This is a genomic window from Enterobacter sp. PL_is514, from assembly GCF_055816715.1.
Window position 1 is genome coordinate 230687 of sequence record NZ_JBVPGN010000028.1, and the last position, 114425, is coordinate 345111.

Below are 114425 nucleotides of genomic sequence, written 5' to 3' on the forward strand. Positions count from 1 at the left end.
CAATCGGCGTAAAAATAGTTTTTTGTGCTGGTTTTGGGGCTTTTATCGGCTCGCTTAATGTTTTTCTGCGAGTGTTTATACCCTGTTCATCATATGTAGTTTTTTGGTTAAGATGGTCAGTCTGCTAATTAATGTAATTAAAAAAGTCAGAATGAATTGTAAATATTTAACCGGCCATGTAAGCACAGGTGCGCTGTTTTTAATCGCCTTAACCACACGAGCTTAAAACGCTAAAAGATAGAGTAATGTTGGTGGGTATACAGGCGAGGGAGGAAGGCAAAACGGAATGATATGGGTGTACCAGACTGATTTTTCAACAGCTTTTTTGAGGCGGGGGAGCACTGAGTTATCTGAAATGTATTTTTGTTGTGAATTTTAAGCTTAAATCTCATTAAAACTTGATTTAGATCAATTCTGTTCTGTGTTTTCAGTTTTTTCTCATCTTGAATGTTACTTATGTTACATTTCAAAGCAACCATTATTTCATTTAACTTGTTGTTTATTAATGTTTTTATATGTGCCGACAGGCGGTATTGAGTATGTATTGAGCATTTCAGATGAGTCCCTTTCTTAATTTAATAATCCTGATTATTCCTGATTAGTCAAAGAGAGTTGGGTAAGTTGGTTCAAATTTATTATTAATTTTCAAGATTAAAATATTAAATTTTTGTCTTTTTAAGTAAATGATGCGATTTTTTGCCTGTGATACAGTGCAAAATTCTGACTATGTGGCCTGCATTGTGTAATGTATCCTGGACTTCGCAAAAAAAATAAACTTCACAAGATGAAAATATTAAAAATGATCTGCGTCACGTACCAAAACAAGGTAACGCAACCAGGTGCCATTTCGCGTATGCCCACGCCCGGAGGAAAACTTACTTAACAAGAGTATATGTATATGAAATTTATAATGAATAAGCAGATAATTTTTGACTCAGATATGTGTACGTTGGGCCTCGAAGATTCTCAGGATGAGTCGATTCAAATTTCGAATCCTACAAAGCGACTTTTATTGTTGCTGATCGCCCATAAGGGAGAGGCAATAAAAAGGGAGGTTATATTTAAGAAAGTCTGGGACGACTATGGCATGGTTTCCAGCAACAATAATCTTAATCAGTGCGTAAGCAAGTTACGCAAGATTATGAAGAACCTTGGCATGGATGAGGAGGTGATTGTTACCGTTCCAAAAATAGGCTTTATGCTGCATCAGCAGGTTGATGTCGAAAAATGCTCAGAGTCGGTTGACGTCATCGAGGATGTCCCTTCTGAAACCGAAACCGCTTATATTGCCGACGGGCGTTTACTAAAAGGCAAAATTGCCGAACGCAGCACGGGCGAAGTATCATGCTGGTGCACTATGAAAACAGGAATATTAAATCAGCTGGTGCTTTTTTTCTCTGTTATGGCGCTGGGCGGGGCTGCAGGATTCTGGTTTGCCAGTAAGCCCGTGGAACGTAATGAGATTTACATAGGAAATGCTGGCTCCTGTAAGGTCATGATGTCTGAACAGGCGCTGAACAGTATAACCAATCCTGACGTAAAGAAAGGCGTGATGGATTTTGCGATAAAGCTAAATCCCGTCTGTAAGAGTAATGAGTATGTCCTGATCATCAAAAGCAGTTCGTTTAAAACGTATTCTTCCAATCTCTCGCGTCTCTACTTCATGCGCTGCGGCATAATGAGTGACGGCAAAGCAGAGATATGCTGGGGGTTATTGCCACCACGCTGAGTGCATTATCCTTTTATTTTCCCGGTATTCACCGGGAATTTCTCCTTCCTTCTGGATTACCGGTTTATTTCACCCAGACAGTCAACAGCCTTGTCTCACTCATCATCTTGCGAAAAGCATAATTCCTTTTCGTCTCCCTCACAGGCGCATAAGTAATCACTGCAATTATGATGTGGTCGATATAAAAAGCTTAATCCAATATTAAATATCCTTAAATTCCAGGATTATAATCTTAAGATTTGCGATTTAATAGTTAATTGTTTTTGCAGTAAGAATTTTCGTATAGATTTGTTTCTGCAACTTACCGGGCAGGGTTTACGCGTTCGCCTTTATTTGGCGTTCAATTTTATATGACCGGTTTGTCTGTAAAAAAAGGAAGTTTTCATTATCGGTTTAATTGATAAAACAGGAATAAGCGTTATGAACAAGAAAAATATTATTGCGTTAGTACTGGGATCATCTTTGGTCTCTGGTGGGGCTTTTGCTGCGTCTGACAACACCATCACGTTCCAGGGGGAAGTCACGGATGAAACCTGTTCAGTTGCCGTAAACGGTAACAGTGCCTCTCCGGTGGTGTTATTGCCAACGGTCAGCGCCTCTGATCTTGCCGCCAGCGGTGATACTGCGGGACCGGTCACGTTTGATATCGGGATCAGCGGTTGTACGGGTAACGCCAGTGGGGAAACGAAAATCTCAACGGTGTTTGTCGGCAACCAGGTAACGTCTAACGGTAATCTCGGCAATACCGGTACTGCGAAGAACGTTGAAGTCCAGATCCTGGATACCGCAAACGCCGTCGTGAACCTGAGCAATGGTTTCACCGGTAATGGCGACCTCAAGCTGGCAGCGAACCAGACGGAGGCCTCCGCGACCTATACCGCGCAGTATTATGCCAACGCAGCGGCGACGGCGGGTACGGTAGAGGCCACGTTGCAATACGCCGTTTCCTATCAGTAACAGGCCGCACTGGAACTAACGTGTGCACGTTTTGCAGGATGCAAACGTGCATATTCCACTCAGCTCATTGCAGTCAGGGTCTCGCCACACCAGGTTCATTCGGCCCGGGAGTTGTTAATAATGATAAGCGCATATCTTAAGCGTATCGCTCAGTACCTGCTTTATTTGCCATGTGTCCTGATGCTGACAAACACCGTATCCGCAAGCGTCACAATACTGGGTAGCCGGATTATTTATCCTGCCGGGGCCTTATCCGTCGACGTGCAGCTCAAGAACAATGACGACATTCCTTACGTGATTCAAACCTGGTTTGACGAAGGTGATATTAACGCGACGCCAGCTCAGGGCTCGAAAATCCCCTTTCTGACGACCCCACCCGTGTTTCGAATTCAGGCGAAAGCGGGACAAGTTATCCGCGTGACCCACACAGGCGCGCGCGATTTACCGCAGGATCGGGAATCCCTGTACTGGTTTAATGCGCTCCAGGTTCCACCCTCAAATCTCGAGAGTGAAAAAGGGCAGAACAAAATGCTGGTCATGCTGCGTACCCGGGTAAAAGTTATTTACCGGCCTGCTGGCATTGGCTCCCCAAAAAATCAGCTGAATGGGCTCCGGGTCAACGCCACTTTCGATGCGCAAAAGGGGTATGGAATTTCGATAGAGAACCCTCAGCCGTGGTATGCGTCATTGACCCTCATTGAGGCTGAGGTGGGGGGGAAAAAGCATACCCTCACAGCTGATACGGTAGCGCCTTTCGATCGTCAGACGTTTTGGTTTAACAACTGGAAAACCAAAACCGCGGGAAACGGTACGGTGAGGGTTTGGCTTGTCAACGATCAGGGAGCACGGATCAATGGGCAATATCCTGTCTCGTACCCCTGAGTTTCGACGCAATCTGCTGGCGCTGTGTATCTCATTGAACTGCACGGGTCTGGTGGAGGCGAAAGAATATGTTTTTGACTCTTCACTGCTGCAGGGCTCGTCCTGGGGCATGGATCTGGAGCAGTTCAACCGACATCAGGTCGCACCCGGACGCTATCTGGTTGATGTATATGTCAACAATACGCTGGTGAAAAGCGAAGAAAAGGTCATTTTTCGCGCTAAAACAGACGGCCAGGATCCTGAACCCTGTCTGGGCAAATCGCTCATGCAGGCCGCAAAACTGAAAGCAGCAAACCACAGTAATGAGACAGCGTGTCGCCTTTTGAGTGAGTGGGCGGAACATGCTACCTGGCAGTTTGACCAGGCTTCATTGCGCCTTCAACTGGCTATCCCGATGACGGCGCTCCAGCATATGCCTCGCGGTTATATTCCGGTCAGTGAATGGGACGCGGGTATGGCGGCGATTTTTTTGCGGCATAACACCCGCTACACGTGGACGGAAAATACGGATACGCACTATCGCTATCACTATTTGTGGAGCGGTATCAATGCCGGAACCAACCTTGGACTGTGGCAGGTTCGACACCAGGGAAACCTGCGCTATGCGGACAGCAGCATAAGCGGAAGCGATTCGAGTTATAACGTCGTTCGAACCTGGGTACAACGTCCCATCGAACCGATCGATAGTGTGCTGGCGCTGGGGGATAACTATACCGATGGCAGCCTCTTTGGCAGCCTCTCGTTCAATGGGATGAAACTGGCAACCGATGAACGCATGTGGCCACAGGGGAAGAGGGGCTACGCTCCGGAAGTGAGGGGCGTGGCATCCAGCAGCGCGCACGTAGTGATTAAGCAGCTAAATAATGTCATTTATGAAACCAACGTTCCACCGGGACCATTCGTCATCAATGACTTATATAACACCCGCAGCCAGGGGGATCTTGAGGTTGAGGTCATTGAGGCTAGCGGGAAAACATCCCGTTTTACCGTGCCTTATTCCGCTGTGCCTGATTCCGTGCGCCCGGGCAACTGGCAATATGGTCTCTCATTCGGACGCGTTCGTCAGTACTACAGTATCGAAAACACCTTCATGGAAGGTGTGTTACAGCGAGGGCTGAGTAATGAAGTCACCAGCAACCTTGGCCTGCGTGTGTCTAAGGATTACACGGCTTTTCTGGTAGGAGGCGTACTGGCGACAGATATCGGCGCCATTGGTCTGAATGCCACCTGGTCTGATGCCCTGGTTGAAAATGATGAGCGGCAACAGGGCTGGCGTGCAGAAATCAGTTACAGCAAGACGTTCACGGCAGGCACTAACCTTGTGCTTGCCGCATACCGCTATTCGACGAGCGGTTATCGCGATCTGGAGGATGTGCTGGGCGTTCGTCACCAGCAGAAAAACGGTACGGAGTACTATTCGGACACCCTGCATCAGCGCAATAGACTGACGGCGACGGTCAGCCAGCCGATGGGAAGCTGGGGGGTACTTAATCTGAGTGCCAGCACGGCGGATTACTATAGCAATCAGTCGCGTATGACCCAGCTGCAGCTGGGCTACAGCAATCAGTGGCGACGAATTAGCTACGGGGTGAACGTTGCCAGACAACGGACGAGCTGGGACTACGGACGCTTTTATACCAGCACCCGCGAGCCGGTTGATGACAGTTCAAAAGAGAAATACACCGAAAATACTGTCTCTTTCAACGTGTCGATCCCTCTCGACTGGGGCAACAACCTGGCATCGGCGGCATACAACTACAACCAGTCGCGGGCCAGCCGATCCTCGACCGTATCGTTAACCGGCACGGCAGGGGACGGTCGAGACAGATCGTACTCCGTATACGGCGGATATGAACGTTATCGGAATGGGAGCGGTGATAACGCCACGACGTTTGGCGGAAACGTTCAGGAAAATACCCGCGTGGGGTCCGTGCAAGCCAGCTATGACCAGGGGGATAACTACCGGCAGGCAGGGCTCGGCGCATCCGGAACACTGGTGCTACATCCTGGAGGATTAACGCTCGGGCCGTATACCAGTGACACGTTCGCACTGGTACACGCCGATGGCGCCCAGGGGGCGCGTGTACAGAACGGGCAGGGGGCAATTATTGACGCGTTCGGCTACGCCATTCTACCGTCGCTTTCCCCTTACCGTAGCAACACCGTCAGCCTGGACTCGCGCAATATGATGGCGGATGCCGAACTGAAAGGTGGAAATCAGCGCGTCGTGCCCTATGCGGGGGCCGTGGTCCGGGTGGACTTTGCCACGCTGAAAGGCAAAGCCGTTCTCATCACCCTCAACAACGGGGATGGGGAACTACCGCCAATGGGGGCGGAGGTGCGGGATGCCGAGGGAACATTGATTGGCATGGTGGGTCAGGGCGGCCAAATTTATGCCCGAGTCCCGGAGGCCTCCGGCGTATTGCGCGTGAAATGGGGCAAAGAGCGCGACCAGAACTGCCGTGTGCCGTATCAAATTACCGGGCGAAACGCAGAGCCGTTGGTTTACCTGAGCCAGATATGTGAAAAGGAGAATTAAAATGCAGGACTGGTTAAAACATTTTCTGGTACTGGGGCTGTTTTTGCTAATAAGCCAGCCCGCGTGGGCAAACTGCATCAGGGTCACCAGCACGTCATCACTTTCCAGCATGGCCATCGCGGCAGGGTATACCGCCGCTGACTGGACGGGTGCCTGTGATACCTGCCATGGCAATATTGGGCTGCCGGCGGTAATCAACATTAACAGCGGCACTAACTTTCAGCCGTCGGGGACGTTGCTTGCCAGCGCGGTGGGCAATTTTTTAACGGCAGCGACCAATAAAACCTATACCAGTAAGCAAATTCTATTTCGCTGTTCCATGTCTGACGCCGGCAGTTTATATGAAATGTATGCCACCAACGGTGACAACGCCTATACCGGCATGTATGCCTCCGCTGAAATTGAGGGTGCGTATTATGATGTCGCAAAAAACGTCGCGGTAAGAATGACCAATCTCAGCACCGGGGAATATTACAGCCGCTACTGGAAGCAAAGACAAATCACCTCGGCAGACTGGTATCAGGATGGAACCTATATTTACATTCCAGCCAGCGCATTCAGCAATGTGCTGTATGAAATGTATAAGATTTCATCCACTACCTATTATCTTAACGCCAGCAATTACTATAAAGATGCCTATACCCAACCGCGAGGTTATATTGCCTTTAAAGGTCCTGGGCTGGCATCAAATTCCATCGTGGTGGGCCAGGATAGCGCGGCTTATTATTATGGCTGGTATGCAAACTGGCCCGGTGCATGGAGTACCTACAATGCCGTGAGCTATGTCCGTGGCGCACTGTGTCAGGTTAAAGACTATCCCGCCGTTGTGCTTTTACCCACCAGCAGCTCCGCGGTGTTGCAGGCCGGTGGTAACAGTCAGGCACCATTCTCGGTCAGCCTTGAGTGTGAGTCAGGTGCGGTTTCCGGTACCGCCGCGTCCACGGCCAGCAAGGCAAACGTAGCCATGGGATTTTTGGTCAACCAGCCCGTAGCTGTCAGAGCTGCGCAGGCGCTGGGGCTGGTAACCAGCGGTGGAGGGCTAACCTGGTTACTGGATTCGCATTACGGCAACAGCGGCGTGGCTTCTGGCGTAGGTATAAAAATCCTTAACCGGAGCGGGAAGGCAATCAATTTGTTACCCGACAGAAGCACAACCGGCACGGGAAACTCGCGCGGCTGGTACGCGTATCAGGATCTTACCAACCTGACGTCGACGGGGGAGGTAAACACCTATACCGGTGACTTTACCGCATCATTAGAGGCCCTCAGTGGGCAGACTGTGACGCCGGGTACGGTTAATGCGCAATTACAAGTCGTTGTTAATTTCCAGTAGGCTTGCTCTGGCAGGCTTGCTGATGATGAGCCTCATTGGTGAGGCATTCGGCGTGGTTAATGTCGATCGGACTCGCGTGATTTTCAGCGCAGGCGAAATGGCCCAGTCGCTGAATCTCTCTAACGATGGTGAAACGCCAGCCATGATTCAGGTCTGGACAGACATGGGCGACCCGCTGGTGCCGCCGGATAAGGTCAGCACGCCGATTGTGGCTACACCTCCGGTTTTCAAAATGTTGCCGAAGGAAATTCGTTCGTTGCGTTTGCTACTTACGGCACGTCAGGGGCTGCCGAACGATCGGGAAAGCGTCTTCTGGCTGAATATTTTTCAGTTCCAGCCTGAGAGCGACCTGACCCGGCAGAAAAAGCAAAAGTTAATTCTGCCGTTACGCTTAAGGATGAAAGTCTTTATTCGTCCTGCCGGCATTGGCGACCCTGATGCGCTTCAGTATCAGACACTCCAGTTCAGGGCCCAGGATACCCGGTTAATCATTACTAACCCGACGCCCTGGAATATCAGCCTCAACGTTGAGATACCCGGGCAAAGGTCGCTGACCAATATTATGGTTTCGCCACGGACGGAACAGGCAGTGTCGCCTGATAAGCCCCTATTGCCGGGAATAAATTTAACCTATCGTGTGATTACTGATGACGGTAATTATCGTGACTATCAGACCGTAGTTCGAAAATAGTTTGCGGCGTTAGCATATATGGAAAAACTAAATATCGTTGTGGTAACAAACAACCGCTATTTTTCTCAAGGGATAATGTCCCTTTTAACCCAGGACGAGCAAGAGAGCTGCACTGTCTGGACGCCCGCGCAGGTGGGCGTAAATATCAATAAACATAAAGACGCTGATGCGGGAAGATGCTGGATTGTTGATGTCGATAACTATTTCAACAATACGCTCTTGTTTTTAGATCTTTTAACCGCGCTGGTGGATCTAAAGACCACCTTAAACCGGCGTCTGCGGGTCTTGCTTTGCTATAACAAATACATTTGCATGCCTTCGCGGGACTGTTATGCGTCTTTTTCAGTGGTTAATGCGGCTCGCGGTATAAAGAGCGTCGAGCATAAGTTCAGGTCCCTCTCCGGGCACGATCGGAAAGATGGAGAGGTAACGAAATCAGGGAATAAAACGGCGCTAACTCGCCAGGAATATCTCGTGTTAAATGCCTTATCTCAGGGGCTAAACGTCAGTCAGGTGGCCGAAAGATATCACATCACACCAAAACGGGTCAGCCACCATAAATGTAACGGGCTGGCTAAAATGAAGAAAAAGCGTTTGTATGGCGTGTATGGAGAATAAGAAAACTATTCTCCATACAGGGCAGCGACAAGCGCGAGTTGATTAACGATACGCTGTCGCTGCTGGCAGCATTATGGGAAATCTCAGCGCTGTGAACAGCCTTTACACTGCTGGTTCTGGATCTGCTGGAAGAAATCGTTGCCTTTGTCATCCACCAGGATAAACGCCGGGAAGTTCTCGACTTCAATTTTCCAGATGGCCTCCATTCCCAGCTCAGGATACGCGACGCACTCCAGGCTCTTAATGCTGTTTTGCGCCAGCACCGCCGCCGGGCCGCCGATGCTGCCCAGGTAGAAGCCGCCGTGCTTATGGCAGGCGTCCGTCACCTGCTGGCTGCGGTTGCCTTTCGCCAGCATGATCATGCTCGCGCCGTGGGACTGCAGTAAGTCCACATACGAGTCCATACGTCCCGCCGTGGTCGGGCCGAGTGAGCCAGACGCGTAGCCTTCCGGCGTTTTGGCCGGGCCAGCGTAGTAGATCGGATGATCTTTGACGTACTGCGGCAGTTCCTCACCGTTATCCAGCAACTCTTTCAGCTTCGCGTGGGCGATGTCGCGCGCCACGATGATGGTACCGTTCAGCGACAGGCGGGTAGAGACCGGGTGAGCGGAGAGCTGCGCCAGGATCTCATTCATCGGCTTGTCCAGATTGATGCTCACCACGTCGCCTTCACCCTGCTGGCGCAGTGATTCAGGAATGTACTGGCCCGGGTTGTGCTCCAGTTTTTCAATCCAGATCCCATCGCGGTTGATTTTCGCTTTGATGTTGCGGTCCGCGGAGCAGGAGACGCCCATGCCGATCGGACAGGAGGCGCCGTGGCGCGGCAGGCGGATCACGCGGATATCGTGGGCGAAGTATTTACCGCCAAACTGCGCGCCGAGGCCGAGGTTCTGGGCTTCCTGGAGCAGCTCTTGTTCGAGCTGAACATCGCGGAATGCCTGGCCGTGTTCGTTACCTTCGGTTGGCAGCGCGTCGTAGTAGCGCGTGGAGGCCAGCTTCACGGTTTTCAGCGTGCTTTCCGCTGACGTACCGCCAATCACAAACGCGATATGGTAAGGCGGGCAGGCCGCAGTTCCCAGAGTGCGCATCTTCTCAACCAGATAGTTTTTCAGCTTTGCCGGGGTGATCAGCGCTTTGGTTTCTTGGTACAGATAGGTTTTGTTGGCAGAACCGCCGCCTTTTGCCATGCACAGGAATTTGTATTCGTCCCCGTCCACGCTGTAGAGATCAATCTGCGCGGGCAGGTTGGTGCCGGTATTGACCTCTTTATACATGTCCAGCGCCGCATTCTGCGAGTAGCGCAGGTTATCTTCAATGTAGGTGTTATACACGCCCTGGCTCAGGGCCGCTTCGTCACCGCCGCCGGTCCAGACGCGCTGCCCTTTTTTACCCATGATGATAGCGGTGCCGGTATCCTGGCAGGTCGGCAGCACGCCCTTGGCCGCGATTTCGGAGTTGCGTAGGAACTGCAGGGCAACGTACTTGTCGTTCTGGCTGGCTTCCGGGTCGTTGAGGATGGCGGCAACCTGCTTCTGGTGGGAAGGACGCAGCATAAATGCGGCGTCGTGGAAGGCCTGCTGCGCCAGCAGGGTCAGCGCTTCCGGCTCCACTTTCAGGATCTCCTGGCCTTCGAACTCGGCAACGGAGACGTGCTCTTTGGTCAGCAGGTAGTATTCGGTGTCGTCATGCGAAAGAGGGAAGGGGTTCTGGTAGATAAAGGGTTTGTTTGACATAGCGTATTGCTCCACATCCCCGTCATACTTCAAGCTGCATGTGCGTTGGCTGCGTTCGTTCACCCCAGTCACTTACTTATGTAAGCTCCTGGGGATTCACTCTCTTGCCGCCTTCCTGCAACTCGAATTATTTAGGGTATAAAAAAATAAAACCGCCGGAGGAGAAGTCCGGCGGTCAGGAATCAGAACATCATGGACATCCACGGATAACCAATCAGCAGCAGGGCCGCCAGGAAGATGGCACCGAAGATGGTGCCGAGGCGCCAGTAGTCTTTGGTTGGCAGGTAGCCGCTACCATAGTAAATCGGGCTTGGGCCAGTACCGTACGGGGTGATGATCCCCATCACGCCCAGCGAGGTCACCATCAGCAGAACAAACACTTCCATATTCATGCCCGGAATGGTGGAGGCGATGGTCAGCATCGCTGGCAGCAGCGCCGTGGTGTGCGCGGTGGTGCTGGCAAACAGGTAGTGCAGCAGGTAGAACGCCAGCAGCAGGACGATGGTCGCCACGCCCGGAGAGATACCGCTCATCAACAGACCGCCTTCTTTGCCTAACCAGCTGATAAAGCCGGTAGAGGAGAGACCGTCCGCCAGCGCAACCAGGGTCGCGAACCAGACGAAGGTGTTCCATGCGGCTTTGTTACCGGTGATATCGTTCCACTCCAGCACGCCGGTCCACAGCATCAGGCCCACAATGAGCAGGGCAGCCATAGCGGGTTCAATCCACGCGGCGGCGAAGATCCACATCAGCAGCGCGCAGCACACGAACACCAGCAGCAGGATTTCATTGCGGGACAGTTTGCCGAGTTTTTCCAGCTCACGGGTCGCCCACAGCGGCACTTCGTTGTTCACCTTCACTTCTGGTGGGTAGAACCAGTAGGCCAGCAGCGGCATGGCCAGAATCAGCAGGATACCCAGCGGCAGGAAGGCGAGGAACCAGGTGCCCCAGGAGATGTCGATACCAACCGTACTTTTCACCAGCGCCAGGGCCAGCAGGTTCGGTGCGAGGGCGGAGAGGAACATTGAACTGGTGATACAGGCCGCGGTGATCGCCACCCACATCAGGTAAGAACCAATCTTACGCGCGCTTGGGTCGTTCGGTTTAGAACCGTACAGCGGCGGCAGGTTAGCGATGATCGGGTAGATGGTCCCGCCGCTGCGCGCGGTGTTGGATGGGGTGAACGGTGCCAGCAGCAGGTCAGCAAACGTAATCGCGTAACCGAGCGTCAGGCTGCGACGGCCAAGGTATTTCACCAGAATCAGCGCCAGACGGCGGCCGAAGCGGGTTTTGTCATAGCCTGCGGCGAACATAAAGGCACCGAAAATCAGCCAGACGGTAGAGTTACCAAACCCGCTCACCGCCCACTTAAAGGAGGCGCCTGCCAGCTTGAATTTCGGGTCAGCCAGCTGCTCAGGGCTGAACAGCACCCACTGGCTGCACAGGGCAATGGCGACCACGCCGGTCAGACCGATCACCGCACCCGGCAGGGGTTCGAAGATCAAACCGACGATTACGCCGACGAAGATGGCGAAGTAGTGCCATGCGTAAGGAGGCAGTCCTTCCGGTACCGGAACAAACAGCAGCAGTACGGCGACGATGATGGGTAACGCCATCATCAGCAATCGTTTTGCGTTTCCATTTGATGCCTGGTTCGCCACAGGGGGCGTTACAGCAGTTTTTGTATTCATAGTTTCACGTCTTAAGTTGTCAAAAATTCGGCTGCACTGAAAAACAAAATCACTTTCTTAAGTTTCTTTGCTTTTTTTAGTTATTAAAGATGCTGTTTTGTATTTTCAGTAATAGCAATTTAACGCTTTTATTGAGGCGCTAAATTAAAAAATGATGATGTTTTTATATTGCGCTTTTGGATGCCATAACTATTGATCGGGATCAAAAAAACAGAATTGCAGCGTTATTTTTATGCTTTTATTAATAACCACTCAGGCGTATGTGGGTATTACGTATTTTATGAGTAAATTTTATCATTCTTGTAACATGTTTACCTTTTGTTATTTTTCATTGTATTGATTTTAAACGGTTTTTGTGTGTTATGGTGAAATGGTTTTACCATTAATCATTTAACGAATTTTAAATTATTGTGAATGACTGAATTACATTCGCTAACACCAATGTGTTATTTGTGTTATTGCAGGGATTAAATAGTTTTTTAACTAACGTAATAACTTTAGAAGCTAAAAAAATCATTATATTAATATCATGACATCGGCAAATAACGACGAACTAAAAAACCAATCCGATAACGAATTCTTAATTTTTAAAAGTTTGGAGTTTCTATTATGAGCACTAACGAACGCATTCTTAGCCCCTTCACATTACCGAATGGTACTGAACTGAAAAACCGTTTGTTAATGGCCCCTATGACCACCTGTACCGGCTATTACGACGGCACCGTTACCAGTGAACTGGTGGAGTACTATCGTGCCCGTTCCGGCAGTATCGGCACCATCATTGTGGAGTGCTGCTTCGTCGACGATCTCGGCCTCGCCTTCCCGGGCGCAATCGGTATTGATAATGACGAGAAAATTGCCGGGCTGGCGAAAATCGCAGAGGCCATTAAGTCCAAAGGCTCTAAGGCGCTGCTGCAGATCTACCACGGCGGCCGCATGGTTGACCCGAAACTGATTGGCGGCCGTACCCCGGTTGGCCCGAGCGCCGTAGCTGCGCCGCGTGAAGGTGCCGCAACGCCAGTAGCTCTGACCGCTGAAGAAGTTGAAGGCATGATCGGCAAGTTTGGTGAGGCCGTGCGCCGCGCCATCCAGGCCGGTTTCGACGGCGTGGAAATCCACGGGGCGAATACCTATCTGATTCAGCAGTTTTACTCACCGAATTCAAACCAGCGCGATGACGAGTGGGGCGGCAGCCGCGATAACCGCGCGAAGTTCCCGCTGGCGGTGCTGGATATCACCCATAAGATGGTGCGCCAGTACGCGGACGACGCGTTTATTATTGGCTACCGCTTCTCCCCTGAAGAGATGGAAATCCCGGGCATCCGCTTTGACGACACCATGTACCTGCTGGAAAAGCTGGCGGCACGCGGCGTGGACTACCTGCACTTCTCCGTCGGCGCGACCCTGCGTCCTTCCATTGTCGACACCCAGGATCCCACCCCGCTTATCGAAAAATACTGCGCGATGCGTTCTGAAACGCTGGCGCAGGTTCCGGTCATGGGCGTGGGCGGCGTGGTGAATGCTTCAGACGTGAATGAAGCGCTTGACCACGGTTACGACCTGATTGCCGTGGGCCGCGCCACCATCGCTTATCCGGACTGGACAGACCGTATCGCGGCTGGCGAAAGCCTTGAGCTGTTTATGGACAGCACCAAACGCGAGGCGTTGAGCATTCCTGAACCGCTGTGGCGCTTCTCGCTGGTAGAAGCGATGATCCGCGACATGAGCATGGGCGAATCCAAATTCAAACCGGGTACCTTTGCTGAGAAAGTGCAGGATGACGCTAACGAACTGGTGATTAACATCAGCCTGGAAACCGACCGCATTGCGGACATCGAGCTGGCCTCCGGCCCGAGTGAAGACGTTGAGTTCGTCACCAGCTTTGAAGAGATCCGTACCCGCATTCTGGACGCTAACACCCCGCACGTGGATGCCATCACCGGCGCAACCAGCCAGAGTGAAGCGGTGAAGAAAGCGGTCTCGAAAGCGATGCTGAAATCCAGCAAGGCGCTGGCAGCGGAAGAGGGCGTTGACCCGAACGAAACCCGCAGCGTGGACGTGGTCGTTGTCGGCAGCGGCGGCGCCGGTCTGGCGGCGGCGATTCAGGCTCACGACGAAGGCGCGAGCGTGCTGATTGTCGAGAAAATGCCGACCATCGGCGGGAACACCATTAAAGCCTCTGCCGGGATGAACGCCGCTGAAACCCGCTTCCAGCGCGTGAAGGGCATTCAGGACAGCAAAGAGCTGTTCTACCAGGAAAGCCTGAAAGGCGGCGGCAACAAGAACAACCCTGAACTGCTGCGCCGCTTCGTCGAGAACGCACCGCAGGCAATTGAGTGGCTGGCAACCCGCGGCATTATGCTGAACGACATCACCACCACCGGCGGGATGAGCATCGACCGTACTCACCGTCCAAAAGACGGTTCTGCGGTGGGCGGTTACCTGATTAGCGGCCTGGTGCGTAACGTGAACAAACGCAACATCGAGGTGATGCTGGATACTTCCGTCAGCGACATTCTCTTCGAAAACGGTGAAGTCACCGGCGTGCGCCTGACCACCGAAGAGAACGAAACCGTCACCGTGGCAACCAAAAGCGTGATTGTCGCTACCGGCGGCTTCAGCGCCAACAGCCAGATGGTTGTGAAATACCGTCCGGATCTGGAAGGGTTCGTCACCACCAACCACAAAGGGGCTACCGGCGGCGGCATCGCGCTGCTGGAGCGTATCGGGGCGGGCACTGTGGATATGGGCGAAATCCAAATTCACCCAACCGTCGAGCAGAAAACCTCGTACCTGATTTCCGAATCCATTCGCGGCGGCGGGGCGATTCTGGTCAATCAGAAAGGGGAGCGCTTCTACAACGAAATGTCGACCCGCGATAAAGTCTCGGCGTCAATCATCGCGCTGCCGGAGAAATACGCTTACATCGTCTTTGACGAGCACGTACGCGCCAAAAACAAAGCCGCGGATGAGTACATTGCCAAAGGCTTCGTGACCAGCGCCAGCTCGCCGAAAGCCCTGGCGGAAGCGCTCGGCATGGATTACCACGCTTTCCTCGCGACCCTGGAACGTTACAACGGTTTCGTTGAGAAACAGCACGATGACGATTTTGGTCGTACCACCGCGCTGCGTGCACCGATCAACGAAGGGCCGTTCTACGCCATTCAGATTGCGCCGGGCGTGCACCACACCATGGGCGGCGTGACCATCAACACCGAAACCTGCGTGCTGGACAGCAACCACAACGTGCTGCCAGGGGCGTTTGCGGCCGGTGAAGTGGTCGGCGGGATCCACGGCGGTAACCGTATCGGCGGTAACGCGGTGGCAGATATCATTATTTTTGGTACCCTTGCAGGACATCAGGCGGCTCTGCGTTCGAAAAAGAGGTAAGGCACCTGCTATGTAGGCCGGATGCGCGCAGCGCTATCCGGCATTTTCCCCGGCGGCGCGGTGCTTGCCGGGGCTACATCTGAGGACTCATACCATGCCTGATAGCCATCGCGTTTACAGCTACTCCGCCGTCCTGATGGGCTCACCCATCCTCCTGAAGCTCTTCTCCCATGACGAAGCCCTCGCGTCCCGCGTGTTTCGCCTGATCAAACAGTATGAAGACCTGCTTACCGTTAACCGCGCGCACTCGCAGGTGATGGATATCAACCATGCGGCCGGGCAGCATCCGGTCACCGTCAGCCGACCGGTGTTTGATCTGATCCGCTGTGCAAAAGCGGCAAGCCTGCTCAAGGACAGCGCCTTTAATCTGGCGATCGGTCCGCTGGTGAAGCGCTGGAAGATTGGTTTTCAGGGGGACAGCGTTCCGCCTGCCGATGAAATCGCGTCGCTGCTGGCGATGACCCGCCCAGAGGATGTTGTCCTTGATGAGGCCAGCAGCAGCGTGTTTCTGACCCGGGCGGGGATGGAGATCGATCTGGGGGCCATCGCCAAAGGCTATATCGCCGACAGGGTGCGTGATTACCTTCGTAAAGAGGGGGCTGAGCTGGGGCTGATCAACCTTGGCGGAAACATCCAGACGTTAGGCTCGCCGGAGGGGGGCTGGGGCGTGGGGCTGAAAAAACCGTTCGCCGGTGACGCGCTGATCGGCACGATGACCGTAGAGAACCTGTCCGTCGTGACGTCGGGAACGTACGAGCGCTACTTCGAACAAAACGGCAAGCGCTATCACCACATTCTCGATCCGCGCACCGGGTATCCGCTGGACAACGAACTGGACAGCGTGACGGTTATTTCGAAAGACTCCATCGACGGCGATATCTGGACCACGCTGATGTACGGCATGGGCGTGGAGAAGGGCTGTGCCGCCCTGCGCGCGCGCCCCGATATTGAAGCAATCTTTGTGACCAAAACAAAAGAAGTGGTGATCTCCTCGATGCACCACTTCCGCTTTACCCTACTGGATAACGACTACCGCGTTACTGACAGTATTGCTTGAGCAGGCCGGTTTGCTCCGGCTGGAGACGGTAGCGATACACCGGACGGCCGGTAGCGCCGTAATGAATGCTTGTGAACAGAATATTGATTTGCGCGAGCCAAATCAGGTACTTACGGCAGGACACGCGGGAAATATTGACGGCGTTTGCCAGGTCATCGGTAGAAAACTCCGTCTCCGGGTGAGCGTCAATCCACTGGCAAATCGTGCGCAGCGTTTGCGGCGTTAACCCCTTCGGCAGCTTTTTACTGTCGGCCAGTTCCGGCGCTCCGCCGTGGATCAGCCGGTCGACGTCGGCCTGCTCGTAATACTGGTGCGAACCCATCAGATTGTGCTTTGCCTTCCAGCCGTTCAGCGCCTCTTCAAAGCGGGGGAACTGGAACGGCTTGATCAGATAATCCACCACGCCGTAATGAATGGAGGTCTGGATCGTGGCGGCGTCGGCAGCGGAAGAGATCATAATCACATCGATTGGGCGACCGGATGCGCGAATAACGGGCAGCAGATCCAGACCGTTATCCTGCTGCATATAGACATCCAGCAGCACCAGATCGACAGGCTGTCCGGGGTTATTAATGATGGCCTCGGCCTGGTTTAGCGTGGAGGCGACGCCGCAGCAGCTAAAACCTTCAACACGGTTGACATACAGACGGTTGAGGTCGGCTACCATGGCGTCATCATCGACAATTAATACATTTATCACGCGATATTCCTCTCGCTATCCCAGGGGATGTGAACAAAAAATTGGGTAAATACGCCTGGCTCAGACTCGACGGTGATATCGCCGCCGAGGTTCTGGATTTGCTGGCGAGCAAGGAACAGCCCAACGCCGCGGTTTTCACCTTTTGTTGAGAAGCCCTTGGTAAAAATAGACTCCAGCTGAGCGGGATCAATGCCGGGGCCATCGTCGCTGACTTCACAGCTTAGCCAGCCATTCTGATAATGCAGCAGCAGGCCGATCTCACCTTCCTGCTGTCCTTCCATCGCGTCAAGCGCGTTTTCAATGAGGTTACCCAGCGCGGTGATCAGCACCGCGACCTGTTCTTCACTCGCGGTATCCGGTATCTGGCATTCATCTGCCAGCGTCAGGGTGACGCCCGCTTCTTTCGCCCGGTTGATTTTACCCAGCAGGAACCCGGCGATAACCGGGGATTTTACCTTGCTCTGTATCGTACCGATATCCGTCTGGTAATTTTGTGCCGTCTGAATGATGTACTCTTCCAGCTTGTCGTAGCGCTTCATGTGCAGCAGGCCCAGGATCACATGCAGTTTATTCATAAACTCGTGCGTATGGCTGCGCAGGGCGTCGACGTAGTTGACCATGCCATCAATACGCTGCATCAGCTGGCTGATTTCCGTTTTATCACGGAAGGTAGTGATGGCGCCGATCACCCGATCCTGACTTTTAACGGGCACCATATTGCACAGCAACAGACGCCCGTTACAGCTGATCTCCTGATCCTGGCGTGGGACGCCCGTCTTCGAGACTTCACGCAGGCTGGCCAGCAGGGGCGCGCTGGCGTTTTCGGTCTGCTTGCCGGAGGGGAGAAGCAATATTTCTCTGGCGGTCTGGTTGATCATCGTCACCCGTCCGTGAATATCGACGGCCAGCACCCCCTCCCGAAGCGACTGCAGCATCGCCTGACGCTGTTCGAACAGGGCGGAAATTTCGTAAGGTTCGAGTCCGAACAGGATGCGTTTCAGTACCCGCACCAGGCCCCAAATTGCCATGGAGCTCATAAAAATACTGAATAAAATGGTCCAGACGGCGTTTAGCCGCCCGCGGGCAATCTGCTCTTCAACCTTATTCAGGGAGATACCGACCACCACCACGCCGATCTGCTCGTGCTGGCCGTCGTAGACGGGCGTAAAAACGCGCAGCGCTTCGGCGAGCGCGCCCCGGTTAACCGATACGTTCTCTTTGCCTTCCAGCGCGGGGGTTAAATCATCGCCGATAAAATGCAGCCCCAGCAGCGCCTCGTTCGGGTGTGAATAGCGGATCCCGCGCATATCGGTGACTACGGTGAACAGCAGATCGTTTCGTTTTGTCACCGCCTGGGCGATGGGCTGAATAATATTCTCCTGCGGTGCCTGCATCAGGCCGCGCTGTATCTCGGGGCTGTCGGCGAGGGTGCGGGCAATGCCGAGCGCAGTGTCTTTAACATCATCGCGGGTCGCCCGGGTGATTTGTACGGAGTAGAGCGCAAAAACCACCAGCAGCACAGAGGCAATAATCGCGCACACCATCAACGTGACCAGCGTGTTCAGTTTCATGGGGCGCTTGCGCGTCGAAAGGAAAGGCTGCAAATCGCTCATCAACACTCCGCGATGATTAAGAAAGGGGTAATTATCGCCGATGACGCGCTTTTCTTAAAGCCGTGTAAAGGCGTGGATTTGGTCCTCTTTTCGTGACCCTCCTCGCAGGTCATCTATATAAAACACTTTATAGTGTGTGGGTACTCATAATAAGGAGGCTGTTTATGAGCATTATGCTTACCGGTTCGGTCAAGGAAAGACGGCACGCCAGCACGATGAATATTGATAGATTGTCCACGCTGGACATGCTGAAAGTCATTCACCAGGATGATGCACTCATTTCTGCTGCGATTACCCCCTGTTTACCTACTCTCGCCCGCGTGGTGGACAACGCCGCTGCGACGCTCAGCCACGGCGGTCGACTGGTCATCGTTGGCGCTGGGCCGTCAGGGCGCATTGCGCAACAGGTTGCCGATGATTATGCGCCGGGCAAAACCCCGGTGGTGGCCGTTACGGCACAAGAAGGTGAAGGGAGCTACGAGCGCGGCGTTGCCGATTTGCAGGCCATCAAGTTTGGTGAACACGATATGATGCTGGCCGTGACCGTCAGCGGAAAAACGCCGTGGGTCTGGGGGGCAATGCGCCATGCGTGGTCGCTGGGTTCACCGGTCGCCATTATCACCGGTGATGCGCAAAGTGAAGCTGCACAGCTGGCGAGCATGGTTATCGCTCCGGAGCTGGGGGCCGACGTCGTCGCAGGCTATCTCAACACCAAAGCGGGGATTGCGCAGAAAATGATCCTCTCGATGATCGCCACCGGGCTGGCCGTCCGAACCGGACGGGTTTACAGCAATCTGCGGGTGGATCTTGAGGCAGGCACAACCAAATGGGCTGAACGACAAATCGCGATTGTGATGGAAGCGGGGGGATGCAGCAGGACGGAGGCAAAAGCCGCGCTGGAGAGCTGTAACCATCACTGTAAGACGGCGGTATTAATGGTGCTGACAGGGCTGGATGCGTGGAAAGCCCATGAACTGCTGGCGCAGAATAACGGGTTTATCCGCGTGGCGCTGCAGGAAGCGCCGTAATATAAAGTGAAGATATAAAAAAGGCCGCAATTGCGGCCTTTGATATTTTTGGAGATTAGAACTGGTAGGTCATGCCTACGCCAACGATGTCATCGGTGGAAATACCATTGGCTTCGTAGAAGCTATCATCGTTGTCCAGCATGTTGATTTTGTAGTCAACATAGGTAGAGAAATTCTTGTTAAAGCTGTAGGTCATACCCAGGTCGATATAGTTAACCAGGTCCATGTCGCCATGTTGACCCTGAGGGTTGCTGGCGTTGCCTGGATAAGTCATGTCCTTGCCCCTGGAGTAAACCCATGCCAGGGATGGACGCAGGCCGAAGTCGAACTGGTACTGTGCTACCGCTTCGAAGTTCTGAGTCTGATCTGCAATACCATAATCACCGTATGGCGTCATGTTGCGGGTTTCAGCATACATCATCGCCAGGTAGACGTTATTGGCATCATATTTCGCACCAATGGTCCATGCTTCTGCTGTTTTACCGCTGGCAAAGCGCGCATTATTCACCCCCGCAGCTTCTTGTGCGTTAGTACGGTCAGAAGACGAGTACGCAGCACCCAGGCTCAGGCCGGAGAGATCGCCAGAGAAGTCATAAGAGGTAGACATGCCGAAGCCGTCGCCGTTCTGGAAGCGTACGTCTTTATGACCGTTTTTCGTGCCTTCCTGATCTTCTGTTGCATCCTGGCCTTCGTTCGCGCCCTGATACTGCAGCGCGAAATTCAGCCCCTCAACCAGGCCGAAGAAATCCTGGTTACGGTAAGTTGCCAGACCGTTCGCACGACCGTTCATAAAGTTATCGGTCCAGGTGTAAGAGTCACCGCCAAATACAGGCAGCATATCGGTCCAGGCTTCAACGTCGTACACGACGCCGTAATTACGGCCATAATCAAATGAACCGTATTCGCCATATTTCAGGCCAGCGTATGCCAGACGGTTAAAGGATTTGTCTCCCGCGCCTTCGGTATCGTTAGCGTAGGTTTTGTATTCCCACTGGCCGTAACCGATCAGGTCGTTAGCGATCTGGGTTTCGCCTTTGAAACCAATCTGCACATAGGTTTCGTCGCCGTCGTCACCAGGGTTGTCAGAGAAGGTATGACGCGCATCGACTTTGCCGTACAGGTCAACTTTGTTGCCGTTTTTGTTGTACATCTCAGCCGCATTTGCTGCGCCTGCCATTAATAACGCGGGTACCAGAATTGCCAGAACTTTTCTTTTCATTATATATTCCCTTAAAAGATAATTTATATGAATATATGTAATTACTCTCCGTAATTACAGGGTCGATACTATTCCAGAAGATGTCATTTAGTTTCAAAAATAAATGTAATTAAATTCGATGAAATATTGCTAAATATTTCTATTAATCTCTTTATTATTCAAGTGAATTAATTCATTGAATTTATATGGTGTAATTATTATTAAGTATTTCGAAATTCTATTTTTAAATTGTTTTAATTCAGCTATTTTATATTTCATTCTCATTGAAACAACAGGACATGACGATGGAACTTGCCCGGTGGCAGCACAGATTTGAGCGCTGGCTCGAGGAAAACCACAGCACCGACGATACCGCACATGATATTTCACATTTTCGACGGGTCTGGATGACGGCGCAAAAAATCATGGTTCACCACACGGTAGAGCCGCTGGTGATCCTGACCGCATGCTATTTTCACGATATTGTCAGCCTGCCGAAAAACCATCCCGAACGCAGCCGGTCATCACAGCTGGCAGCACGCAAGACGGGTGACATTCTGCGCCGCGACTTCCTGGACTTTCCGCCAGAGCATGTTGCCGCCGTTGCGCACGCGGTTGAGGCACACAGCTTCAGCGCCGGGATTGCGCCGCAGAGTATGGAAGCCAAAATTGTGCAGGATGCTGACCGGCTGGAAGCGTTAGGCGCTATCGGCCTGGCGCGCGTTTTTGCCATCTCGGGCGCGCTGGGCGTGCCGCTTTTTGACGCCGACGATCCCTTTGCCGATGCGCGTCCCCTCGACGACCGTGCGTTTGCCCTCGACCATTTTCAGACCAAGCTGCTGAGATTGCCTGATACAATGCAAACGGAAATGGGCCGCGAACTGGCACGTCACAATGCCGATTTCCTGATCCAGTATATGGCGAAACTCAGCGCCGAATTACACGGCGATTGCATCGGGCTGGATAGCCAGTTGTTGAACCGCTTCCGTCGCAGTTTGCGCAACTGAACTGTGGTAATCTGTTCCCAGTCTTTATTCTCCGGTTAAAAGAATGCAGGAAAATCGATCAGTGACAGAGCCCGCGCCCGCGCAGGCTGAGAAATCAACGGCAACGGTGCAGGCCTTACTGCGCCAGCTGTTGGATATCTATGATGCTAAAACGCTGGCCAGTCTGCTGGTGGCGCACGGCGAGAGCCACTGGAGCCCGGCGATCCTTAAACGTCTGCTGACCAGCGACCGCGCAGGGCGTCGCCTGAGTGAAGGCGAGTTTCGTTATCTGCAAAATCTGCTTCCGCGTCCTTCTGCCGCGCACCCGAACTATGCCTTCCGCTTTATCGATCTGTTTGCCGGTATCGGCGGCATTCGTCATGGTTTTGAAGCCATCGGTGGACAGTGCGTGTTTACCAGCGAGTGGAACAAGCACGCCGTGCGGACCTACAAGGCCAACTGGTACTGCGATCCGCACGAGCATCATTTCAACGCGGATATCCGCGATGTCACCCTGAGCCATAAAAGCGGCGTGAGCGATGAACAGGCCGCCGAACACATTCGTCAGACGATCCCGGCGCATGATGTGCTGCTGGCTGGCTTCCCGTGTCAGCCTTTCTCGCTGGCTGGCGTCTCCAAAAAGAATGCGCTTGGACGCGCCCACGGTTTCGCCTGCGATACCCAGGGAACGCTGTTTTTTGACGTGGCGCGCATCATTGACGCCCGTCGTCCGGCCATTTTTGTACTGGAAAACGTCAAAAACTTAAAAAGCCACGACGGAGGGAAAACCTTCCGCATTATCATGCAAACGCTGGATGAGCTGGGTTATGACGTGGCCGATTCACAGGACATGGGCGCGGACGATCCCAAAATCATTGATGGGAAACATTTCCTGCCCCAGCATCGCGAACGTATCGTGCTGGTGGGTTTCCGCCGCGATCTCAATCTCAAGGGGGATTTTACCCTGCGGGATATCCCGTCTTTGTATCCCGAGCGGCGTCCCACCGTGGCCGACCTGCTGGAACCCGTCGTTGACGCGAAATTTATCCTTACCCCGGTGTTGTGGAAATACCTCTACCGCTATGCCAAGAAACATCAGGCAAAGGGTAACGGCTTCGGTTTTGGGATGGTAAACCCGAACGATCCGCACAGCGTGACCCGCACGCTGTCTGCTCGCTACTACAAAGACGGCGCGGAAATCCTGATCGACAGAGGGTGGGACAAGGCGCTGGGTGAAAAAGATTTTGACGATCCGCACAATCAGCGTCACCGTCCGCGACGCTTAACGCCCCGCGAATGCGCCCGGCTGATGGGCTTTGAAACGCCGCAGGGTTATCGCTTCCGCATTCCGGTCTCGGATACCCAGGCGTACCGCCAGTTTGGTAATTCGGTGGTGGTTCCCGCGTTCGCCGCTGTGGCCAAACTGCTGGCCTCGCGCATCAGACAGGCGGTGGCGCTCCGTCAGGGTGAGGCCGTCAATGACGGATGTTCACGATAAGGCGACGCGCAGCAAAAACATGCGTGCCATCGGCACGCGTGACACCGCCATCGAAAAGCGACTGGCCGGGCTGCTGACGCAGGCGGGCTTTGACTTCCGCGTGCAGGATCCCGCGCTTGCGGGCCGGCCGGATTTCGTCATCGACGCCTGGCAGTGCATCATCTTTACCCACGGCTGTTTCTGGCACCATCATGACTGCTATCTGTTTAAAGTCCCGGCGACGCGCACCGATTTCTGGCTGGATAAGATTGGCAAGAACGTCGAGCGCGACAAGCGGGATCTGACCACGCTGCTGGCGCAGGGCTGGCGGGTGCTGATCGTCTGGGAGTGTGCGCTGAGAGGCAGATTAAAGCTGAACGATGCCGATCTGAGCGAACGGCTGGAAGAGTGGATCTGCGGCGGCGGCCAGACCGCGCAGATCGACACGCAGGGCATTCACCTGCTTACGGTTTCTCAACCTCGCAAGGGGTGACCACCGGTTTTGCCGGCAGCAAGTATTTGCCCAGCGTGACCAGCACGACGGCAAATACGATGATCCCAAGAGCAATCCATTCCACAGGTGAGAGCGTTTCTCCCCCCAGTCCCGTCCCGAGCAGCACGGCCACGACCGGGTTGACGTAGGCGTAGCTGGTGGCGACAGCCGGGGAGACGTTGCGGATCAGGAACATATAGGCATTAATGGCGATGATAGAGCCAAACAGCGCCAGATACCCTACCGCGAGAAAGCCCGACAGGTCCGGCAGCGCGGTCAGCGTTTCTCCCGTCAGCGCGGAGGCCAGCAGCAGGACAATCCCCGCGGCGAGCATCTCTATCGCGCCTGCCATCATGCCGGTCGGCAGTTCGATACGCGAACCGTAGACGGAACCAAACGCCCAGCTCATCGAGCCAATCAGGATAATCACCGCGCCCCACGGATTCCCGCTCAGGTTACCGCCACTGTTGAGCAGAACAATGCCGGCCAGGCCAATACCGATCCCCAGCCATTCCAGCTTGCGGGTGCGGATACCGAAAAGGCGGCTAAAGCAGAGGGTAAACAGCGGTACGGTGGCAACGACCACGGCGGCGATCCCGGACGGGACCTTCTGGTGCTCGGCAATCGTCACAAACCCGTTACCCACCGCCAGCAGCAGCAGGCCGATCAGGGCGGCGTTCAGCATCGGGCGCAGTGGGGGGAGCTTATGCCCGCGCAGCAGCAGGAAGGCCAGTAGCAGGATGCCCGCCGAGAGGAAGCGAATGCCCGCCATCATCAGCGGCGGCCAGCTTTCCACGCCGATGCGAATGACAAAGTAGGTTGAACCCCAGATGATGTACAGCGAAAAGAGTGCCCCGATGAGCGGTAGCAGTTGCCGGAAACGCATAATCCCTCACGACGAAATAAAAAGTTCGCTGATAGTAAACGCGAAAACTATCGCGCTGGCGAGCCCTTTAATTGTGTAGCGGATGTGAATTTTTTGTTGACGTCAGGTGCCTGTTTCCGGGTTGGCGCTTTTGCTCCATACTATTCACTTAATTACCAAAAAATGAAGGATTAAGATTTTGGCAGGAAGTAGCTTATTAACATTGCTGGATGATATTGCCACCTTACTGGATGACATTTCAGTGATGGGAAAACTGGCGGCGAAGAAAACCGCAGGCGTGCTGGGAGATGATTTATCGCTTAACGCCCAGCAGGTGAGTGGGGTGAGGGCAAACCGTGAACTGCCGGTGGTGTGGGGCGTAGCAAAAGGCTCCTTCCTGAATAAGGTGATTCTGGTGCCGCTGGCGCTGCTGATCAGCGCATTCATTCCCTGGGCCATCACGCCGTTACTGATGATTGGCGGGGCATTTCTCTGCTTCGAGGGCGTTGAGAAGGTTCTGCACTCCTTTAGCGCGCGCAAGCAGAGCGATACGCCGGAGGTGCGCCAGCAGCGTCTTGAAGCGCTGGCCGCGCAGGATCCGAAAACCTTCGAACGCGATAAGGTCAAAGGTGCCATTCGGACCGACTTTATCCTGTCCGCGGAGATTGTCGCCATTACGCTGGGCATCGTGTCCGACGCACCGCTCCTGAATCAGGTTCTTATCCTCTCCGGCATCGCCATTCTGGTCACCGTAGGCGTGTACGGCCTGGTGGGACTGATCGTGAAGCTGGATGATATCGGCTACTGGCTGGAAGAAAAGTCGAGCGCGGTAGCAAGAGGCATCGGCAAAAGCCTGCTGGTGCTGGCTCCGTGGCTGATGAAGAGTTTGTCGGTAGTGGGCACGCTGGCGATGTTCCTCGTGGGCGGCGGGATCGTGGTTCACGGCATTGCGCCGCTGCACCATGCTATCGAACATTTTTCCTCGACGCAGGGTGCCGTTGTCGCGGCGATTCTGCCCACGCTGCTGAATCTGGTGCTGGGCTTTATCATTGGCGCTATCGTGGTCGCGGCGGTCAAGCTGGTTGAAAAAATACGCGGCACGTCGCACTAATTGTTACCCGTTGTGGGATGCAAAAAGACCATTCCTCGTCTAAATTGAAACAGTTTCACCCTGATACAGGAGGCAGGTATGGTCTTTTTGGTCAGTGATGAAGTTAAGCCTAAGAAGGGCGGCCCACGTATGATTGTCACCGGGTATTCCAGCGGAATGGTGGAATGTCGGTGGCACGATGGCTATAGCATCAAGCGGGAAGCTTTTCGTGAAGATGAGCTTCAGCCGGGGGACGGGCAGCACCAGCGGGACAAGGCTTAATCACATAACGCCCGGCTTTGCCGGGCGTTTTTATCTCACGTACCGGGTGTAAGGCCGTCATCATGGAGTGTGTGTGCAGCGCGATACCTTTGTTGTAAGACAATCATTTTTGCAATGGCTGCATAAGCGTAGCAATCCGGGGTTGATTGTTAATCTCTGTTTTCTGGTCGTTTTGGTGTTTTCCACGCTTCTGACCTGGCGTGAGGTGGTGGTCCTCGAAGAGGCGTATATCTCCAGCCAGCGCAACCATCTGGATACGGTGGCCAGTTCGCTGGACAGGCAGTTACAGAACAGCGTGGACAGGATGCTGTTGTTCCGTCAGGGCATGCGTGATGCAATCCAGACGCCGCTGGCATTTGATGCATTACAGAACGCGGTGTCACGCTTTAACACCGTCCGCACGCTCCCCACCTGGCAGCTTGCCGTTGATAAAAAACGCACCCTTCCCATTAATGGCGTTTCGGACGCGTTCGTCGAAAAAACCACGCTTCTGAATCGTGACGCCGAGCGCATCAGCCACGAAATTTCTGCCGCGCTCGAAGTAGGGTATCTGCTCAGGCTGGCGTCATCGAGAGCGCAAACGGAAGCGCGCGTGATCTACGTGTCCCGCGCCGGATTTTTCGTTTCCACGGATACGCCGGACCAGGCGGGTGATATTACCTCCCGCTATTATCATCTGGTCACGCAGTCCTGGTTTACCCAGCAGTCGGAACGGAACAATCGCGCTCGCGCGGTGCGCTGGTTTATCTCTACCCCTTCATCCTGGACCAATGATGAACGTACGATCACCGCCAGCGTTCCCATCTATTTCGATCATTACTGGTATGGCGTCGTGGCGATGGATTTTACGTTGAGCACGATGCAGCGTCTGCTGGCCGATGCGACGGAAGATCGAACGGAGGGGGAGTATCAGCTGTACGATACCCGGCTCAATATGATTGCCACCTCAGCCCACGCGGAAAACGCGGTTAACCATTTTGACGAACGCGAAACGGCGCAGATTGCGCAGGCGATTGAGCACGCTACCGGCGGCGGGATCCGCCTCGGTAGCCGTTTCGTTAGCTGGGAGCGGCTCGATCACTTCGATGGCGTTGTCCTGCGGATCCACACCCTGCACGAAGGAGTGCAGGACGACTTCGGCAGTATCAGCATCGTTCTGGCGCTGCTGTGGGCGCTCTTTACCGCCATGCTGTTGATCTCATGGTTGGTGATCCGTCGGATGGTGAGTAACATGTACACGCTTCAGCACTCGCTCCAGTGGCAGGCCTGGCATGACCCGCTTACCCGGCTGAATAACCGCGGCGCGCTGTTCGATCGCGCAAAATTGCTGGCGGAAACCTGTCGCCAGCAGTCGCTGCCGTTCTCGGTGATTCAGATCGATCTCGACCATTTTAAGAACATCAACGACCGTTTCGGCCATCAGGCCGGTGATAAGGTGCTATCGCATACAGCAGGACTGATTGCCAGCGCGCTACGCAAAAATGATGTGGCAGGGCGTGTAGGCGGGGAAGAGTTTTGCGTTGTTCTGCCGGGGATCGGTCTGGAAGAGGCGAGAGGCGTCGCCGAGCGCATTCGCTGCCGGATCGACAGCAAGGAGATCCTGGTGAAGAAGAGCACGACTCTGCGCATCAGCGCATCGCTGGGGGTCAGCAGCGCGGATGAAGCGGGTAACTACGAGTTTGAACAGCTGCAGTCCGTGGCGGATGCCCGGCTGTATCAGGCCAAACAGTGCGGCCGTAATCGGGTCGTCTGGCGGGATTAGGACAGGAAGTGATCCAGTCCCTCCTGCCAGCCCGCGGGGCCGGGCTGCCGGGTGTGATAAACCCGCCCGGGGTTATCGTCCCGTAGCGTGATGCCCTGGCGGTTAATACCCTTGATGACCACCGCGAAGTCAACGCTGTCGAGCAACGGTGCATCATTAGGGCCGTCGCCGAGCCCCAGCGTGGTGGGTTCGATCTCTTCCTGCTCGCGGTACTGCGCAATCAGCCAGTTAACCGCCACGTCCTTACCGCAGCGGCCGTCCAGAATATGCCAGAAGCGCGCTCCCTGCAGGCATTTCAGACCGCTGTGCGCCAGCTGCTCTTCAAACTGAACCAGTTTCTCGTCGGTATCGCGCCAGATGAGCGTGACGGATGCTTCATGCTTGCGGGCAAGCGCCGAACGGTAGCGCGTCAGTCCGGTCCACTCGCTAATAACGCGATCGTCCACGTCGTCAAAGGTGGTGAACTTAAAGCCCGTCTGCAGGCGAATGTGTTCGACCCGCGGGCGAATATCCCGGTGCGTCATCCCCCTGATCTGGCGCTGAACCTTCTCCCAACGCACGTCAGGCTGAATTACCGCGCCGTTCTCGGCAATAAAAGGCAGGCCTTCCAGACCCAGATCCTGCTGGATATCCAGCATCTCTGCCGCGGTCTTGCTGCTGCAGAGAATGACCGGTATCTGATTATCCAGTAGCCTGTCCAGCCAGGGCATTGCGGGCTGCCACTCATAGGTATGAATATCCAGCAACGAGCCATCCAGGTCAGAAAAAATCAGCAAGGTATCCCGCAGTGAAGGCATAGTGACTCCCGTGATAGCTGCGCTTCGCTCTAAGAAAATTCCTAAAAAATAACCGAAGTGTTAACAGGAGAAATGGGAACAGTCCCTGGCAAACCCGCATTCGGCGTATGTTATTGCTCATAACAAAAAGCATTATGTTAAAAATATTATATTCATCATAAGAATATATGCTTGTCAGACAAATTCGTTGGGGATAGTGTGGCGTGTACATCAGATTTCCTGGTGTAACGAATTTTCAAGTGCTTCTTGCATAAGCAAGTTTTGATCCCGGTCATCCCCATGACCGGGATTTTTTTCGCCTTACCGATTGGCTTCAGACACGCTAAAGTCGTGAATATCAAGCTCGAAGGCCTCGGCCAGCTCACGATAGGTGTGATAATCCCTTCCGTTAACAATGACGTGGTCCGAATTGTCGTCCGTCCTGCGGACTTCTGACTCACTGATCTCATTGATGGCGGCCAGCAGGGCATCGACATCCACCTCGACTTCGCGCTTGATGGTGTCGCTGTACTCTTTATCGGTCTTCATTGCGGGGTTCCTCATTCAGCCGGGTCCATCGCTAAGTATAGACTGTAGATAAAAACGCCATTCACGCCGGGCGGCGATGTGTGTTTTTGCGTTTTGTTCTACACTGGCTCAAAACCAGAGGAGGAATGTATGAAGGTCAACGATCGGGTAACGGTTAAAACGGACGGTGGGCCACGCCGCCCGGGCGTGGTGCTGGCAATTGAAGAGTTTAGCGAAGGTACAATGTACCTGGTATCACTGGAAGACTACCCGCTCGGCATTTGGTTTTTTAACGAACTGGGGCATCCGGACGGCATTTTTGTTGAGAAAGCTGACTAGCACGGCGTCGGGTAGCACAGCGCGTGCCCGACAACCTCATAGAAGCAAAAATCTCTGGCCAGGCCAGAGATCAAAGGTAGGGTGCACAGGGTCTTAAGCGACTAACGCATGTTGACGAAAATCCCGTTCGTCACATTATCGGTCAGGCGTACCACGTGGTAGATCACTTGCTTATTATGCGTTTTAATTTTCCGTTTAATATTTCCTTTGTGTGACGAAACGGTTTTCGCTTTAATATTCATCTGGTCCGAGATCTGAATAGTTCCTTGTCCCGCCATCCACATTCGCAGCATACTTGATTCAGTCCTGCTTAATGATAGGGTGGGTAAGTTAACCGCTCCTACATTCTTAACTTCTTTATTCAAATAATCACCCAGAATGTCATCCAGCGACTCGGGTTTAATCGATTTAGAACTGATCAATAAATTTTTACGGACCAACAAATACTCATCGAAATGGATATTCGCGATCGCCATAAAAACAATAAACAGGGTTTTAGGATGCTGATTAATGATTTGCTTAATGTGCTGACTGTTGGCTGGATCGTGAATGAAACAGTCCTCATTAATAAACACCACGCCTGGTTTTAGTTCGTCACAAGCGGCTGCGAGTTCGTCAACGGTGTGTGCATCGTTGATGTCTCTCTTTCTTACCCCTCTGCTTGCCAGGTACCCGGTTAACCCTAGCCGGGTGTAGCTGCATAAATCCATAATGATCGTTGACATGGCATACCCTCACTCAATGCGTAACGATAATTCACCATCTGCCTGAGAGCTCAAAACAGCCATACGGGATGGAAAAAAATAATAAACCTGTGAGCATGACAAAGACTTTCAGGCGGACTCACTATCCCGTAAAGTTACGTATAATTTGCCAGGAATCTTCTTAAAGTAAAGTAAATATTAAGTATTGTGAGATGGTTAGAAACAATTAAACCGCGTCAGATATATCCTGGAAGATGTTTTTCGTGTTTTATTTTAGGAATATCCTCAGAAAGACAGTAGCAACAGTGCGGGCTATTATTTACGAGGCAGTTCGCTGACAATATCCGCTAACAGGTTGAATATCTCGCCGAATAAATGTTCACAGAAGGGAGCGATAAGTGGCATCAGTAATGACATTAATAAAATTCCAACCGTCAGCGTCAGCGGAAAACCAATGACAAACACCGAAAGCTGCGGCGCCATTCGGTTCAGTAAACCTAATGCCAGGTTGACGGTCAGCAGCAGGGTGATGATCGGCAGCGCCAGCATCAGCCCGTTCAGGAAGATCAGCCCCGCCGCGCGGGTGAGCGCCAGGAAAGCGTTGCTGTTCACCGGATTTTCGCCAATCGGCAGCGTATGGAACGTATCCACCAGCATGGAGATAAGCCACAGATGGCCGTTGAACGACAGGAACAGCAGCATGGCGAGCAGATCGATAATGCGCGCCAGCACGGGCATGTTGAGATGACTGCCGGGATCGACAAACGTGGCAAACGATAACCCCATCTGCAGGCCAATCAGTTCCCCCGCGGTACGCACGGCGGCAAAAGCGAGCTGCATGGTAAAGCCGACGGCAACGCCAATCATCACCTGCTGCAGGGCGACCCACACCGCATTTGCCGAGAAGATCGGAATATTCACGGGAGGGAGAGACGGTGCGACGATAATGGAGATGATAATGCCCAGTCCCACCTTGACGCGCTTGGGTATCGATTTCTCGCTGAGAATGGGGGCGGTGGAGATCAGCGCCATGATGCGCAGCATCGGCCAGAAGTAGACGCCGAGCCACTGAACCCACTGGTCGCTGGTGAAGTGCAGCATCGTCAGGTCAGCCGATGATGTACGGCAGATTGGTAAACAGGTTGCGCATATAGTCCAGCAGCAGGTTCAGCATCCACGGTCCGGCCACGATAATCGCCACGAACACGGCGATGATTTTCGGGATGAACGACAGCGTCATTTCGTTAATCTGCGTGGCGGCCTGCAGAATACTGATAATCAGACCGGTAACCAGCGCGACAAGCAGCAGCGGAGCGGCAACGGCAATCGCGATTTTCATCGCCTCCGTGCCCATCATCATGACCGATTCGGGTGTCATTGCCGTTCCTTAACTGTAGAAACTCTGCGCCAGCGAGCTGACCAAAAGCTGCCAGCCGTCAACCAGCACAAAAAGCATGATCTTAAAGGGCAGGGCAATGGTCGCGGGCGGCACCATCATCATCCCGAGCGCCATCAGGACGCTGGCGATCACCAGGTCGATAATCAGGAACGGGATAAAGATGGTAAAGCCAATCTGGAACGCGGTTTTCAGCTCGCTGGTGACATAGGCAGGCAGAAGAATACGCATTGGCACTGATTCCGGTCCCTGCAGCTCACCGGTGTTGGACAGGCGGGCAAAGAGGGCCAGGTCGGCTTCGCGCGTCTGGCGCAGCATAAATTCCCGCAGCGGCTGCGCGCCTTTATCCAGCGCTTCCTGCATGGAGATTTTATCTTCGCTGAACGGCTGATAGGCGTCGGTGTAAATCTTATCGATCACCGGCGACATAATGAAAAAGGTCAAAAACAGCGCCAGTCCGAGCAGAACCTGGTTTGGCGGAGCGGAAGGGGTGCCCAGCGCGTTTCGCAGAAGACCAAAAACGATGATGATGCGGGTGAAGCTGGTCATCATCAGCAGGATAGCCGGAATAAACGTCAGCGAGGTGATGAACACCAGCGTCTGCACCGGAAGCGACCAGCTTTGTCCGCCGCCCGCGAGAGGGGTGGAGACCAGACCGGGCAGTTGCGCATAGACCGCGGGAGCAAACAGGCCAACGCCCGCAAGCGTGAGGGATAACAAACGGCGCATCAGGATCTCCCGGAACGCTTAAGCAAACTCTTCATCACGGACTGGAAATCCGCAGGGGCCTCTGCACGCTCATCCACCACAGCAGGGGCGGGCGGCAGCTTATGTAATACGCTGATGTTTGACGCCGTGACGCCCAGAACCAGACGCGCATCGTCCACCTCGACGATGACCACGCGTTCACGTGGTCCCAGGGTGGTGCTGGCGCTGACCTTCAGCCCGCGGGCGCCGGCGGTTTTCCCCGCCAGGCCAAAGCGCTTCGCCAGCCAGGCGGCGATAAGAATAAAGGCAATAATACCGAACAACGCCCCGCTCACCTGGAGCAGAGGTGAGCCGGGAACGGCAGAAGGTTGCGATAGTGTTGCCTGGGTTTTCATGCTTAACGGCTCAGACGACGCATACGTTCAGATGGGGTAATGATGTCGGTGATACGTACGCCGTATTTGTCGGCTACCACCACCACTTCACCCTGAGCAATCAGATAGCCGTTGATCAGAATATCCAGCGGCTCACCGGCCAGGCCGTCAAGGGCCACCACGGAACCCTGCGTCAGGCGCAGCAGCTCTTTAATGGTCATACGGGTGCGTCCCAGTTCAACGGTCAGCTTAACCGGGATATCCATAATCAGGTCGATGTCCTGCAGCGTGCCGCTGACGTCACCGCCGCCGAGCTGCTGGAATACGGCATCCGCTGCGCTTTTGGCCGGGGTCGCTTTTTGCTCGTTTAACGCGTCAGCCCACAGATCGTCCAGTGCTCCGCTGTTTTCATCGGACGGATTGTTCATGTCACTCATTTGGGCTGTTCCTCATTCAGCGAATTCAAAATCGGGTTGATCAAGTGCTCAACGCGTAACGCATACTGACCGTTAATCGTGCCGTACTGGCTTGTCAGCACGGGGACACCATCCACATGGGCAATAATGCGGTCGGGTTTTTCTATCGGCAAAACATCACCGGGTTGTAATTTCAGGATCTGAGATAACCGCAGCGGGATATCGGCGAAGCTCGCCACCAGCTCAAGCTGCGAATGCTGGACCTGGCGGACCAGGTTCTCACGCCAGTTCTGGTCCTCGTTGCGGGAGTTCTCCAGCGGCGGGTTAACCAGCAGCTCGCGCAGTGGTTCGATCATGCTGAACGGCAGGCAGATGTTGAACTCGCCGGTCAGGTTACCGATCTCCACGTGGAACGGGGTGTTAACGACGATATCGTTCGGGGAGGTGGTGATATTGGTAAATTTCACCTGCATCTCAGAACGGACGTACTCCACTTCCAGCGGGTTAATCGCTTTCCACGCGTCGCTGTAGGACTCCAGCGCCAGCTTCAGCATGCGGTTAATGACGCGCTGTTCGGTGTGGGTGAATTCACGACCTTCTACTTTGGTCGGGAAACGCCCGTCGCCGCCGAACAGGTTATCCACCGCGATGAACACCAGGCTTGGGGAAAACACCACCAGACCGGTGCCGCGCAGCGGCTTCAGATGAATCAGGTTAAGGTTGGTTGGCACCGGCAGGTTGCGGGCAAACTCATGATACGGCTGAATGCGGATCGCACCGACCGTGATATCCGGGCTACGACGCAGCAGGTTAAACAGCCCCATACGGAACTGACGTGCAAAACGTTCGTTAATGATCTCCAGCGCCTGCAGACGTTCACGTACCACGCGACGCTGGGTATTCGGGTCATAGGGACGAATATCGCTATCGCCGCCAATACCCGGTTGCGGATCATCATTGTTATCGCTGTCGCCGTTGAGCAGCGCATCGATTTCTGCCTGAGAAAGAATACTGTCGCCCATGTCGTTACCGCAGAATGAATGCTGTATACAGAACGTCAGTGACTTCCTGCTTAGGTTGGCCGTTTACCAGCGGGGTCGCCAGCGTTTGTTTAATGGCGTCGACCAGCTTTTGCTTACCCACATCGGTGGCCAGCGTCGAAGCGTCCTGACGAGAGAACAGCAGCAGAAGGCGGCTGCGCACTTCCGGAAGGTAATCGTTCAGACGTGAACGAGTGGCTTCATCTTTCAGGCGCAGCGTGATGCCAACATAAAGCACACGATCCGCATCACCCAGATTGACGGTGAAGGTATCCAGCGGGAAGAAAACTGGAGCCGGCGGAGGCGGCGCTTCAGCTTTGGCTGCAGCGGTGGTAGGTTTCTGCTGCATACGCCAGTAACTATAGCCCGCGGTGGCGCAGGCGGCGAGCGTGATCAACACCAGCAGCGGGATCCAGATGGAGCGCTTACTTTTTTTGGTGATAGCGGAGTCAGTCATCTGATACGAGCTTCCTGTTTCGGTACAGCTTAATAAGGTGATTATCCCGTGTCCTGCTGTCGTCAAAGCGTGGAAAAGACGGGGATAATCACGCTACCTCTGGCGTTTAGGCGAAGATGTCTACGGCACTGTTACCGCGTGCGGCGGATTGCAGGGCAGCAGGAACAGGCAGTAGTTCATCGCTCTCTTCATTAAAACCGCCGGCGTTGCCGGAACGCGAAGCCTGGTGCTGCTGCTGGGATGAGGACTGCTGCTGCCCGGCAAAGCTCTCGCTGCTGACGCTGCTCTGCGAAAGCTGAATGCCGTTCTCCGCCAGTGAGGTCCGCAGTACCGGCAGCGCGGCTTCCAGCGCCGCACGGACATGGCTGTGCGCAGAGACCATCTGCAGCTGCGCCTGGTTATCATCCAGCTTAAGCGAAATTTTCACCTGACCCAGATCTTCCGGGTGCAGACGCAGCTCGGCTGTCTGCTGGCCCTGTTTAGTGAACAGGGTGATGTGCTGGCTCAGGGATTGCTGCCATTCGTGGGTGCCCAGAGGCTGGCTTAATACCGGCGCGGTGGCGACGGTGGCGGCCGTCTGACTGGTCGCATGGCTGGACATAATCGGTGCCAGGGTAGCCGTTGGGGAGGCTGAGGAGGAGGAACTGGCGAGCTCCTGCTTCTCTGCCGCCGCGGCCAGGGCCGGGGTTGTCGGCGCGTTGCCCGACAGGGCAGGTTCGTGATTTTTCACCTGGCTCTGATAAGGCGTAGAATTCTGCGCTTTATCATGGCTTCCCGCAGGCGCGTTCAGGGACGGTTGGTCCGCACCATTGTGCGAAAGCGTCGCGGAATTCAGCGTTGCGGTGGCCGAAACGCCGTCACTGCCCGCCACGCGAGAGGCGGTAGTTTGCTGGTGCGGAAGCATCGCCATCAGGGCGCTCAATCCGGCCAGTTCTTCTTCGCTCAGCTCGCTTTTGCCGTCATCCTTGCTGTTTGCTGCATTGAGCGTCTTCAGCGCGTCACCTTTAGACAGCGGTACCAGCCCGGAAACCAGCGTATCAAGCGAGGTGATCGGCGACGTTTCATTGCCATTCAGCGCGGTTTGGCGCGAGAGCAGGTCGGCAATTTTGGCCTGCAGGGTGGTATCCCCTTTGGCGTCCTGAGCCACCTTTGACAGTTTACTGCCGGCGGCTTTCAGGTCAGCCAGGGTCAGCGGCGCATCTTTGCCCTTGCCCGTTGCGTCCGACAGGGCGCCCGCCAGCAGAGAGAGAAAGTCCTGTGCACCGTCGGTGCCTTTCCCTGTTTGCATGCCGCCTGACAGGTCGCTGTCGCTCATCAGCAGTTGTTGCAGTGTGATCATTCCGGTTTCCTCATTGATGCGCGCTGGGCAAACTCATCCATTTTCTTCTGATCCAGACGGTTTTCCGCCAGGGTCGTTGCCGCGATCTGTCGGTCCTGTAAAGTCTGCCAGGCCTGCAGCCGCTGCTTCTTCTCACGCCAGAAATTCAGCGCGGTATCGACTTTCTGGGTCCACTGGTTAAGCTGCTGGCGATGCTGATCTATCGCCTTCTCCAGCGTCTGGATAAACTGCTGATAGTTAATCCAGCGCTGGCTTCCAATGCCCTGTGTCATATCGGTATTGAGGTTGGTGCGATATTCATGCTGATAGTCGATCAACATCTTCAACTGTTCTTCAGCCTGCTGGCACCCGCGTCGCATTGCGCCAAGCTGCAATGCGGCATCATCAACTTCTTTTTCAGCCAGATCTTTCAGCGTTGATAACGCGCTGTTTTGCGCCATGACCTTCGCCCTCCACCTGTGTTACACCTGCGGGAAAATCAGCTCCAGTGCCTGAATTGAATCTTCCCAGTCGGCGCGTTCAAAAATGCCTTGTTGCAAAAATGCCTCCAGCTGCGGCCACAGGGTAATCGCTTTGTCGAGCATCGGGTCGCTGCCTTTGGCATACGCCCCCACGCTGACCAGATCGCGGTTGCGCTGGAAGCTGGAGAGGAGTTGTTTAAAGTTACGCACGCGGGCGTAGTGCTTCTCGGTTATCAGCGCCGTCATTGCGCGGCTGATAGAGGCTTCAATATCAATGGCCGGATAGTGTCCGGCTTCGGCCAGACGACGCGACAGCACAATATGACCGTCAAGGATCGCGCGCGCGGAGTCGGCAATCGGGTCCTGCTGGTCATCGCCTTCGGTCAGTACCGTATAGAACGCGGTGATCGAGCCGCCGCCGCTGATGCCGTTCCCCGCGCGCTCAACGAGGGCAGGGAGTTTGGCGAAGACCGAAGGTGGGTAGCCTTTGGTCGCCGGTGGCTCACCGATGGCCAGCGCGATTTCACGCTGCGCCATCGCGTAGCGGGTCAGGGAATCCATGATCAGCAGCACGTGCTTTCCGCGGTCGCGGAAATCTTCGGCAATACGGGTGGCATACGCGGCACCCTGCATACGCAACAGCGGCGACACGTCCGCCGGCGCGGCGATGACCACCGAGCGGGCGCGGCCTTCCGCTCCCAGAATGTTTTCAATAAAGTCTTTTACTTCACGACCACGTTCGCCAATCAGACCTACAACGATCACATCAGCCTGCGTGTAGCGCGCCATCATGCCGAGCAGGACGGATTTACCCACGCCTGACCCGGCGAACAGGCCCATACGTTGCCCGCGTCCCACGGTCAGCAGGGCGTTAATCGGGCGCACGCCGGTGTCGAGCACATGCTCGATAGGGGTTCGCTGCAGAGGGTTAAACGGTTGGGTGATCAGCGCGCCGGTTTCGGTGGTGTCCGGGGAGGGCAGTCCGTCGAGCGGCTTCCCGCTGCCGTCCAGCACGCGGCCCAGCAGGGCAGGGCCAAGCGGCAGCTGCTTCCCGCTTTGCAGCCCGTCGCCAGACGTGTTTTTGGCATACACGCGCGCGCCGGGCAGAATGCCTTCCACCTCTTCAAGCGGCATCAGGAACAGGCGCTGGCCGTTGAACCCGACCACTTCGCTTTCCACTTCACGCGTTTCCAGACCGTCCTGACGCTCGATCACGCAGGTCGCGCCCAGCGGCAGCTGCAGGCCGGTGGCCTCTAGTACCAGACCGGTGGCGCGCGTCAGTCGCCCATAACGACGAACAGATGGCAGTTGCGCCATCTTAGTCTCAAAGTTGTCGAGCGTGGTGAGCCAGCGGGTGAGGCGTGCGGTCATCAGACGACTCCCGGTGCCGCCAGGCGGCACAGTTCCTGCCAGCGGGTGGCGACGCTGGCATCCAGATCGCCTTCGTCGGCAGAGACTTTGCAGCCGCCGTGATGTAACGACGGGTCACCGCGCAGGCGCCAGCCGTGCAGGTTTAGCGTCGCCCCCAGGCTCTCTTCCACGCGCTGCAGATCGTCCGGATGGACGCGCAGCTGCGGCTTCCCGCTGAACAGCGGCTCCTGCTGAAGCAGACCCTGAATTTGTTTGATAAGCGCCGTGTTATCCACCACGGGCGTCTGGCCGATCACCTGACGCGCGGCTTCCAGCGCCATCTGCATCAGTCGCGAGGCAATCACGCTGTCCAGCGCGTCCAGCGTGTGCTGAAACTCGCTGACCAGCTGCTGCATGCGGGCATGGATCGGCGCCTGCTGCTGGCGCGCCTGATCGATACCGTGCTCTAACCCTTTCGACAGACCTTCCTGGTACCCCAGCTCGTGGCCTTTCTGCCGGCCTTCGTTCAGACCGGCATTGTAGCCCTGCTCGTGCGCCTGCATTTGCAGCTGAGCCAGCATCTGTGCTTGCTGCTCTTCTTCGCTCAGCTCGGGCTGCTCGACGTCCGGGTCAAGCTCCTCGGTCGGGATCGCGGCTGGCGTGAACTCGGAGAGGGGAGGAGCCAGATCGTCCGGCGTCCAGCGCTTCCACGGCAGCTCATTAGACATAGGTGTCGTCTCCGCTGCCAATCACCATCTCGCCGGTTTCCGCCAGACGACGAACAATAAGCAGAATGGCTTTCTGTTCGTTTTCCACCTGAGACAGACGAACCGGGCCGCGGTTGGCAAGATCGTCGCGCAGGATATCGGCCGCACGCTGAGACATGTTGCGCAGGAATTTCTCGCGCAGCGGCTGCTCGGCACCTTTGAGGGCAATAAGCAGCGACTCGGAATCCACTTCCTGGAGCAGGCGCTGGATGCTGCGGTCGTCCACTTCGACGAGGTTTTCGAACAGGAACATCTCGTCGATGATTTTCTGTGCCAGCTCGCCGTCGAATTCGCGAACCGCCGTAATGACGGCCTCTTCCTGCTGCGTTTTCATCAGGTTGATGATTTCCGCCGCTGTTCTCACGCCGCCCATTTTGCTGCGCTTGAGGTTCTGGCCGTCGAGCAGGTTGTTCAGCACCTCGGTCAGCTCCGCCAGCGCGGCAGGCTGGACGCCGCCGAAGGTGGCGATACGCAGCATAACGTCGTGACGCAGGCGCTCTTCGAACAGCGCCAGAATATCGGCCGCCTGACCACGTTTAAGGTGGACAAGGATGGTGGCGATAATCTGCGGGTGCTCGTCGCGAATAAGGTCGGCAGCACTCTGTGGTTCCATAAAGTTGAGCGTTTCGATACCGCTGGCGGTATCGCGGGTTTCCAGAATGTCTTCCAGCAGGCTGGAGGCACGCTCTTCGCCCAGCGCCTTGACCAGCACGGAACGGAGGTAGTCGTTGGCGTTGATGTTCAGCGCGGCAAACTGTTCGGCTTCCTGTTCAAACTCTGCCAGCACTTCAGTCAGCTGCTTGTTGGAGATCTGACGCACGTTGGCCATGGCCGCACTGAGAATTTGCACTTCTCGCTGGGAGAGGTGTTTAAACACCTCTGCCGCGCGATCTTCGCCAATGGTCATCAGCAGGATGACGCTTTTATCGGTGCCCGTAAGCGTATTACTCATGTTCGTTACCCATCCACTGGCGAATGACCAGCGCCACGACGCGCGGATCGTTATCTGACATTTCGCGAATGCGCTGGCTCATGACCTCAGCGCCCATGCGCTGGTTAGCACGACGCTGCTGCATCTGTTCATCTTTGCTGAGACGCACTTCAACCGCTTCTTCCGTTTCCTGACGCGCATTCATCTGCTCGCGAGCCGCTTTTTCGGCTTCAGCGCGGCGCTGGAGCTGCGGACGAACGCCCTTACGCCACAGCAGCCACGCGACAATCAGCACCAGCAGCCAGCGGCCTGCGGACATCAGCTGGTCGATAAACGCCTGCTGTTGCCAGAACGGCAGTTCACCGCCGGTCTCTTCAACCGAGTTGAACGGTGAGTTCACCACGTTGAGGGTATCGCCGCGCTTCTCGGAGTAACCCATCGCTTCACGGGTCAGGTTTTCAATCTGCTTCATCTGCTCGGCGGTCAGCGGCAACGGTTTGCCATCCGCCAGCGTTTTGTAGTTCACCACTACCGCAACGGAAAGACGCTGAATATCGCCCACGTTCAGTTTAGTGTGGCGAATCGTCCGGTCCACTTCATAGTTCGTGGTTTCGTTACGACTGCTGGTACGCGGACCGGCGTTACTGGCCGTTGAGGTGGTCTGCTGATTATTTTGCTGACCGTTCTGCTGATTGGCCGGCGGCGTAGAGATCGGCGCCGCGTTAGCCGGGGCCGGCTGGTTAGACAACGCACCCGGCACGCCGCCTGGGTATGCACCGCCGACCTGCTCGTTCGAATTGATCTGGCGTGAACGCATGACCGCCTGAGCCGCATCGCCGTTCGGGCTGTATTGTTCTTCAGTTTGTTCTTTATTCGCGAAGTCGATCTGCGCGGTAACCTGCGCGTGCACGTTGCTGTTACCCACAACCGGGCCGAGGATCGCTTCAATACGACGCTGGAGACGGCTTTCGACATCGGCGGCATATTTCAGCTGCGCGTCATTGAGATCGCGACCGGCGGTGTTGGATTGCGTCAGCAGGTGACCGCTTTGGTCAACCAACGTTACGTTACCCGGCGGCAGACCGGCGACGGCGCTGGAGACGAGATGCGTCACCGCGCTGATTTGCCCTTCGTCCAGCGCGCGGCCAGGTTCGAGGTTCACGGTAACGGAAGCCGAAGGTGATTTCTGTTCACGGACAAATAAAGAAGGTTTAGGCATCGCCAGGTGCACGCGGGCACTCTTCACCGGGCCTAATGTTTCAATGGTGCGGGCCAGTTCACCTTCCAGCGCTCGCTGGTAGTTCACCTGCTCGCTGAACTGGCTGATACCGAATTTTTCCTGATCCAGCAGCTCAAAGCCAACCGCACCGCCCTTCGGCAGCCCCTGCTGAGCCAGACGCAGACGCAGTTCGTGCACCTTATCTGCCGGTACCTCAAGCGCACCGCCATTATCGGCAAATCGATAAGGGATGTTCATCTGGGTAAGCTGGGTGACGATGGCGCCGCCATCCTGATCGGAAAGGTTACTGTAGAGCGTCCGGTAATCAGGGCTTTTCGCCCACAGGACCATCGCTACAAGGATCGCAATTGCGGCAGCGCCTGCCACGATCAACGGGATTTTAGGATTCGCGCGAAGGCGGTTCATCCACTCGAGTGATTTATTCTGCGGCGCTGTCGATGCTGTTGCACTCATTGCGCACCTCTTAAATCCTGGTGGTTTACGTTATTCGTGTAGAGAAACAAAACTGACTCCCGGGTCGGCAAACACGACAAAAGTTCCATATTGATGGCCCTGCCATTATTTGATGATTCGTGATTTTCTATGGGTCAAATAACCTGGTTTTTTCATGCTATTTACCGCCATTATCTTATTGACAAGCTGTTAGTCTTGACCGCGTAAAAAACCATCCAGGGGAAAGTCATGGCTATACAGGGCATTGAAGGGGTAATCAGTCAGTTGCAGGCAACGGCGATGACGGCCCGTAATCAGAATGTGGCAGATCAGCAGCCGAGCATCAGCTTCGCAGGGCAACTGCATGCCGCTCTTGACCGTATCAGTGATACCCAGACTGCAGCGCGCACTCAGGCAGAAAAGTTCACCCTCGGTGAGCCGGGCGTGGCACTGAATGATGTGATGACCGATTTGCAAAAAGCCTCGGTTTCCCTGCAGATGGGGATCCAGGTGCGTAACAAGCTGGTGTCGGCCTATCAAGAGGTCATGGGGATGCAGGTTTAAGACCTGGCGATCTTCGCTGGCAGCCGCAGCGCTTTAATGCCACAATATTTTTTTCTTCGAATGCAGGAAAGATGATGAAAAAAATAGCAATTGCTGGCGCACTGCTGGCACTGACCGGGTGCGTTCAGGTCGATAACTATAACGACGTGATTAAGCATCCTGTCCCGGCGCATCTGGCGGGGTACTGGCAGTCGAAAGGGCCGCAGAGCAACATGGTCAGCCCGAATGCGATTGCCACGCTGGTGGTGACGGAGGAGGGCGATACGCTGGACTGCCGTCAGTGGCAGCGCGTGATTGCCGTGCCGGGTAAAATCATGCTGCGTTCAGACAGTTATTACAACGTGACGCGTAAGCTCGATATCTATCCGCTGGAGCGCGATGGCTTGACGCTTGAGTACGACGGGCTGGAGCTGCAGAAGGTCGATCGTCCAACGGTTGAGTGTGCCGATTACCTGAGCAAGAATCCGCTGGCGAGTAAACTGCCCTAAAGGTAAACGCAAAACGGCAACCTCGTTGCCGTTTTTGGTGTTTGCGCCCTCTCCCTGTGGGAGAGGGACGGGGTGAGGGCATCAGGCCGCACGTTTCCCGTTCTACAGCGCATCCTCTATTACCCACACGCTCACGCTTCCGCCTTTGCAGGTAAAAGTGCCTTCGCCATCCGCCGCCGTAGTGATGGTTTCTTCGCGATTGCCGAGAAAATCCCGCCACGTTTTGTTGCCGTAGTTTTCCCCAAGACAAATCACTTTTTCACCATCGTCCCCGTTTGACATCACCACCACGCAGCCGGGATCGTCATCCGTGCCGCTGCGGCTGAAGGCAATGCAGTTAGGATGGTCGAAAAACAGCGTCTGCACGCCGTGGGCAAAACGCTGACGCGCGAGGATCAGCTCGTGAAGCTGCTCAATGACCGGCATATCAATATGGTACGTTTCACCGTCTCCTCCCGTGTCGTCATAGCTGGCGCCGAAGAGGTCCGGATAAAAGACGCTTGGCACGCCATTTTCCCGCAGCAGGATCAGCGCATACGCCAGCGGTTTAAACCAGGCTTCGACCGGCGCTTCGAGCGCCTGCAGAGGCTGGGTGTCATGGTTCGCGACGAGGGTGACCGCATGAAATGGATCGGCTTCCACCAGGGTACCGGTGAAGATTTGGCTCATGTCGTAATCCCGGCCCTGACGTGACGCCTCGTGAAATTTCATCTGCAGGGGGGCATCAAACAGCATGGTTTTGCCTTCGACCTGGTCAATATAGGCCTGAAGTTTATCCACCTCGTGGGACCAGTATTCCGCCACGATAAACAGCGGCTGGTCGGCGACCTCCTGGACGTGCTCAATCCACTCTTTGTAAAACCAGGCGGGAATATGCTTAACGGCGTCCAGACGAAAACCGTCGCAGCGCGTCTGTTCCATGACCCAGCGGGCCCAGTATTTGATCTCCTCGGTCACGGCATGATTGCGAAAGTCGATATTTTCGCCCATCAGGTAATCGAAGTTACCCATCTCATCATCAACCTGATCGTTCCAGCCTTCGCCGGTGTAGTCGTTGACGATTTTAAAGATGCCGTCTTCATCAGGGTTTTCAATGTGGTCGACGCCGCTGAAGCATTTGTAATCCCAGATGAACTGTGAATACTGCCCGGCGCGGGCGGGGAAGGTGTAGCGAGTCCAGGCTTCGCACTCAATGATCTCGTCATCGATTTGCGTGCGGTCCTGTTCGTTTACGCGCTGAACGCGGACAGATTCCTTCTCATCTGCACCCATTTTGTGGTTGACCACCACGTCCAGCAGCACGGCAATGTCGTTGCTTTTGAGGGCGTTAATGGCCTCCAGCAGCTGCGCTTTGTCGCCGTATTTCGTGGCAATACTGCCTTTCTGGTCAAACTCGCCGAGATCGAACAGGTCGTAAGAGTCATAGCCGACAGAATACCCGCCGGACGCACCTTTGTAGGCGGGCGGCAGCCAGATCATGTTGATGCCGATTTCGTTAAGATTGGGAGCTAACGCCGTGACCTCTCGCCACAATTCACCGCCAGCAGGGTAATACCAGTGAAAACATTGTAACAGGGTGGGGTTTTTCATCATCCTTGCTCCAGAAGCCGGTTGGCAGACTTCTGGAGTATGGATGAAGAAATCATAGTTGTGTGTCGCGGGTAAAACTTTCTGGATAAAGAATATTCCCTGACAGCTTTCCATAGGTAGAAGTGATGGATTGCTGTTTACCGGTTTGATCAATCAGACTGCGCAATTCGTCCATGCGGACTTTCAACAGTGCCTTTAGCGCATTCTCATTTTCAAGGATCATTTCCAGCAGCGCACGCGCTTGCTCAACCTGAGCCGGAGGGCATGACATGATGGGCGTTTGCGAAATCTTTTCCACCAGTTGTACGTAATGCATTTCCTGCTCGATAAGCGCATCCCATTGACCAGAATGTGCGAGATTTAGCATAGCAATGCTCTGAGCATGTAGCGCCTGCCAGTGGCTAAGCGCTGCGCTGGGATTATTCATCAAAAATTATCCTGATATAGAGGACGCATTGGGGCCGATTTGCTTCCACGCATCCGCAATGTTGTTTAATAAACCCTCGACTTCAACAATTGCGTCTACGTCATTACTGACATTCGCCAGCAACAAACGTCGAACCATATATTCGTACAAGGAGGCAAGGTTACCGGACAACTCGCTCTCAACCTCCATGTTCAGTCCTGCTTTTAAACCGTTGTCGATGATGTTGATGGCTTTGGATAAGGCTTCGCCTTTTTCGCGAATTTGTCCGGCTTCCATGAACAAACGCGCGCGAACAAGGGCGCTATGCGCCCCGTCGAACAACATGACAATCAGCTGGTGTGGACTGGCATTCATGACTGCGCTTTCGACTCCTATCTGCTGATAGGATTGAACACCAGAGGTCTTATACATATCCACTCCTGAAGGCTACGACTACTTTTGTGAGAACTGTTGGGTCAGGTAGTTGGCTGTACTGGTCATTTTGGTGACTAATACGTCCAGACTGGTGAACTGGGTTTTGTAACGTGCCATGGTGGCTTCAATTTGAGCATCCATGGCATCGTAACGTTCGCCCAGCGTTTTCAGCGTTTTGTTGATCCCGTCTTTCGCGTTCTGGATCACCCCGGCGCTGCCGGTACTGGTGCTGAGCATGGTGGTCAGCGTGTTGTTCATCTGGGTCGCCATACCGGTTTTCTTTCCGTCACCGACAAAATACTGCTGTACGGCGTTCGGGTTGTCGGTCAGCGCTTTTTTCAGCTTATCGGTGTCGACTTTCAGGTTACCGACGGTACCGTCCGCGCCTTTCACCGGGTCCTGGGTAATCCCCAACTGGGCCATGATCTGAATGGAGCCGGTCTGCACTTCGGTCAGCAGGCCGCGCAGCTGAGACTGAACCCCACGCACGTTCGCATCACCGACCAGCGCGCCGTTGCTGGTAGACTGGCTGCCGGAGCCTGCATCGACTGGCACATATTTCGTCAGGCTGTTAATGGTGGACTGCAGCGAGTTATACGCTGTGACCCAGTCCGTGATCGCCTTCTGGTTCGCATCCGTTGCGCGTGAAACCTCAAGGGTTTCGTCTGCCGTGCTTTGCGCTTTCACGCTGAAGGTGACCCCAGGCAGCGCATCGGTAATGGTATTTGACTGGCGCTCGATCGAGATGTTGTTCACCACCACAATCGCGTTCTGTGCGGCGGTATTCACCGTCAGCGCGCCCGTTTTGGTGGTTGAATCGTAGCCAATGGCGCTTTGCAGCTTGGCGTCGCCGGTAACGCTTACCGTCATCGCACCATCGGTACCGGTGGTTTTTGACGACAGCATCAGGCGGTAATCACCGTCTTTCGCTTTAATGACGCTGGCGGTGACGTTGCCGTTCGCTTTATTAATGGCGCTCGCGATCCCGGCCAGAGACGTATCGCCATCTGCCAGGGTGACCTCTAAAGGCGTTGTGGTACCCGGCTGGGTGATGGTGATTTTACGCGTTGTACCTGTCGTATCGCCGAGCAGATCCGTGTTGTTAGCATAGGAGCCGGTAGTGAGTGCCTGTGCTTTCGCAACCTGGTTGACGTTGACAACAAAGGAACCCACGGACGCGTCAGCCGTTGTGGTGGCAGTAAAGGCCGTGTTGGTGCTGCTAACGGACGTTGAGTTCCAGGTGGTTGCTTTACCCAGTGCAGCGGTCGCAGTCTGCAGCGATGTCATGGCGCTCTGCAGCTTGCCGTAAGCACTTAGCTGTGCGTTATACGTTGATTGCTGGGAAGTAATCGTCGTCAGCTTGGTTTTCTCTGCCGCTTCCAACTGATTATATAAATCCCCGAGTCCTGCAGAACCTATCCCGAGGTTACTGATAGTAGCCATGCATATTTTCCTTAAAATACGAAAGTAGTTCAGGACTCTTATCGGCCTCTCAAGGTAAAAGTTTACGATGGCGAGAAAAAAATAATCCAAAGAATAGACGCGTCCTGGCGGGGTAAATGAAAGGATTGCACTTTAGGGTCATTATCACTGCATTGAAAACACGAATAAGTGTGTGCCTTTTTTGTCATCTCTTTGTGCATTTAAAAAGCGTAAATAATAAGCCTCTGACGGACCTTAATTGATTTTTTAAAAATAAAATCATTAATAATCATCGGCTTGTAATTTTTTCAAAATTGATTCTAAAGTCTTTTGGGGACCCGTCGATAACCTTGTTGACGGTGAGAGACGCTGTGAGTGTTAGGCACCGGACCTAAAACCCAATTTTTGAAGGAAACAAAATTATGGCAGTTATCAATACTAACCTGTTGTCCCTGACCACTCAGAACAACCTGAACAAATCTCAGTCTTCTCTGGGCACTGCTATCGAGCGTCTGTCTTCCGGTCTGCGTATTAACAGCGCGAAAGACGATGCTGCTGGCCAGGCGATTGCAAACCGCATGACCGCTCAGATCAAAGGGATGACCCAGGCTGCACGTAACGCCAACGACGGTATCTCCATGGCGCAGACTGCTGAAGGTTCTCTGAACGAAATCAACAACAACTTGCAGCGTGTTCGTGAACTGGCTGTTCAGGCAAGCAACGGCACCAACAGCGCATCTGACCTGGCTTCTCTGCAGGATGAAGTTACCGCTCGTCTGGCTGAAATCGACCGTGTTGCGGGCAAAACTGACTTCAACGGCATCAAACTGCTGGACGGCACTGCAGGTACTGCTGGTGTGGTTAAAATTCAGGTTGGCGTTAACGACGGCGACACCATCAACCTGGATCTGAGCGGCGCTAAAGCTGACTCTACTACTCTGGGCGTGAACGCTATCGACCTGAAAGCAATGACCGCTACTGACCTGAACACCATCGACAAAGCTATCGCTACCGTTGATAAAGCACGTTCTGGTCTGGGTGCTGTGCAGAACCGCTTCACTTCTGCAATCAACAACCTGAACAACACCTCTAACAACCTGTCTGCTGCTCAGTCCCGTATCCAGGACGCTGACTACGCAACTGAAGTTTCCAACATGTCCCGCGCGCAGATCCTGCAGCAGGCTGGTACTTCTGTTCTGTCTCAGGCAAACCAGGTTCCACAGACCGTTCTGTCTCTGCTGCGTTAATATTACGCGTGAAACCCCGCTTCGGCGGGGTTTTTTTATCTCTGCTATTTGAGAATCCGCCTGTGAAACAAATCAGTGTCACTCAACCAAAGCTGGTCGCAGATTTTTCATGTGTCGGTGGGGAATGCCGTGAACATTGTTGTCAGGGCTGGACCATCGCGTTTGATAAATCCTCCGTTAACCGTTACCTGAACAGCAAAAATGCCGCCATTCGTCATACGGCGAAAACGGCGATAAAAGTTACCAAAAAACAGTATGGCAACTGGGGCGAAGTGATTTTCCATACGGAAAGTAAAAACTGCCCGTTTATGGATACTGAAAAACTCTGTTCTATTCATAGCGCCATGGGCGCGCAGGCGTTAAGCCCAACCTGTTCGTCGTTTCCACGGACAAACCGGGTCTATAAAAATGAAATCGAAAAATCGCTGAACCTCTCGTGTCCGGAAGTGACCCGACTTCTGTTGAACGATCGGGAGTCTATGTCGATGATGGAATCTGTCATTGTCCAGCAGGACGTCAATACTGCGCCAATGATTGATTTAAAAGCAAAGGTCATCAATCTCTTCTGCCAAAACCTTTTCAGCGTTGAAGCGGTCTGCGTTGAAGAGCAGGTTTACGCCGTGGTGAAATTCCTCATGGTGGCTGAAAAGCTCGAGAATCTCGAAGAGAATATCGGCACGCTTGAAACGGTTTATTTCTCGCTGGTTAACGAACTGGTGAGCGGTAAAATCAAAACGGAACTGGGCGGGTTTAATCAGAACTACAGCCTGAAATTCGCGTTAATTTCGCTTATCCAGAGCTACTTTACGAAGAAAGCGACCGCTCGCGGCGGCGCGGTATTAAACCGCTATTTTACTCAGCTTTATCAACAGTTCGAATCTGTCGGTGATGCCGTACCGGCAGAGAAGGTCATGGAGAACATCGAGTCCGTCTGGCGCGATGTGGCGGGCAGTTACCTGGCGACCAATGACCATTTATTTAAGAACTTTTTTAAATACAAACTCTGGGAGCAGGGCTTCCCACAGAACAATGGCCGCAGCATGTTGAATAATCTTTATTTAATCGTTGCGGAGTTCTATTTCCTGAAAACGTTACTTGCCGGTCAGGCTCTCGTGGCGGGAAAAATTGAACAAGATAATATTATTGATGTTATTTACAGCTTCCACTCCCTTAGCCAGCATAATCAGGAAGCGGGAAAGCTCTTTCATCAACATATAGATAGCGTCAAGCTGGGCGACGATCTTTCATTGTTACAACTGTTAATTTAGGCAGAAAAGTTGCCCCTGTTGTGGGCAACCTCAGAATAACCTCATTTTATCCCCCTTTTTCATCCAATTGAACGCCCTGCAGAATCGGATAATCATGCCGATAACTCAACTAACGCAGGGCTGTTTATCGTGAATTCACTCTATACCGCTGAAGGTGTAATGGATAAACACTCGCTGTGGCAGCGTTATGTCCCGCTGGTGCGTCACGAAGCATTGCGCCTCCAGGTGCGCTTGCCGGCGAGCGTGGAACTCGACGATCTGCTACAGGCGGGCGGTATCGGGTTATTGAATGCAGTTGACCGATACGACGCTCTGCAAGGAACGGCATTTACGACTTACGCAGTTCAGCGTATTCGTGGTGCGATGCTGGACGAGCTGCGCAGCCGCGACTGGGTGCCGCGCAGTGTTCGCCGCAACGCGCGCGAAGTGGCGCATGCGATGGGGCAGCTGGAACAGGAACTGGGACGTAACGCAACGGAAACCGAAGTGGCGGAACGTCTTGGCATTGCTGTTGAAGAGTATCGTCAGATGTTGCTCGATACCAATAATAGCCAACTCTTCTCTTATGACGAGTGGCGCGAAGAGCATGGCGATAGCATCGAGCTGGTGACGGATGAGCACCAGCAAGAAAACCCGTTACACCATTTAATGGAAGGGAATTTACGCCAGCGCGTCATGGAGGCTATTGAAGCTCTGCCTGAACGCGAACAGCTGGTATTGACCCTTTATTACCAGGAAGAGCTTAACCTCAAAGAGATTGGCGCTGTTCTGGAGGTGGGAGAGTCGCGGGTGAGCCAGCTGCACAGCCAGGCCATTAAACGCTTACGAACTAAGCTGGGTAAGTTATAGGTGATTGATTCACCTGAAAAATGCCGCACAACGTATTGACAACCAGGAGTTATCATGACGGTGCAGCAATCTAAAAGACGGCCTTTAAGCCGCTACCTGAAAGACTTTAAACACAGCCAGACGCATTGCGCCCACTGTAACAAGTTACTCGATCGTATCACGCTGGTTCGCCGGGGCGAAATCGTCAATAAGATTGCGATTTCGCGTCTCGACACGTTGATGGACGAAGCAGCATGGCTCGAAGAGCAAAAAGAGTGGGTGGCGCTTTGCCGTTTCTGTGGGGATCTCCACTGCAAAGAGCAAAGCGACTTCTTCGACATCATCGGCTTCAAGCAATTCCTGTTTGAACAAACGGAAATGAGCCACGGCACCGTTCGCGAATATGTGGTTCGCCTGCGTCGCCTTGGGCAACATCTGACCGTAAACAATATTTCTCGCGATCTGCTGAAAACCGGTTATCTGGATGAAAATCTGGAGCCGTGGCTGCCTGCGACCAGCACCAATAACTACCGAATTGCGCTGCGCAAGTATGCGCAATACAAGGTACAAATGCCGGGTGCCATAAAGCAGAAAGCCCACGCCGGAACAACTTCTGATATATATTAAAAAAGAATAAGATGTAGCGCAGTCGCCTTTGACGTTACAGGCGATTTCTCTACACTACGTAAAAATTCCACTATATCGGGGTATTTATGAAATTTGCACTTCTGGGTCGTCAGGCGCTGATGGGTGTTATGGCCGTTGCGCTGGTTGCAGGCATGAGCGTGAAAACGTTCGCCGCAGAAAACCTGCTGAATAAAGTAAAAGAGCGCGGTACGCTGCTGGTCGGGCTGGAAGGAACCTATCCTCCGTTCAGCTTCCAGGGCGATGACGGTAAGCTGACCGGTTTCGAAGTGGAGTTTGCTGAAGAGCTGGCGAAGCACCTCGGTGTTAAAGCGTCACTGAAACCGACCAAATGGGACGGTATGCTGGCGTCGCTGGATTCCAAACGTATTGATGTGGTGATTAATCAGGTGACCATTTCTGACGAGCGTAAGAAGAAGTATGACTTCTCTACGCCGTACACCGTGTCCGGTATTCAGGCGCTGGTGAAGAAAGGCAACGAAGGCGGGATTAAAACTGCCGCAGACCTGAAAGGGAAGAAAGTCGGTGTTGGTCTGGGGACTAACTACGAAGAGTGGCTGCGCCAGAACGTGCAGGGCGTGGATATCCGCACCTATGATGATGACCCGACGAAATACCAGGATCTGCGCGTGGGCCGTATCGACGCCATTCTGGTTGACCGCCTGGCAGCGCTGGATCTGGTGAAGAAAACCAACAACACCCTGGCGGTAGCGGGTGATGCGTTCTCTCGTCAGGAATCAGGCGTGGCCGTGCGTAAAGGTAACGAAGACCTGGTCAAAGCGATTGATTCCGCGATTGCTGACATGCAAAAAGACGGAAGCCTGAAAGCGCTCTCCGAGAAGTGGTTCGGTGCAGACGTCACGAAATAAGTTTCTGACGTAAAAAAAGGCGCTTTTAAAAGCGCCTTTTTTATTTCTTTCGCGTCTGCGTGCATAATGAAAAATATCACATTTTGTCAGAGTTACCGGAGAACCCATGTCACTACAGAATTTAACGCGCTTTCCTCGCCTGGAGTTTATCGGCGCGCCGACGCCGCTGGAGTACCTGCCGCGATTTTCTGATTATTTAGGGCGCGATATTTTTATTAAGCGTGATGACGTGGCGCCGATGGCGATGGGGGGCAATAAGCTGCGTAAGCTGGAGTTTCTGGCGGCGGACGCCCTGCGCGAGGGCGCGGATACGCTCATCACTGCCGGGGCTATCCAGTCCAACCACGTTCGTCAGACGGCGGCAGTGGCGGCAAAGCTCGGACTCCATTGCGTGGCATTGCTGGAAAACCCGATTGGCACGCGGGCAGAAAACTATCTCACCAACGGTAACCGTCTGCTGCTGGACCTGTTTAATGTACAGGTCGAAATGGTGGAGGCGTTGACCGACCCGACCGCCCAGCTTGATGAGCTGGCGACGCGTCTGGAAGCGCAGGGTTTCCGCCCCTACGTTATCCCTGTTGGCGGTTCGAATGCGCTTGGCGCGCTGGGGTATGTGGAAAGTGCGCTGGAAATTGCCCAACAGTGCGAGGGTGCGGTGGGCCTCTCCTCCGTGGTTGTCGCGTCCGGCAGTGCAGGCACGCATGCCGGGCTGGCGGTAGGGCTGGAGCAACTGCTGCCGGACGTCGAGCTGATTGGCGTGACGGTGTCCCGCAGCGTCGCGGATCAGAAGCCAAAAGTGGTCACTTTACAGCAGGCGGTCGCCGCGCAGCTGGAGCTGAAGGCAAAGGCCGATATTCTGCTCTGGGATGACTATTTTGCGCCGGGTTACGGCACGCCGAACGAAGAGGGCATGGAAGCGGTGAAACTGCTGGCCCGCCTCGAGGGAATACTGCTTGATCCGGTGTATACCGGCAAAGCGATGGCCGGACTGATTGATGGCATTGCGCAGAAACGCTTTAAGGATGAAGGACCGATTTTATTTGTCCATACAGGCGGGGCGCCTGCGCTGTTTGCCTACCATCCTCATGTCTAAAAGTCAGGTCGAAAAATAATAATGCAAGAAAGTATTCAACTGGTTATTGATTCTCTGCCGTATCTGCTGAAAGGTGCGGTATTTACGTTGCAGCTCAGTATCGGCGGGATGTTCTTCGGGCTGGTACTGGGATTTGTGCTGGCCTTAATGCGCATGTCACCCATCCTGCCGGTGCGCTGGCTGGCGCGTTTTTATATCTCCGTCTTTCGCGGTACGCCGCTTATCGCCCAGCTCTTTATGATCTACTATGGCTTACCGCAGTTTGGTATCGAGCTGGATCCGATTCCCGCAGCGATGATTGGTCTGTCGCTCAATACTGCGGCGTATACCTCTGAAACCCTGCGTGCGGCCATCTCCTCCATTGACAAAGGCCAGTGGGAAGCGGCGGCCAGTATCGGGATGACGCCATGGCAGACGCTTCGCCGGGCCATTCTGCCGCAGGCGGCGCGCGTGGCGCTTCCACCGCTGAGCAACAGCTTCATCAGTCTGGTGAAAGATACTTCCCTGGCGGCAACGATTCAGGTACCGGAGCTGTTCCGTCAGGCACAGCTCATCACCTCCCGTACGCTTGAAGTTTTTACCATGTATCTGGCTGCCTCGCTGATTTACTGGGTGATGGCGACGGTGCTGTCTGCCCTGCAAAACTATTTCGAAAACCAGCTTAATCGCCAGGAGCGTGATCCAAAATGAGTGCTATCGACGTCAAAAACCTGGTGAAAAAATTCCACGGTCAAACGGTGCTCCACGGGATCGATCTTGAAGTCGAGCAGGGCGAAGTGGTGGCAATCATTGGGCCGAGCGGCTCAGGGAAAACCACGCTGCTGCGCAGCATTAACCTGCTTGAACAGCCGGAAGGCGGTACCATTCGGGTCGGGGAGATAACGATTGATACCGGGAAATCTATCAGCCAGCAGAAAGGGTTGATTCGCCGTCTGCGCCAGCATGTCGGCTTCGTTTTCCAGAACTTCAACCTCTTCCCGCACCGTACGGTGCTGGAGAACATTATTGAAGGGCCGGTTATCGTTAAAGGTGAGCCTAAAGAGGAAGCGACGGCGCGCGCTCGCGAGCTGCTGGCCAAAGTCGGGCTGGCGGGGAAAGAGACCAGCTATCCGCGGCGTCTGTCGGGAGGGCAACAGCAGCGCGTGGCGATAGCGCGCGCGCTGGCGATGCGCCCGGACGTGATCCTGTTTGATGAACCGACCTCAGCGCTCGATCCGGAACTGGTGGGTGAGGTGCTGAACACCATTCGCCAGCTGGCGCAGGAAAAACGGACGATGGTGATCGTGACGCATGAGATGAGCTTTGCCCGCGATGTTGCTGACAGAGCCATCTTCATGGATCAGGGGCGGATTGTGGAGCAGGGGCCGGCGAAAAGCTTATTCGCCAACCCTCAACAGCCGCGAACCCGTCAGTTCCTTGAAAAATTCCTTATGCAGTAGCATTTTTGCACGCATTTGCTCCAGAAAATTACCCTGGAGCAAATTATTCTCCCTCTTTGTGGAAGCCTCTGTTTTTTTATTCCATCCGGCTCGGATAAACCTTATCGATAGTAAAGTTAATTGTGCTATTGCCGATATTTTGTGGTTAGAAAAAAGTTTTCTGTGTTAGCTTATATTCACCATAATAATGATTATCTGTTCAGAGGCTTCATTTAGTAAGTATGAAGGATTTAGACTTTTTCACCTGGCGACGGGATTGCTCCCTCCGGTTTCAGGAGTTGACCTGTGCCGCCGAGGTATATCAGGAGCTGGAGCGACAAACTCAGGCGCTGGAATTCGATTATTACGCGCTCTGCGTGCGCCATCCCGTGCCATTTACCCGCCCTAAGATCTCCCTGCAAACCACTTACCCCAAGCTGTGGATGGCGCAATATCAATCCGCGAACTATTTCGCGATCGATCCGGTTTTAAAAGCGGAGAATTTCATTCAGGGACATCTCCCCTGGACAGACGCATTATTCGCTGAGGCGCAGGAATTATGGCATTGCGCCCAGGACCACGGTTTACGCGCGGGAATAACGCAGTGCCTGATGCTGCCGAATCATGCGCTCGGCTTCCTCTCTGTTTCTCGTACACGTGTACAGGAAGGGCCATTATCCCATGAGGAAATAGAACTGCGGTTGCAAATGCTGGTGCAAATGGCCTTAACCTCTCTGATGCGTTTTGACCATGAGATGGTCATGCCACCCGAAATGAAATTCAGCAAGCGCGAACGTGAAATTCTGAAATGGACTGCGGAAGGGAAGACGTCAGCGGAAATAGCGATCATTCTCTCGATCTCAGAGAATACCGTTAACTTCCATCAGAAGAATATGCAGAAGAAATTTAACGCGCCCAATAAGACCCAGATCGCATGCTACGCGGCGGCAACGGGACTGATCTGACTCCGTAAAACGTTCTGCGTGACAGACGAGCGAACGGCTGAATGCACTGCATCCAGCCGTTTTTTGTTACTGGCGGTACGCTTGCTTGATTTGTTTAACGGTGTTAGCAAATACCGCTGATTCAGCCTGGTCTTCCATCTCCGCGATTTGTTTTTCCATTTTAATGATCACACGACCGGCATCAGCCTGGCCCATCGCCTGCAGCATCAGCGTCAGCAGTGCTTTCAGGCAGTTTACTTCCTGTGCCAGTTCCTGGTTATTCTCCGCAGTGGCAAATTCAGGTGTGCTCATTTATTTTCCTCATTATTAAACGGCGCTAAAGCGCGACGACGAAAGTCAAGGCGGCGGAGTATACCACAAGCTGAAGCAAAAAATGCAGCGGTTGTTTTTCGTACTTTTACGTGGATGTTTAATTGCGTAAACAGAACGTACCGGTAAACTGAAGCGCTGTTACAGGCTATTAATTGCTTATGCCCGGCTCGCTTGCCGTTAATTATTGTTACAAAAATTTGAGATCTGTTTTTTTTGCAGGGAAAGCCTGCAAGTTTTTTGTAACTTTTTGAATACAGATGATTAAAAAAAGCCGCAAGAGCCCTAAAAACACGGCCTCTCTTTCCACCGCCTGTACAGGCTAATTTCCAAAAACGAGAGCAAAATCGAATAGCCGGTTTTTTAACGTTTTAATCTTGTCAGGAAAACCGTTAATATAAACCAAATTATCACTCAGTAGCGTTATCCCTATTCTGGAGACATTTCCTTTGATCAACGTCCTTCTTGTTGATGACCACGAACTGGTGCGCGCAGGGATACGACGCATTCTTGAAGATATTAAAGGTATTAAAGTTGCCGGTGAGGCATGCTGTGGTGAAGATGCGGTAAAATGGTGCCGTACTAACTCCGCCGATGTGGTGCTGATGGATATGAACATGCCCGGTATCGGTGGTCTTGAGGCAACACGCAAAATCGCGCGTACCTTTGTAGACACCAAAGTCATCATGCTGACCGTGCATACCGAAAATCCACTGCCCGCGAAAGTGATGCAGGCGGGGGCCGCGGGTTACCTGAGTAAAGGTGCTGCACCGCAGGAAGTCGTCAATGCTATCCGTTCCGTGTTTGCCGGACAGCGTTATATTGCGTCCGACATCGCTCAGCAGATGGCGCTGAGTCAGATTGAGCCCGAGAAAACCGAATCACCGTTTGCCAGTTTGTCCGAGCGTGAATTGCAGATTATGCTGATGATCACCAAAGGTCAGAAGGTGAATGAGATCTCGGAACAGCTGAATCTCAGCCCGAAAACGGTAAACAGCTATCGTTATCGGATGTTCAGTAAACTGAACATTCATGGTGACGTCGAACTGACGCATCTGGCCATCCGACATGGTTTGTGTAATGCGGAGACGTTGTTAAGTCAGTGAGTGATGTGTTCGATTCAAAAGCATTTCTGAAAACCGTAACCAGCCAGCCTGGCGTCTATCGCATGTATGACGCTGGCGGTACGGTTATCTATGTGGGGAAGGCTAAAGATCTTAAAAAACGTCTCTCCAGCTATTTTCGCAGCAATCTGGCCTCCCGTAAGACCGAAGCGCTGGTCTCACTCATTCAGAATATTGATGTTACCGTCACGCATACAGAGACAGAAGCGCTGCTGCTTGAGCACAACTATATTAAGCTCTACCAGCCGCGCTATAACGTCCTGTTGCGGGACGATAAATCCTACCCGTTTATCTTTCTAAGCGGCGACACCCATCCTCGCCTCGCCATGCATCGCGGGGCAAAACATGCGAAGGGTGAATATTTCGGGCCGTTCCCTAACGGTTATGCCGTGCGTGAAACGCTGGCGCTGCTGCAAAAAATCTTCCCGATCCGCCAGTGTGAAAACAGCGTTTACCGTAACCGCTCGCGCCCGTGCCTGCAGTACCAGATTGGCCGCTGCCTGGGACCGTGCGTGGCCGGACTGGTGAGTGAAGAAGAGTATGCCCAGCAGGTGGAGTACGTGCGCCTGTTCCTGGCCGGTAAAGACGATCAGGTCTTAACGCAGCTGATCGCGCGGATGGAAAAAGCCAGCGCTGCTCTGGAGTTCGAAGAGGCCGCGCGTATCCGCGACCAGATTCAGGCGGTGCGCAGAGTCACGGAGAAACAGTTTGTCTCAAATACCGGTGACGATCTTGATGTCATCGGCGTCGCCTTTGACGCCGGGATGGCCTGCGTGCATGTGCTGTTCATACGCCAGGGCAAAGTGCTCGGCAGCCGCAGCTATTTTCCGAAGGTCCCTGGCGGTACCGAGCTGGGTGAAGTGGTGGAAACCTTTGTCGGCCAGTTCTATCTGCAGGGGAGCCAGATGCGCACGTTGCCTTCTGAGATCCTGCTTGATTTTAATCTTGATGATAAAACCCTGCTGGCTGATTCGCTCTCTGAACTGGCGGGCCGCCGGGTGAATGTTCAAACCAAACCGCGCGGCGATCGTGCGCGTTATCTCAAGCTGGCGCGAACCAACGCGGCGACGGCACTCACCACTAAGCTGTCGCAGCAGTCGACGGTGCACCAGCGTTTAACGGCCCTGGCGGCGCTGCTGAAGCTTCCGGAAGTGAAACGGGTGGAGTGTTTCGACATCAGTCATACGATGGGGGAACAGACGGTAGCGTCCTGCGTGGTGTTTGATGCTAACGGTCCGCTGCGCGCCGAGTATCGCCGCTATAACATCACCGGGATCACGCCGGGTGATGACTATGCGGCGATGAATCAGGTGCTGCGTCGTCGCTATGGTAAAGCCATAGAGGAGAGCAAAATCCCGGATGTGATCCTGATTGACGGCGGGAAAGGGCAGCTCGGCCAGGCGAAAGCAGTATTTGAGTCGCTTGATGTCAGCTGGGATAAAAACCATCCGCTGCTGCTGGGTGTCGCAAAAGGGGCCGATCGTAAGGCCGGGCTGGAGACATTGTTCTTCGAGCCGGAAGGTGAGGGCTTCAGTCTGCCACCGGACTCCCCGGCGCTGCACGTCATCCAGCATATTCGCGATGAATCGCACGATCACGCCATCAGCGGTCACCGCAAAAAACGGGCGAAGGTGAAAAACACCAGTTCACTGGAGACGATCGAAGGCGTGGGGCCAAAACGTCGTCAGATGCTGCTGAAGTATATGGGCGGATTGCAAGGATTACTCAACGCCAGCATGGAGGAAATTGCAAAAGTGCCGGGTATTTCGCAAGGGCTGGCAGAAAAGATCTACTACTCGTTGAAACATTGAGGGCTCTGTAGCAACATAGAGCTAAATTTTACTGACAACAAATAGTTACCGTCACTATGCAATATAATATCCCTACGTTGCTCACTCTTTTTCGTGTTGTACTCATCCCGTTCTTTGTGCTGGCGTTTTACCTGCCGGTTGTCTGGGCACCTTTTGCCTGCGCATTGCTCTTCCTGATCGCAGCGGTAACAGACTGGTTTGATGGCTATCTGGCGCGCCGCTGGAATCAAAGCACCCGTTTCGGTGCCTTCCTCGATCCGGTGGCGGACAAAGTGATGGTCGCTATCGCCATGGTGCTGGTGGCCGAGCACTATCATACCTGGTGGGTGACGCTGCCTGCGGCAACCATGATCGGCCGTGAGATCATCATTTCTGCACTGCGCGAGTGGATGGCGGAGCTGGGGAAACGCAGCAGCGTAGCGGTCTCGTGGATTGGTAAAGTCAAAACGACGGCGCAGATGGCGGCGCTGGTCTGGATGCTCTGGCGTCCGAACGCCTGGGTTGAGTGGGCGGGTATTGGCCTCCTGTGGGTCGCGGCAGTGCTGACCCTGTGGTCTATGCTGCAATATTTGAACGCTGCGCGCGGGGATTTGCTTGATCAGTGATCGTTTCGCCGTAAATTTCAGCAAACGATCCGGGGATGTAAAAAATAACGTTGACTCATAACGTCATATCAGTAGAATGCAACGCATCGAACGGCGGCACAGTCAGCCGGACGATAATGAAATCAAGTGGTTAGACAATTACTTGATGACATGCGGGAATAGCTCAGTTGGTAGAGCACGACCTTGCCAAGGTCGGGGTCGCGAGTTCGAGTCTCGTTTCCCGCTCCAGATTAAAGACATGCGCAGTAGCGGGTGTCAGCTTTAAAGATTTAACGGCGCGTTAGCAAAGCGGTTATGTAGCGGATTGCAAATCCGTCTAGTCCGGTTCGACTCCGGAACGCGCCTCCACTTTCTTCCCTGGCCGGATGGTGGAATCGGTAGACACAAGGGATTTAAAATCCCTCGGCGTTCGCGCTGTGTGGGTTCAAGTCCCACTCCGGCTACCATGGGAAAAGTAGAATAAAATCAATGATAAGCAGTGTCGTATAAACCACCGAAAGGTGGTTTTTTATTGTCTATTTTTCACCATTCATCTTCGACACAAGAAGAGGGCATTACTGCCCCGCGATCATCAACCAAACGCGCACCACGCGATAAGTTACCAGCTGATTTCATCCCATCCGATGCTTTTCCGTCATCTCATTATGGTAGGAAGCAGTTAAGCCTGACCCTCTAACGCCAGGCCCACCAATCGGTGGGCTTTTTGATGGAGTATGAGCAATTGAGGTCTTCAACGTTCGTCAAAAACCTTGAGTATCGCAATTCGGTATATAAAGTAACCAAGGACAATGAGAGCACCAGACGCTGCACCCCAGATAAAACGGGATTCGTCTTTTGAAAATGAAAAGAAATAAATACAGGACAATAGGCCCGCAGAAGCAATTCCCATTCCCAACCCGCGCAAAATTCGGGATGCTATTAACTTGATAATGTCCTGAGTGTTCATAACCCACCAAAAAAGTATTTACATACTTCGTTAAATTCATGCTTGTCTACATCTGCTACGCTGCATGCGTCAAGAAAAGGTTTCAATTTTTCTTCAACAAGAAAATACAGAAGATCTAAATCACCCATACTCTTAAGTCGGTAGTAGAGTACAGGGTTCTGGTTTTCAAGCTTTCTAGCCGTATAGATAGCTCTCGATGTTTCTGCGCCAATCGTGAGAGCGCTTCCGATGACCACGCCAGGGGCGAACGAGGTCATAATGCGTGACGATACGGCAGCATCTAGTTTTACTCCGGTTAGCTCCGCGAATATGAATTTACCAACCATTACGCCGGTAAAATTTTTTGCAATCCCCTGAATATTATCCATGTTAACTTTTGACATGAACTCTCTGATAACAGCGTTAACTATTTTTTGAGTTTCCTGAGTAACCGATATTCCTCGTTTGAACATGTTCGCCATCCTCACACGACCATCAAAATTAGCATGGCGATGAGCCGTGTCTATGAAGTCATAACCGAGGTAATACATGCTAACCGGAAAATAGAGCATTCCCTGCGCTACAGAAACCTGGAAGCCGGAATCGCCAGCATCCAGACTCTTCAGCCAGGATTTCGCGCTGTCCATTTCTAACCTTCCTTATAGTTTTAAAATCCCTCGGCGTTTGCGCTGTGTGGGTTCAAGTCCCACTCCGGCTACCATGGGAAACAAAGAATAATCAAAGCAATAAGCAGTGTCGTGAAACCACCGAAAGGTGGTTTTTTTGTGCCTCTGGCTTAGCGCGAAGTGATCGTATCTCATCATCATCACGATCGTGCTGTGCCCGAGAATTTTCTGCCATACCAGAACGTTAAGCCTAACTCTCTAATATCAAGCACGGAAAGCAGGGTGATTTTCAGCAAACCTGCAACCAATCTTAAACAAACATTTCACTCCCCAGACACAGATTTCCGCCGCTGATAAACTGGTGGGTATCCACCCTGGAGAGCGGAAGGTTATTGTCATGCAATATGAAGAACAGCAGCTTATCAACGGCCTTTTCGAGCGTCTGAAACAGGCCGGACAACAAAACAGCCAGCGGGACGCAGATGCAGAGCGTCAGATCGCTGAATTCGTCAGGCAGCAGCCTGCGGCCCCCTACTATATGGCGCAATCGATTTTGATTCAGGAAGCGGCCCTGAAACGCCTGCAGGCCCGCGTTCAGGAGCTTGAAAGCGAATTAGCCGCGCAAAAAAGCAAACCCTCGACGGGCGGCAGTTTCCTCGGCGGCCTGTTTGGTGGTGGGAAAAGTAACCCGCAGCCTGACAACAGCTGGAATGCCCAGCCGCAACAGCCACCGGCGCAGGATTACTCACGGGCGCCAGCGCCGGCTACTCGCGGCGGCGGTTTTATGGCTGGCGCGCTCCAGACAGCCGCTGGCGTGGCCGGTGGCATCGCGCTGGCCGAGATGCTTACCAGCATGTTCCATCAGTCGCGGCCGGAAGAGATCGTGAACATTATCGAAGAACCGACAATGCCTGTCGGTGGTGAACCGTTGGTCGGTAATCAATACGGCGACGTTAATAACGTCTCTGACACCCGTTTCCTCAACCAGAACGATCCGTTCGGCAGTAATAACGACATCTGGCAGAACGACGATGTAGATGACGACTACAGCAATGACGACGACAGTTTTATTTAACGACGTTATCGGGAAACCACAGAAATGAAGTGAACCCCGAAAGTTGGGTATCCAACTTTCGGGGTTTTGCGTTTCCGAGTCAAAAAAGCCTTCGAGGCTAAGCCTGAAGACTCATAAGTCACATTCTTTTTACTGCTTTTCTTACTAACAAACCTGTAAGTACTGCCGGAAGCAATCCAAACAAAGAGGCGATATCGACTAACGTATCCTCCAGTGCTTCTATCCCGTATGTGCCGAAATGATTCATCACGGCATAAGCCCATTCGGCAGGTATCAAAATAAAAAGCCAGCGCGTGTATAAAAGAAAACTGATAAGACCGATTGCAAGGCTTAAGGTGATTTCTATAAAAGTCCTCATGCTACTGTTATTGTCCCGTAAGCTTTAAAGCTCGTGCAAGGTACTGGCATCATAGTTGTTTTCATAAGAGCTTCGAACAAGTAATCAAAGTCACTCAGATGAAGAAGGGTTATACAGCCTTCGCTTAACCCTCTTGGCCCTATAGGATGGAGGCGGAAATGGCCACGCCGGACACCTTCAACAAATACTTGATCATCTATCTGCCAGTCATCTTTGTATAAGGCAAACCATTTTGAGCGATCGGTACCATAAATATTTTTCAGGGCAAAATCACTTAGTCCTCCGAGCCTGCCTCCGCTCTGTCGGTTCACGATGAAGTAACGTCCAGGCGGGATCGGCCCGATTTCTGGTTTGCTTGCCATAGTCGGATTGTTTCTGCCATAGAGTTGGCCTGAGAATGCCGGAAAGTTTCCTACCCCCGGAACGGTAAGAATAGATGACGGTAAGCCATTCAATGCATAGCGAGCAATAATCATGCTGTAACCCGAATATTCCAGCCGTCAGTAAACTGGATATTCCCGTCGCAGTGCTTCCATGTGATTTTCTCATAACGCAGTTCTATCGCCTCAAGGTGATTGTGTTTTTCCATTGAGGGATTTTTTACGTTATGCATTACAGGCGTGATCCCTACGATTTTCACATTTTCTAAAAGCATGTTGAAATACTCAACTTCCTGCCCTGCATCGTTGATACGGTACCATTTGATTTCAGCTGACTTTAGGGTCTGGCCAGTTGCTACAGCCCGGTAAAGGTAAGGCGAGGATGAATCAAACTCTTTTTCGATTGTTAGTGGGGAGTGGACGCGGGTACCGGTTAGTTTCCCCGTATTGCCATCGGTTGGAATGTGTAAACCATGGCCAAACGATAAAACCTCAATGCTACCTTCACGGTGCTGAACATCTACAGAACCTGTGATATTCGCACCTCCGTCATCTTTGAGCCATAAATATGCGGGTATAGCCATTCTGAACGCTCCTTTTCAGTGAGTTTGACGTTATTGTCAGAGACTAATAAATCAACAAACCCAGGCCTTCTCAAGGCATTGCGTGCTATACTTTTCGTGAATATCTCATTGTTATTTATATGAAATTATTTCTAATGGTTCCTTAGGTATCAAATCACACCCCGCCCAAATACGCCTTCCTCACCTCCTGATTCCCCAGCAGCTCCTCACCGCTGCCGCTCAACCGGATCTGCCCGTTAACCATTACATACCCGCGGTCAGACAGCTTCAACGCGTGGTGCGCATTCTGCTCCACCAGAAAAATGGTCATGCCGCTGCGGGCCAGCTCGCGCAGCGTCTGGAAGATCTGCTTCACCACAATCGGGGCTAAGCCCAGGCTCGGTTCATCCAGCAGCAGCAGCTTCGGACGGCTCATCAGCGCCCGGGCGATCGCCAGCATCTGCTGTTCCCCGCCGGACATGGTCATCGCGCGCTGTTTACGCCGCTCTTTAAGACGAGGGAAAAGGTCAAACATGGTTTGCATATCTTCAGCGGCAAACTGGCTGCCGATGGGAATGGTCCCCATCAGCAGGTTCTCTTCAACGGTCATATCCGGGAATATTCGTCTGCCTTCCGGCGCCTGCGCAATGCCGCCGGACGCAACGTAGTGGGTGGATTTATGGCTGATATCTTCACCACCGAAAAGGATCTGTCCGTTGCGGATACGGGGCTGGCCAAAGATGGACATCAGCAATGTTGATTTACCCGCGCCGTTTGCGCCAATCAGCGCCACGGTTTCACCCTTATTCACCTCGAGGGAGACCTGCTTCAGCGCCTGAATGACGCCGTAAAACACATCCACCTCGCGAAAAGCCAGCAGCGTTTCGCTCATAGGGTGACCTCGCTTTCGTCCGTGCCCAGATAGGCGGCAATGACCTTTTCGTCATGCTGGATCTGCTCGGGTTTTCCTCTGGCAATCACATCGCCGTGGTCGAGCACGATAATGTCGTCCGAAATCTCCATCACCATCCCCATATCATGCTCAATCAGTAATACCGTGATGTCATGGTGATCCCGCAGAAAGCGAATAATGCTGCTCAGCTTATGCGTTTCAACCGGGTTCAGCCCTGCGGCGGGTTCATCCAGACAGATCATTTCTGGCCCGGTGCACATTGCCCGCGCAATTTCCAGACGCCGCTGCTGGCCGTACGACATCTCTCCCGCCAGGCGATTGGCGCACTCCACCAGATCCACCACTTCCAGCCAGTAGAAGGCTCTGTCCAGGGCGTCGCTTTCCGCCCGCCGGTAGGACGGCGTATTCAGGATCCCGGCGAGCAGATTGCGGTTCACCCGCATATGCTGCGCGACCAGCAGGTTTTCCACGACCGACATCTCGCGAAAAAGACGAATATTTTGAAACGTGCGCGCCAGCCCTGCGCGGTTGACCAGATGCGTTCCGCCAAACATTTTGTATAACAGACGTTGCCCGAACTGCGCGGGGTTAATCCAGTCACCCGGCTGGAATTTTTGTCCAAGGACCTGAATCACGTTGGTCGTTTTATTGCGGGTGTTAAACAAAATGTTGCCGCCGGAGGCTCTGTAGAAGCCCGTCAGGCAGTTAAACACGGTTGTTTTTCCCGCCCCGTTTGGCCCAATCAGGGCGGTAATGGAGCCGCGCTGCACGTCCAGGTTGACGTCGTTTAGCGCCTTAATCCCACCAAAGTGCATCATAAGATGCTCAACGCGTAATATCGTTTCGTTCATGGTGCGACGCCCTTACGCACGGCAAACCCGCTGCGGTTAATGCGGATCAAACCGCGTGGACGCCAGATCATCATCACCACCATCAGCATGCCAAACAGCAGGACGCGATACTCGGCAAAACTGCGCAGCAGTTCCGGCGTGACCGTGAGCACAAAGGCGGCCAGCACCACGCCCAGCGTCGAGCCCATACCGCCCAGTACGACAATGGCGAGGATCAGTGCCGATTCAAAGAAGGTAAAGGAGGTTGGATTCACGAACCCCTGATAGGTGGCGAAGAACACCCCGGCAATGCCCGCGGTCGACGCACCCAGCGTAAAGGCGGACAGCTTAACCAGAACATGATTTAACCCCATTGAGCGGCAGGCAATTTCGTCTTCACGCAGGGCTTCCCACGCCCGACCAATCGGCATCCGCGTCAGGCGGTGCTTAATGTAGAGCACCAGCATCACCACCAGGAACAGTACCGCGTAGATAAAAATAAACTTCATGTTCGGGTTGTAGGTCAGGTGGAAAAATTCGTGGAAGGGCACGCCGCCTTCTTTCGCGCGTCGTCCAAATTCCAGACCGAAAAAGGTGGGGGGAGGGGCCGACACGCCGTTGGGTCCGCCGGTGAAGGTCAGCCAGTTGTTCAGTATCAGGCGAATAATCTCCCCGAACCCGAGGGTGACGATGGCCAGATAGTCACCGTGCATGCGCAGTACCGGGAAACCGAGCAGGGCGCCTGCAGCGGCGGCCATGATTGCCGCCAGCGGCAGCATACTCCAGAAGCCTAAGCCGAGATACTGGTACCCCAGCGCCAGACCGTACGCCCCAATCGCGTAGAACGCGACATATCCCAGATCCAGCAGACCGGCCAGGCCCACGACGATGTTCAGCCCCAGACCGAGAAGCACGTAGATCAGCCCGAGAATGGCGACGGTCAGCACATATTTAGTGGCGACAAACGGAAAGCAAATCGCAAGGGTAATCACCAGAGGAATAATCCAGCGCATGCGGCTTTTGTATTCCGGTGGCCTGACATATACACCCGCGCTGTCGGCCTCGAAGCGCGCCTGGAAACGGGCCCCCGGGGCGGTACCTAAAAAGGCGCTCAACAGAAAGCGTCCGAACATGACGATGCCAACCATCCAGGCCAGTCGCTGCCCGGCGAAGTTAAAGCTGTACCCGTCCAGCACCACGCCCGCGATGGGGCCGAAGATAATCAGCGCAATCAGCCCGGAAAAAATCGCTTCCAGAATGCAGCGTTTAAGTGAAAAACCGTGTGATGTCATCATTCTCTCCCTCACACTTTGGCCACAATCGGGCGTCCAAGCAGGCCCTGAGGACGGAAAATAAGGATCATGACCAGCAGGCCGAACGAGAAGACATCTTTATAGTCCGAGTTCACCATGCCCGAGAACTGCGCTTCCGCCACGCCCAGGATAAGGCCACCGAGCATCGCGCCGGGAAGGGAGCCGATGCCGCCAAGTACCGCCGCCGTGAAGGCTTTAATACCGATCACAAACCCGACGTAGAAATCAAAGGTGCCGTAGTTCATGGTGATCAGCACCCCCGCCAGGCCCGCCATCGCCGCGCCGATGACAAAGACCAGCGAAATAATCCGGTCGGTATTAATGCCCAGAATGGAGGCCATCTTACGATCCTGCTGGACCGCACGGCACATCCGCCCCAGCCGGGTACGGTTGATTATCCAGGTGAGCACCAGCATGCCGGCAAACGAGGCAACCAGGATAAACACTTTGGTGTAGGTTATCTGCACGAACCCTTCGCCCAGATGCAGGCGAATGACGCCGTCCAGCATGGTCGGTACCCCTTGCTGGCGCGGGCCCTGGCTCAGCTGCGCGTAGTTTTGCAGGATAAGCGACATCCCGATGGCGGAGATCAGCGGCGCCAGGCGCGTGGAGTTGCGCAGCGGCTTGTAGGCGATACGCTCGATAGTCCAGCCGTACACCCCGGTGACCACAATGGTGAACACCAGCGTGCCGAGGATCAGCAGCGGGAAGGACTGCAGGCCGAAGAACGAGAGCAGCGCCAGGCCAATGGCGCAAAGATAGGCGGAAATCATATACACTTCGCCGTGGGCGAAATTGATCATCCCGATAATGCCGTACACCATGGTGTAGCCGATGGCGATCAGGCCGTAGACGGAACCCAGCGTTAAGCCATTGATTAACTGTTGCAGGAAGAATGTACTCATCTTAGCGCGCTCGTTTTATAGGCTGCGCGAGCCGCGCAGCCTGATGTTTATTACGCGCCGACGGGCAGGCCCGCCGACGTTGAGCGTGACTCCGTCCCGTTACTGCACTTCCTTATATTTTCCTTTGTCGTCCCACTGGTAAACCACGTAGTCAGACACTTTCAGATCGCCTTTGCTGTCCCAGGCTTTTTTGCCCATCACCGTGTCTACGGAATTAGCCTTCAGCCACTCGCTGGCTTTGGCGGAGTCCTTGCCGCCGGTGGCCTTGAAGGCCGCGGCAATGGCCTGTACGGAGGCATAGGAGTAGAGGGTGTAACCTTCCGGCTCGAATTTACCGGCGCGGAATTTCTCGATAACCGCTTTGCCGTCCGGGATCAGGCGCGGGTCTTTACCGAAGGTCATGTAAATGCCATTGGTGTACTGCGGGCCGCCCGCGGCGGTCACCATCTCCTCGTTGACAATACAGTCCCCGGAGAAGAATTTTGCCTGTACGCCCTGCTCACGCATCTGGCGAACCAGCGGGCCGGCTTCCGGGTGACAGCCACCGAAGAACACGACGTCCGGTTTTTGCGCGCCGATCTTGGTGACCAGCGCGTTAAAGTCTTTTTCACCGCGGGATAACCCCTCGTACATCACATCCTGAACCCCGCGTTTCGCCAGCGCCGCTTTGGTGGCGTCAGCCAGACCCTGACCATAGGTGTCTTTGTCGTGAATGATCACCACACGTTTGGCTTTCAGCTTGTCGATGATGAAGTCGCTGGCAACCTGACCCTGCTGGTCGTCGCGGCCGCACATGCGGAACATATCGCTCATGCCGCGTTCGGTGATCAGCGGGTTAGTTGAGCCGGGGGTAATCGCAATAATGCCTGCGTCGCTATACACCTCGGATGCGGGCATGGTGGAAGAGGAGCAGAAATGGCCGACCACGGCGTTGACTTTATCCTGGTCAACTAAACGGTTGGCGACGGCCACGGCCTGCTTGGGCTCGCAGGCATCATCCCCCTGAACCAGTTTGATTTTCTCACCGTTAATGCCGCCTGCGGCATTAATGTCTTCAGCGGCCTGCGTTGCGCCGTGCCAGTACTGATCGCCATAGGTGGCGTTCGGACCCGTGAACGGCCCGGCCACGCCAATCACAATATCTGCCCGGGCGGAAAACGCCGTCACCAGGCAACCGGCCAACACAAGAGAAAGAGGAGTTCTGATAAATTTCAGCGACATTATTATGTTCCTTAGCAAAGAGGTTTTTGCACCACGGCGTAAACCCGAACGCCCGACGGCGCAGCCAATCCGAAACACGAGCAAGAACAAAATGCACTAAACGAACAAGATACAGACGGCATCCTGCATATTACGGCGAGATTTCCCTGCGCAGGGACGCGCGAAGAACGTTAAGCAAAAACGTTGCCAGAATGGTTAACCCATTGACGAGCATGCGACATGTTTGAGTATAGAGCGCCGCGTTATGCCGCCTTGCGGGAGGAGAAGAAATTACAGCGGAGATCACATATCGTTAACAATAAAGCCCATAAGTTGTGCAAAGCTCACGGTTTGCACGTTTTTGCAGCAATAAAGACCTAAACTTCAGCCCGGAGAGGGGTGAGATATGTGTTAGGATCGTTTCCTTTTTTGCAGGAGTATCAGCGATGACTGAAGGCCCATTGAATGAAAGCGAAATGGCGTGGCTTGAAGAGACGTTAATGTCTTACGGTCATGATGACGCGTCCGTAATTGACGTGTCCGAACTGGACGGCATGCTTACCGCAGTGCTTTCCGGTCCTGTTGTCGTTGAGCCAGATGCCTGGCTGGTGGCGGTTTGGGGTGGCGAGAAGTACATTCCGCGCTGGAAAAACGATCGTGAGATGAACCGTTTTATCGATCTCTGCTTTAAGCACATGAACGATATTGCCGAGCGTCTGAGCGAATACCCGGATCAGTTCGAACCGATGTTTGGCTATAACGACGTTGACGGTGAGAGTTATACCGTGGTGGAAGAGTGGTGCTACGGCTACATGCGCGGCGTGGCGCTGACGGACTGGTCTGCCTTGCCGGAAGCCCTGAAGGCCGATCTTGAGGTGATTGCTCTGCACGGTACGGAAGAGAACAGCGACAAGCTGGATGAACTGTCCGAAGAGGAGTACATCGCCAGCATCGAGAGCATCCAGCCTGCGGCACTGCGTTTATATCAATACTGGGTAAACAATCCGCAGCAGTCGGAAGCGAAGAAGCCGATTGTGAACGGCACAAAGGTCGGGCGTAACGATCCGTGTCCTTGCGGCAGCGGGAAGAAGTTTAAGAGCTGCTGTTTGCACTGATAAAAAAGGGGCTGATGACAGCCCCTTTTTTTATTTAACCCACTTCCGGCAGCATCCCGGCTGCAATCAACACCTGCACCAGTATAATCACCACCCCGCAGCCAAAGACAACGCACAGCAGCGGTTTTCCCCCCGCCACGCGATACCCTTGCTGCGGATGCTGCTGGCGGCTCTTCCACGCCAGCAGGGAAGGGAGCAACAGCGCCAGGATAGAGAGCGCCACTCCCGCGTAGCCCAGCGCCATCACAAATCCGCGCGGATAAAACAGCGCGAACGCCAGCGGCGGCAGGAAGGTAATTGCGCCCGTCTGTAACCGTCCGGCCGCGGTATTGCGGCGCTGGAACAGGTCGGCCAGATAATCAAACAGGCCGAGCGCCACGCCCAGGAACGAAGTTGCCAGCGCCAGGTCGGCAAACAGGTGTACCGCCAGCTCCACGTGTGGGGAGGTGACGACCTCGCGCAGTGCCAGCAGAAAACCGTTCAGGCCAGCGTGTTGCGCCATCAGCCCAATAAAGGTTGAAGAGTCAATGCTGCCCAGCGTCACCAACTGCCAGAAAATATAGGCAATCAGCGGGATCGCGCTGCCGATAACAAAGACGCGGCGCAGTTTTCGGATATCGCCGTTCATATAGCTGACGATGCTTGGCACGCTGCCGTGGAAGCCAAACGAGGTGAAAATGACCGGGATCGCGGAGAGCGCCAGCCCTTTTTCCAGCGGCAGCGTCAGCAGGTTAACCTTGTGCACGTGCGGCGCCAGCAGCACCAGCATGACAATCAGGAAGAGAATTTTAGCGCTGAACAGAAAACGGTTTAACAGATCGACCAGCGATGTGCCCACGCAGACCACGCCGCCGCCGATGAGCGCAAAGAAGATGGCGCCCGTCGCAGGGGTAATGTCAGAGCCAAACCAGTCGTTGACGCTGGAGGCGATGAGCTCTCCGGCGCCGCTGATATAGGCGGCGGTCAGGGCATACATCAGGAACATCATGCTAAAGCCGGTTATCCACTGGCCGTAGCGTCCGAGATAGCGCGCCGCAAGCGAACCCAGACCGGTGTCGGCGGGTACGTGCTGGTAAACCTCAAGCAGCAACAGTGCGGTGTAACACATCAGCGCCCAGAGCGTTCCCAGCAGCAGCAGGGTCATGCCAAATCCCACGCCCGCGGCTGCCAGAGGCATTGCCAGCATTCCTGCGCCAATTGTCGTTCCGGCGACGATAAAAATACTTCCCAGAGTTCTGTTTTTCACGCTTTCCTCTACAACGCTTCTTAACCGCGACAAAATCTGCGGCGCAGAGTAAGGGAAAAGCCGTTACTCGTCAAATCACCGTTACAAGTGGTGTAAAAAATTATTTACGTATTAATGACCCAGGCCTGTGCCTACCTCATAAGGGCAATACTGCTGCGCGACATTCCGGCGTAACGTAAACAATAAATACAAATTATCAAATTAAGTGAGGGTCTTATGGCAGGGGAGAATCCCTTTTCCGCGGCATGGAGCCGGGGAGGTAACCTGTTGTGCCATGGTCACTGGATAATCAGCTGGCAGAATCAGCCCCTGAACCTTCCCGAGTCCCGCCGCGAAAAGGATATGGGCACCTGGGCAATCTATTCGGTTATTGATCCTGAAGATGAAACCTTTGCACAAGGCTTACAGGAAGATGAGTGGATCATCGAGAATGTCGACTGGTTAACGGATCTGTTTTTCGAGGTGGGTATTCCGCTGGAGACGTCCAGCTACCGCTATTTTTACCAGGCCGTGAATCCCCATGACTGGCGTTGCACCAGCTGTGCGGGGTGTATGTAAATTAACGCGGTGCCGGAAACCGGCACCGCGCTGAAATTAATTCTGCGTATCAAGAGTGGAGAGTTCTTTATCGATAAAGTAAAGACCTTCGCCGGATTTCCCGACCAGAGATAATTTATCCAGCACGGATTTAAACAGCTTCTCTTCTTCGTGTTGCTCAGCGACGTACCACTGCAGGAAATTAAAGGTTGGATAATCCTGGCTGGTCATCGCGGCATGAACCAGTTCGTTAATTTTCTGCGTGATAAGCTGCTCGTGCTCGTAGGTGGCGCGGAACAGTTCATCGAGAGAATTATACTCAGCGAACGGTGATGCCACGGTTTCAATGCGCGGCAGGCTGCCCGTATCTGTCAGATAATCAAACAGACGCTGCATGTGGGTCATCTCTTCCTGAGCGTGACGACGCAGGAACGCGGCAGCGCCCTCGAAACTGTGGTAGCTGCACCAGGCGCTCATCTGCTGGTAGAGCAGGGATGAAAAAAGCTCAAGGTTCATTTGTGCGTTGAGCTTGTCGATCATTTCAGTTTTCAGCATGGTGACGCTCCGGATTATTATTTCTGGTTCACAATGAGCGACACTATAATTTGTTATTTAATTATTTGCAAAACGTAAAATTTTTATTTTATTTATTTAAAATACGAATGGGAATAAAACGCATTGGCGATTTTTATAATTTATTAATGAGAATTGTTTTTGTTCGTAATGAAATAAACTGCCAGCATGCGCTGGCAGCTTCGATTAATACCACGGATTAGTTGACTTAGGATTAACGGCGTAACCCATACATTTATACTGGATAGTCACGCTCTCGTTCAGGCACAAAGAGCCGCTGGTCAGAGTGCAGGTTTTAATGGGCTGACCATAGGCTGAGGCAGTGGCATACCCCATGCTCTGACACGCTTTTGCCGCCGTGCCGTTATTCACATACTCATCGGAATACGCATTTTGCAGCGCAGCCTGGCCGTAGTCGAGGCGGACGATGCCGTTCGGCGCGTCGAGGCTGCTGACTTCAGCCTGGCGGTTAATAGTACATCCCGCGAGCAGCAGGATTGTGCCGGCTACAATGACTCTTTTCATGATTCGCTCTGAGTGGATGGAAATACGTTATCGTACCCGCAGATGCCCGCTGCAATGGCTGGAATAGCCGGACAATCTGCCCTCACTCTTCGCAACGGGTCCGCGGTGAGCGCTTTCAGGCCATGCTCTGATATAAATGTGATGCGCATCACAAAAGTGTTGATTTTTGTGATGGTGGTCATATTATAGGCGCGTTGATAATAAAGTTGTATAACAAGTTAATGGAGCATCATCGTGAAACTGCGCAAAATCCTGAAAAGTATGTGGGCCAATTACTGCCGCACCTTCAAAGACGTGCCGCCGGGCGCCATGTTCTGATAAAAAAACCTGCTTCGGCGGGTTTTTTTTATACCTGCAGGCGATGAAGGGAAGATGCCAGGGGTGTGTTTTGCTACTATGGCGGCCTTTAAATAAGGAGAAAACCCCATGTCACAAAACCTGAGCGCCGATCAGGAACTGGTCTCTGACGTTGTCGCCTGTCAGCTGGTTATCAAACAAATCCTTGATGTTCTGGACGTGATTGCGCCGGTTGAAGTGCGCGAGAAGATGTCTATGCAGCTGAAAAACATCGATTTCGCCAGCCACCCCGCTGCCGCTGACCCGGTTACGCTTCGTGCGATCCAGAAAGCCATCGCGCTGATTGAACTGCGATTCACGCCGCAGGGTGAATCCCACTAAAACCGTGAAATGGGCGACGGCATGTGTCGCCCCTTGATACTGTCAGAAGAACGTCTGGACCAGCAGGTAGCTCGCCGCGCACGCGCAGCTTACCCCAATCAGCCCAGGCAGAATAAAGCTGTGGTTGATGATAAATTTGCCGATGCGGGTGGTGCCTGAACGGTCAAAGCCGATGCAGGCCAAATCACTTGGGTAGGTCGGCAGGACGAAATAGCCGTATGACGCAGGGAAAAAGGCGATCAGCATTTTCGGGTCGATGCCGAGCATGAGGCCCATAGGCGCAACGGCCGTCAGCGCAGCCGCCTGGCTGTTCACCAGTTTTGACACCAGAAACAGCACAATAGCATACGTCCACGGGTGGCTTTTCACGACGCCTTCCAGCGCCAGCTTTAACTCGTCGAGATGCGCCTGGAAAAAGGTATCGCTCATCCACGCCACGCCGAACACCGAGAAGATCGCGACCATACCGGCCTTAAACACCGCGCCGTTGGAAATCGCCGACGCATTGACCTTACAGGCCATCAGCATCACGGCCCCTGCGATTAACATCATCATCTGAATAACGAGGTTCATCGACAGCGCCGTCATTTTGCCTTTCAGCTCAAAGGCGGGGCGCAGCTCAGGGAACGCACCCAGCAAAACGACCACGGCAATACCGGCAAAGAAAATCCACGTGGACCAGTAGGCCTGTTTAGGGAAACGCTGATTCATTAACGTCTCCGTTCCACCGTAGATAAACTCGCGCTGCTTAGGATCTTTCAGCTTTTCCTGAAACTCCACGTCATCCGCCAAATCTTTTCCGCGGCGTAAACTCCACAGGGCAGCAATAGCTACGCCGAAAAGTGAAGCGGGAACAGATACGGCGAGAATTTCCAGGATCCCCCACGCGTGGCCGATGCCATGCTGGGCCGCCAGGATAGACACCAGCGACACCACGGCAACGGACACGGGGGAGGCGGTAATCGCCATCTGCGACGCGACCGATGCCACGGCCATGGGGCGCTCGGGGCGGATCCCTTTTTTCAGGGCGATATCCGCAATGATGGGGAACATGGTATAGACCACATGCCCGGTGCCGCACAGAAAGGTCAGCATCCAGGTGGTGAATGGGGCGAGCAGGGTGATGTGCTGTGGGTGTTTGCGCAGCAGACGTTCAGCAAACTGCATCATGACGTTGAGGCCACCCGCAGTCTGCAGCGTAGCGGCACAACCAATCACCGCGAGGATGGTCAGCATAACGTCTACCGGCGGCTTACCCGGTTGCAGACCAAAGACAAAACATAAAATAAAAAGACCAATACCGCTGATTAACCCGAGCCCCATACCGCCGAAACGCGTACCCGTCAGCAGGCAGAGGAGAATGACAACAAACTCAATGGTGATCATGATGCTCCCTCGTCAATGATTATGTAACTAAATAAATCATCACACGTTGTGTGGTTAATCATTGGGAGCCAGATCTGATTTGTTAAATTTCAGCAAAAGCAGAAGGTTGGAGACGTGAAGGGAGCCTGCTCCTCCGAATGGGAGCAGGCCAAAAAACTCAGTGGTGCTGCACCGCCACGATGTCGAGCAGATGACGGTCGGTTTGCTCAGGACATAAACCTGCCTGCTGCGCATTATGGATCTCATCCGCCAGCGTCTTCAGCAGCAGGCCATCCTGCTGCTGCTCTTTATCCATATCGCGTAAGAATCTGAGCGTCGTAATGTCCTGCTGCGCTTTGGCTTCATCGGCCAGTTTGTTGAGGGTGCTGCAGCGTTGTTCATACTCTTCAAGCGTCTTCTGAAACAGTTCTTCCAGGCAAGAGTAATTTTCATTGATCCCATCAAGGGCTTTAACGACAGGATTTGCCCCTGCGGCTTTCAGGAAGTTAAAGACACGCATCATATGGGTGACGTTACTTTGCGCCTGAGAGCGAAAGAATGTGGCAGATCCCGTGAGGCTATTCTCGGCACACCACGCACTTAAGTGAAGGTGCAGATTCGAGGCGTAGAACTCAAGGTTCATCTGCGCGTTAAGTTTTTGCATCATCGTTTGGGTAGCCATACTCATATCCTTATTGACTGTGGGACGTGATGTCCGTTGCTTAACCTGAGCGTCAGGCAAATATGAAGAAAAGAGCAGAAATACACATTCTGCCGTGACCGAAGTCGACCGAAATTCACTTCCTGTGTTCGATATAAATAAGCATACCCTTGTCTTTGGTCTAAGAAAACTCTTAATTGGGCTGTATTTACCATACATTACAAAGTTTAATATAGTACAGAAATGCAATCAGCTCGCCATGAATTGAATATAGTTTAATGCTCTAATAATTAACAGTTTTTATTGCAGAGATACACTGTTACTCTTTCGAAAATATTAAGTTGGAATAATACTCCGTGAAAAAGAGAAATACGGATTAATCGTTTCGAATATATGATGTGCTAATAAAATTGCGCTAAATCAAATTCTGCGGAATAACCGTGTTCAGGTGCCTGGTGCATTTTTGATGAAAAACATCTTGAACCCCTTTAACGCCAGATGACGTTTAGTCCACTGAGGGGGATCAGGGATTTCTTAGCTAATCTTATGGATAATTCTGCTTAACCCACTTTCATTTGTCTGACAAATCCTGCCTTTTTTATGTCATTTTTCGCTGAATTTATGTACGCAATTACTGTAATTCTGCGGTGTGATGGGGCTCTCTTATGGATGATTAATTTCCCGCTAAAACTATCACCAGCAATAACGCTTATGACGAGGTAAGCGCTAATGCCTTGTTTTAAGTCCGATTAAATAAGAAGCACGCACATATTCCCTACAGAAAAGAATGCTAAAGCTGGAGTTTACCATGCACAAATTTACTAAAGCGCTGGCGGCCATCGGTCTGGCTGCCGTTATGTCACAATCCGCTATCGCTGAGAATTTAAAACTCGGTTTTTTGGTAAAACAGCCCGAAGAGCCCTGGTTCCAGACTGAGTGGAAATTCGCCGATAAAGCCGGGAAAGATTTAGGTTTTGAAGTGATTAAAATCGCCGTGCCTGACGGTGAGAAAACCCTGAACGCCATCGACAGCCTGGCGGCCAGCGGTGCGAAAGGTTTCGTTATCTGTACTCCGGATCCAAAACTCGGTTCGGCCATCGCGGCGAAAGCGCGCGGTTACGATATGAAGGTCATCGCGGTTGACGATCAGTTCGTTAACGCCAAAGGCAAGCCGATGGACAGCGTCCCTCTGGTGATGATGGCGGCGACCAAAATCGGCGAACGCCAGGGGCAGGAACTCTATAAAGAGATGCAAAAGCGCGGCTGGGATGTCAAAGAGACTGCGGTGATGGCCATTACCGCAGACGAGCTGGACACCGCACGTCGCCGTACTTCCGGTTCAATGGACGCGCTGAAAGCGGCCGGTTTCCCGGAAAAACAGATCTACAAAGTCCCAACCAAATCTAACGATATCCCGGGCGCTTTCGACGCCGCGAACTCTATGCTGGTTCAGCATCCGGAGGTCAAACACTGGCTGGTGGTCGGCATGAACGACAACACCGTGCTGGGTGGGGTACGCGCGACGGAAGGCCAGGGCTTTAAAGCGCCTGACGTGATCGGGATTGGCATCAACGGCGTTGACGCCGTCAGCGAGCTGTCCAAAGCGCAGGCTACCGGCTTCTACGGTTCTCTGCTGCCAAGCCCGGACGTTCACGGCTATAAATCCAGTGAGATGCTCTATAACTGGGTCACCAAAGGGGCTGAGCCGCCGAAATTTACCGAAGTGACCGACGTGGTGCTGATTACCCGCGACAACTTCAAAGAGGAGCTGGCGAAAAAAGGACTGGGCGGGAAGTAATACGCGGTGATTGTGCCCCTCATCCTTCGTGAGGGGCCAGACGTACACACTACAGGAATCACGGAGACGTTATGCGACACTCTGATCCGTATCTCTCTTTTCGCGGCATCGGGAAAACTTTCCCCGGTGTTAACGCGCTGACCGATATCAGCTTCGACTGCTATGCCGGTCAGGTTCACGCCCTGATGGGGGAAAACGGCGCGGGAAAATCCACGCTGTTGAAGATCCTCAGCGGCAACTACACGCCGACTACCGGCTCGCTGGCCATACGCGGCGAAGAGGTGGCGTTTGCCGATACCACGGCGGCGCTCAATGCCGGGGTGGCGATTATCTACCAGGAGCTGCACCTCATTCCTGAGATGACCGTGGCGGAAAACATCTATTTAGGACAGCTCCCGCACAAAGGCGGCGTGGTGAATCGTTCGCTACTTAATTATGAAGCGGGGCTGCAGCTTAAGCATCTGGGCCTGGACGTCGATCCCCAGACGCCGCTGAAATATCTCTCCATCGGCCAGTGGCAGATGGTTGAAATTGCGAAGGCGCTGGCGCGTAACGCCAGAATTATTGCCTTCGACGAACCTACCAGTTCGCTCTCTAAGCGTGAAATCGAAAATCTGTTCCGCGTGATCCGCGAATTGCGTCAGGAAGGCCGTACGATTTTGTATGTCTCGCACCGTATGGAAGAGATTTTTGCCCTGAGCGACGCCATCACCGTCTTTAAAGATGGACGCTATGTGCGCACCTTTACCGACATGGCGCAGGTGAACCATGACCAGCTGGTTCAGGCGATGGTCGGACGCGATCTGGGCGATATTTATCATTGGCAACCGCGCCCGTACGGCCCGGAACGCCTGCGCCTGGATAACGTCAAAGCGCCGGGCGTCAGAACACCGATTTCGTTATCCGTACGCAGCGGTGAAATCGTCGGCCTGTTTGGTCTGGTGGGGGCGGGGCGCAGCGAATTGATGAAAGGTCTGTTCGGCGGTACCCGTATTACCGATGGTCAGGTCTCTATTGACGGCGAACGGGTAGATATCCAGAAACCGGCCCACGCGATCGGGGCGGGGATGATGCTCTGCCCGGAAGACCGGAAAGCCGAGGGGATTATTCCGGTGCACTCGGTGCGCGACAACATCAATATTTCTGCCCGTCGTAAGTTTATTCGCGCCGGTTGCCTGATAAACGATAGCTGGGAGTCGAGTAACGCCGACCACCATATTCGCTCGCTGAATATCAAAACGCCGGGTCCGGAACAGCTGATCATGAATCTGTCAGGCGGAAACCAGCAGAAGGCAATTTTAGGCCGCTGGCTGTCAGAAGATATGAAGGTCATTTTGCTGGACGAGCCGACGCGCGGTATCGATGTGGGGGCAAAACACGAGATTTATAACGTGATCTATGAGCTGGCAAAACGCGGCGTGGCGGTGCTCTTCGCCTCCAGCGATCTGCCGGAGGTGCTTGGCGTGGCCGACCGCATTGTGGTGATGCGTGAAGGCGAAATTGCCGGCGAATTACTTCATGAACAGGCGAATGAACAACAGGCGTTGAACCTCGCCATGCCTAAAGTTAGCCAGGCTGTCGCCTGAGTAAGGAGTTAATGATGTCCTCTGTTACTACATCCGGAGTGCCGAAGTCGAAGTCGGCGCTGAGTATTGGACGTATCTGGGATCAGTACGGCATGCTGGTGGTTTTTGCCGCACTGTTCCTTGCCTGCGCGATCTTTGTCCCTAATTTTGCCACCTTCATTAATATGAAGGGGCTGGGGCTGGCCATTTCCATGTCCGGGATGGTGGCCTGCGGGATGCTGTTCTGCCTGGCCTCCGGCGATTTTGACCTGTCGGTGGCGTCGGTGATTGCCTGTGCGGGCGTCACGACGGCCGTGGTGATCAACATGACGGAGAGCCTGTGGTTTGGCGTCTTAGCCGGGCTGTTACTCGGCGTCATCAGCGGTCTGGTGAACGGTTTTGTTATCGCGCGCCTGAAGATTAACGCCCTGATCACCACGCTTGCGACAATGCAAATTGTCCGCGGGCTGGCCTATATCATCTCCGACGGTAAAGCGGTGGGGATTGAAGACGAGCGCTTCTTCACGCTGGGTTATGCTAACTGGCTGGGTCTGCCTGCGCCTATATGGCTGACGGTGGCCTGCCTGATCCTGTTCGGCTTCCTGCTCAACCGGACCACCTTTGGCCGTAATACGCTGGCGATTGGCGGTAATGAAGAGGCCGCCCGTCTGGCTGGGGTGCCGGTCGTACGCACCAAGATTATTATCTTTGTGCTCTCTGGGCTGGTTTCTGCCGCTGCGGGGATTATTCTGGCGTCGCGTATGACCAGCGGCCAGCCGATGACCTCTATCGGTTACGAGCTGATCGTCATTTCGGCCTGCGTGTTAGGGGGCGTTTCCCTCAAGGGTGGCATCGGAAAAATCTCATATGTGGTGGCCGGTATCCTGATTTTAGGGACGGTGGAGAACGCCATGAACCTGCTGAATATTTCACCGTTCTCGCAGTACGTGGTTCGTGGTCTGATCCTGCTGGCAGCGGTGATTTTCGACCGTTACAAGCAAAAAGCGAAGCGTACCGTGTAACCCTTTTTCCGGTCTTTTATTGCTCAACTTATAACCTTAGTTGACCTCTTAACCGCCCCGCCAGTAATACTGGCGAGGCGGTTGTCAAATGGCGAGCCACGTCACACTGTCTATACTTACATGGCTATGAAAGAGGTAAAGGCGTTTACCTCTCGTAAACCGTAAGGAGGAAAAGGGTGGCTGACACGTTAACCGCACCGCCTGTACTGCCCGGACACTATGCTTTCTTTTTTGATCTCGACGGCACGCTCGCCGGGATAAAACCGCACCCCGATCAGGTGTCTATTCCGGAGGCGGTGTTACAGGATTTGCATCAGCTCTCACTCATGAATGAGGGAGCACTGGCATTGATATCAGGGCGCTCAATGGCCGAGCTGGATCTGCTCGCCAGTCCATACCACTTTCCGCTAGCCGGTGTACACGGAGCGGAGCGCCGCGACATCCATGATCAAACGCATATCGTTTCACTCCCCGACGCACTCACGCAAACGCTCCATAAGCAGCTTTCTGCCGCGCTGGAAGCGCTGCCTGGCACCGAGCTGGAAGCCAAAGGCATGGCCTTTGCCCTGCATTATCGTCAGGCGCCGCAGCATGAGGAGGCAGTACTTACGCTTGCTCAGAGGGTGGCAGATGCGCATCCACAGCTGGCGTTGCAGCCCGGCAAATGCGTGGTTGAGTTAAAACCGAAAGGGATTAATAAAGGCGCGGCCATCGCCGCGTTTATGGCGTCGCCGCCTTTCAAAGGGCGAACGCCCGTTTTCATTGGGGATGACCTGACCGACGAGGCCGGGTTTCGCGTGGTGAATCAGGCCGGAGGGATCGCCGTCAAGGTGGGGCCTGGTGACACTGTTGCCGAATGGCGACTGGCGGATGTCGCCAGCGTCTGGCAGTGGATATCTGACATCGCTAACCAGCAAAAACAACAAATAGCGCAAAGCAAAGGGGGAAACCATTATGGGTCGCTTAGTCGTCGTCTCTAACCGAATCGCACCGCCTGACGATAAAAAAGCCAGTGCGGGTGGCCTGGCGGTAGGGGTATTAGGTGCCTTAAAAGCCGCTGGCGGGCTGTGGTTTGGCTGGAGTGGGGAAATCAGTGAAGAAGAGAAACCGCTCAAAAAGGTGACGCGCGGAAACATTACGTGGGCTTCATTTGCATTGAAAGAGAAAGACTACGACGAGTATTACTCGCAGTTCTCGAATGCCGTCCTGTGGCCCGCGTTTCACTATCGTCTTGACCTGGTCAAATTCCAGCGTGAATCCTTCGAAGGCTACTCGCGCGTGAATGCGCTGCTGGCGGATAAACTGCTGCCATTAATCGAAGAAGACGATATTTTATGGATCCACGATTATCACCTGTTGCCCTTCGCCAGAGAGCTGCGAAAAAGAGGGGTAAATAACCGGATTGGCTTCTTCCTGCACATCCCGTTCCCGACGCCGGAAATTTTTACCGCGCTCCCGCCGCATGAAGAGCTGCTGGAGGCGCTGTGTGATTACGATTTGCTGGGCTTCCAGACCGAAAATGACCGCCTCGCATTCCTTGACTCCGTGTCAGGTAAAGCGCGTCTGGTGACCAAAGGCGGGAAAACCCATACGGCGTGGGGGAAAACGTTCCACACCGAAGTGTATCCAATTGGGATTGAACCTGACGAAATCGCGGAGCAGGCTTCCGGCCCGCTGCCGCCGAAGCTGGCGCAGCTTAAGAATGAACTCAAACACGTGAAAAATATCTTCTCGGTTGAGCGTCTTGATTATTCCAAAGGGCTGCCGGAACGCTTCCTGGCGTATGAAACGCTGCTGGATAAATATCCGCAGCATCACGGTAAAATCCGTTATACCCAGATCGCGCCGACGTCGCGCGGTGAGGTTCAGGCCTATCAGGACATTCGCCATCAGCTGGAGACAGAAGCAGGGCGCATTAATGGCCGCTACGGGCAGCTGGGCTGGACGCCGCTGTTTTACCTGAATCAGCACTTTGACCGTAAGATCCTGATGAAGGTCTTCCGCTATGCGGATGTTGGCCTGGTTACGCCGCTGCGCGACGGGATGAACCTCGTCGCGAAAGAGTATGTGGCGGCCCAGGATCCTGACGACCCGGGTGTTCTGGTGCTCTCCCAGTTTGCCGGCGCCGCAAATGAGCTCACGTCGGCGCTTATCGTTAACCCTTATGACAGGGACGACGTGGCAAACGCGCTGAATCGTGCCCTGACTATGCCGCTCACGGAACGTATTTCCCGTCATGCTGATATGATGGAGACGATCCGTAAGAACGACATTAACCACTGGCAGGCACGTTTTATTCAGGATCTCCGGGATATCACCCCGCAAAGTCATGAAGGCGATCTGCAAAAAAAGATCGCGACCTTCCCTAAACTCGCCTGATTTTCCACTTGGGGGTTAACTCCCCCCAAGTGGCACTAACAGCACATCAACCTGGCTCGATGCGACAATGGATTTCGCCGCACAGGCTGCGCGCGATAAAAAGCTGTGGTTATGATTCCCGCAAATCACTAAATCAATATGTTGTTTACGACACATGTCGAGAATATGGGCGTTAAGTTCACCGGTCGCAATAATTGTCTCATAAACCGGATATTGTGCCTTTTCCACCAGTTCGCGCAGAAATTGCTGCGTTTCTTCCTGAAGGACCCCACGAATATCCTCCAGCATGGGGGCGGCCAGCTGATTGTACATCTCTGGCTCTGCGGCGAGCGTGATGAGGCTGATGCGGGCATTGTGGGGTCTGGCAATGGAAACGGCCCGGGCGACGAGTTGATGGCTTTCTGGAGAAACTGCAACGGAAACAAGAAGATGGGAGTAACTCATGGCGCACTCCTTAGGTGTCTGTCAGACAGCGTTTGATCACCTTTACCGCGAATTCCCAGGTTCTGCAAGAGCTGATTACGACATTAGTGTGAAGCTTATCATAATTATTCATTAATTATTCTTATAAGAAGAATAACTGAAAAATGCGCCTAAATGAAAAAAATTAACAACTTAACGTAAATCACACAAATTCACGCTTTAACTGTTAAATCGTTTTGGCGCGTTACAAACTCATTTCGAATGATCACGTCCTGAAACATCTTTTTTGTGCTACCTGCATAACTATATGTTTTTTCACGGTAAGAAAAATGTTTCCCGGAGAGGGGTTTGTTGTAAATGTTTCAGCGTAGCGCTTACGGGGGTAGAAGCACGTTGCATGCCAGTTCGGATCGCCCGTCTGCATGAGTATTCGTCAATTAAGAATACAAAACAGTACTGATTGGTTAAAAAACAAACAAATTACAAGTCATACTGATGGATTTATGGGTCATATTCACTTAAATTGTGTGACGTGGATCACATTTTTTTTAAATTTGAGGGTGGCTGGATTGTATGTGACAAAACTGACGAGTAGAGTTTGCGTCGAATTAGGAAAAATCTTAGTTATTTGTAAGAAATGATAAAACATGTAAGAGACGCATTCGCGGTTTCTCTCTTACGCGTTTCAGTGAATACAAACCTAAATTCAACTATGCATTTAGCCTTTTCTTTTTTATACCGGGTGATTTCCCGGCGACATCACGGGGTGCGGTCTTTCCGCATAAAAATAATAGTTGGTTATTCGGGATGGGAACAATGCATACATCCGAGTTGCTAAAACATATCTATGACATTAATTTGTCGTATTTACTGCTCGCGCAGCGTTTGATTAGTCAGGACAAGGCGTCCGCGATGTTTCGTCTGGGTATTAACGAAGAGATGGCAACCATGCTGGGCGGTTTAACCCTCCCGCAGATGGTTAAACTGGCTGAAACGAATCAACTGGTTTGCCAGTTCCGTTTCGATGATTCGCAGACAATAACGCGTCTGACGCAGGATTCCCGTGTGGACGATCTTCAACAGATCCATACCGGTATTCTTCTCTCCACTCGCTTGCTTAACGAAATCAGCCAGCCTGATGACGCAGCCCGTAAGAAAAGGGCCTAGCAATGAGCGAGAAAAGCATTGTTCAGGAAGCGCGTGACATACAGTTGGCCATGGAGCTGATTACACTGGGTGCTCGTTTACAAATGCTGGAAAGCGAGACTCAGTTGAGCCGTGGCCGTCTCATCAAGCTGTACAAAGAGTTACGTGGTAGTCCCCCGCCGAAAGGCATGCTGCCGTTTTCTACCGACTGGTTTATGACGTGGGAGCAGAATATTCACGCTTCCATGTTCTGTAATGCCTGGCAGTATCTTCTCAAAACTGGTTTGTGTAGCGGCGTTGACGCCGTGATCAAAGCGTACAAACTTTACCTTGAACAATGCCCACAGCAGGAAGAAGGCCCTCTGCTGGCGCTGACCCGCGCATGGACGCTGGTGCGTTTTGTTGAGAGCGGAATGCTTGAGCTGTCGCGCTGCAACTGCTGCAACGGCAATTTTATTACCCACGCTCATCAGCCTGCAGGCAGCTTCGCCTGTAGTTTATGTCAGCCTCCATCCCGCGCAGTAAAAAGACGTAAACTTTCCCGGGATGCTGCCGATATTATTCCACAACTGCTGGATGAACAGATCGAACAAGCTGTTTAACCCGAACGTGTGGGAAAGATTCCAGCAGCGGTAAGCAATTACCGCTGCTTTTTTTTACCCCGCAAACGGTAAACGCTGCGAGCTGGACGTCCTTGCCATAGTCACTAGCGGAAGGATGATGTCGTGCTTATCTTATTAGGTTACCTAGTAGTTCTCGGTACAGTTTTCGGCGGTTACATGATGACCGGCGGGCACCTTGGAGCACTCTATCAACCGGCTGAACTTATTATCATCGGCGGTGCAGGGGTAGGGGCTTTTATCGTTGGTAACAACGGTAAATCGATCAAGGGCACGCTGAAAGCGATTCCGTTGCTGTTCCGTCGCTCGAAATACACCAAAAGCATGTATATGGATCTGCTGGCACTGCTCTATCGCCTGATGGCGAAGTCGCGTCAGCAGGGGATGTTCTCGCTTGAACGGGATATTGAAAACCCGAAAGAGAGCGAAATTTTTGCCAGCTATCCGCGCATTCTTGCTGACGCCATGATGCTGGACTTCATCGTCGACTATCTGCGACTCATCATCAGCGGCAACATGAATACCTTCGAAATCGAAGCGCTGATGGACGAAGAGATCGAAACTCACGAAAGCGAATCTGAAGTGCCGGCCAACAGCCTGGCACTGGTCGGCGACTCGCTTCCGGCATTCGGTATCGTTGCTGCGGTAATGGGGGTGGTTCACGCTCTGGCCTCGGCAGACCGTCCGGCAGCCGAGCTCGGTGCGCTGATTGCCCATGCGATGGTGGGGACTTTCCTCGGTATTTTGCTGGCGTACGGCTTCATCTCTCCGCTGGCAAGCGTTCTGCGCCAGAAGAGCGCGGAAACCACCAAAATGATGCAGTGCGTGAAGATCACGCTGCTCTCTAACCTCAACGGTTACGCGCCACCGATCGCGGTTGAGTTTGGCCGTAAAACGCTTTACTCCAGCGAGCGTCCGTCGTTTATCGAGCTTGAAGAACACGTGCGTGCGGTGAAAAACCCAAACCAACAGACGACAACTGAGGACGCATGAAAAACCAGTCCCATCCGATCGTCATCGTAAAAAAACGCAAGCACAAGGGCGGCGGGCATGGCGCACACGGCTCGTGGAAAATTGCATACGCCGACTTTATGACAGCAATGATGGCGTTCTTTCTGGTGATGTGGCTGATCTCCATCTCCAGCCCAAAAGAACTGATCCAGATTGCCGAATATTTCCGCACACCGCTGGCAACGGCGGTGGCCGGTGGGCCGCGTATTTCTAACAGCGAAAGCCCGATCCCGGGCGGCGGCGATGATTACACCCAGCAGAAGGGTGAGGTGAAAAAAGAGCCGAACATCGACGAGCTAAAAAGAAAGATGGAGCAGGCGCGTCTGAAGAAACTGCGTGGCGATCTCGATCAGCTGATTGAGGCGGATCCGAAGCTGCGCGCGCTGCGCCCACATCTGAAGATCGACCTGGTGCAGGAAGGGCTGCGTATTCAGATTATCGACAGCCAGAACCGCCCAATGTTTAAAACCGGGAGTGCGGAAGTCGAACCGTACATGCGCGACATTCTGCGCGGTATTGCACCGGTGCTGAACGGCATTCCTAACCGAATCAGCCTGTCAGGACACACGGATGATTTCCCGTACGCCAATGGGGAGAAGGGATACAGCAACTGGGAGCTTTCTGCCGATCGTGCCAACGCCTCGCGTCGCGAGCTGGTGGCAGGTGGGCTTGATGATGGCAAGGTACTGCGCGTAGTCGGCATGGCCGCAACCATGCGCGTTTCCGACCGCGGGCCGGATGATGCCATCAACCGTCGTATCAGTCTTTTAGTGCTGAACCAGCAGGCGGAGCAGGCCATCCTGCATGAAAACGCCGAAAGTCAGAATGAGTCACTGGACGATTTAAAACAGCCTGGGGCCGTTCCTTCGGCTGCCGTTCCAACATCGCCACCAGCCAATCCGAGGTGATAGCGTGAGCATGGATATTAGCGATTTTTACCAGACATTCTTTGATGAAGCCGACGAATTGTTGGCCGATATGGAACAACACTTGCTCGACCTGGTGCCCGAAGCACCGGACTCCGAGCAGCTCAATGCCATCTTCCGTGCGGCGCATTCTATTAAAGGCGGAGCCGGAACGTTTGGATTTACCATCCTGCAGGAAACGACCCATTTAATGGAAAACCTGCTTGATGAAGCACGACGCGGTGAGATGCAGCTCAATACCGACATTATCAACCTGTTTTTGGAAACCAAAGATATTATGCAGGAACAGCTCGACGCCTATAAAAGTTCGGCAGAGCCTGATGCCGCCAGCTTTGAATACATCTGCAATGCGCTGCGCCAGCTCGCGCTGGAAGCAAAAGGTGAGGTTGCCGCAGCGGTTGTTCCGGCCGCGAAACTGAGCGTTGTCGATGCGGTTGCTGCCGACGAGGCCGCGCCAGCCGCTGCGCAGGCGGGCAAACTGCGCGTTGTGCTGTCGCGCCTGAAAGAGAACGAAGTTAACCTGCTGGAAGAAGAGCTGGGTAACCTGGCGAAATTAAGCAACGTGGTAAAAGGCAAAGACAGCCTGGCCGCGACGCTTGATGACGGGATTGGCCAGGACGATATCGTGGCGGTGCTGTGCTTTGTGATTGAAGCTGACCAGATCGCTTTCGAAACCGAAACGGCTGCGGTTGACGCCCCTGCGGCTGCGGAAGAGGTGGCTGTTGTCGCTCAGGCCGCGGCACCGGCTGTGACGCCTGCGGCCCCGGCGCTGAAGGCAGTACCAAAAGAGGCCGCTGCGCCTGGCCGTGGTGAAAAACCTGCCGCGCGCTCCAGCGAGTCAACCAGTATCCGCGTTGCCGTTGAGAAGGTTGACCAGTTGATTAACCTGGTGGGCGAACTGGTGATCACCCAGTCGATGCTGGCGCAACGTTCAAACGAACTCGACCCGGTCACCCATGGCGATCTGATCACCAGCATGGGCCAGCTGCAGCGTAACGCCCGTGACTTGCAGGAATCGGTCATGTCCATCCGTATGATGCCGATGGAATATGTCTTCAGCCGCTTCCCGCGTCTGGTGCGTGACCTTGCCAGCAAGCTGAATAAACAGATTGAACTGACCCTGATGGGCAGCTCAACCGAACTGGATAAGAGCCTGATCGAGCGCATCATCGATCCGTTAACGCACCTGGTGCGTAACAGTCTCGACCACGGTATCGAACTGCCGGAAAACCGCATTGCCGCCGGAAAATCCCCGGTCGGCAACTTGATCCTCTCTGCGGAACATCAGGGCGGGAACATCTGCATCGAAGTGACCGATGACGGCGCCGGTCTGAATCGCGAGCGCATCCTGGCAAAAGCAATTTCGCAGGGGATGGCGGTCAATGAAAACATGACCGACGAAGAAGTGGGCATGCTGATCTTCGCACCGGGCTTCTCTACCGCAGAGCAGGTGACCGACGTCTCCGGGCGCGGCGTAGGCATGGACGTGGTGAAACGTAACATCCAGGAAATGGGCGGCCACGTTGAGATCCAGTCTAAACAGGGTTCCGGCACTACCATTCGCATTCTTCTGCCGCTGACGCTGGCGATCCTCGACGGCATGTCAGTCAAAGTGGCGGACGAAGTCTTTATCCTGCCGCTGAACGCCGTGATGGAATCCCTGCAGCCGCGCGAAGAAGATCTGCATCCGCTGGCGGGTGGCGAGCGCGTTCTTGAAGTGCGTGGTGAGTACCTGCCGCTGGTGGAACTGTGGAAAGTGTTCGAGGTAGACGGGGCGAAGACAGAGGCCACGCAGGGTATCGTTGTGATCCTGCAAAGCGCGGGCCGCCGCTACGCGCTGCTGGTTGATCAGCTGATTGGCCAGCACCAGGTGGTGGTGAAGAACCTCGAAAGTAACTACCGCAAAGTGCCGGGTATTTCTGCCGCCACCATTCTGGGTGATGGTAGCGTGGCGCTGATCGTCGATGTGTCGGCGCTTCAGGGATTAAATCGTGAACAACGTGTGGCGTACACAGCCGCCTGATTAAGTAGAAGGTAATAACATGACCGGTATGAGTAATGTAACGAAACTGGCGGGCGAGCCATCAGGGCAGGAATTCCTGGTCTTCACTTTAGGCGATGAGGAGTACGGCATCGATATCCTGAAAGTGCAGGAAATCCGTGGTTACGACCAGGTTACCCGCATCGCTAACACGCCTGCTTTTATTAAAGGTGTCACCAACCTGCGTGGCGTTATTGTGCCAATCGTGGACCTGCGCGTGAAGTTCAGCCAGGGCGACGTTGACTACGACGACAACACCGTGGTGATCGTTCTGAACCTGGGGCAGCGCGTGGTCGGTATCGTGGTCGATGGCGTATCTGATGTGCTCTCCCTGACCTCAGACCAAATTCGCCCAGCGCCGGAGTTTGCGGTCACGCTGTCGACCGAATACCTGACTGGTCTGGGCGCGCTCGGCGAGCGTATGCTGATTCTGGTGAACATCGAGAAGCTGCTGAACAGCGATGAGATGGCGCTGCTGGATATCGCGGCGAGTCACGTAGCGTAGGTAAATGCAAAACGGCAACCCAGGTTGCCGTTTTTTGTGTTTGCTCCCTCTCCCTGTGGGAGAGGGTTGGGGTGAGGGCATCAGGCCTCACCCTTTTTTCATGCCATTACGCTTCCTGCTTTACCAGCTCAGCTTCCGCTTCAGCTTCACGCGCACCTTCATTCTGCGACAGCATCGCGGTCGCAATACCATTCCCCAGAACGTTAATTGCGGAACGGCCCATATCCAGGAAGTGGTCGATCCCCATCAGCAGCAGAATACCCGCCACCGGAATGTTAAAGCTTGGGATCGTCGCGGCCAGCACCACCAGGGATGAACGCGGTACGCCCGCAATCCCTTTGGAGGCCAGCATCAGCGTCAGCATCAGAACCGTCACTTCCGAGAAGCTCAGGTGAATGTTGTACGCCTGAGCGATAAACATCGAAGCGAAAGAGCAGTACACCATCGAACCCACCAGGTTGAAGGAGTAGCCAATCGGCAGAACGAAAGAGGCGATGTTGCGCGAGCAGCCAAAACGCTCCAGCTGCTCCAGCGTTTTAGGGTAGGCGGCTTCAGAGCTGCTGGTGGTAAACGCCACCAGGACCGGATCTTTCAGCATGCTGACCAGGCGGAACACCTCTTTTTTCAGCACCATGTAACCCACGGCCAGCAGCACCATGCAGGTGAGAAGAATGGCAACATAGTAGCCACCAATAAAGGAGGCGTAGTTCAGCAGAATGCCCAGACCCTGCGTGGCAATCACGGAGGAGATCGCCGCAAAAATGGCCAGCGGAGCAACGTACATCACGTAACCCGTGACCTTCAGCATGATATGGGAAACCACATCCAGCGCGGCCACCAGCGGCGCGTTGAATTTCTGCCCCAGCGACGCGCCGCCGATGCCGAAGAACATCGAGAACACCACAATCTGCAGGATCTCATTGTTCGACATCGCCCCTGCGATACTGGTTGGAATGGTGTGCGACAGGAACGCTTTCAGCGTCATGCCGCCAACGGCCAGACCGGTATCCACCGCTTCGGTTGGGATCGTCAGGTTCAGACCGCTTCCCGGATGCTCCAGCGTGACGATAAACAGGCCAACCAGAATAGAGAGTACGGATGAGCTGATAAACCACACCATCGCTTTACCGCCAACGCGGCCAATAGTGGAGGTTTCGCCCAGCTTCATAATGCCGACGGTGAGCGTGCTGAAGACCAATGGTGCAATGACCATTTTGATCAGACGGAGGAAAATATCGGTCAGAAGGGTAATGTTATCCGACCAGGCTGTGATGGCATCCGCAGATGCATATTCATGAATTGCTGCCCCTGAAAGAATACCCGCCAGCATGAATATCACGATGAAGAGTGTGAGTTTGTTTGCACTTGCCACGAAAAAAGACCCTCTATGCGCTTCAGATGTAGCCCGCATCGATACATATAAATTTTTTATTACGATGCAGGAAATTATTCGGCACATAAATTGACGTAAAGTGTAGGGGGATACAACACCTTTTTAAGTTTTATTAATTTTGTTGTTATTGCCCTGACGATATATTGTGATCTGCATCACACTTTAATGGATATATTCTCTCCGGAAAAAATAAAATCGCGGATTAAATAAATTTAACTCTCTGTTATTAATAAGGAAATTAAGTCAATAAGACATATGGCTTATGCGTTGAGGGGCGGGTGGTCGAAGCGATATCCGTAAACTAAATTCTCAATAATCCCCTCAAAGGAACCTTAAGCGGGGCTAACATCTTGAACGACAAAAATAAAATGTGGCAAGGGAACGGAGACGTCTTCTGGAGGGTGGTAAATGAAAAGAAAACTCCTTTTGATCTGCGCAGGAACCTTACTGACTGCGACTACGGCCCATCAGGCGCTGGCCGTCACCAGCAGTGGCACCATCGGCGCGACGCTGACGCTGACAAACGGCTGTCTGATAAACGGTTCGCCCGCGCAAAGCGGCATTAACTTCGGTACGCTCGATTTCGGTACCCATCCGGCAACCTTTTCCACTCTTACGACGCAGCTGAGCGGCGCCAGCGGCGGAAACACCTTCACCATTCAATGTACGACCGCCAGCTATACGGTGGCGATCACCGGTAATACCCATTCTACGGCACCCGGAACCGTTGTCGGTTCGCCGGGGACGCCTGAACGCTATCTGGTTAATACGGCCAACGCGGCCCAGGGCGTGGCTTACAGCCTGTACAGCGACAGCGGGTTTAACACAGTGATTGCCAACAACGCCGCGTTGCCGATCGCCTCAACGGCCGGAGGGGTAGACAGCTACACCCTCTACGGACGTATTACCGGCGGTGGTAACAGCGTGACGGTCGTCCCGGGAACCTACACCGACACGATTAACGTCAGCGTAACCTATTAGTCCCGAATAGCCATGAAGGCAACTCTCACAGGTCTGCGCAAATGCGCAGAGGGACACGTGCAGCCTTTTTTCGCGCTGCTCGTCGGATTGCTCATGATGCCCGCGGCGAATGCGGTGACATCACAGTCGTTTAAGGTCAGCGCGACGATTGTACCGGGATGCGCGGTAGCCACCGGTAGCGGAGGGCTTCTCGGTACGCTGGATTTTGGCACCCATAACGGCGTCGAGAGCGCGCCGGTCAGCACCAGCTTTGTGCCAAACGGGGCGTTGTCTATCGCCTGTACGCCGGGCGTGGCGCTGAGCATGAGCATTAACGGCGGGCAGAATTACGCCTCCGTCCGCCGGATGAAGCGGTCAGGCGGAACAGAACTGGTGCCGTACCGGCTTTACAGCAGCAGCTCGCTGGCCGCGAACAGCGAAATTGGCGTCAACCAGGCGATAGCGGTGACCTATACCAACAGCAATAACATCGCGCTGCCGCTTTTTGGCGTGGCGCTACTGACCGGTTTTAGCCCGGCGGGAACCTATTCCGATCAGCTCACCGTGACCTTGTCATGGTAATAAAGGGAGAGTGTTGATGAAGCCATTTTTCAGACCCGTTTGTCTGGCGGGCGCGTTGGGCATGGCTGCGGCAATCGGCCAGGTACAGGCGGCGGCCACTATCCTGCTCTGGCCGATCGATCCGTGGCTTGCTGCGGACGCCAATGCCACGGAACTGTGGATCCAGAACCAGGGAAACAGCGCCACGACGATGCAGGTCCGCATCGTGCGCTGGAAGCAGGAGGACGGACACGAGCGTTATACCGCGCAGCAGGACGTGGTCGCCAGCCCGCCGATCGTCACGATTGGCACGGGCAGCAAGCAGCTTATTCGCCTTATCAAACAGACTTCAGTCCCCGCAGGCGTCGAACAGGCCTACCGCATTATTGTCGATGAAATCCCCCAGCCTGATGCCAAAGCCGAACCCTCCATTGGCCTCAAATTGCAGATGCGATACTCCATTCCTCTGTTTGTGTATGGACAGGGGATACCGACGATAAAAGAGGGCGCGCACCACGCGCTGGTGGAGACCCGAAACCTGAGCTGGCGGGTGACGCAGGCGGGTGGACAGCCTGCGCTGGAGGTCCGAAATCGCGGGGATGTCCATGTCAGGCTAAGCCAGGTGGCGCTGGAGCAGGGAGGGCAGAAACGCACGGTTGCGGAGGGATTACTGGGGTACGTCCTTCCGGGCAGCACCCGCAGCTGGCCGGTACCCGCTGGCGTTCGTCAGCCAGAGCGGATGAGCGCGCAGATTAATGCCAGGGACGCACAATGGCAGTCGACGCCCGTCAACTGAAGCCGGCGATGATGATACTGCTCTGCGTCAGTTCCGCAACCTGGGCTGAGCCCGGTGACGACAGTTTACCGCCGCCGCCCCAGGCACAGGCGATACATGATGAAGCGGTTTTCCAGCTTGCCCTCGTGGTCAACCACTACGACACCGGTCTGGTCGTGCCCGTGACGCAGCGTAAAGGCGCTTTCTTTATCTCCAGCGCCGATTTGCTGCGCGCGGGGCTGCCCCCGGCGCATGTTCCCACCGGAGAGGTGAATCTCTCCTCGCTTGCCCTGGTTCGGGTGGAGTACGACAGCGCCGCGCAGCGCCTGCTGCTGACCGTTCCCCGCGACTGGGTGACGGCCCGGGTGACGCCGTTCAGCGCGCAAGCGACGCAGGCCAAACCGCACTACGGGCGCGGGGCGCTGCTGAATTACGATCTCTACACCAACCACACGGAACATATCGGCGGTCAGGCGTCGCTCTGGCATGAGTTCCGCTACTTCGACGAGAACGGCTCCTTTTCCTCCACCGGCTACGCGCGCGAAAATTTCAGCGGTAACGACGGCCAGCAGGAAGGGTATGTCCGCTATGACACGACCCTGCTGTTCACTAACGAAGATGACGCGATGAGCTGGAGCGTCGGGGACGTGATCAGCGATGCCCTGAGCTGGAGCTCCAGCGTGCGGATGGGGGGGATCAGCGTCGGGCGAGATTTCTCCCTGCGCCCCGATCTGGTGACGTGGCCGCTGCCCGAGTTCGCGGGGGAGGCCGCGGTACCCACCTCGGTCGATCTCTTTATCAATGGCTATCGTTCCGGCTCAACCCAGCTTCAGCCGGGCCCCTTCACCCTGACCAATCTGCCCTATATCAACGGCGCCGGGGATGCGGTGCTGGTCACGACGGATGCGCTGGGGCGCCAGGTGAGCACCACGCTACCGTTTTACGTCACCAGCGACCTGCTTAAACAAGGGCTCAGCGACGGTGCCGTGACCCTGGGCAGCCTGCGGCGTAATTACGGTATCAGGAATTTTGACTACGGTTCCGCGGCGGGCAGCGGCTCGTATCGCTACGGTCTAACAGACTGGCTAACGCTGGAAGGCCACGCGGAAGGGGCGCAGGAGCTGGCGCTGGGTGGGGCGGGGACCGTGATGAAACTCGGCCAGTTTGGCGTGGTGAATACCTCTTACTCGCAAAGCCGCATGCGCGGTGATGCGGGCGGGCAAATCAACTGGGGTTACCAGTACAGCACCAGCGCGTTTAGCGTCGCCACCCAGCACACGCGTCGCGGTCGCGGTTTTGGCAATCTGGCCCTCTATGACCAGCCGACGGTGTATGATGAAAACGATAAACCCATCGCCAGCTTCAGCCGTAATACGGACCAGTATTCTCTGACCTTCAATCTGGGACAGTACGGCAACATCGGTGCGGCCTGGATCGGCGTGGAGAGTTTCGACAGCCAAAAAACCGAACTGCTCAATCTCTCCTGGAGCCGCAATCTGTGGGGGGCGAGCAGTATTTACCTGGCCGGCAGCCGGGATCAGCAGCGGGGAGACTGGACGGTCGCGCTGTCGCTGCAGGTGCCCCTGGGTGCACGCGACAGCGCTGCCGTCACCGTTGAAAATACCCCGGATGCAGGCAGTACCCAGCGCATCAACTATAACCATTCCATGCCTTCTGACGGTGGGTTTAGCTGGAACATGGCCTGGGCCAACCAGTCAAGATCCAGTGATTATCAACAGGGGACGCTGGGCTGGCGCAATAACAATATAGAGCTGCAGGGCGGCGGTTATGGCGAAAGGGATACCATGACCTGGTGGGGCGAGGCGATGGGCGCAATTGTCCTGATGGACGGCGAACTGTTTGCAGCGAATAAAATCAACGATGCGTTTGTGGTCATCAGTACCGACGGTCATCCGGATGTGCCCGTCAGCTACGAGAACCAGCCCGTCGGTAAAACCAATAACAACGGCTACCTGCTGGTGAGCGGGGTGTCGGCGTATTACCCCGCAAGCTACCGGATTGATACCCTGAATCTGCCGGCGGATACCCGTCTGAAAGAGACCGAGCGACGGATCGCGATCCGCCGTCACAGCGGCTATCTGGTTGATTTCCCGATGGAGCAGGAGCGGGTGGCAAGCGTTATTCTGCATGATGCGCACGGGCAGGCGCTGCCGGTGGGAAGCCAGGTCCGACGGGTCTCGCGCAGCAATGCGGTGGTGGGGTATGACGGCATCGCCTGGCTGGAAAATCTCAGTGATGTGAACCCGCTGGAGGTGATAGCGCCTGACGGAAAACGCTGCAGGGCGACCCTGACCGTGGGGGCCAATCCGGAACACAAGCTGAAAACCTACGGGCCGCTGATTTGTCGGGAGGCGCCATGACGCGCCTGCTGCTGTTGATTCTGCTGCTGTTCTCCAGCGGCGGCTGGGCGGCGTGTACCGTCAGTACGGTCAATGCCTCATTTGGCAGCGTCACCTCCTTCGCGCTCAGCGGAACAGGCGAGGTGGAAACCACCGGCACGCTGGTGGTGTCCTGTGATGCCATACTGAATCTGCTGACCAACGACTCGGTGACGCTGACCTACACCGCGGCATCGGTTTCGGGCAGCAGCCGGGCCACCATGAAACGGACAGATGATGCGACCATCACGGACGTGATCCCCACCCGGCTGTGCGGACTCTCGGGCTGCGCGAGCAGCAGCGAGGTACAGATAAGTAAATCGTATACCTGGAGTGGAAATACCTTGCTGGGGCTGCTGGGGTCAAAGCAGTACAACATTCCGCTCTATTTTCGCACCGTCGCCGGACAAAACGTCACTGCCGGGCCATATCAGGTGCAGTTAACCTTCAGCGTTAACTACAGCGTGTGCTCCGTGGGCGCGCTCGGCATTTGCACAATCAATCAGGCGGGCACCGCGACGACCACCATTCTACTGAACATGACTGTTACCAACGATTGCAGCGCCATGACCACGCCGGACGTGAACTTCAACAGCGCACCGCTGGTACAAAGTTTCCCTACCGTTTCGCAGGCGATTGCCGTCACCTGTACCAAAGGCAGTACGTATACCATCGGCATTAACAACGGGGCTAACGCGCTGAACAACGTGCGGCGCATGGTGAGCGGCAGCAACGCCATGAGCTATGACATCTATAAAGAAGCCACCAGTAACCGCTGGGGCGGCAGCGGCAGCGAGCGCTGGTCCAGCGCGGTATCGTCACAGGTCAGCACCGACGGCTTGCTGCGCACCTACAATTACACCGCGAAAGTCCTTACCAATCAGACCACGCCACCCGCCGGAACCTACACCGATACGCTGATTGTTGACGTGGCGTTTTAGCCCCGCGCTTTTCCCTTTCTCAAATGTAAAGTTCCTGTGGGTAGTGCCGATAACACCGTTAATAAATCTATGAGAAGGTGTTGTATGTTGAACCGTATCCGCGTTGTCACAATGCTTATGATGGTGCTGGTCATTTTCGCACTTCTTCAGCTTATCTCCGGCGGGCTTTTTTTCTCGTCATTAAAACAGAACCAGGACAGCTTCGCGGCCTCGAACGATCTCCGTCTGCAGCAAAGTGAACTCACGTCAACGTGGGATCTGATGCTGCAAACGCGTATCAACCTGAGCCGCTCGTCCGCGCGCATGATGATGGATCCCAACAATCAGCAGAGCAGCGCGAAAACCGATCTGTTGAAAAATGCCCGTGCCACCCTTGCTGACGCCGCTAAACACTACGACGCCTTCAAAAAGATCACCCCGCAGCCTGCGATGGAGCAGGTGAGCCAGAATATCGATGAAAAATACAGCGCCTACCATGCCGGTCTGACGGAACTGATTCAGTTCCTGGAGAGCGGCAATATGGACGCCTATTTCGCACAGCCTACGCAGGGGATGCAAAACGCCCTCGGCGCGGCGCTGGGGGAGTACGCGAAGGTCAGTGGCGATCTCTATCACACAGCCTTTACCGCAAGCCAGAATGACTATCGTTTTGCGAAATGGCAGATGGCCGTGATGGCGCTGGCGCTGGTCATTGTGCTGGTCGCAGTATGGTACGGCATTCGCCATATCCTGCTGAACCCTCTTGGCCGCGTCATTGCCCACATTCGTGAAATTGCCGGCGGCGATCTGACCAAAACGCTGACCGTTTCCGGGCGTAATGAGATCACCGAGCTGGCAAATAGCGTTGACCACATGCAGCGTTCGTTAATCGACACCGTCGCCAACGTGCGCAACGGGTCGGAAGCTATTTATACCGGCACCAGCGAAATTGCGATGGGGAATAACGATCTCTCATCTCGTACCGAGCAGCAGGCTTCCGCCCTGGAAGAGACGGCCGCCAGCATGGAGCAGCTTACCGCGACCGTGAAGCAGAACGCCGATAACGCCCGTCAGGCGTCTCAGCTGGCAGAAAGCGCCTCCGAGACGGCGCAGCGAGGCGGTCGCGTGGTAGATGGCGTGGTGAAAACCATGCACGAAATCGCCGACAGCTCGAAGAAGATCGCCGACATCATCAGCGTCATTGACGGTATTGCCTTCCAGACCAACATTCTGGCGCTGAACGCCGCCGTGGAAGCGGCGCGTGCGGGCGAACAGGGACGCGGGTTTGCCGTGGTGGCCGGGGAAGTGCGCAATTTGGCCAGCCGCAGCGCCAACGCGGCGAAAGAGATCAAGTCGCTGATTGAAGATTCCGTCTCCCGCGTGGATACCGGCTCCGTGCTGGTGGAAAGTGCCGGGGAGACCATGAATGACATCGTGAATGCCGTCACCCGCGTGACGGACATCATGGGTGAAATCGCCTCTGCGTCTGATGAGCAGAGTCGTGGTATCGACCAGGTTGCCCTGGCGGTATCGGAAATGGATCGCGTGACACAACAAAACGCCGCGCTGGTGCAGGAGTCCGCTGCGGCGGCCGCTGCGCTGGAAGACCAGGCGAGCCGTCTGAAGATGGCCGTCTCGGCGTTTCGTCTCGCTTCACTCGCTGGAAACACGGTCACCCCGCAGGCGACGTATCGCGCGCCAGTCGCTGAATCGGCTGCAAGCCGTACGCGCACCGCGACGACCGGACAAGATGAAAACTGGGAAACATTTTGACTGACAATTAAACCGCGGCTGCTTGCCGCTTGATGGGAGCGTGGATGTTAAATCGTATTCGTATCTCGACCACACTGTTTTTGATTCTGATCCTTTGCGGTGTGTTGCAGGTTGGCAGTAACGGGTTGTCTTTCTGGGCGTTTCGCGATGGCTATCAGAATTTGCAGGAAGTTGAGACGAGTAATCAGCAGCGCTCCGCACTGGCACAAACGCGTGCCGTGCTGTTGCAGGCAAGCACTGCGCTGAACAAGGCGGGAACCTTAACCGCGCTGAGTTATCCGCCGGATGACATTAAAGCGCTGATGGCGACCGCGCGCGACAGCCTGAAACAGGCTGACGCACAGTTTAAAGCTTTTACGGCGCAGGCCGCCGACAGCGAGAAAGAGAAAGCGCTGAAGGCCGCCATGAAGACGAACTTTGAACAGTGGTACAGCGATCTGGACCATCAGGCGACGTGGCTTGAGAACAACCAGCTGTCGGACTTTATGACCGCGCCGGTTCAGGCCTCGCAGGCGGCGTTTGACGGCAGCTTTAACGCGTGGCAGCAGGATATTAACCAGTCTGTTCAGCGTGCCGGTGAACAGAGCCGTCAAAGCTATCACATGTCGGGCGTCATCTTTGCCGTGGTGGTGATTCTGGCAGGGCTGCTGACCGGCGCCGCACTGCTCTGGTCGCGCAGAATGATTGTCCAGCCGCTGGCGATTATCAGCAGCCACTTCGACAGTATTGCGAAAGGCGATCTGGCGCGTCCGGTAGCGGTGTTCGGCAGGAACGAAATTTCGGCGATCTTTGCCAGCCTGAAGGCGATGCAGGGATCGCTGCGGGAAACGGTGAGCGACGTGCGGCAGGGCAGTTATGCCATGCACACCGGGATCTCAGAGATTGCGGCGGGCAATAACGATCTCTCGTCACGCACCGAGCAGCAGGCGGCTTCGCTGGCGCAGACGGCGGCCAGCATGGAGCAGCTGACCGCGACGGTAAGCCAGAACGCCGATAACGCGCGTCAGGCGTCTGACCTGTCAAAACAGGCGGCGATGACGGCGAAGAAAGGCGGAGACCAGGCGTCCCATGTCGCCAGCACCATGCAGGAGATTGCCACCAGTTCGCAGAAAATTGGTGACATCATCAGCGTGATTGACGGTATCGCGTTCCAGACCAACATTCTGGCGCTGAATGCCGCCGTGGAAGCGGCGCGCGCCGGGGAGCAGGGGCGAGGATTTGCGGTGGTGGCAGGGGAAGTGCGTAACCTGGCGAGCCGCAGCGCCAACGCGGCGAAAGAGATTAAGGTGCTGATCGAAGAGTCGGTCTCGCGCGTTCAGCAGGGCTCAACGCTTGTGGATACGGCGGCGAAAACCATGCACGAGATCGTCACCTCCGTGACGCGGGTGAACGACATCATGGGCGAAATTGCCTCGGCGTCGGACGAACAGCGTCGCGGCATTGAGCAGGTTGCACAGGCCGTCAGCCAGATGGATCAGGTGACGCAACAGAACGCCTCGTTAGTTGAGGAAGCGGCAGCGGCAACCGATCAGCTGGCCAGTCAGGCCGATCGTCTGACCGGACTGGTCGCGGTGTTTAATGTGAAAGAGCACGTTGAAGCAGTAACAGAAGTCGGGCGGTCGCAGGCCGTGCCAGTTGTATCCTGAATGTAATTAAGAAGGCGCTATGACATCACCAATGCCCCCTGGGCAAACGTCATTATTGTTGCAGATGACACAGCGCCTCGCGCTGTCCGACGCGCATTTTCGTCGGATATGTCAGTTAATCTACCAGCGTGCGGGGATCGTGCTTGCGGATCATAAGCGCGACATGGTCTACAACCGCCTGGTGCGGCGCTTGCGCACGCTGGGGCTGGATGATTTTGGCCGCTATCTGAGCATGCTCGAGGCGAACCAGAACAGCGCGGAGTGGCAGGCTTTTATTAACTCGTTAACCACCAACCTGACGGCGTTTTTCCGTGAAGCCCACCATTTCCCGGTCCTGGCCGAGCACGCACGCCGTCGCACCGGGGAGTATCGCGTATGGAGTGCGGCCGCCTCGACGGGTGAAGAACCGTATTCGCTGGCGATCACCCTGGCTGATACCCTGGGCATGACGCCCGGACGCTGGAAAGTCTACGCCAGCGATATCGATACCGAGGTGCTGGAGAAGGCGCGTAACGGCGTTTATCGCCAGGATGAGCTGAAAACGCTGTCACCACAGCAGCTGCAGCGTTATTTCATGCGCGGAACGGGCCCGCATGAAGGCCTGGTACGCGTACGCCAGGAACTGGCGAACTGCGTTGAATTCGCGCCCGTAAACCTGCTGGATAAGCAGTACAACGTGCCGGGGCCGTTCGACGCTATCTTTTGCCGTAACGTCATGATCTATTTTGATAAAACGACGCAACAGGACATTCTGCGTCGGTTTGTTCCGTTGCTCAAGCCTGACGGTTTACTGTTTGCAGGGCACTCGGAAAACTTCAGCAACCTCGCGCGTGAGTTTAGCCTGCGTGGGCAAACGGTATATGCGCTGAGTAAGGAAAAAGCATGAGTAAAATCAGGGTGTTGTCTGTCGATGATTCAGCGCTGATGCGTCAGATCATGACTGAAATTATCAATAGCCACAGCGACATGGAGATGGTGGCAACCGCGCCCGATCCGCTGGTAGCGCGGGATTTAATTAAAAAATATAACCCCGACGTGCTAACGCTGGATGTCGAGATGCCGCGCATGGATGGCATAGATTTCCTCGAAAAATTAATGCGGCTTCGGCCCATGCCGGTGGTGATGGTCTCCTCCCTGACCGGAAAAGGCTCGGAAATCACCCTGCGCGCGCTGGAGCTGGGGGCGGTGGATTTTGTCACCAAACCGCAGCTCGGCATTCGCGAAGGGATGCTGGCCTACAGCGAAATGATCGCCGAGAAGATCCGCACCGCGTCTCGTGCGAAGCTTGCCGCCCACACGCCGATGGCCGCGCCTGCGACCCTGAAGGCCGGTCCCTTACTCAGCTCGGAAAAACTGCTGGTGATTGGCGCGTCAACCGGAGGAACAGAGGCAATTCGTCATGTACTCCAGCCATTGCCGCTTTCAAGTCCGGGTATTCTGATCACTCAGCATATGCCGCCAGGCTTTACCCGTTCGTTCGCCGAACGCCTGAACAAGCTGTGCCAGATCAGCGTGAAAGAGGCGGAAGACGGCGAGCGCGTGCTCCCGGGACATGCCTACATCGCCCCGGGCGACAAGCATATGGAGCTGGCGCGCAGCGGCGCTAACTATCAAATCAAAATTCATGACGGACCGCCGGTCAACCGGCACCGTCCGTCGGTGGATGTGCTGTTTCATTCGGTGGCGAAACATGCGGGGCGCAACGCCGTTGGGGTGATCCTGACGGGGATGGGCAACGATGGTGCCGCCGGAATGCTTGCAATGCACCAGGCTGGCGCCTGGACGATTGCGCAGAATGAAGCAAGTTGTGTGGTGTTCGGCATGCCGCGCGAGGCCATCAATATGGGTGGCGTGAGCGAAGTGGTCGATCTTAGCCAGGTAAGCCAGCAGATGCTGGCGAAAATCAGTGCCGGACAGGCAATACGTATTTGACTCAGGAGTATTATTTTATGGCGGATAAAGAGCTTAAGTTTTTGGTTGTGGATGACTTTTCCACCATGCGTCGCATCGTGCGCAACCTGCTGAAAGAGCTGGGCTTCAACAACGTTGAAGAAGCAGAAGACGGCGTTGATGCGCTGAACAAGCTGCAGGCTGGCGGGTTTGGTTTTGTTATCTCCGACTGGAACATGCCTAACATGGACGGTCTGGAACTGCTGAAAACCATTCGTGCCGATGCGGGAATGGCGTCTATGCCGGTTCTGATGGTCACTGCAGAAGCGAAAAAAGAGAACATCATTGCCGCTGCACAGGCGGGCGCAAGCGGCTATGTGGTGAAGCCATTCACCGCGGCAACCCTGGAAGAGAAGCTCGGTAAGATCTTCGAGAAACTCGGCATGTGAGGTGATGGAAATGTTGCAACCTGCTATGAAACCCGTTGAAGAACACTCGCCGAGCGATATCATCGTCCGCATCGGCAGCCTGACGCGCATGCTGCGTGACAGCCTGCGCGAGCTGGGTCTGGATCAGGCGATTGCCGAAGCCGCGGAAGCCATTCCTGATGCCCGCGATCGTCTGGACTATGTTGTGCAGATGACCGCTCAGGCCGCGGAACGTGCGCTGAACAGCGTTGAAGCGTCACAGCCGCACCAGGATGCGATGGAAAAGGGGGCGAAAGCGCTGAGCAAACGCTGGGACGAGTGGTTTGAGAACCCTATCGAGCTGGCGGATGCCCGTGAGCTGGTGACGGATACCCGTCAGTACCTGGGTGATGTGCCGGGTCACACCAGCTTCACCAACGCCCAGCTGCTGGACATCATGATGGCGCAGGATTTCCAGGACCTGACCGGTCAGGTGATCAAGCGCATGATGGATGTTATCCAGGAGATTGAACGTCAGCTGCTGATGGTTCTGCTGGAGAACATTCCGGAGCCGGCAGCCCGTCCAAAACGCGAGAATGAAAGCCTGCTCAATGGTCCTCAGCTCGACGCCAGCAAAGCGGGCGTTGTGGCAAGCCAGGATCAGGTCGACGACCTGCTGGACAGCCTCGGCTTCTGATGGTCCGTTCCGCCTCAGGAGGTTAACGCCACCTGAGGCGGTTTGCGACAAAATCACCGAAAAGAGCCCGAATAAACGGGCTTTTCCCGCCATTGGATTTCCGCTGCGCTGGCATGATACCCGTGACGTAATGGGCTGAGCATGCACTGTGGCTGAAGAGAACGACGACAAAACGGAAGCCCCCACACCCCACCGACTAGAAAAGGCGCGTGAGGAAGGGCAGATCCCCCGATCCCGAGAATTGACCTCCCTGCTGATCCTTATCGTAGGGGTGTGCATTATCTGGTGGGGCGGGGAGTCGCTCGCCCGCAAACTGGCGGGAATGTTGTCCACCGGCTTACGCTTTGACCACAGCATGGTCAACGATCCGAATCTGATCCTCAGCCAGATAATTCAGCTTATTAAAGGGGCCATGGTTGCGCTGCTGCCCCTGATTACCGGGGTTGTGCTGGTCGCGCTGGTCTCTCCGGTGATGCTCGGCGGTCTGGTTTTTAGTGCCAAATCGCTGCAGCCGAAATTTTCCAAACTGAACCCGCTGCCGGGCATTGCGAAAATGTTCTCTGCCCAGACCGGGGCTGAGCTGCTCAAAGCCGTTCTCAAATCGGTGCTGATGGGCAGTTCCGCAGGGTTTTACCTCTGGTACCACTGGCCGGAAATGATGCGTCTTATCAGCGAATCACCGCTCACCGCGATGAGCAACGCGCTGAATCTGGTCGGGCTCTGCGCGCTGCTAGTGGTGCTCAGCATTATCCCGATGGTGGGTTTTGACGTGATCTTCCAGCTTTATACCCACTTCAAAAAACTGCGCATGTCACGGCAGGATATTCGTGACGAATATAAGCAGATGGAAGGTGACCCGCACGTGAAAGGGCGCATCCGCCAGATGCAGCGTGCCGCCGCCCGTCGCCGCATGATGGAAGATGTGCCGAAGGCCGACGTCATTGTTACTAACCCGACGCACTATTCCGTTGCGCTGCGCTATGACGAAAACAAAATGAGCGCGCCGAAAGTGGTGGCGAAAGGGGCGGGGCTGATTGCTCTGCGTATCCGGGAAATTGGCACCGAACACCGCGTGCCGATCCTGGAAGCTCCTCCGCTGGCGCGTGCCCTGTACCGCCATGCGGATATTGGACAACAGATCCCGGGACAGCTCTACGCCGCCGTGGCGGAAGTGCTGGCCTGGGTATGGCAGTTGAAGCGCTGGCGTCTGGCCGGCGGTCAACGGCCTGTGAAACCTGAGAACCTTCCGGTGCCTGCCGCGCTGGATTTTATGAACGAGAAGGACACTGATGGCTAATCTGGTGGCAATGTTGCGCCTGCCCGGCAACCTGAAATCGACCCAATGGCAGATCCTGGCCGGGCCGATTCTGATCCTGCTAATTCTGTCGATGATGGTACTGCCGCTCCCGGCGTTCATCCTCGACCTGCTTTTCACTTTCAATATTGCGCTGTCCATTATGGTGCTGCTGGTGGCGATGTTCACCCAGCGTACCCTGGAATTCGCCGCGTTCCCGACCATTCTGCTGTTTACCACCCTGCTGCGACTGGCGCTGAACGTAGCGTCCACGCGTATCATCCTGATGGAAGGTCACACCGGGGCGGCAGCGGCGGGTAAAGTGGTGGAAGCGTTCGGCCACTTCCTGGTGGGCGGCAATTTCGCTATCGGTATCGTGGTGTTCGTTATCCTCGTTATCATCAACTTTATGGTCATCACCAAAGGTGCAGGGCGTATTGCGGAAGTGGGCGCGCGCTTTGTGCTCGACGGGATGCCGGGCAAGCAGATGGCGATCGACGCCGACCTGAACGCCGGTCTTATCGCCGAAGATGAAGCCAAAAAACGCCGTTCGGAAGTGACGCAGGAAGCGGACTTTTACGGCTCCATGGACGGTGCGAGTAAGTTTGTGCGCGGTGACGCCATCGCAGGCATTCTGATCATGGTGATTAACGTGGTCGGCGGCCTGCTGGTGGGGGTACTGCAGCACGGAATGGACATGGGCCACGCGGCGGAAAGCTATACGCTGCTGACCATTGGTGACGGTCTGGTTGCGCAGATCCCGGCGCTGGTTATCTCCACGGCGGCGGGTGTTATCGTGACCCGCGTGAGCACCGATCAGGACGTTGGCGAGCAGATGGTGGGCCAGCTGTTCAGCAACCCGCGCGTCATGCTGCTTGCCGCGGCGGTTCTCGGGTTGCTCGGTCTGGTGCCGGGGATGCCAAACCTCGTCTTCCTGCTGTTTACGGCAGGTCTGCTGGGGCTAGCCTGGTGGATGCGTGGCCGTGAAACCAAACCGGCTGCGGAACCTGTTCCGGTAAAAATGCCGGAGAATACCCAGGCCGTCGAAGCGACCTGGAACGACGTTCAGCTGGAAGATTCCCTGGGAATGGAAGTGGGCTATCGCCTGATCCCGATGGTCGATTTCCAGCAGGACGGCGAGCTGCTTGGCCGTATCCGCAGCATCCGTAAAAAATTCGCGCAGGATATGGGCTTCCTGCCGCCGGTTGTTCACATCCGCGACAATATGGACCTGCCGCCCGCGCGCTATCGCATCCTGATGAAAGGCGTTGAAATTGGCAGCGGTGATGCCTATCCGGGCCGCTGGCTGGCGATTAACCCCGGTACCGCCGCAGGCACGCTGCCGGGCGAGCAAACCATCGACCCGGCCTTTGGTCTGGCCGCGATCTGGATTGAAAGTGCCCTGAAAGAGCAGGCGCAGATCCAAGGGTATACGGTTGTTGAAGCCAGTACCGTGGTGGCGACCCACCTTAATCACCTGATTGGGCAATTCTCGGCAGAGCTGTTTGGCCGTCAGGAAGCGCAGCAGCTGCTGGACCGCGTCACGCAGGAGATGCCGAAGCTGACGGAAGATCTGGTCCCGGGCGTGGTGACGCTGACGACGCTGCACAAGGTGCTGCAAAACCTGCTCGAAGAAAAGGTACCGATCCGCGATATGCGCACCATTCTGGAAACGCTGGCAGAGCATGCGCCAATCCAGAGCGATCCGCACGAGCTGACGGCGGTGGTGCGCGTGGCGCTGGGGCGTGCGATCACCCAGCAGTGGTTCCCGGGAACTGGAGAAGTGCAGGTTATTGGCCTCGATACGCCGCTTGAACGCCTGCTGCTTCAGGCCCTGCAGGGCGGGGGCGGGCTGGAGCCGGGCCTGGCGGACCGTCTGCTGGCGCAAACCCAGGAGGCGCTGGCGCGTCAGGAGATGCTTGGCGCGCCGCCGGTGCTGCTGGTGAACCATGCGCTGCGTCCGCTGCTGTCGCGCTTCCTGCGTCGCAGCCTGAACCAGCTGGTTGTACTCTCGAATCTGGAGCTGTCGGACAACCGTCATATCCGCATGACCGCGACGATTGGAGGAAAATAATGCGTAAATGGCTTTGGATTTTACTCTTCCCGCTGGTGGCACAGGCTGGCGGGGAGGGGACCTGGCAGGCAAGCAGCATGGGGGTGAGCCTCAGCAACCGGGGCGTCGCCATGTCCTCTAACCCGCTTTCGCCTTCTGAAGGCGTTTCCGGTCAGATGGGCCTTGTGGTCTGGAACTACCGGCTGATTGGCCCTACGCCAGCCGGACTGCGGGTACGTCTCTGTTCTCAGACGCGCTGCACGGAAATCGACGGCGAAAATGGTACGACGCAGGCGTTCAACGGCGTACCGGCCATTGAGCCTTTGCGTTTCATCTGGGAAGTGCCGGGCGGGGGACGTTTGATCCCGGCGCTGAAGGTGCAGAGTAATTCTGTCATCGTGAACTACCGCTGACGGTTGCGTGAGCAGGACTGCAAAAAACAAAACCCGGCGCTTGCCGGGTTTTTTGTATTACATACGTTCTACGGTTTCGATACCCAGGGTATCCAGACCCAGCTTCAGGGTCTTCGCCGTGAGCTGCGCCAGCTTCAGGCGGCTGTTGCGGACCGATTCGTTTTCCGCAGACAGAATAGGGCAGTGCTCGTAGAAGCCGGAGAACAGACCCGCCAGATCGTACAGGTAAGCACACATCACGTGCGGCGTGCCGTCACGCGCGACCACCGTCAGCGTCTCTTCGAACTGCAGCAGACGTGCCGCCAGCTGCGCTTCACGGTCCTCCGTGATGGTCACGGCAGCATTTGCCAGCACGCTTTCGTCGATATTAGCTTTACGGAATACCGACAGCACGCGGGTATAGGCGTACTGCATGTATGGCGCCGTGTTGCCTTCAAACGCCAGCATGTTATCCCAGTCGAAGATATAGTCGGTGGTACGGTTCTTGGAAAGATCCGCGTATTTCACCGCACCGATACCCACGGCGTTGGCCAGTTTTTCCAGTTCGTCAGCAGGCATGTCCGGATTCTTCTCGGCCACCAGACGGCGGGCGCGTTCCAGCGCTTCGTCCAGCAGGTCAGAAAGCTTCACGGTACCGCCCGCACGGGTTTTGAACGGCTTGCCGTCTTTACCCAGCATCATGCCGAACATGTGGTGTTCCAGCGGAACGCAATCCGGCACGTAACCGGCTTTACGCACGATGGTCCACGCCTGCATCAGGTGCTGGTGCTGACGGGAGTCGATGTAGTACAGCACGCGGTCGGCATGCAGCGTTTCGTAACGGTATTTTGCGCAGGCGATGTCGGTAGTGGTGTAGAGATAGCCGCCATCCTTTTTCTGGATGATCACGCCCATCGGTTCACCTTCCTTGTTTTTATACTCATCAAGGAACACAACCGTTGCGCCTTCGCTCTCAACCGCCAGATTTTTCGCTTTCAGGTCCGCCACAATACCGGGCAGCATTGGGTTATACAGACTTTCACCCATCACGTCGTCACGGGTCAGGGTGACGTTCAGGCGGTTATAGGTAAGCTGGTTCTGAGACATGGTGATGTCAACCAGCTTGCGCCACATCTCGAGGAAGTATTGATCGCCGCCCTGCAGTTTTACCACGTAGCTGCGCGCGCGCTCGGCAAAGGCTTCGTCTTCGTCGTAGTGTTTTTTGGCTTCGCGATAGAACCCTTCCAGGTCCGCCAGCGCCATTTCACCCGCGTTTTCCTGCTGCTGTTTTTCCAGGTAAGCAATCAGCATGCCGAACTGGGTACCCCAGTCGCCCACGTGGTTCGCGCGGATCACCTTGTGACCGAGGAACTCGAGCGTGCGCACTGCGGCATCACCGATGATGGTGGAGCGCAGGTGGCCAACGTGCATCTCTTTCGCCACGTTCGGCGCAGAATAGTCGATCACGACGGTCTGCGCTTCCGGCTGGGACACACCCAGACGATCGGATTTCAGCGCCGCATCAACGTGGCGGGCCAGGAACGCAGGTTCCAGGAAGATATTGATAAAGCCCGGGCCGGCAATTTCGGTTTTGCTGGCAATGCCGGAAAGATCCAGATGCGTCAGTACCTGCTCAGCGAGCTGTCGCGGCGGCATGCCCAGTTTTTTAGCCACTGCCATCACGCCATTAGCCTGATAGTCGCCAAACTGTACTTTTGCTGACTGACGAACCTGCGGTTCGCAATCCGCAGGTGCACCTGCGGCAATCAGTGCCTGACTGACTTTTTCGGAGAGAAGAGCCTGAATATTCACCTGGATACCTTACGTTTTTGATGCGGGCTTACAACCGCCCGCGCCAGTTAAAGAATTTAGGGCGGGAGTATACTGCAAATGCCTTCTGCCGTCAGCATCGCGGGGCCTGAAGATTGCTCAGAATCCAGGCAGTGAAGGTGTGCATAAACATGCAGTCATAAAAAGCCGGATTATGCGGTTGGTCAAAACAGGGCAACAGAGTAAATTAGCGGCTTTGCGACACGAAAAGAGAGTGAATTATGGCGAACTGGCAATCCATTGACGAACTGCATGATATTTCCGCAGATTTACCGCGCTTCACCCAGGCGTTCACAGAACTTGCCACCCGTCTGGGTCTGGATATCGCACCGCTTGAGGCCGATCACATCTCTTTGCGCTGTCATCAGAATGCCACCGCAGAGCGCTGGCGTCGCGGTTTCGAACAGTGCGGCGTGTTGCTCTCCGAGAACATCATCAATGGTCGCCCCATTTGCCTGTTTAAACTGCATGAACCGGTGAACGTGGCGCACTGGCAATTCACCGTGATTGAACTGCCGTGGCCGGGTGAGAAGCGCTATCCGCACGAAGGCTGGGAGCATATCGAAATTGTCCTGCCGGGTGAGCCGGAGACGTTGAACGCGCGCGCGCTGGCCCTGCTTTCTGACGACGGATTAAGCAAGCCGGGGATTTTTGTGAAGACCAGTTCTCCCAAAGGCGAGCGCGAGCGGTTACCTAACCCGACGCTGGCCGTCACGGACGGACAGGTCACGGTGAAGTTTCATCCGTGGACCATTGAGCAGATCGTTGCCAGCGAAGCGTAAGAGATGTGAGTTCACGCCGCGACTGAAAACGGACGGCGTGGCATGATGGTTTGTTTAGTGGGATTTCAGGAGGATTAAATGGCGCTGCTGGAGATTTGTTGTTACAGCGTGGAGTGTGCTGTGACCGCACAAAAACACGGGGCTGACCGCATTGAACTGTGCGCGGCACCCAAAGAGGGCGGGCTGACGCCGTCCTTCGGCGTGTTGAAGTCTGCCCGTCAGGCACTCACCATTCCCGTTCACCCGATTATTCGCCCGCGCGGCGGTGATTTTTGTTACACGGCGGGCGAGTTCAGTGCCATGCTTGAAGACATCGCCCTCGTGCGCGACCTGGGGTTCCCCGGGCTGGTCACCGGTCTGCTGGATGAAGACGGCAATATCGATCTCCCGCGCATGCGTCAGGTGATGAGCGCCGCACAGGGGCTGGCCGTCACTTTTCATCGTGCATTTGATATGTGTAAAGATCCGCTTCAGGCCTTTGAAACGCTTGGAGAACTTGGCGTGGCGCGCATTCTGACATCGGGTCAACAGGCGTCAGCTGAAAAAGGACTGCAATTAATTACGGAACTAAAAGCACATTCCGGTGTTCCAATAATAATGGCGGGTGCGGGAGTCCGCGCCAGCAATCTGGAACGGTTTTTAAACGCTGGGGTAGAAGAGCTGCACAGCTCCGCGGGTAAATGGATACCTTCGCCTATGCGTTATCGCAATACAGGGTTGTCAATGTCGACGGATGCTGAAGCAGATGAGTATTCACGCTACGGCGTAGAGGGAGAGTCGGTTGCGGAAATGAAGTCGCTGATTGAGCGCCATCACGTGTAGCAACGTACCGATTTTTACCGCGCATCATGTCGCCCAATATGATGCTTGCTTGTACCAGGCCCCTGCAAATTACACAGGGGCCTTTTTTTCTCCTTCATATTTCAAGCCGCAGCCGCGTTGGCCGCCTCGCTCACCCCGGTCACTTACTGATGTAAGCTCCCGGGGATTCGCTGCGTTGCCGCCTTGCTGCAACTTGAACTATTTTGGAGAAAACGTGCGACGCGTAGGCCGGGTAAGGCGCAGCCGCCACCCGGCTAACAGGCTACGGCTTGGTCGCAATCAACACCGCACGCATCGGCGCCGGATAGCCTTCGATGGTTTTGCTGTGGTCGGCCGGGTCGAGGAACTGCTCCAGCGATTCGGTAATCATCCAGTCGGTGCGGCGCTGCTCTTCGAGAGAGGTCACGCTGACATCGGCGATCCGCACATCCACAAACCCGCACTTCTCCAGCCAGTTCTTCAGCGCCAGCGCGGAAGGAATAAAGTAAACGTTGCGCATCTGCGCGTAGCGATCGCCCGGTACCAGAACAGCATGTTCATCGCCTTCAATCACCAGCGTTTCCAGCACCAGCTCGCCGCCGCTGACCAGCTGATCCTTCAGTTGCCACAGGTGCTCCAGCGGAGAACGACGGTGATACAGCACGCCCATGGAGAAGACGGTATCAAACGCTTTCAGGGCAGGGAGCTGTTCAATGCCCAGCGGCAGCAGGTGCGCGCGCTGGTCGTTACCCAGCAGCTTGCGCACCGCTTCAAACTGGCACAGGAACAGCTGCATCGGGTCAATACCCACCGCCAGGTGCGCGCCCGCGCCAATCATGCGCCACATGTGGTAACCGCTGCCGCAGCCCACGTCCAGAATGGTACGTCCGGTCAGGTCGGAAAGGTGCGGCAGAACGCGATCCCATTTCCAGTCCGAGCGCCATTCGGTATTGATGTTCACCCCGTACAGCGAGAACGGGCCTTTGCGCCACGGCATCAGATTGCGCATCAGCGTTTCGATGCGGTTGATCTGCCCGGCCGGAAGCGGCTCTTCGCTTTCGGCGGTTACGCTGTGCAGAAGATCCAGACGATGCGGGGTCAGCTCGGGCAGAAACTCCACCGCGTTTGACCACTGCTTTAACAGGCCGTGCTGCTGATCGCGCTGCCAGGCGGCAATCTGCGCGGGCAAGGTTTCCAGCCAGTGGGAGAGCTGGTTTTTGGCAATCAGCTGATAGAAGTTACTGAATTCGATCATGCCGGTTTCCCCGCTTTCAGCGCCACCAGAGAGCCAAAGTTAAAGCACTGGAACCACAGTTCGCTGTGCTCAAACCCGGCTTTGCTCAGACGCGCTTTGTGGGTTTCTACGGAATCCGTCAGCATCACGTTTTCGAGCATGCTGCGCTTCTGGCTGATCTCCAGCTCGCTGTAGCCGTTCGCCCGTTTGAAATCGTGGTGCATGTTGAACAGCAGCTCGCCAACCTCGGCATCTTCGAAGCTGAATTTCTCCGAGAGCACCAGCGCGCCGCCAGGATTCAGCCCCTGATAAATTTTGTCCAGCAGCAGCTGGCGGTCTTCCGGCACCAGGAACTGAAGGGTGAAATTCAGCACCACCATCGAGGCGTTATTGATCTCAATCTCGCGGATATCACCTTCCACCACGTCCACCGGAACAGGGGCTTTGTACGCGTCAATATGGCGACGGCAGCGCTCAACCATGGCCGGGGAGTTATCGACGGCAATGATTCGGCAGCCTTCCTGGTGAATATTACGACGAACCGACAGCGTTGCCGCGCCGAGCGAGCAGCCCAGGTCATAGACCTGCGTGCCGGGTTGAACGAAGCGCTCAGCCAGCATGCCGATCATAGAGATAATATTGGAATAACCGGGAACAGAGCGCTGGATCATATCCGGGAAGACTTCGGCTACCCGTTCATCGAAGGTCCAGTCGCCCAGGCTGGCGATAGGCGCGGAAAAAAGCGTGTCGCGATCTGACATAACGTAAAAATCCGGGAAAAATAAAGTGGCGTATTGTGCGCTAATGGAGGGAGAAAACCAACTCCCACGGCATATACCACAGGTTAGCCAGCACCATCAGCAAAAGCGAACACCAGGTCGCACTCATGCCGGAGCGACGCCAGCGGATTAAGCGGTGGTGAAAGCCGTAATAATGCATCAGGCGGCCAGCAATAAGAAGCAGGCCACAGATATGCACCATCCAGGTTTCTGCGCCATTCATCTCCATAAAAAGCAGCAGGATTAAGGCTGCGGGAATGTATTCGACCGCGTTGCCATGAATGCGAATAGCGCTTTGTAGCTCTGAAAATCCGCCGTCACCGTAAGAGACACGGTACAGCGTTCTGAGGCGCACAACATCAAATGAAAACTTAATCAGCAGTAATGCACCTAACACCGCATACAGCGCGCTGACCATACAAACTCCCTGTTTTTGGCAGATGGCACTTCACTATGATAGGGGGTGATATCAGAAAAGAGAAGATTGTTGTGGGATGCCAGGGGCGCTGCCCACGGACGGCACCGCAGTCTGCAAGGCCTGCCACAGAGCATCGACCAGTTCGGGGGCCTGGGCAATATCCGGCGTGTGCAAAAAGAGATACGGCGTGGTGGTGTGTTCCCACGAGGCCAGTTTTTCCAGCCAGACGGCGAACATCGCCTGGTTTTGCTGCATGTTATCGCTGCCGATAAACCTGACCATCGGGTTCTGCGCAGTCACGATGGCGTGGACCGGCACTTTCGGTTTTTTACGCTGCGCCTCAATGATGGCCTCACTGTGCGGTATCGCGCTGTGCACCGGACGGCTGTCGAGGATCACCCGGTTGACGGAACGCTCAAGAAGGCCGCGGTTGAGCGCTTTTTCTGCTTCGCCCTTCGCAAAGAAGTCCTGGTGTCGGACCTCCACCCCATAGGTAAACTCCCGGGGCAGGGCGTCCAGAAACGTCCACAGTGCGGGCAGGTCGCGCGGGCCAAAGACTGCGGGAAGCTGCAGCCAGTACTGGCCGATGCGGTTTGCCAGAGGCGCCATCCGGGCAAAGAATTCGTCGGTCAACTCACCGCAGTTTCGCAGTGCGGCCTGGTGAGAAATGGTCGCCGGAAACTTAAAACAGAAACGGAAATCGTCGGTTGTTTGCTCCCGCCAGCGTGCGACAATCTCAGCTTTGGGGAGCGCATACAGGGTGGTGTTGCCCTCGACACAGTTGAAGTGTCGGGCATACTCTTCAAGGCTGGTGATGCCAAGGCGCACCCATTTCGGGTGCGACCACTGGGGCAGGCCCACATACATCATAGTGCGCGAAGGATCTCATCCGTGCTGCGCACGCGACCGATGCGCGGGAAGATGTGCGTCATGCTGCCCTGATGCTGTTCCGCGGAGGCCGCGCTGCAGGCATCTTCGGCGATCACCAGATTAAAGCCCAGTTCCCAGGCGTTGCGGGCGGTTGACTCCACGCCGATATTGGTGGAAATGCCGCACAGGATGAGGGTGTCAATGCCGCGACGGCGGAGCTGCAGCTCGAGATCGGTACCGTAGAAGGCACCCCACTGGCGTTTGGTCACTTCAATATCGCTGTCGCGTTTGCCGAGTGAGACCGGGTACGTCCACCAGTTTTCCGGCAGGGCTCGCGCGGGTGCCTGCGCATCAACGGGCTGGTTTAACGCTTCGGCGTAATCCGCGGACCAGCCGACGCGCACCATAACCACCTGCGCACCGCTGGCACGGCATTTCTCCGCCAGGCGAGCGGCGCGGCTGACCACATCGTCTGCGGTATGCGGGCCACCGGCAAAGGGCAAAATGCCTTCCTGTAAATCAATCACTACAAGCGCGGTTTTTTTGGCATCAAGGGTTAACATCGTTACTCCCGTTAAATTAATCACTTCTGGACACCATACGACGTGATGGCCTGTTATTGGTCGCATAATTTTGTTAATTTTTGTGAGAATGCGCAATAAGAGTGCAGCAAACGACCGCCTGGCCGTGGTTCGCTCTTATCGTCCGGCGGAATTTCCAGTATAATAGCCGCCTTTTTTCATCCAGTTGTGACATACAGAAAGCTGCGACATAGTAGCCTGCATACCAGGCGACATTTAGCCTGCGGCTAATTAAGGGATATCTCATGCGTACAGAATATTGCGGGCAGCTGCGTCAGTCCCACGTCGGACAGCAGGTCACCCTGTGTGGTTGGGTCAATCGTCGTCGTGATCTTGGTAGCCTTATCTTCATCGATATGCGCGACCGCGAAGGTATCGTTCAGGTGTTCTTCGACCCGGATCGCGCAGATGCGTTGAAGCTGGCCTCTGAGCTGCGTAATGAGTTCTGCATTCAGGTTACTGGCACCGTGCGTGCGCGTGACGAGAAAAACGTCAACGCCGACATGGCGACGGGCGCCATCGAAGTGCTGGCGTCCGATCTGACGATCATCAACCGTGCTGAAGCGCTGCCGCTGGACTCCAACCACGTCAACACTGAAGAAGCGCGTCTGAAATACCGCTACCTGGATCTGCGTCGCCCGGAAATGGCTCAGCGCCTGAAAACCCGTGCGAAAATCACCAGCCTGGTGCGTCGCTTTATGGATGATCACGGTTTCCTCGATATCGAAACCCCGATGCTGACCAAAGCCACGCCGGAAGGCGCGCGCGACTACCTGGTCCCATCCCGCGTTCATAAAGGTAAATTCTACGCGCTGCCGCAGTCTCCGCAGCTGTTCAAACAGCTGCTGATGATGTCCGGCTTCGATCGCTACTATCAGATCGTTAAATGCTTCCGCGACGAAGACCTGCGCGCTGACCGCCAGCCAGAATTTACCCAGATCGACGTGGAAACCTCCTTCATGACCGCCGAGCAGGTGCGTGAAGTGATGGAAGCCCTGGTGCGTAGCCTGTGGAACGACGTAAAAGGCGTTGAGCTGGGCGATTTCCCAATTATGACCTTCGCTGAAGCCGAGCGTCGCTACGGATCCGACAAACCTGACCTGCGTAACCCGATGGAGCTGGTGGACGTTGCAGACCTGGTGAAAGGCGTTGAGTTTGCCGTCTTCGCTGGCCCGGCTAACGATCCTAAAGGCCGCGTGGCGGCCCTGCGCGTGCCGGGCGGTGCAGCACTGAGCCGCAAGCAGATCGACGACTACGGCAACTTCATCAAGATCTACGGCGCGAAAGGTCTGGCCTATATTAAGGTGACCGAGCGTGCGAAAGGTCTGGAAGGTATCACCAGCCCGGTAGCGAAGTTCCTGAACGCGGACATCGTGGAAGCGATCCTTGAGCGCACCGGCGCGCAGGACGGCGACATGATCTTCTTCGGCGCAGACAATAAGAAAGTCGTGGCGGATGCGATGGGCGCGCTGCGTCTGAAGCTCGGCAAAGACCTGAGCCTGACCGACGAAAACAAATGGGCGCCGCTGTGGGTTATCGACTTCCCAATGTTTGAAGACGACGGTGAAGGCGGCCTGACGGCGATGCACCACCCGTTCACCTCGCCAAAAGACATGACGGCAGCAGAGCTGAAAGCGGCGCCGGAAGACGCGGTCGCGAACGCTTATGACATGGTTATCAACGGCTACGAAGTGGGCGGCGGTTCCGTGCGTATTCACAGCGGTGAAATGCAGCAGACCGTGTTCGGCATCCTGGGCATCAACGAGCAGGAGCAGCGCGAGAAGTTTGGCTTCCTGCTGGACGCGCTGAAATACGGTACGCCTCCGCACGCAGGTCTGGCCTTCGGTCTTGACCGACTGACCATGCTGCTGACCGGCACCGATAACATTCGTGATGTTATTGCCTTCCCGAAAACCACTGCCGCAGCGTGTCTGATGACCGAAGCGCCAAGCTTTGCTAACCCGGCCTCTCTGGCCGAGCTGGGCATTGAAGTGGTGAAGAAGGAAGAGAAAAACTGATATGGAATATAAGCTTCCCGTTTCGGTTCTGGTGGTCATTTATGCAGAAGACACGAAGCGGGTGCTGATGTTGCAGCGGCGCGATGACCCTGATTTCTGGCAGTCGGTAACCGGCAGTCTGGAAGAGGGAGAAACCGCGCCGCAGGCCGCCGCGCGTGAAGTAAAGGAAGAGGTCGCCATTGACGTTGCCCGCGAGCAACTGACCCTGAAGGACTGTCAGCGCACGGTGGAGTTTGAAATTTTTAGCCATTTACGTCATCGCTACGCGC

At 54.6% G+C, this 114425-nt stretch carries 113 protein-coding genes, 3 tRNA genes and 2 pseudogenes (1 of these 118 cut by a window edge); 68 read left to right on the forward strand and 50 right to left on the reverse strand.

What is annotated here, in order from left to right; translation table 11 throughout:
• The first annotated feature begins 910 nt into the window (after nt 1-910).
• The 7 genes from AC0TNG_RS07300 (at nt 911) to AC0TNG_RS07330 (ending at nt 8749) form a co-directional block, all read left to right on the forward strand.
• Entirely contained in the window at nt 911-1729 is an 819-nt protein-coding gene (locus AC0TNG_RS07300; protein ID WP_194266128.1) for a winged helix-turn-helix domain-containing protein, read from the forward strand.
• Nucleotides 1730-2149: 420 nt separating this feature from the next.
• Nucleotides 2150-2686 carry a fimbrial protein gene (locus AC0TNG_RS07305; protein ID WP_024909755.1) on the forward strand — a complete coding sequence of 179 codons (537 nt, stop codon included), beginning with the start codon at nt 2150-2152 and terminating at the stop codon, nt 2684-2686.
• A 180-nt stretch (nt 2687-2866) separates the two neighbouring features.
• On the forward strand, nt 2867-3568 hold the full coding sequence (locus AC0TNG_RS07310; RefSeq protein ID WP_228117507.1) for a fimbria/pilus periplasmic chaperone: 702 nt from the start codon (nt 2867-2869) through the stop codon (nt 3566-3568).
• The gene (locus AC0TNG_RS07315; RefSeq protein WP_473713408.1) at nt 3552-6107 is read left to right on the forward strand and encodes a fimbrial outer membrane usher protein; all 2556 of its coding nucleotides are present in this window, start codon (nt 3552-3554) and stop codon (nt 6105-6107) included. Before AC0TNG_RS07310 ends, AC0TNG_RS07315 begins: the two co-directional genes overlap by 17 nt.
• A 1-nt stretch (nt 6108) precedes the next feature.
• Nucleotides 6109-7440, forward strand: coding sequence for a fimbrial usher protein StbD (stbD, locus tag AC0TNG_RS07320; RefSeq protein WP_148769008.1), 1332 nt, complete (start codon nt 6109-6111; stop codon nt 7438-7440).
• Between the two features lie 22 nt (nt 7441-7462).
• Nucleotides 7463-8131, forward strand: coding sequence for a fimbria/pilus periplasmic chaperone (locus tag AC0TNG_RS07325; protein ID WP_473713374.1), 669 nt, complete (start codon nt 7463-7465; stop codon nt 8129-8131).
• An 18-nt stretch (nt 8132-8149) separates the two neighbouring features.
• Nucleotides 8150-8749, forward strand: coding sequence for a LuxR C-terminal-related transcriptional regulator (locus AC0TNG_RS07330; protein WP_080690935.1), 600 nt, complete (start codon nt 8150-8152; stop codon nt 8747-8749).
• Nucleotides 8750-8832: 83 nt separating this feature from the next.
• Here AC0TNG_RS07330 and fumA read toward each other — a convergent pair whose 3' ends face one another.
• Together fumA and AC0TNG_RS07340 are read right to left on the reverse strand one after the other, a co-directional pair.
• The gene (gene fumA / locus AC0TNG_RS07335) at nt 8833-10482 is read right to left on the reverse strand and encodes a class I fumarate hydratase FumA (protein WP_048990634.1); all 1650 of its coding nucleotides are present in this window, start codon (nt 10480-10482) and stop codon (nt 8833-8835) included.
• Nucleotides 10483-10664: 182 nt separating this feature from the next.
• Nucleotides 10665-12173: an anion permease gene (locus AC0TNG_RS07340; RefSeq protein ID WP_075201615.1), complete on the reverse strand. Its 1509-nt coding sequence runs from the start codon at nt 12171-12173 to the stop codon at nt 10665-10667.
• A gap of 609 nt (nt 12174-12782) precedes the next feature.
• Between AC0TNG_RS07340 and AC0TNG_RS07345 the strand changes: the two genes are divergently transcribed.
• Nucleotides 12783-15563, forward strand: coding sequence for a flavocytochrome c (locus AC0TNG_RS07345; RefSeq protein WP_473713375.1), 2781 nt, complete (start codon nt 12783-12785; stop codon nt 15561-15563).
• Nucleotides 15564-15657: 94 nt separating this feature from the next.
• Nucleotides 15658-16620 carry an FAD:protein FMN transferase gene (locus AC0TNG_RS07350; protein ID WP_473713376.1) on the forward strand — a complete coding sequence of 321 codons (963 nt, stop codon included), beginning with the start codon at nt 15658-15660 and terminating at the stop codon, nt 16618-16620.
• Here AC0TNG_RS07350 and dcuR read toward each other — a convergent pair.
• Nucleotides 16601-17320, reverse strand: a complete 720-nt coding sequence (gene dcuR / locus AC0TNG_RS07355; protein ID WP_023336197.1) for a two-component system response regulator DcuR — start codon at nt 17318-17320, stop codon at nt 16601-16603. The two genes, AC0TNG_RS07350 and dcuR, sit on opposite strands and share 20 nt — an antisense overlap.
• A complete protein-coding gene (locus tag AC0TNG_RS07360) occupies nt 17317-18933 on the reverse strand; it encodes a sensor histidine kinase (RefSeq protein WP_090419701.1) in 1617 nt (538 codons plus the stop codon). Before AC0TNG_RS07360 ends, dcuR begins: the two co-directional genes overlap by 4 nt.
• A 164-nt stretch (nt 18934-19097) precedes the next feature.
• Here AC0TNG_RS07360 and AC0TNG_RS07365 point away from each other — a divergent pair, with 164 nt between their 5' ends.
• The gene (locus AC0TNG_RS07365; RefSeq protein ID WP_208763038.1) at nt 19098-19961 is read left to right on the forward strand and encodes an N-acetylmuramic acid 6-phosphate etherase; all 864 of its coding nucleotides are present in this window, start codon (nt 19098-19100) and stop codon (nt 19959-19961) included.
• A gap of 55 nt (nt 19962-20016) precedes the next feature.
• Here the strand turns inward: AC0TNG_RS07365 and ompC are convergent, their stop codons facing one another.
• Complete coding sequence (ompC, locus tag AC0TNG_RS07370; protein ID WP_024909742.1) at nt 20017-21180, reverse strand: porin OmpC; 1164 nt, start codon at nt 21178-21180, stop codon at nt 20017-20019.
• A gap of 284 nt (nt 21181-21464) precedes the next feature.
• Here ompC and AC0TNG_RS07375 point away from each other — a divergent pair, with 284 nt between their 5' ends.
• From AC0TNG_RS07375 to AC0TNG_RS07385, 3 genes are all read left to right on the forward strand, one after another.
• Nucleotides 21465-22166: a phosphohydrolase gene (locus AC0TNG_RS07375; protein WP_267217010.1), complete on the forward strand. Its 702-nt coding sequence runs from the start codon at nt 21465-21467 to the stop codon at nt 22164-22166.
• Between the two features lie 61 nt (nt 22167-22227).
• The gene (locus AC0TNG_RS07380) at nt 22228-23643 is read left to right on the forward strand and encodes a DNA cytosine methyltransferase (RefSeq protein ID WP_024909740.1); all 1416 of its coding nucleotides are present in this window, start codon (nt 22228-22230) and stop codon (nt 23641-23643) included.
• Nucleotides 23624-24115: a very short patch repair endonuclease gene (locus tag AC0TNG_RS07385; protein WP_048990623.1), complete on the forward strand. Its 492-nt coding sequence runs from the start codon at nt 23624-23626 to the stop codon at nt 24113-24115. Before AC0TNG_RS07380 ends, AC0TNG_RS07385 begins: the two co-directional genes overlap by 20 nt.
• Here the strand turns inward: AC0TNG_RS07385 and yedA are convergent.
• Nucleotides 24087-25001 carry a drug/metabolite exporter YedA gene (yedA, locus tag AC0TNG_RS07390; RefSeq protein WP_157189394.1) on the reverse strand — a complete coding sequence of 305 codons (915 nt, stop codon included), beginning with the start codon at nt 24999-25001 and terminating at the stop codon, nt 24087-24089. The genes AC0TNG_RS07385 and yedA overlap by 29 nt on opposite strands.
• 178 nt (nt 25002-25179) lie before the next feature.
• Between yedA and AC0TNG_RS07395 the strand changes: the two genes are divergently transcribed.
• The 3 genes from AC0TNG_RS07395 (at nt 25180) to dgcQ (ending at nt 28114) form a co-directional block, all read left to right on the forward strand.
• Entirely contained in the window at nt 25180-26091 is a 912-nt protein-coding gene (locus AC0TNG_RS07395) for a DUF808 domain-containing protein (protein ID WP_032646386.1), read from the forward strand.
• A 78-nt stretch (nt 26092-26169) separates the two neighbouring features.
• A complete protein-coding gene (locus tag AC0TNG_RS07400; RefSeq protein WP_023618677.1) occupies nt 26170-26352 on the forward strand; it encodes a YodC family protein in 183 nt (60 codons plus the stop codon).
• A 73-nt stretch (nt 26353-26425) separates the two neighbouring features.
• Nucleotides 26426-28114, forward strand: a complete 1689-nt coding sequence (gene dgcQ / locus AC0TNG_RS07405; protein ID WP_048990619.1) for a cellulose biosynthesis regulator diguanylate cyclase DgcQ — start codon at nt 26426-26428, stop codon at nt 28112-28114.
• Here dgcQ and AC0TNG_RS07410 read toward each other — a convergent pair.
• Nucleotides 28111-28911, reverse strand: a complete 801-nt coding sequence (locus AC0TNG_RS07410) for a mannosyl-3-phosphoglycerate phosphatase-related protein (RefSeq protein WP_061714845.1) — start codon at nt 28909-28911, stop codon at nt 28111-28113. The genes dgcQ and AC0TNG_RS07410 overlap by 4 nt on opposite strands.
• A 300-nt stretch (nt 28912-29211) precedes the next feature.
• Entirely contained in the window at nt 29212-29439 is a 228-nt protein-coding gene (gene yodD, locus AC0TNG_RS07415; RefSeq protein WP_148769029.1) for a YodD family peroxide/acid resistance protein, read from the reverse strand.
• Between the two features lie 129 nt (nt 29440-29568).
• Here yodD and dsrB point away from each other — a divergent pair, with 129 nt between their 5' ends.
• Nucleotides 29569-29757: a protein DsrB gene (gene dsrB / locus AC0TNG_RS07420; RefSeq protein ID WP_008500312.1), complete on the forward strand. Its 189-nt coding sequence runs from the start codon at nt 29569-29571 to the stop codon at nt 29755-29757.
• Nucleotides 29758-29858: 101 nt separating this feature from the next.
• On the opposite strand, the gene rcsA is transcribed toward dsrB, so the two are convergent.
• The 14 genes and pseudogenes from rcsA to fliF form a co-directional block, all read right to left on the reverse strand.
• Entirely contained in the window at nt 29859-30482 is a 624-nt protein-coding gene (rcsA, locus tag AC0TNG_RS07425; protein ID WP_008500313.1) for a transcriptional regulator RcsA, read from the reverse strand.
• A 287-nt stretch (nt 30483-30769) separates the two neighbouring features.
• Nucleotides 30770-31562, reverse strand: a pseudogene (gene fliR, locus AC0TNG_RS07430) (flagellar biosynthetic protein FliR); the annotation flags it as partial.
• 7 nt (nt 31563-31569) lie between these two features.
• Nucleotides 31570-31839, reverse strand: coding sequence for a flagellar biosynthesis protein FliQ (fliQ, locus tag AC0TNG_RS07435; RefSeq protein WP_008500315.1), 270 nt, complete (start codon nt 31837-31839; stop codon nt 31570-31572).
• 9 nt (nt 31840-31848) lie between these two features.
• A complete protein-coding gene (gene fliP, locus AC0TNG_RS07440; RefSeq protein ID WP_024909733.1) occupies nt 31849-32586 on the reverse strand; it encodes a flagellar type III secretion system pore protein FliP in 738 nt (245 codons plus the stop codon).
• A complete protein-coding gene (gene fliO / locus AC0TNG_RS07445) occupies nt 32586-32960 on the reverse strand; it encodes a flagellar biosynthetic protein FliO (protein WP_028016024.1) in 375 nt (124 codons plus the stop codon). Before fliO ends, fliP begins: the two co-directional genes overlap by 1 nt.
• 2 nt (nt 32961-32962) lie before the next feature.
• Entirely contained in the window at nt 32963-33376 is a 414-nt protein-coding gene (fliN, locus tag AC0TNG_RS07450) for a flagellar motor switch protein FliN (protein ID WP_008500318.1), read from the reverse strand.
• Nucleotides 33373-34377 carry a flagellar motor switch protein FliM gene (gene fliM, locus AC0TNG_RS07455; protein WP_023312307.1) on the reverse strand — a complete coding sequence of 335 codons (1005 nt, stop codon included), beginning with the start codon at nt 34375-34377 and terminating at the stop codon, nt 33373-33375. Before fliM ends, fliN begins: the two co-directional genes overlap by 4 nt.
• 4 nt (nt 34378-34381) lie before the next feature.
• On the reverse strand, nt 34382-34852 hold the full coding sequence (gene fliL / locus AC0TNG_RS07460; RefSeq protein ID WP_024909761.1) for a flagellar basal body-associated protein FliL: 471 nt from the start codon (nt 34850-34852) through the stop codon (nt 34382-34384).
• Nucleotides 34853-34958: 106 nt separating this feature from the next.
• Nucleotides 34959-36191 (reverse strand): flagellar hook length control protein FliK, encoded by a 1233-nt coding sequence (fliK, locus tag AC0TNG_RS07465; RefSeq protein ID WP_473713377.1) that lies wholly within the window; start codon nt 36189-36191, stop codon nt 34959-34961.
• The gene (gene fliJ / locus AC0TNG_RS07470; RefSeq protein WP_023312304.1) at nt 36188-36631 is read right to left on the reverse strand and encodes a flagellar export protein FliJ; all 444 of its coding nucleotides are present in this window, start codon (nt 36629-36631) and stop codon (nt 36188-36190) included. The genes fliK and fliJ overlap by 4 nt, the downstream gene beginning before the upstream one ends.
• A gap of 21 nt (nt 36632-36652) precedes the next feature.
• Entirely contained in the window at nt 36653-38023 is a 1371-nt protein-coding gene (gene fliI, locus AC0TNG_RS07475) for a flagellar protein export ATPase FliI (RefSeq protein ID WP_008500325.1), read from the reverse strand.
• A complete protein-coding gene (gene fliH / locus AC0TNG_RS07480) occupies nt 38023-38730 on the reverse strand; it encodes a flagellar assembly protein FliH (protein ID WP_024909763.1) in 708 nt (235 codons plus the stop codon). The genes fliI and fliH overlap by 1 nt, the downstream gene beginning before the upstream one ends.
• Nucleotides 38723-39721 carry a flagellar motor switch protein FliG gene (fliG, locus tag AC0TNG_RS07485; RefSeq protein WP_023312301.1) on the reverse strand — a complete coding sequence of 333 codons (999 nt, stop codon included), beginning with the start codon at nt 39719-39721 and terminating at the stop codon, nt 38723-38725. The genes fliH and fliG overlap by 8 nt, the downstream gene beginning before the upstream one ends.
• Entirely contained in the window at nt 39714-41393 is a 1680-nt protein-coding gene (gene fliF, locus AC0TNG_RS07490) for a flagellar basal-body MS-ring/collar protein FliF (RefSeq protein WP_024909764.1), read from the reverse strand. Before fliF ends, fliG begins: the two co-directional genes overlap by 8 nt.
• Nucleotides 41394-41621: 228 nt before the next feature.
• Here fliF and fliE point away from each other — a divergent pair, with 228 nt between their 5' ends.
• Nucleotides 41622-41936: a flagellar hook-basal body complex protein FliE gene (gene fliE / locus AC0TNG_RS07495; RefSeq protein ID WP_008500329.1), complete on the forward strand. Its 315-nt coding sequence runs from the start codon at nt 41622-41624 to the stop codon at nt 41934-41936.
• A gap of 74 nt (nt 41937-42010) precedes the next feature.
• Nucleotides 42011-42424, forward strand: a complete 414-nt coding sequence (gene yedD, locus AC0TNG_RS07500; protein ID WP_024909765.1) for a lipoprotein YedD — start codon at nt 42011-42013, stop codon at nt 42422-42424.
• 102 nt (nt 42425-42526) lie between these two features.
• Here yedD and amyA read toward each other — a convergent pair whose 3' ends face one another.
• From amyA to fliD, 4 genes are read right to left on the reverse strand one after another with little or no spacing between them, the layout of a single operon-like run.
• A complete protein-coding gene (gene amyA / locus AC0TNG_RS07505) occupies nt 42527-44014 on the reverse strand; it encodes an alpha-amylase (RefSeq protein WP_148769763.1) in 1488 nt (495 codons plus the stop codon).
• 52 nt (nt 44015-44066) lie between these two features.
• Nucleotides 44067-44441, reverse strand: a complete 375-nt coding sequence (gene fliT, locus AC0TNG_RS07510; protein WP_024909767.1) for a flagella biosynthesis regulatory protein FliT — start codon at nt 44439-44441, stop codon at nt 44067-44069.
• A gap of 6 nt (nt 44442-44447) precedes the next feature.
• Entirely contained in the window at nt 44448-44852 is a 405-nt protein-coding gene (fliS, locus tag AC0TNG_RS07515) for a flagellar export chaperone FliS (RefSeq protein WP_023312296.1), read from the reverse strand.
• A gap of 21 nt (nt 44853-44873) precedes the next feature.
• Nucleotides 44874-46298 carry a flagellar filament capping protein FliD gene (fliD, locus tag AC0TNG_RS07520; protein ID WP_024909768.1) on the reverse strand — a complete coding sequence of 475 codons (1425 nt, stop codon included), beginning with the start codon at nt 46296-46298 and terminating at the stop codon, nt 44874-44876.
• 401 nt (nt 46299-46699) lie between these two features.
• On the opposite strand from fliD, the gene AC0TNG_RS07525 reads away from it, so the two are divergent.
• The 9 genes from AC0TNG_RS07525 (at nt 46700) to sdiA (ending at nt 54610) form a co-directional block, all read left to right on the forward strand.
• Entirely contained in the window at nt 46700-47524 is an 825-nt protein-coding gene (locus AC0TNG_RS07525; protein ID WP_023312294.1) for a flagellin N-terminal helical domain-containing protein, read from the forward strand.
• A 62-nt stretch (nt 47525-47586) separates the two neighbouring features.
• Nucleotides 47587-48792 (forward strand): flagellin lysine-N-methylase, encoded by a 1206-nt coding sequence (gene fliB, locus AC0TNG_RS07530; RefSeq protein WP_032646306.1) that lies wholly within the window; start codon nt 47587-47589, stop codon nt 48790-48792.
• A gap of 129 nt (nt 48793-48921) precedes the next feature.
• The gene (locus AC0TNG_RS07535) at nt 48922-49641 is read left to right on the forward strand and encodes an RNA polymerase sigma factor FliA (RefSeq protein WP_014170714.1); all 720 of its coding nucleotides are present in this window, start codon (nt 48922-48924) and stop codon (nt 49639-49641) included.
• Between the two features lie 54 nt (nt 49642-49695).
• Nucleotides 49696-50247 (forward strand): flagella biosynthesis regulatory protein FliZ, encoded by a 552-nt coding sequence (fliZ, locus tag AC0TNG_RS07540; RefSeq protein WP_008500339.1) that lies wholly within the window; start codon nt 49696-49698, stop codon nt 50245-50247.
• 86 nt (nt 50248-50333) lie between these two features.
• Nucleotides 50334-51134, forward strand: coding sequence for a cystine ABC transporter substrate-binding protein (gene tcyJ / locus AC0TNG_RS07545; RefSeq protein ID WP_023336163.1), 801 nt, complete (start codon nt 50334-50336; stop codon nt 51132-51134).
• Nucleotides 51135-51240: 106 nt separating this feature from the next.
• Nucleotides 51241-52227: a D-cysteine desulfhydrase gene (gene dcyD / locus AC0TNG_RS07550; protein ID WP_417927564.1), complete on the forward strand. Its 987-nt coding sequence runs from the start codon at nt 51241-51243 to the stop codon at nt 52225-52227.
• 21 nt (nt 52228-52248) lie between these two features.
• Nucleotides 52249-52917, forward strand: coding sequence for a cystine ABC transporter permease (gene tcyL, locus AC0TNG_RS07555; RefSeq protein ID WP_014884380.1), 669 nt, complete (start codon nt 52249-52251; stop codon nt 52915-52917).
• The gene (gene tcyN / locus AC0TNG_RS07560) at nt 52914-53666 is read left to right on the forward strand and encodes an L-cystine ABC transporter ATP-binding protein TcyN (protein WP_008500343.1); all 753 of its coding nucleotides are present in this window, start codon (nt 52914-52916) and stop codon (nt 53664-53666) included. The genes tcyL and tcyN overlap by 4 nt, the downstream gene beginning before the upstream one ends.
• Nucleotides 53667-53887: 221 nt before the next feature.
• Nucleotides 53888-54610, forward strand: coding sequence for a transcriptional regulator SdiA (gene sdiA / locus AC0TNG_RS07565; protein ID WP_417927563.1), 723 nt, complete (start codon nt 53888-53890; stop codon nt 54608-54610).
• A 66-nt stretch (nt 54611-54676) separates the two neighbouring features.
• Here sdiA and AC0TNG_RS07570 read toward each other — a convergent pair whose 3' ends face one another.
• Both AC0TNG_RS07570 and AC0TNG_RS07575 read right to left on the reverse strand, forming a co-directional pair.
• The gene (locus AC0TNG_RS07570; protein WP_008500345.1) at nt 54677-54901 is read right to left on the reverse strand and encodes a DUF2594 family protein; all 225 of its coding nucleotides are present in this window, start codon (nt 54899-54901) and stop codon (nt 54677-54679) included.
• Nucleotides 54902-54926: 25 nt separating this feature from the next.
• A pseudogene (locus AC0TNG_RS07575) lies at nt 54927-54995 on the reverse strand (hypothetical protein); the annotation flags it as partial.
• 373 nt (nt 54996-55368) lie between these two features.
• On the opposite strand from AC0TNG_RS07575, the gene uvrY reads away from it, so the two are divergent.
• The 6 genes from uvrY to AC0TNG_RS07605 all read left to right on the forward strand — a co-directional run bounded on the left by uvrY (nt 55369) and on the right by AC0TNG_RS07605 (nt 58905).
• Nucleotides 55369-56025 carry a UvrY/SirA/GacA family response regulator transcription factor gene (uvrY, locus tag AC0TNG_RS07580; protein WP_013096026.1) on the forward strand — a complete coding sequence of 219 codons (657 nt, stop codon included), beginning with the start codon at nt 55369-55371 and terminating at the stop codon, nt 56023-56025.
• Nucleotides 56022-57854 carry an excinuclease ABC subunit UvrC gene (uvrC, locus tag AC0TNG_RS07585; protein ID WP_473713378.1) on the forward strand — a complete coding sequence of 611 codons (1833 nt, stop codon included), beginning with the start codon at nt 56022-56024 and terminating at the stop codon, nt 57852-57854. The genes uvrY and uvrC overlap by 4 nt, the downstream gene beginning before the upstream one ends.
• Nucleotides 57855-57910: 56 nt before the next feature.
• On the forward strand, nt 57911-58459 hold the full coding sequence (gene pgsA, locus AC0TNG_RS07590; RefSeq protein ID WP_023336158.1) for a CDP-diacylglycerol--glycerol-3-phosphate 3-phosphatidyltransferase: 549 nt from the start codon (nt 57911-57913) through the stop codon (nt 58457-58459).
• Nucleotides 58460-58611: 152 nt separating this feature from the next.
• Nucleotides 58612-58687: transfer RNA gene (locus AC0TNG_RS07595), tRNA-Gly, on the forward strand.
• A gap of 46 nt (nt 58688-58733) precedes the next feature.
• A tRNA-Cys gene (locus tag AC0TNG_RS07600) sits at nt 58734-58807 on the forward strand.
• An 11-nt stretch (nt 58808-58818) separates the two neighbouring features.
• Nucleotides 58819-58905: transfer RNA gene (locus AC0TNG_RS07605), tRNA-Leu, on the forward strand.
• 496 nt (nt 58906-59401) lie between these two features.
• Here the strand turns inward: AC0TNG_RS07605 and AC0TNG_RS07610 are convergent.
• Nucleotides 59402-60031 carry a hypothetical protein gene (locus AC0TNG_RS07610; RefSeq protein ID WP_473713379.1) on the reverse strand — a complete coding sequence of 210 codons (630 nt, stop codon included), beginning with the start codon at nt 60029-60031 and terminating at the stop codon, nt 59402-59404.
• A 376-nt stretch (nt 60032-60407) separates the two neighbouring features.
• On the opposite strand from AC0TNG_RS07610, the gene AC0TNG_RS07615 reads away from it, so the two are divergent.
• Entirely contained in the window at nt 60408-61085 is a 678-nt protein-coding gene (locus AC0TNG_RS07615; protein WP_024909774.1) for a DUF2076 domain-containing protein, read from the forward strand.
• 118 nt (nt 61086-61203) lie between these two features.
• Here AC0TNG_RS07615 and AC0TNG_RS07620 read toward each other — a convergent pair whose 3' ends face one another.
• From AC0TNG_RS07620 to AC0TNG_RS07655, 8 genes are all read right to left on the reverse strand, one after another.
• Nucleotides 61204-61443: a hypothetical protein gene (locus AC0TNG_RS07620; protein WP_024909775.1), complete on the reverse strand. Its 240-nt coding sequence runs from the start codon at nt 61441-61443 to the stop codon at nt 61204-61206.
• Complete coding sequence (locus AC0TNG_RS07625; protein WP_024909776.1) at nt 61440-61919, reverse strand: DUF2778 domain-containing protein; 480 nt, start codon at nt 61917-61919, stop codon at nt 61440-61442. Before AC0TNG_RS07625 ends, AC0TNG_RS07620 begins: the two co-directional genes overlap by 4 nt.
• Complete coding sequence (locus tag AC0TNG_RS07630; RefSeq protein WP_024909777.1) at nt 61916-62407, reverse strand: Hcp family type VI secretion system effector; 492 nt, start codon at nt 62405-62407, stop codon at nt 61916-61918. Before AC0TNG_RS07630 ends, AC0TNG_RS07625 begins: the two co-directional genes overlap by 4 nt.
• Before the next feature lie 154 nt (nt 62408-62561).
• Entirely contained in the window at nt 62562-63278 is a 717-nt protein-coding gene (locus AC0TNG_RS07635) for an ABC transporter ATP-binding protein (protein WP_024909778.1), read from the reverse strand.
• Nucleotides 63275-64150 (reverse strand): ABC transporter ATP-binding protein, encoded by an 876-nt coding sequence (locus AC0TNG_RS07640; protein ID WP_024909779.1) that lies wholly within the window; start codon nt 64148-64150, stop codon nt 63275-63277. The genes AC0TNG_RS07635 and AC0TNG_RS07640 overlap by 4 nt, the downstream gene beginning before the upstream one ends.
• Nucleotides 64147-65421: a high-affinity branched-chain amino acid ABC transporter permease LivM gene (livM, locus tag AC0TNG_RS07645; RefSeq protein ID WP_473713409.1), complete on the reverse strand. Its 1275-nt coding sequence runs from the start codon at nt 65419-65421 to the stop codon at nt 64147-64149. The genes AC0TNG_RS07640 and livM overlap by 4 nt, the downstream gene beginning before the upstream one ends.
• Nucleotides 65422-65432: 11 nt before the next feature.
• Nucleotides 65433-66347, reverse strand: a complete 915-nt coding sequence (locus AC0TNG_RS07650) for an ABC transporter permease subunit (protein WP_032646250.1) — start codon at nt 66345-66347, stop codon at nt 65433-65435.
• 99 nt (nt 66348-66446) lie between these two features.
• Nucleotides 66447-67568: a branched-chain amino acid ABC transporter substrate-binding protein gene (locus AC0TNG_RS07655; protein ID WP_023312277.1), complete on the reverse strand. Its 1122-nt coding sequence runs from the start codon at nt 67566-67568 to the stop codon at nt 66447-66449.
• Between the two features lie 425 nt (nt 67569-67993).
• On the opposite strand from AC0TNG_RS07655, the gene AC0TNG_RS07660 reads away from it, so the two are divergent.
• Nucleotides 67994-68662, forward strand: a complete 669-nt coding sequence (locus AC0TNG_RS07660; protein WP_473713380.1) for a YecA/YgfB family protein — start codon at nt 67994-67996, stop codon at nt 68660-68662.
• Nucleotides 68663-68696: 34 nt separating this feature from the next.
• Here the strand turns inward: AC0TNG_RS07660 and tyrP are convergent, their stop codons facing one another.
• On the reverse strand, nt 68697-69908 hold the full coding sequence (gene tyrP / locus AC0TNG_RS07665; protein ID WP_417927559.1) for a tyrosine transporter TyrP: 1212 nt from the start codon (nt 69906-69908) through the stop codon (nt 68697-68699).
• Nucleotides 69909-70124: 216 nt separating this feature from the next.
• On the opposite strand from tyrP, the gene AC0TNG_RS07670 reads away from it, so the two are divergent.
• On the forward strand, nt 70125-70466 hold the full coding sequence (locus AC0TNG_RS07670; RefSeq protein ID WP_024909784.1) for a hypothetical protein: 342 nt from the start codon (nt 70125-70127) through the stop codon (nt 70464-70466).
• A 36-nt stretch (nt 70467-70502) separates the two neighbouring features.
• On the opposite strand, the gene ftnA is transcribed toward AC0TNG_RS07670, so the two are convergent.
• Nucleotides 70503-71000 carry a non-heme ferritin gene (ftnA, locus tag AC0TNG_RS07675; RefSeq protein WP_014884366.1) on the reverse strand — a complete coding sequence of 166 codons (498 nt, stop codon included), beginning with the start codon at nt 70998-71000 and terminating at the stop codon, nt 70503-70505.
• 204 nt (nt 71001-71204) lie between these two features.
• Nucleotides 71205-71543, reverse strand: a complete 339-nt coding sequence (yecR, locus tag AC0TNG_RS07680) for a YecR family lipoprotein (RefSeq protein ID WP_024909785.1) — start codon at nt 71541-71543, stop codon at nt 71205-71207.
• 234 nt (nt 71544-71777) lie between these two features.
• On the opposite strand from yecR, the gene azuC reads away from it, so the two are divergent.
• Both azuC and AC0TNG_RS07690 read left to right on the forward strand, forming a co-directional pair.
• Nucleotides 71778-71861, forward strand: a complete 84-nt coding sequence (gene azuC / locus AC0TNG_RS07685) for a stress response protein AzuC (RefSeq protein ID WP_014884364.1) — start codon at nt 71778-71780, stop codon at nt 71859-71861.
• A 108-nt stretch (nt 71862-71969) separates the two neighbouring features.
• Nucleotides 71970-72221 (forward strand): DUF2766 family protein, encoded by a 252-nt coding sequence (locus AC0TNG_RS07690; RefSeq protein WP_473713381.1) that lies wholly within the window; start codon nt 71970-71972, stop codon nt 72219-72221.
• Between the two features lie 42 nt (nt 72222-72263).
• Here the strand turns inward: AC0TNG_RS07690 and AC0TNG_RS07695 are convergent, their stop codons facing one another.
• Complete coding sequence (locus AC0TNG_RS07695) at nt 72264-73607, reverse strand: anaerobic C4-dicarboxylate transporter (RefSeq protein WP_023336144.1); 1344 nt, start codon at nt 73605-73607, stop codon at nt 72264-72266.
• 157 nt (nt 73608-73764) lie between these two features.
• Nucleotides 73765-74268, reverse strand: coding sequence for a non-heme ferritin-like protein (locus AC0TNG_RS07700; RefSeq protein ID WP_024909786.1), 504 nt, complete (start codon nt 74266-74268; stop codon nt 73765-73767).
• A gap of 787 nt (nt 74269-75055) precedes the next feature.
• On the opposite strand from AC0TNG_RS07700, the gene araF reads away from it, so the two are divergent.
• The 5 genes from araF (at nt 75056) to otsA (ending at nt 81011) form a co-directional block, all read left to right on the forward strand.
• On the forward strand, nt 75056-76045 hold the full coding sequence (gene araF / locus AC0TNG_RS07705) for an arabinose ABC transporter substrate-binding protein AraF (RefSeq protein ID WP_024909787.1): 990 nt from the start codon (nt 75056-75058) through the stop codon (nt 76043-76045).
• Nucleotides 76046-76116: 71 nt separating this feature from the next.
• A complete protein-coding gene (gene araG / locus AC0TNG_RS07710) occupies nt 76117-77631 on the forward strand; it encodes an L-arabinose ABC transporter ATP-binding protein AraG (protein ID WP_473713382.1) in 1515 nt (504 codons plus the stop codon).
• A gap of 11 nt (nt 77632-77642) precedes the next feature.
• The gene (gene araH / locus AC0TNG_RS07715) at nt 77643-78632 is read left to right on the forward strand and encodes an L-arabinose ABC transporter permease AraH (protein WP_208763030.1); all 990 of its coding nucleotides are present in this window, start codon (nt 77643-77645) and stop codon (nt 78630-78632) included.
• A 176-nt stretch (nt 78633-78808) separates the two neighbouring features.
• Nucleotides 78809-79612, forward strand: a complete 804-nt coding sequence (gene otsB, locus AC0TNG_RS07720; protein WP_473713383.1) for a trehalose-phosphatase — start codon at nt 78809-78811, stop codon at nt 79610-79612.
• On the forward strand, nt 79587-81011 hold the full coding sequence (gene otsA, locus AC0TNG_RS07725; protein ID WP_048992259.1) for an alpha,alpha-trehalose-phosphate synthase: 1425 nt from the start codon (nt 79587-79589) through the stop codon (nt 81009-81011). Before otsB ends, otsA begins: the two co-directional genes overlap by 26 nt.
• A 15-nt stretch (nt 81012-81026) precedes the next feature.
• On the opposite strand, the gene uspC is transcribed toward otsA, so the two are convergent.
• Nucleotides 81027-81455 (reverse strand): universal stress protein UspC, encoded by a 429-nt coding sequence (uspC, locus tag AC0TNG_RS07730; RefSeq protein WP_248165057.1) that lies wholly within the window; start codon nt 81453-81455, stop codon nt 81027-81029.
• Between the two features lie 795 nt (nt 81456-82250).
• Here uspC and flhD point away from each other — a divergent pair.
• From flhD to cheW, 6 genes are all read left to right on the forward strand, one after another.
• Nucleotides 82251-82601 (forward strand): flagellar transcriptional regulator FlhD, encoded by a 351-nt coding sequence (flhD, locus tag AC0TNG_RS07735; RefSeq protein WP_023336137.1) that lies wholly within the window; start codon nt 82251-82253, stop codon nt 82599-82601.
• Nucleotides 82602-82603: 2 nt separating this feature from the next.
• On the forward strand, nt 82604-83182 hold the full coding sequence (gene flhC, locus AC0TNG_RS07740) for a flagellar transcriptional regulator FlhC (protein ID WP_008500416.1): 579 nt from the start codon (nt 82604-82606) through the stop codon (nt 83180-83182).
• Nucleotides 83183-83305: 123 nt separating this feature from the next.
• Nucleotides 83306-84193 carry a flagellar motor stator protein MotA gene (gene motA, locus AC0TNG_RS07745; protein ID WP_008500417.1) on the forward strand — a complete coding sequence of 296 codons (888 nt, stop codon included), beginning with the start codon at nt 83306-83308 and terminating at the stop codon, nt 84191-84193.
• Entirely contained in the window at nt 84190-85119 is a 930-nt protein-coding gene (gene motB, locus AC0TNG_RS07750) for a flagellar motor protein MotB (protein ID WP_024909669.1), read from the forward strand. Before motA ends, motB begins: the two co-directional genes overlap by 4 nt.
• A 4-nt stretch (nt 85120-85123) precedes the next feature.
• On the forward strand, nt 85124-87160 hold the full coding sequence (gene cheA, locus AC0TNG_RS07755) for a chemotaxis protein CheA (protein WP_024909670.1): 2037 nt from the start codon (nt 85124-85126) through the stop codon (nt 87158-87160).
• 19 nt (nt 87161-87179) lie between these two features.
• Nucleotides 87180-87683, forward strand: a complete 504-nt coding sequence (gene cheW / locus AC0TNG_RS07760; protein WP_023312262.1) for a chemotaxis protein CheW — start codon at nt 87180-87182, stop codon at nt 87681-87683.
• Between the two features lie 106 nt (nt 87684-87789).
• Here cheW and AC0TNG_RS07765 read toward each other — a convergent pair whose 3' ends face one another.
• Complete coding sequence (locus AC0TNG_RS07765) at nt 87790-89055, reverse strand: dicarboxylate/amino acid:cation symporter (RefSeq protein ID WP_024909671.1); 1266 nt, start codon at nt 89053-89055, stop codon at nt 87790-87792.
• A 429-nt stretch (nt 89056-89484) separates the two neighbouring features.
• On the opposite strand from AC0TNG_RS07765, the gene AC0TNG_RS07770 reads away from it, so the two are divergent.
• From AC0TNG_RS07770 to flhE, 14 genes are all read left to right on the forward strand, one after another.
• A complete protein-coding gene (locus tag AC0TNG_RS07770; protein ID WP_032647817.1) occupies nt 89485-90057 on the forward strand; it encodes a Csu type fimbrial protein in 573 nt (190 codons plus the stop codon).
• A 12-nt stretch (nt 90058-90069) separates the two neighbouring features.
• Complete coding sequence (locus AC0TNG_RS07775) at nt 90070-90618, forward strand: Csu type fimbrial protein (protein WP_024909673.1); 549 nt, start codon at nt 90070-90072, stop codon at nt 90616-90618.
• Nucleotides 90619-90634: 16 nt separating this feature from the next.
• Nucleotides 90635-91393, forward strand: a complete 759-nt coding sequence (locus AC0TNG_RS07780; RefSeq protein ID WP_024909674.1) for a fimbrial biogenesis chaperone — start codon at nt 90635-90637, stop codon at nt 91391-91393.
• Entirely contained in the window at nt 91369-93753 is a 2385-nt protein-coding gene (locus AC0TNG_RS07785) for a fimbria/pilus outer membrane usher protein (protein WP_473713384.1), read from the forward strand. The genes AC0TNG_RS07780 and AC0TNG_RS07785 overlap by 25 nt, the downstream gene beginning before the upstream one ends.
• Entirely contained in the window at nt 93750-94712 is a 963-nt protein-coding gene (locus AC0TNG_RS07790) for a Csu type fimbrial protein (RefSeq protein WP_473713385.1), read from the forward strand. The genes AC0TNG_RS07785 and AC0TNG_RS07790 overlap by 4 nt, the downstream gene beginning before the upstream one ends.
• A gap of 84 nt (nt 94713-94796) precedes the next feature.
• Nucleotides 94797-96464, forward strand: coding sequence for a methyl-accepting chemotaxis protein II (gene tar, locus AC0TNG_RS07795; RefSeq protein WP_061714863.1), 1668 nt, complete (start codon nt 94797-94799; stop codon nt 96462-96464).
• Nucleotides 96465-96508: 44 nt separating this feature from the next.
• Nucleotides 96509-98110, forward strand: coding sequence for a methyl-accepting chemotaxis protein IV (tap, locus tag AC0TNG_RS07800; RefSeq protein WP_024909678.1), 1602 nt, complete (start codon nt 96509-96511; stop codon nt 98108-98110).
• 19 nt (nt 98111-98129) lie between these two features.
• Complete coding sequence (gene cheR, locus AC0TNG_RS07805) at nt 98130-98996, forward strand: protein-glutamate O-methyltransferase CheR (protein ID WP_023312253.1); 867 nt, start codon at nt 98130-98132, stop codon at nt 98994-98996.
• Nucleotides 98993-100042, forward strand: coding sequence for a protein-glutamate methylesterase/protein-glutamine glutaminase (locus AC0TNG_RS07810; RefSeq protein WP_008500430.1), 1050 nt, complete (start codon nt 98993-98995; stop codon nt 100040-100042). Before cheR ends, AC0TNG_RS07810 begins: the two co-directional genes overlap by 4 nt.
• A gap of 17 nt (nt 100043-100059) precedes the next feature.
• The gene (gene cheY / locus AC0TNG_RS07815; RefSeq protein WP_008500431.1) at nt 100060-100449 is read left to right on the forward strand and encodes a chemotaxis response regulator CheY; all 390 of its coding nucleotides are present in this window, start codon (nt 100060-100062) and stop codon (nt 100447-100449) included.
• Nucleotides 100450-100459: 10 nt separating this feature from the next.
• Nucleotides 100460-101104: a protein phosphatase CheZ gene (gene cheZ / locus AC0TNG_RS07820; protein WP_023312251.1), complete on the forward strand. Its 645-nt coding sequence runs from the start codon at nt 100460-100462 to the stop codon at nt 101102-101104.
• 148 nt (nt 101105-101252) lie between these two features.
• Nucleotides 101253-102401: a flagellar biosynthesis protein FlhB gene (flhB, locus tag AC0TNG_RS07825; RefSeq protein ID WP_024909679.1), complete on the forward strand. Its 1149-nt coding sequence runs from the start codon at nt 101253-101255 to the stop codon at nt 102399-102401.
• Nucleotides 102394-104472: a flagellar biosynthesis protein FlhA gene (gene flhA, locus AC0TNG_RS07830; RefSeq protein ID WP_024909680.1), complete on the forward strand. Its 2079-nt coding sequence runs from the start codon at nt 102394-102396 to the stop codon at nt 104470-104472. The genes flhB and flhA overlap by 8 nt, the downstream gene beginning before the upstream one ends.
• Nucleotides 104472-104864, forward strand: a complete 393-nt coding sequence (flhE, locus tag AC0TNG_RS07835; protein ID WP_473713386.1) for a flagellar protein FlhE — start codon at nt 104472-104474, stop codon at nt 104862-104864. The genes flhA and flhE overlap by 1 nt, the downstream gene beginning before the upstream one ends.
• Nucleotides 104865-104921: 57 nt before the next feature.
• On the opposite strand, the gene argS is transcribed toward flhE, so the two are convergent.
• A complete protein-coding gene (argS, locus tag AC0TNG_RS07840) occupies nt 104922-106655 on the reverse strand; it encodes an arginine--tRNA ligase (protein WP_024909682.1) in 1734 nt (577 codons plus the stop codon).
• 239 nt (nt 106656-106894) lie between these two features.
• On the opposite strand from argS, the gene AC0TNG_RS07845 reads away from it, so the two are divergent.
• Together AC0TNG_RS07845 and cutC are read left to right on the forward strand one after the other, a co-directional pair.
• Complete coding sequence (locus AC0TNG_RS07845; protein ID WP_148770083.1) at nt 106895-107455, forward strand: VOC family protein; 561 nt, start codon at nt 106895-106897, stop codon at nt 107453-107455.
• 78 nt (nt 107456-107533) lie between these two features.
• Complete coding sequence (gene cutC, locus AC0TNG_RS07850) at nt 107534-108277, forward strand: copper homeostasis protein CutC (protein WP_061714865.1); 744 nt, start codon at nt 107534-107536, stop codon at nt 108275-108277.
• A gap of 262 nt (nt 108278-108539) precedes the next feature.
• Here cutC and cmoB read toward each other — a convergent pair whose 3' ends face one another.
• The 5 genes from cmoB to AC0TNG_RS07875 are packed head-to-tail and all read right to left on the reverse strand — an operon-like array spanning nt 108540 to nt 112120.
• Nucleotides 108540-109511 (reverse strand): tRNA 5-methoxyuridine(34)/uridine 5-oxyacetic acid(34) synthase CmoB, encoded by a 972-nt coding sequence (gene cmoB / locus AC0TNG_RS07855; protein ID WP_024909685.1) that lies wholly within the window; start codon nt 109509-109511, stop codon nt 108540-108542.
• Complete coding sequence (gene cmoA / locus AC0TNG_RS07860; RefSeq protein ID WP_048992239.1) at nt 109508-110251, reverse strand: carboxy-S-adenosyl-L-methionine synthase CmoA; 744 nt, start codon at nt 110249-110251, stop codon at nt 109508-109510. Before cmoA ends, cmoB begins: the two co-directional genes overlap by 4 nt.
• Before the next feature lie 40 nt (nt 110252-110291).
• Nucleotides 110292-110687 carry an MAPEG family protein gene (locus AC0TNG_RS07865; protein WP_021240443.1) on the reverse strand — a complete coding sequence of 132 codons (396 nt, stop codon included), beginning with the start codon at nt 110685-110687 and terminating at the stop codon, nt 110292-110294.
• Nucleotides 110688-110738: 51 nt separating this feature from the next.
• Nucleotides 110739-111557, reverse strand: a complete 819-nt coding sequence (locus AC0TNG_RS07870) for a DUF72 domain-containing protein (RefSeq protein WP_473713387.1) — start codon at nt 111555-111557, stop codon at nt 110739-110741.
• A complete protein-coding gene (locus AC0TNG_RS07875; protein WP_473713388.1) occupies nt 111554-112120 on the reverse strand; it encodes a hydrolase in 567 nt (188 codons plus the stop codon). Before AC0TNG_RS07875 ends, AC0TNG_RS07870 begins: the two co-directional genes overlap by 4 nt.
• A 263-nt stretch (nt 112121-112383) precedes the next feature.
• Between AC0TNG_RS07875 and aspS the strand changes: the two genes are divergently transcribed.
• Both aspS and nudB read left to right on the forward strand, forming a co-directional pair.
• Complete coding sequence (gene aspS / locus AC0TNG_RS07880; protein ID WP_048992234.1) at nt 112384-114156, forward strand: aspartate--tRNA ligase; 1773 nt, start codon at nt 112384-112386, stop codon at nt 114154-114156.
• A 1-nt stretch (nt 114157) separates the two neighbouring features.
• On the forward strand, nt 114158-114425 hold the 5' portion of the coding sequence (nudB, locus tag AC0TNG_RS07885; protein ID WP_048992232.1) for a dihydroneopterin triphosphate diphosphatase. It continues 176 nt past the right edge of the window; only the first 268 of its 444 coding nucleotides appear in the window; it begins with the start codon at nt 114158-114160; the stop codon falls past the right edge of the window.

Bases quoted from the DNA above. Each gene is read 5' to 3' on its own strand.
- fliO (WP_028016024.1), bottom strand. From the start codon at position 32,960: ATGAAAACCCAGGCAACACTATCGCAACCTTCTGCCGTTCCCGGCTCA.
- AC0TNG_RS07640 (WP_024909779.1), bottom strand. From the start codon at position 64,150: ATGAACGAAACGATATTACGCGTTGAGCATCTTATGATGCACTTTGGT.
- AC0TNG_RS07310 (WP_228117507.1), top strand. From the start codon at position 2,867: ATGCTGACAAACACCGTATCCGCAAGCGTCACAATACTGGGTAGCCGG.
- fliH (WP_024909763.1), bottom strand. From the start codon at position 38,730: ATGTCTAATGAGCTGCCGTGGAAGCGCTGGACGCCGGACGATCTGGCT.
- flhE (WP_473713386.1), top strand. From the start codon at position 104,472: ATGCGTAAATGGCTTTGGATTTTACTCTTCCCGCTGGTGGCACAGGCT.
- AC0TNG_RS07340 (WP_075201615.1), bottom strand. From the start codon at position 12,173: ATGAATACAAAAACTGCTGTAACGCCCCCTGTGGCGAACCAGGCATCA.
- tar (WP_061714863.1), top strand. From the start codon at position 94,797: ATGTTGAACCGTATCCGCGTTGTCACAATGCTTATGATGGTGCTGGTC.
- AC0TNG_RS07770 (WP_032647817.1), top strand. From the start codon at position 89,485: ATGAAAAGAAAACTCCTTTTGATCTGCGCAGGAACCTTACTGACTGCG.
- AC0TNG_RS07630 (WP_024909777.1), bottom strand. From the start codon at position 62,407: ATGGCTATACCCGCATATTTATGGCTCAAAGATGACGGAGGTGCGAAT.
- yodD (WP_148769029.1), bottom strand. From the start codon at position 29,439: ATGAAGACCGATAAAGAGTACAGCGACACCATCAAGCGCGAAGTCGAG.
- AC0TNG_RS07875 (WP_473713388.1), bottom strand. From the start codon at position 112,120: ATGTTAACCCTTGATGCCAAAAAAACCGCGCTTGTAGTGATTGATTTA.
- rcsA (WP_008500313.1), bottom strand. From the start codon at position 30,482: ATGTCAACGATCATTATGGATTTATGCAGCTACACCCGGCTAGGGTTA.
- ftnA (WP_014884366.1), bottom strand. From the start codon at position 71,000: ATGCTGAAAACTGAAATGATCGACAAGCTCAACGCACAAATGAACCTT.
- AC0TNG_RS07695 (WP_023336144.1), bottom strand. From the start codon at position 73,607: ATGATCACCATTGAGTTTGTTGTCATTCTCCTCTGCCTGCTGACGGGT.
- AC0TNG_RS07365 (WP_208763038.1), top strand. From the start codon at position 19,098: ATGAGCATTATGCTTACCGGTTCGGTCAAGGAAAGACGGCACGCCAGC.
- fumA (WP_048990634.1), bottom strand. From the start codon at position 10,482: ATGTCAAACAAACCCTTTATCTACCAGAACCCCTTCCCTCTTTCGCAT.
- AC0TNG_RS07615 (WP_024909774.1), top strand. From the start codon at position 60,408: ATGCAATATGAAGAACAGCAGCTTATCAACGGCCTTTTCGAGCGTCTG.
- yedA (WP_157189394.1), bottom strand. From the start codon at position 25,001: ATGCGTTTCCGGCAACTGCTACCGCTCATCGGGGCACTCTTTTCGCTG.
- AC0TNG_RS07375 (WP_267217010.1), top strand. From the start codon at position 21,465: ATGGAACTTGCCCGGTGGCAGCACAGATTTGAGCGCTGGCTCGAGGAA.
- AC0TNG_RS07620 (WP_024909775.1), bottom strand. From the start codon at position 61,443: ATGAGGACTTTTATAGAAATCACCTTAAGCCTTGCAATCGGTCTTATC.
- fliT (WP_024909767.1), bottom strand. From the start codon at position 44,441: ATGAATAATCCCAGCGCAGCGCTTAGCCACTGGCAGGCGCTACATGCT.
- fliN (WP_008500318.1), bottom strand. From the start codon at position 33,376: ATGAGTGACATGAACAATCCGTCCGATGAAAACAGCGGAGCACTGGAC.
- yedD (WP_024909765.1), top strand. From the start codon at position 42,011: ATGAAAAAAATAGCAATTGCTGGCGCACTGCTGGCACTGACCGGGTGC.
- cmoB (WP_024909685.1), bottom strand. From the start codon at position 109,511: ATGATCGAATTCAGTAACTTCTATCAGCTGATTGCCAAAAACCAGCTC.
- cheY (WP_008500431.1), top strand. From the start codon at position 100,060: ATGGCGGATAAAGAGCTTAAGTTTTTGGTTGTGGATGACTTTTCCACC.
- cheZ (WP_023312251.1), top strand. From the start codon at position 100,460: ATGTTGCAACCTGCTATGAAACCCGTTGAAGAACACTCGCCGAGCGAT.
- pgsA (WP_023336158.1), top strand. From the start codon at position 57,911: ATGCAATATAATATCCCTACGTTGCTCACTCTTTTTCGTGTTGTACTC.
- dcyD (WP_417927564.1), top strand. From the start codon at position 51,241: ATGTCACTACAGAATTTAACGCGCTTTCCTCGCCTGGAGTTTATCGGC.
- AC0TNG_RS07870 (WP_473713387.1), bottom strand. From the start codon at position 111,557: ATGATGTATGTGGGCCTGCCCCAGTGGTCGCACCCGAAATGGGTGCGC.
- AC0TNG_RS07635 (WP_024909778.1), bottom strand. From the start codon at position 63,278: ATGAGCGAAACGCTGCTGGCTTTTCGCGAGGTGGATGTGTTTTACGGC.
- ompC (WP_024909742.1), bottom strand. From the start codon at position 21,180: ATGAAAAGAAAAGTTCTGGCAATTCTGGTACCCGCGTTATTAATGGCA.
- AC0TNG_RS07325 (WP_473713374.1), top strand. From the start codon at position 7,463: ATGATGAGCCTCATTGGTGAGGCATTCGGCGTGGTTAATGTCGATCGG.
- livM (WP_473713409.1), bottom strand. From the start codon at position 65,421: ATGACATCACACGGTTTTTCACTTAAACGCTGCATTCTGGAAGCGATT.
- fliP (WP_024909733.1), bottom strand. From the start codon at position 32,586: ATGCGCCGTTTGTTATCCCTCACGCTTGCGGGCGTTGGCCTGTTTGCT.
- tap (WP_024909678.1), top strand. From the start codon at position 96,509: ATGTTAAATCGTATTCGTATCTCGACCACACTGTTTTTGATTCTGATC.
- AC0TNG_RS07865 (WP_021240443.1), bottom strand. From the start codon at position 110,687: ATGGTCAGCGCGCTGTATGCGGTGTTAGGTGCATTACTGCTGATTAAG.
- AC0TNG_RS07655 (WP_023312277.1), bottom strand. From the start codon at position 67,568: ATGTCGCTGAAATTTATCAGAACTCCTCTTTCTCTTGTGTTGGCCGGT.
- AC0TNG_RS07775 (WP_024909673.1), top strand. From the start codon at position 90,070: ATGAAGGCAACTCTCACAGGTCTGCGCAAATGCGCAGAGGGACACGTG.
- AC0TNG_RS07700 (WP_024909786.1), bottom strand. From the start codon at position 74,268: ATGGCTACCCAAACGATGATGCAAAAACTTAACGCGCAGATGAACCTT.
- uspC (WP_248165057.1), bottom strand. From the start codon at position 81,455: ATGAGTTACTCCCATCTTCTTGTTTCCGTTGCAGTTTCTCCAGAAAGC.
- cheW (WP_023312262.1), top strand. From the start codon at position 87,180: ATGACCGGTATGAGTAATGTAACGAAACTGGCGGGCGAGCCATCAGGG.
- AC0TNG_RS07660 (WP_473713380.1), top strand. From the start codon at position 67,994: ATGACTGAAGGCCCATTGAATGAAAGCGAAATGGCGTGGCTTGAAGAG.
- AC0TNG_RS07845 (WP_148770083.1), top strand. From the start codon at position 106,895: ATGGCGAACTGGCAATCCATTGACGAACTGCATGATATTTCCGCAGAT.
- araF (WP_024909787.1), top strand. From the start codon at position 75,056: ATGCACAAATTTACTAAAGCGCTGGCGGCCATCGGTCTGGCTGCCGTT.
- dsrB (WP_008500312.1), top strand. From the start codon at position 29,569: ATGAAGGTCAACGATCGGGTAACGGTTAAAACGGACGGTGGGCCACGC.
- amyA (WP_148769763.1), bottom strand. From the start codon at position 44,014: ATGAAAAACCCCACCCTGTTACAATGTTTTCACTGGTATTACCCTGCT.
- fliD (WP_024909768.1), bottom strand. From the start codon at position 46,298: ATGGCTACTATCAGTAACCTCGGGATAGGTTCTGCAGGACTCGGGGAT.
- AC0TNG_RS07690 (WP_473713381.1), top strand. From the start codon at position 71,970: ATGTCACAAAACCTGAGCGCCGATCAGGAACTGGTCTCTGACGTTGTC.
- fliE (WP_008500329.1), top strand. From the start codon at position 41,622: ATGGCTATACAGGGCATTGAAGGGGTAATCAGTCAGTTGCAGGCAACG.
- fliQ (WP_008500315.1), bottom strand. From the start codon at position 31,839: ATGACACCCGAATCGGTCATGATGATGGGCACGGAGGCGATGAAAATC.
- AC0TNG_RS07305 (WP_024909755.1), top strand. From the start codon at position 2,150: ATGAACAAGAAAAATATTATTGCGTTAGTACTGGGATCATCTTTGGTC.
- AC0TNG_RS07785 (WP_473713384.1), top strand. From the start codon at position 91,369: ATGGCAGTCGACGCCCGTCAACTGAAGCCGGCGATGATGATACTGCTC.
- fliS (WP_023312296.1), bottom strand. From the start codon at position 44,852: ATGTATAAGACCTCTGGTGTTCAATCCTATCAGCAGATAGGAGTCGAA.
- AC0TNG_RS07525 (WP_023312294.1), top strand. From the start codon at position 46,700: ATGGCAGTTATCAATACTAACCTGTTGTCCCTGACCACTCAGAACAAC.
- fliL (WP_024909761.1), bottom strand. From the start codon at position 34,852: ATGACTGACTCCGCTATCACCAAAAAAAGTAAGCGCTCCATCTGGATC.
- AC0TNG_RS07330 (WP_080690935.1), top strand. From the start codon at position 8,150: ATGGAAAAACTAAATATCGTTGTGGTAACAAACAACCGCTATTTTTCT.
- AC0TNG_RS07570 (WP_008500345.1), bottom strand. From the start codon at position 54,901: ATGAGCACACCTGAATTTGCCACTGCGGAGAATAACCAGGAACTGGCA.
- AC0TNG_RS07350 (WP_473713376.1), top strand. From the start codon at position 15,658: ATGCCTGATAGCCATCGCGTTTACAGCTACTCCGCCGTCCTGATGGGC.
- fliF (WP_024909764.1), bottom strand. From the start codon at position 41,393: ATGAGTGCAACAGCATCGACAGCGCCGCAGAATAAATCACTCGAGTGG.
- otsA (WP_048992259.1), top strand. From the start codon at position 79,587: ATGGGTCGCTTAGTCGTCGTCTCTAACCGAATCGCACCGCCTGACGAT.
- cheR (WP_023312253.1), top strand. From the start codon at position 98,130: ATGACATCACCAATGCCCCCTGGGCAAACGTCATTATTGTTGCAGATG.
- AC0TNG_RS07625 (WP_024909776.1), bottom strand. From the start codon at position 61,919: ATGATTATTGCTCGCTATGCATTGAATGGCTTACCGTCATCTATTCTT.
- fliI (WP_008500325.1), bottom strand. From the start codon at position 38,023: ATGACCGCACGCCTCACCCGCTGGCTCACCACGCTCGACAACTTTGAG.
- sdiA (WP_417927563.1), top strand. From the start codon at position 53,888: ATGAAGGATTTAGACTTTTTCACCTGGCGACGGGATTGCTCCCTCCGG.
- araG (WP_473713382.1), top strand. From the start codon at position 76,117: ATGCGACACTCTGATCCGTATCTCTCTTTTCGCGGCATCGGGAAAACT.
- stbD (WP_148769008.1), top strand. From the start codon at position 6,109: ATGCAGGACTGGTTAAAACATTTTCTGGTACTGGGGCTGTTTTTGCTA.
- fliM (WP_023312307.1), bottom strand. From the start codon at position 34,377: ATGGGCGACAGTATTCTTTCTCAGGCAGAAATCGATGCGCTGCTCAAC.
- AC0TNG_RS07810 (WP_008500430.1), top strand. From the start codon at position 98,993: ATGAGTAAAATCAGGGTGTTGTCTGTCGATGATTCAGCGCTGATGCGT.
- cmoA (WP_048992239.1), bottom strand. From the start codon at position 110,251: ATGTCAGATCGCGACACGCTTTTTTCCGCGCCTATCGCCAGCCTGGGC.
- cutC (WP_061714865.1), top strand. From the start codon at position 107,534: ATGGCGCTGCTGGAGATTTGTTGTTACAGCGTGGAGTGTGCTGTGACC.
- tcyJ (WP_023336163.1), top strand. From the start codon at position 50,334: ATGAAATTTGCACTTCTGGGTCGTCAGGCGCTGATGGGTGTTATGGCC.
- fliJ (WP_023312304.1), bottom strand. From the start codon at position 36,631: ATGGCGCAAAACAGCGCGTTATCAACGCTGAAAGATCTGGCTGAAAAA.
- AC0TNG_RS07610 (WP_473713379.1), bottom strand. From the start codon at position 60,031: ATGGACAGCGCGAAATCCTGGCTGAAGAGTCTGGATGCTGGCGATTCC.
- motB (WP_024909669.1), top strand. From the start codon at position 84,190: ATGAAAAACCAGTCCCATCCGATCGTCATCGTAAAAAAACGCAAGCAC.
- fliZ (WP_008500339.1), top strand. From the start codon at position 49,696: ATGACGGTGCAGCAATCTAAAAGACGGCCTTTAAGCCGCTACCTGAAA.
- AC0TNG_RS07360 (WP_090419701.1), bottom strand. From the start codon at position 18,933: ATGAGCGATTTGCAGCCTTTCCTTTCGACGCGCAAGCGCCCCATGAAA.
- yecR (WP_024909785.1), bottom strand. From the start codon at position 71,543: ATGAAAAGAGTCATTGTAGCCGGCACAATCCTGCTGCTCGCGGGATGT.
- AC0TNG_RS07650 (WP_032646250.1), bottom strand. From the start codon at position 66,347: ATGAGTACATTCTTCCTGCAACAGTTAATCAATGGCTTAACGCTGGGT.
- AC0TNG_RS07385 (WP_048990623.1), top strand. From the start codon at position 23,624: ATGACGGATGTTCACGATAAGGCGACGCGCAGCAAAAACATGCGTGCC.
- flhC (WP_008500416.1), top strand. From the start codon at position 82,604: ATGAGCGAGAAAAGCATTGTTCAGGAAGCGCGTGACATACAGTTGGCC.
- flhD (WP_023336137.1), top strand. From the start codon at position 82,251: ATGCATACATCCGAGTTGCTAAAACATATCTATGACATTAATTTGTCG.
- AC0TNG_RS07670 (WP_024909784.1), top strand. From the start codon at position 70,125: ATGGCAGGGGAGAATCCCTTTTCCGCGGCATGGAGCCGGGGAGGTAAC.
- AC0TNG_RS07300 (WP_194266128.1), top strand. From the start codon at position 911: ATGAATAAGCAGATAATTTTTGACTCAGATATGTGTACGTTGGGCCTC.
- AC0TNG_RS07410 (WP_061714845.1), bottom strand. From the start codon at position 28,911: ATGCCTTCACTGCGGGATACCTTGCTGATTTTTTCTGACCTGGATGGC.
- fliK (WP_473713377.1), bottom strand. From the start codon at position 36,191: ATGATCACACTGCAACAACTGCTGATGAGCGACAGCGACCTGTCAGGC.
- tcyL (WP_014884380.1), top strand. From the start codon at position 52,249: ATGCAAGAAAGTATTCAACTGGTTATTGATTCTCTGCCGTATCTGCTG.
- flhA (WP_024909680.1), top strand. From the start codon at position 102,394: ATGGCTAATCTGGTGGCAATGTTGCGCCTGCCCGGCAACCTGAAATCG.
- araH (WP_208763030.1), top strand. From the start codon at position 77,643: ATGATGTCCTCTGTTACTACATCCGGAGTGCCGAAGTCGAAGTCGGCG.
- tcyN (WP_008500343.1), top strand. From the start codon at position 52,914: ATGAGTGCTATCGACGTCAAAAACCTGGTGAAAAAATTCCACGGTCAA.
- AC0TNG_RS07780 (WP_024909674.1), top strand. From the start codon at position 90,635: ATGAAGCCATTTTTCAGACCCGTTTGTCTGGCGGGCGCGTTGGGCATG.
- fliG (WP_023312301.1), bottom strand. From the start codon at position 39,721: ATGAGTAATACGCTTACGGGCACCGATAAAAGCGTCATCCTGCTGATG.
- AC0TNG_RS07345 (WP_473713375.1), top strand. From the start codon at position 12,783: ATGAGCACTAACGAACGCATTCTTAGCCCCTTCACATTACCGAATGGT.
- aspS (WP_048992234.1), top strand. From the start codon at position 112,384: ATGCGTACAGAATATTGCGGGCAGCTGCGTCAGTCCCACGTCGGACAG.
- AC0TNG_RS07790 (WP_473713385.1), top strand. From the start codon at position 93,750: ATGACGCGCCTGCTGCTGTTGATTCTGCTGCTGTTCTCCAGCGGCGGC.
- AC0TNG_RS07400 (WP_023618677.1), top strand. From the start codon at position 26,170: ATGGTCTTTTTGGTCAGTGATGAAGTTAAGCCTAAGAAGGGCGGCCCA.